Source organism: Clostridia bacterium (genome assembly GCA_026414765.1).
Lineage (GTDB): Bacteria > Bacillota > Clostridia > Acetivibrionales > DSM-27016 > SKW86.
Map to the genome: position 1 here is coordinate 57,672 of JAOAIJ010000015.1, position 115,343 is coordinate 173,014.

Here is a 115,343-nt window from a genome sequence, read left to right on the forward strand (position 1 = left end):
CATTAAGCAGAATCCTTATAGACAAACAACACAGGGTAATAATAGATCATAGGGATATAGAAAAGGATAATAAGGCACTGAAGGGATAATTCATATAGCAAGTTCATAGGGCAATCCCAAGTGATTGCCCTTAAAATAACTGTTGCTTTCAGAATTACCTGTTATAGTGGAGGATTGTATGAAATTTCTTGACTGGTTCAGACCCGGTATAAGGGTAAAACGATGGATAATGCTTGGAATCGTAGGTATTGCAAGTATTAGTTTTGGTCTGTCATTTCTTGTTACTGAAATATATCTGAGTCTTATAAAGATTATTCTTTCCACACTGCTTATTATAGCCGGATGTGTATTTATTTTTCTCTCTATAAAGTATATTGCAAAAACATTTTTTCATGCAATCTCACACAGTGGTTTTAAGATATCTCTTGATTCCGATAAATTAAGCAGTATGCTGTATGAGAAGAGAATATTGATAAAAGGCCCCAAAATAGTAGCTATTGGCGGTGGGACGGGGTTGTCAACCATGTTGAGGGGACTTAAGGCGTACAGTTCAAATATTACAGCCATTGTTACCGTAGCGGACGATGGGGGCGGATCTGGGGCACTGAGGCAGGATCTGGGCATGTTGCCTCCTGGCGATATAAGAAACTGTATACTTGCATTGGCTGACACCGAGCCGATAATGGAAAAACTCTTACAATACAGATTCTCTGACGGTGTGCTGAAAGGACAGAGCTTCGGGAATCTGTTCCTGGCAGCTATGGATGGGATTTCTTCGAGTTTTGAAGAAGCTGTAAAAAAGATGAGTGCTGTACTTGCAGTTACGGGAAACGTCCTTCCTATTACTCTGGATAACGTAAATCTTTGTGCGGAGCTTGAAGACGGTTATGTTATTTGCGGGGAATCTAAAATAGGCAAGCATAATATATTTCATCCTGGAGAAATTAAAAAAATATTTTTAGACCCTGAAACTGTAAAGCCGTTACAGGAGGCACTGGATGCTATTGCGGAAGCGGATATGCTTATACTAGGTCCGGGGAGTCTTTATACAAGCATAATACCAAATTTGTTGGTAAGTGGTGTAACGGATGCAATCAGAAGCTCAAACGCTGTTAAGGTATATGTATGCAATGTCATGACTCAGCCCGGTGAAACGGAAGGATATTCAACCTATGATCATATCAGCGCGATAGAGCGACATACATATAAGGGTATTGTCAATTACTGTGTTGTAAACACGGCTGATATTCCTGAAGACTTAAAGAGGCATTATGCAAATGACGGAGCAGAAACGGTCAGGGTTGATTCCGATATACTGGACAGCAATGGTATAAAGGTTATTTGTTCGGATTTTGTCAGTATAAGGAATAAACTTGTCAGGCATGATCCTGACAAACTGGCAGGCACAATTATGGATCTTGTAGCTGAAACAGTGCTTGCCAAGGATAAGAAGAGAATAATTGATTACTACTATGTAAAAGATAGATTGAGGAAGATAATCACGAGGTAAGGGAAAAAAATATGGAATTTGGTAAAGAAAACTGGAGAACTTTTGACAAAGGCATAGAGAAGGAATGGCTTTTAACCAACGGAATTGGTGGATTTGCTTCATCTACGGTAATCGGAGCCAACACTAGAAGATATCACGGACTTCTTGTTGCATCTCTCAGACCGCCTGTAAACAGACATCTTATTATCTCAAAAATAGATGAAACCATAACTGTTGGCGGGAAAAAATATGATCTTCACTCCTATCGGACCCCAGGGTATACGATGGAAGGTTACAAAAATCTTCAGAGAGTAACGGTTGATCCGCTTCCCAGGTTTGTTTTTTCCATAGAAGATTTGTTTATCGAAAAAAAGCTATGCATGGTTTACGGAGAGAATACTGTGGTAATAGTATACCGTATTATAAATGGCGGCAGCAAATCTCGCTTTAGTCTCACACCACTTATGAATTTCAGGGATTATCACCATAACTCATGCCGTGATCATTTGAGATTCAGCCGCAGCAGATACAAAAGCGGTATAATCGTAAAACCGGACTTTTATGATCTTGATATTAATGTTTTTTGCAGTGAAGGAGAGTTTCACGAGCTGAATGATTGCTATTTCATGGGAATGGAATATGCTGTTGAAGCCGAAAGAGGCCTGCATTCCATAGAGGATCACTATATTCCGGGATATTTCGATATAGATATACTGCCTGGAGAAGAAAAAAATATCACGGTTATTGCATCAGTTGAAAAGGAAATAGTAAATGTTGACGGTCCGGAACTCATGGCAAAAGAAGAAGCAAGATACAGGAAACTAGTGCAGGATGCGGGGTACAGGGATAGACTAGCAAAGGAACTTGTAATAGCGGCAGACAGTTTTATTGTATACAGAAAATCAACTGATGCAAAGACTATAATAGCAGGTTACCCATGGTTTACAGACTGGGGAAGGGACACCATGATAGCCTTTACGGGCTTGACTTTGGTAACTAAACGTTTTCAGGATGCACGGGATATTTTATATACATTTTCAAGATACGTGAAGGATGGCCTGATACCCAATATGTTTTCGGATGTGGGACAGGAGCCTGCGTACAATACTGTTGACGCGGCCTTATGGTACTTTGAGGCAGTAAATAAGTATATAGAATATACTGGAGATTATACTTTTATTAAAAAAGACATCTATGATGCTTTGACGCAAATATTAAATAAATATATTGACGGAACACATTTCAAAATAAAAATGGATAAGGATTACCTTATCGGAGCAGGAGATGAAAAAACTCAACTTACATGGATGGATGCCAAGGTAGGTGACTGGGTGGTGACTCCAAGACACGGTAAAGCGGTCGAAATAAATGCTTTGTGGTATAATGCACTTATGGTTATGAGCAAGCTGTCAGCCCAGTATGGTAAGGATACGGGATACTATGAAGGTCTGGCACGAAATGTGAAGGATTCATTCCTGAAAGTTTTTTGGAATGTACAGGATGGATACTTATACGATGTTGTAACAAACGAGTATAGGGATGGAAAGGTACGTCCGAATCAGATTATGGCAGTAAGTCTTTCATACCCTGTCCTAGAGGGATTTCAGGCTGAAAAGGTCGTGCGTAGGGTATGGAAGGAACTCTACACAGCCTATGGACTTAGAAGCCTTTCACCCCACGACAATGAATACAGAGGTATATATATAGGTGACAGTTATCACAGGGATGGGGCATACCATCAGGGAACGGTCTGGACCTGGCCGCTGGGACAGTTTATAACTGCATACGCAAGAGTATTTGGCAGCAGTGAAAAAAATAAAAGTATTTTAAGAAGATTCTTTGAACCTTTTAGGGATCATCTGGAGGATGCGTGTATCGGATCCATATCTGAAATATTCGACGGTAATGAGCCCCTAACTCCAAGGGGATGCTTTGCGCAGGCGTGGAGTGTCGGTGAAATACTGAGAGCATATATAGAGTCCGGGATATATGACGGCTGATTAATATATAGTGTGTTTAACGGATTGTGATGCATTTCACAATCCGTTTTTATTTTTAGGTTAATAAATTGTTTAAGTTTGCAAATAATATTAGAAGCAATAAAATCTAGTGAAAGCTAACCAAATACAGCATGCGTTAAGAGTCGCTAAGTTGCTGGAAATTATGAATATTTACAACCTTATTAATATTGTGATATATTTATCTAATGAAATACTATTATTGTCTACACTGATTATTCATATACACACTTTGTTTGGGACTTTATTGCAAAAAGTAAAAACTTATGTACTGATAATATAAATGTTTTAGGATGGGGTGTAGAGAATGTCATTCTCATCATCTGTCAAAAATGAGCTATGCAGGCTGGATATTTCCCAGAATTGCTGTATGCTCTCAGAGTTGGCTTCAGTTATTAGAATCAGCGGCACTATAAAGGTAAATGGCAATGGAGAAGTTAATATCAGAATTGTTACGGAAAATGCTGCTTTTGCACGTAAGCTGCTTACATCCATCAAGAAAATACATAATATTCATCCTGAGGTGATAGCAAGAAAAAGCAGGAAGCTGAAAAAGCATACATCTTACATTCTGGTAATTACTGATTCGATGGGAGCAAAAAGCTTACTCAGTAACATAGGAATTTCCTTTAAGGCTGGAAAGCTTGCTGAAAGTTCAGACTTAAAGCTTGAGTATTCAAATTTGTCAGACAAACTGTTTAAAAAAGTGTGCTGTAAGAAAGCATTTCTCAGAGGAGCTTTTCTGGCAGGAGGATCTATAAGTGATCCGGAGAAAACCTATCACCTTGAGATAGCAAATCATAGTGAAGAATTAGCCCATGAGGCCTGTGAGTTAATGAACAGATTTAGCCTGAATTCAAAGGTCATAAAGCGTAAGGGGATATATATTACTTATCTAAAAGAAGGGGAAAATATTGTCGACTTTTTAAATATAATTGGTGCGCACACTTCACTTCTTGAACTTGAAAATGTTCGTATACTTAAAGAAATGCGGAATAATGTGAACAGAATTGTGAATTGTGAGACTGCAAACCTGGAAAAAACCGTTAATGCATCTTTGAGACAAGTAGAAAATATCAGGTTTATAAGGGATAAGATAGGGCTGGATAATCTACCAGAAAACCTGAAGGAAATAGCAGAGTTAAGGCTTATATATAGTGATGCCAACCTTAAGGAACTTGGTGAAATGCTGAATCCTCCTTTAGGGAAATCGGGCGTAAACCATAGATTGCGGAAGCTCGATGAAATTGCTGAAAGTGTTAGGAATTTGAAAGGGGAGCTGTAAATGATAGAAAAGGCCGTAAAAGTAACAAATCCAACCGGACTCCATGCAAGACCGGCAGCTTTGTTTGTACAAACAGCCGGTAAATTTACTTCTCATATCTGGATATCCAAATCGGACAAAAGAGTAAATGCTAAAAGTATAATGGGATTAATGTCTCTGGCTGTTTCATGCGGGACAGAAGTGGTTATCGGAGCAGAGGGTGAAGATGAACATTTAGCTGTAAAGGAATTGGTTGATCTGATTACTTCCGGCTTTAAGGAGTAAAATCAGTAACAGATATAAATAGAGGATGGGGATTTACGATAAAGGATAAAACTGGTGAATACACCGGTTTTTTTGTATTTTATTGACGTAAGAAATATTTATTTCTACAAAAGCTTACATAATTTTATGAAGGGATTGCTTAGTATTGAGGAGAATTACTATCTCAAATGAAATGAACTATGTTTCTTATAGGCATAGTTACTGATTCTTTATATTAATTGTATAATAGGAGGCGAAAACCTTGCAGGTGAAATTTTCTAACAAGGGTTCTACGTTAATAGTAAGCATTATCGGGGAATTGGATCATCATTCTGCAGAATATATACGGGAAAAAGTTGATGCGGAAATGATGAAATCTACTACTAAAAACATGATATTTGATTTTTCAAAAGTAAGCTTTATGGACAGTTCAGGTATAGGAGTAATAATGGGAAGATATAAAAATATTCAGAAACTGAATGGAAAAGCAGTTATAGTCAGTGTCAGTGACCAAATCAAACGTATATTTGATATGTCCGGGCTTTTGAGAATAATGCCGGTATATGATAATATAGATACTGCTATCAATGGAATGTGAGGGGATAAACTATGGAACCAATAAATGAAATGAAGCTTGAGTTCTTAAGTAAATCGAGCAATGAAGCTTTTGCACGGGTTGTTGCAGCTGCTTTTGTATCACAACTTGACCCTACTCTTGAAGAACTGGCGGATATAAAAACTGCCGTATCAGAAGCAGTTACAAATGCTATTATACATGGATATGAAAATAAAGAGGGATATGTAAAAATGTCCTGTGAGTTATATAGTGATTCCGTACAGATTACAATTTCTGACGAAGGAAATGGTATAGATGACATAGAGATGGCAAGACAGCCTTTATACACTTCTAAACCTGAGCTTGAGCGTTCAGGTATGGGATTTACGGTAATGGAGACATTTATGGATAGCATAGAAATTGTTTCACAGCCTGGTATGGGAACTACGGTTAAGATGATTAAAACCTTTGTATCCCTGAAAGAAAAATAGCGGACATATAAAATAGTTTATTTCACAGGAAGAGTGAAAATTTTTTTATTCTCCCATGTAAAAAAGAGTAAAATATGGGCAATTATGTTAAATAGAATACATATACCGGAACCTTAGATGTTTATTGCGTGGAATAATGCCTACGAAAGGTTTAGGAGAAATTATGAATGACTATTATAATAATGAATATACTGAGGAAAACGCTCTGGAGCTTATTAAAAATGCAAAAACAGGAGATAAGGATGCACAATCTCTCCTGGTTGAAAAAAACGTCGGTCTGGTTTGGAGTATAGTAAAGAGATTTCAGAATAGAGGCTATGAAACCGATGATATATTCCAGATTGGCTGCATAGGACTCATAAAAGCTATAAAAAAGTTTGATAGTTCATTTGACGTTAAGTTTTCTACGTATGCTGTACCTATGATAATAGGAGAAATAAAAAGGTTCATACGTGATGATGGTATTATTAAAGTCAGCAGGTCTCTAAAGGAAATGTCTAATAAAGCAAGAGTGACAAAGGAGATTATGAGTAAAGAATTGGGGCGCGAGCCATCTATTAATGAAATGGCAGCCAGGCTGGAGATTTCTCCTGAAGATCTTGTAATGGCCATAGAGTCCGGATGCTCGCCGGAATCACTGTACAGCACTATCGGAGAAGGCGATAATTCTCCAGTGCTTCTGATAGACAGGATTAATGGAGAAACAAATAATAATGAGGTGGATATCATAGATAAGATTGCTCTGAGGCAGGTACTTGAGACTCTGGGGCCAAGGGAAAAACAGATAATCATACTAAGATATTTCAAAGAAAAAACTCAGTTTCAGATAGCAAGTATGCTTGGGATTTCGCAAGTGCAGGTTTCAAGGATTGAAAAGAAAATACTGGAGGAAATCAGGAAAAAAATAATCTACGGTTAGAAAAAAACAATATGCGTTGCGGCTGCATATTGTTTTTTTATTTCTCTAATACTATCAATGTACAAAAAAACTGTAAACTTACCTTATCCTGTTTAGATATTAATTTAAAGGAGGTTTGGCTATGAGCGAGGTTTTACACAGGTATAGATTTCTGATCCTCATATTTTTACTATTGATACTTACAGGTATAATCTGTGTTGTTTTCCTGGGAGCCAGTACGGACAAAACGCCTATGAGAGGTGTATTTGTAGTTGAATATATTTTGAGTCATGGATATGATTTGCAGGTGTGAAAAGTATTGCCTGATGTAAAAAAACAGATTATGCATAAAATACCGACGGAGGTGAAGTCAAAGAATGCAGAAAACATTTACTAAAAAGGAATACGAGCAGTATGTAGAAAAAGTATCTCCTAAGTCCAGAATAGTGAGAAATGTAGTAAGAGCTTTTGTTGTTGGCGGCTCGATTTGCATAGTGGGCCAGTTCATAAATAACCTTCTGGCAATGAGAGGGATTGACAAAGATACGGTGTCAAACCTTACGGCACTTATACTAGTATTTTTGGGCGCATTGCTAACAGGGCTTAACATATATGATGAACTAGGAAGGTATGCTGGAGCGGGATCCATCATACCTATTACCGGTTTTGCCAATTCTATAGTATCTCCTGCCATGGAGTTTAAAAGCGAGGGTTATCTAGTCGGGGTAGGCTCAAAAATGTTTGTAATAGCCGGCCCGGTGCTTGTATATGGGATTTCTACCTCTGTAATAGTGGGGATAATCCATTACCTTTTAAGGTTTTAGGAAAAGGATGATTTATATGTCTAACAAAAGAAATGGAAAACAAACAGTGAAATTGCAGAACCCTCCTTCTATAGCGGCTGCAGCTTCAATTGTTGGTCCAAAGGAGGGGCAGGGACCTTTAAGGAAATTTTTTGACAACATCATTGACGATGAAATGTGGGGCGAAAAAAGCTGGGAAAAAGCTGAAAGTAAACTAATGAGAGAGACCTTTTCAAAACTTGTGACAAAGTCCGGAAAGCTGATGAATGACATTGATTATATAATTGCCGGTGATTTGCTGAATCAATGTATAGCTGCCAATTATGGGTTAAGAGAATCCAACATACCCTTTTTTGGAATATATGGTGCCTGCTCGACCATGGCTGAATCCATAAGTCTTGGTTCTATGCTGATTGATGGGGGCTTCGCAGACAATATCGCCTGTATGACGTCCAGCCACTTTTGTTCGGCAGAAAAACAATTCCGGTTCCCTCTGGAATTAGGCGGACAAAGACCTCCTACGGCTCAATGGACTGTTACAGGCTCAGGAGGTGTATTATTGACCAGTCAAGGCACCGGGCCATTTATAACTTGTGTTACGACAGGAAAGATAGTAGATATGGGGATAAAGGATGCAAATAATATGGGAGCAGCTATGGCACCGGCAGCTGTCGATACGATTCTTGCCCATTTCCAGGATACAGGCCTGGAGCCTCAGTTCTATGATTTGATTATTACGGGCGATCTTGGCATGGTAGGCAGGTGTATATGTGAAGGGCTGCTTAAGGAAAATGGCTTTGATATAAGCGGCAGGTATAATGACTGTGGACTTATGATTTATGACAGGGAAAAGCAGGATGCACATGCCGGTGGGAGTGGGTGCGGATGCTCTGCTACTGTATTTGCAGGATTCATTTATAATGAAATAACAAAAGGGAACCTGAATAATGTATTGTTTGTTGCAACAGGTGCTTTAATGAGTCCAACCAGTACTCAGCAAGGGGAATCAATACCTTCAGTAGCTCACGCAGTCAGTATTCAAAGGTCCGCAGGAAATATGCAATAGGTGTTTTACTAACAGGAAATAGTAACAAGGAGTGTTTACATATATGCAAAACTTACTGACGTATTTGAATGCTTTTATAGTCGGAGGAGTTATCTGCTCGATAGGGCAAATACTCATAGACAGGACAAAACTTACTACTGCAAGGATTTTGGTACTATTTGTGGCCTCTGGTGCGGTATTAACTGCTTTGGGAGTATATCAGAAAATTGTTGATATCGGAGGAGCTGGAGCAACAGTTCCATTGACGGGTTTTGGATATAATCTTGCAAAGGGAGCTTTTAAGGATATTGATCAATATGGACTTCTGGGTGCATTTACGGGAGGGGTGAGATCTGCTGCTGCAGGTATTACAGCAGCTATCTTTTTCGGGTATTTGGCATCTGTAGCATTTTCTCCAAAGGCAAAGAGATAGGAGGTATTTTCTGTTATGAGTAAACGTAAGGTTATTATGGTAACGGACGGTGATACTGTAGCTCAGAAAGCTGTTGAGATAGCTGCCGGCAACATAGGAGGGAGATGTATATCCGCCTCTGCCGGCAATCCGACAGTCTTAAGCGGAGAACAGATAATCGAGTTGATTAAGGAGGCTCCTCACGACCCTGTAGTAGTTATGGTTGATGATAGAGGAGCAAAAGGTGTAGGGGATGGTGAAGCAGCCATGGAAACCATTATTGAAAGCGGAGCGGTAGACGTACTCGGAGTAGTGGCCGTCTCATCAAATGGTAAAGACTGCAGAGGCATAAACGTTTCCTGTTCAATTACAAAAGAAGGAAAAGTTTTTGAGGGTGGTGCAGTAGATAAGTATGGAAATAACGTGGGTGATAAAGGAATATGCGGTGATACACTCAGTATATTACGCAATAGAAAAGATATGATAATTGTGGGTATCGGGGATCCCGGCAAAATGGATTATAACGATGATGCATACAACGGGGCTCCTGTCACAACCATGGCTTTGAAGGAGGTCATGAAAAGGAGCGGATACAGGCAATAGGCTGGCTTGGTATCTTTTGCTGGTTGGTTAACTAATACTAATTGGAAGAGCAAGGTAGATAATTACGCTACCTTGTTTTTTATTGTCCACACCCTCATGCCACGAAAGAGGAGCAGGCTACATTGTTTCTGCCGAAAAAAAGCCACCATACTACTTGAATTTATCCTCTTCACTAATAGGCGGTATGAGTGTATACTTTAAATGTCGGATTTTATACTAAATTGTTATGGGGGAAGAATGATGAAGAGAAAGGTCAAGTTTGCAGCAATATTATATGGATACTTTTATAAAACAGCGGTTGCCGGATTGGCGTTAATACTTTCGCTATCCTTGTCTGGCTGCTTCCTTTTCCCAAAAGAAGAGGAAGTGCTGGCACCACCGTTAAAGGAACCTCCAAAGATAGTCTATAACCATACCGAGTTGAAGAAAGTCACTATAGAAAATAAAAAGAGAGCCGTAGGCTATTTTATTTCCATAGAGCAGAGCGATTTGAGTTTCAAGCACAGGGGTGGCCGCCTGAAGAAAATATATGTGGCTGCCGGAGCCAAGGTGAAAAAAGGTGACCTTTTGGCTGAACTTGACACTGATAACCTGGAAAACCAGGTTAAGCAGCAGGAAATAATTCTCAAAAAATCACAGCTGGCATATGAACAGATTAAGACTAGCGGAAGAAAAGACATTGATATGCAGGAAATTCAGCTTGAAAGCCTGAAGAAGCAGTATGGCAAAATGATTTCCATACCTGATGCCTATTCGATAGAACAAATAGAAAATCTTAAGCAGCAGATTAAAGAAAATGAAATTCTGTATAAAAGTGCAAAGTTTTCATATGAAACAAACCTCAAGACATCCTACAGTGATGTTGAGCTGAACAAATTGCAGCTGGACAATCTTAGACAGGAACTCAGCAACTCCAAGCTCGTTTCACCTATGGACGGTACAGTCGATTATGTTGCTGACTGCAAGCAGGGAGAAAATATTGATGCTTACAGAAATATCATAAGGATAGCGGATTCAAGGAAATTGCAGGTGCAATACTCTGAAGACCAATCAAGCGGCTCGGAGCTTTCAGGCAGTATAGCATCAGTGTTTGAAATTGGACAAAAAGTAGCCCTAAGTGCCAGAAATGTAGATTTTAGCGGTGAGGTTGTCATGACGCCTTCCACGGCTCCGGATAATGCAGATGAGAAGACGCAAAGGGCGGTTAGGATAAAGATAGATAAAGTTCCTGAAGGAGTAAAAATAGGAGACTCTGTCGAGATTGTTGTAACCCTCGGGAAGAAAGATAAAGTTATAGCCATACCGAAGAACCATGTACATAAGCTTTTAGGACGTACCTTTGTACATATATTTGAAAACGGTCTGAGAAAAGAAAAAGATGTGGAATTAGGTATAGAAAACCAGACAGAGGTTGAGGTAGTGAAGGGATTGGATGAAGGAGATAAACTAATAAGGGAATAAGCGGGGTGTCTTTGGTGCTTTTAATCACTGTAAGAAAAATGTTAAGCAACAAGTGGATGCTCATTTGTATGCTTTTAGGTTCAATAATTACTGTCTCTATATTAAGCAGTATATCCATATTTTCTGACGGTATGCTGCAAAGGATGCTTACAAGAGATCTGGAAATATCTCAGCAGACTTTTGGCAAGTATCCTGGAGGGTATCTAATCAGCTATTCCAATGCTTACCCTACGGAAGGCGGGAAAAATTCCAAATTTTACTCTTATGAGAAAAAAGTATCGGAAGTAATAGCGAAAAGTATAGATTTGCCGGTTGTTACACAGTGCAACTTTGTTCATGCCGCATCAAGAGTTATCATAAGGCAGGATGTTAAAAAATCCATATCAACAGATATCGGTTCTCTTTCAGACATGAAGGAACATGTGAAGATTGTCCATGGCCGGATGTTTTCAGATAAAAAGGCGGATGGTGCATATGAAGTTATTGTTTCAGAGGAGGGGGCAAAAGATCTTGAAATTACGCTCGGAAACACTTACAGTCTCCCAAATGCGGCTTTCTATAAGCCAGGCGGTAAAGTCTTCAAAATCAAAGTTGTAGGAATATTTACATATAAAACTGCAAATGATCCATATTGGTTTGAAGGTATAGAAAAGTATAATAAAACTATCTTTATGGATCCAAATCTGCTAAAAGAAACCCTGATAAAGGAAGAAGTCTTTAATATTTATGCTGCAAAATGGTTTTTGGCTTATGACTACCATAAAATCAAGCTAACCAATATGTCATCGATTATGAATGCATTTGATGCTCATACCAGGTGGTTTGACAAGAACAGCACATACCTGAAATATGATGCACCGGTTATGCCTGTAATTAAAAAGTACCTGGAAAGGGAAAAGCAGCTTAAGACAACTCTCCTGGTACTTCAGGTGCCTATTTTAATAATGCTGGCATTCTATCTCTTTATGGTATCGAAGCTTAAGATTGATTTTGAAAGCAATGAGATTGCTGTCATTAAGAGTCGTGGCGGAAAAGGATCACTTATTTTTAGCATTTATCTTATAGAAAGCCTTTTCATAGGGCTGGTATCTTTAATAATAGGACCGTTACTGGGTTTTTATATTTGCAGAATTATAGGAGCCTCAAACGGATTCCTGGAATTTGTGCAAAGATCAGCGTTGCCGCTGGATATAGGTCCTAATGTGTATATTTATTCTTTTGCTGCGGTCATGCTTATAGCTGTTTCTACACTGATACCTGCTTTTGCAGCATCACGTACAAGTATTGTCCTGTATAAGCAAAAAAAGGCGAGAAAGTTTAACACTGCTTTCTGGAGGAAGTTTTTTATCGATATTATCCTGCTGGCCATATCCTTTTATGGGCTTTTTGTATACAAGAAACAGCAGAAGGTTATATTCGTAAGCGGGGTTAAAGGGACAGACCTGGAGATGGATCCGCTGCTGTTCATCATATCGGTGTTGTTTATATTCGGATGTGGACTTTTGGTTTTAAGGGTATTTCCATACATTATCAGGTTTATATTCTGGGTGGGAAGAAAAATCTGGAGCCCTGTATTCTATGCCTCGTTTATCCAGGTTGGAAGAACTTCGGGGCAGGAACAGTTTACAATGATTTTTATAATACTGACTCTCTCTATAGGTATATTCAGCGCAAATTCAGCACGGACTATAAATAAAAATGTTGAGGAAAAAGTACGATATGAGGTTGGGGCAGATATTGTTGTAAAGGGACATTGGACCAGTACGAATCCCACGGCATCCGTTGTATCCAGTCCATTTGGCGGAAGTAGGAGCAGTTCTGCTCAGGGAACAGAGGAACCAATTTATTTTGAGCCTCCATATGAACCTTTTACAAAGATTGAAGGTGCCGAATCGGTAACAAAGGTGTTTAAGGAGGAAAAAGCCAGTGCTTCGTTTGGGAACGAGCAGCTGACAAATGTATCGCTGATGGGGATCATACCCAACGAGTTCGGGAAAACAGCCTGGTTCAGGAATGGCCTTCTTCCGCACCACTGGTATAATTACCTGAATCTTATGTCGGATTCACCTGCTGCTATCCTGGTATCAAAAGCTTTTAAGGACAAGCTGAAGGCAAAGGAAGGGGATACTGTTATAATCAACTGGGGTAAACAGAGCAGCATCAGCGGAGTTATATATGCATTTGTAGACTACTGGCCTACGCTGAATCCCAACAGAAAGGTGGAAGATATAGTATCTCCATATTTTGTTGTGGCAAATCTTAATTATATACATTCAATGCTTCCGGTTGAACCCTATGAGGTATGGATAAAGAAAAAGCCTGATACAACCAGCAATCAGATATATAGCAGTATGGCTTCACAAAAGCTTGAACTGGATTCCAGAAAAGATACTTCAGAACAGCTGATAAAGCGTAAAAACGATCCTATGCTGCAAGGCACAAACGGGTCATTGACACTGGGATTTATTGTAACAATCATTATAAGCATCATAGGCTTTTTAATATATTGGGTTATGTCTATTAAGAAAAGAGTGCTCCAGTTTGGTATATTCAGGGCTATGGGACTAACTTCAAACAAGATCATAGGCATGCTGTCCTGTGAGCAATTCCTTATCACAGGGACTTCAGTATTGGCAGGTGTCTTTATAGGAAGCCTTTCCAGTAAGATATTTGTACCCCTGCTTCAGCTGGTATACGGCTCTGAAGAACAGGTCCCTCCGTTCAGAATTATTTCTTATATGAGTGACTATGTCAGAATGTATATAATCGTAGGGATAATGCTGGTTACATGCTTTATCATTCTTTGGAGAATAATTGCAAAGATAAACATCGGACAGGCATTAAAACTTGGAGAGGACTAGGGGGTAGCTATGCAGCATATTATTAAGGCAGAGGAAGTAAAACGAAAGTTTATAGTAGGGAAAGAAACTATTAATGTCCTCAAAGGCATAACACTAATGGTTGATAAGGGTTCTCTGACTATCCTCAGGGGACGTTCCGGATCAGGAAAAACAACTTTGATGAACTTATTCGGAGCACTGGATATGCCTACTTCCGGGAAAATATATTTTGACAATGAAGATATTACTGTAATGTCGGAAAGAAAACGGGATAATATAAGGCGTGCAAGCATGGGCTTTGTTTTCCAGTCTGTTGCCCTTATTCCAGTAATGTCGGCATTTGAAAATGTAGAATTCAGTCTCAGAGTGGCCGGATATGATTCAAAAAGCAGAGGGAAAAGAGTAGAGGAATGTCTCAATCTGGTCGGATTGGGAAAAAGGATGCATCACAGACCCGGCGAGCTTTCGGGGGGAGAACAGCAAAGAGTAGCTATTGCTAGGGCTATAGCACATAAGCCGAAACTGATTTTTGCTGATGAGCCTACTGCAGAACTTGATACACACATGGGTCTCCAGGTTGTAAAGCTGTTTAGAGAACTGGTACAAAAAGAAGGAGTTACAGTTCTTATGACAACACATGATCCGAGTATGCTGGAGATTGCAGATAAAGTGTTCACACTTGAGGATGGTGAGATAACAGATGCAAGCTGAAGATATACAGAAACAGAAAATGATATTATGCGAAAACCTTGTTAAAATCTACAAGACTAAGGATATAGAGGTAGTAGCACTCCAGGGGCTGGATCTGATAGTGGAGGCCGGAGAAATGATGGCTATCATAGGAAACAGCGGAAGCGGTAAATCAACTCTGCTGAATATGCTCGGGGGTCTGGACAGGCCTTCTGCAGGAAGGCTGCTTATTGATGGAAAGGATCTGCTGAAATTCTCAGACAGACAGATGGTTGATTACAAACTCAAAACTGTCGGATTTGTATGGCAGAATAATGCCAGGAATCTGATACCTTATCTGACGGCTCTGGAAAATGTCGAACTCCCAATGATAATCTCTGGAGCAGGTGAAAGAAGAAAGAAAGCTCTTGAATTACTTGAAATGATGGGCCTGTCACACAGGAAAAACAGTAAACTAAACCAGTTGTCAGGTGGGGAACAGCAGCGTATAGCTATATGTATTGCGGTAGCCAATAATCCAAAGCTTTTACTTGCAGATGAGCCTACAGGGTCAGTCGACACAAAAACCTCAAATATGATACTAGATATATTCAGGGAGCTTAACAGGTCCTTGGGAATTACCATTGTTATAGTTACACATGACATGCAGCTTTCCAAAAAGGTTGACAGAGTAGTTGCGATCCGGGATGGGCGAACCAGCAGTGAGTTCATAAGAAAGAAGATGTATGCTGAAGAGTTGGCTGAGCTGGGGAGTTTGGTAGAAGAGGAGGCTCACGTGGAGTTTGCAGTATTGGATAAAGCAGGACGTTTGCAAGTTCCCAGAGAATATCTGGAAACACTCGGACTGTCAGGCAAGGGCAAGGTGCAGGTAGAGGTGGACGGAGATAGGATAATATTACTTAATCCCGAAAGTGTAAGGAAAGAGAGTGTGAGCTAAAGCATGAATAAGCGTATATTAGTGGCGGCTGTCGCGTTGGTTCTGGTAGCTTCAGTGTCTGTAGCAGTTTATTTTAGTTTTAAGAGTAACGATGTTTTTTCTCAGCTTGATGACGAGGATACATCACAGGAAGCCTTGGAAGAGACTAAATTGACATTTTACTTCCAGGGGAATGAGCCCGGTGATACAAAGGAAGTGCTTGAGCAGGTTGAAGAAAAATCTAAAAACAGGCTTAAGGCCAATCTGGATTTTAAATTCATACAGAACTCGGAAGATTATTTGGGTGAGATAAGAAGTATAATTGCGTCAGGGCAGCCATGCGATGCGTTTTTCTTTTCCGATTACTTTCCGCAGGGCTTAAGGAATCTTGTAAGGGAAGATGTTATTAAGGATATAACCGGTTTATTCCCCAAATATGCACCGAGCTACTACAAGTATTTCAGCAGTGAGGAATTAAGGACTGCAACTGTAGAAGGAAAAATCTATGCAATACCTAATCATATGCCTACCGCCCAGACACTGTCAGCAATAGTAAGAACAGACCTTATGGAAAAGTATGGCATACCGGAAATAAAAAACTATGAAGATTTTGAAGTATATTTAAAAGCTGTAAAGCAGAACCAGCCTGAAGTGATTCCTATGACTTTTTATGAATCGGTAATGGGCCTTTTTTCCTGGATAAATGGTTATGTAATGCTTGACTATTCGCAAGGGCTTGTATACAGGCAGGATGATCCGGGAATGAAGGTTATTGCATGGGAGAGCACTTCGGAGTTCAAAAAGGGAATTGAGACTATTAGGAGATGGTATAAAGAAGGCTATCTCTCAAATGGTTCCATTAGGCCTATAGATGAAGCTTCTATCAGCTCAGGCAGTTTTGCATCCTTCATATCGACTTATGACGCAGAATACCAGTATAATACTATGTTGAAAAACAGGCAGATAGAATGGAGGTACAAGGCATACCCACTAAGTGATAAAATATCCCTGAGAAATTCTCCTTTGAATGGTGCCATGTTAATCAATTCAAAATCAGATAATACAGAGAGGGTACTGATGTTTGTGGAATGGCTCCAGTCCAACCAGGAGAACTATGATTCCCTCATGTACGGAATAAAGGACAAGCATTATACGCTAGCAGACAACTGGCTGAAGCTGCCGGATAATGTCGATGCCGGTGAACTTTCACTTTCATGGGCATGGCGCTGGCCTTTTACCAATATCGACTATGAGCGTCCGGATAGTAAAAGTGCAGAAGATTACAAAAAAGCATATATTGACTTAATAAATACCAAAACTCAATATCCCAGACACCTTGGCTTCGTTGCAGATTTTTCACCTGTCAGGGATTTAGTAGATTTCAGGCGGTCGGCTTTTTTCTCAATGGAGCAGAATATACATGCCGGATACCTAACTCCTGAGGATATAGATACTTATATAAAAGACCAAAAGAGTGAGGGCATAGGCACGATCATAGCAGAAGTCCAAAGCCAGCTGGATAAATGGGCTTCAGAAAATAAAAGCAATGATCAATAAAATATAGTAGAATATGAATCAGCAATTGATAGAAACAGCTTCACTTCCAGGTGAAGCTGTTTCTATCATGTAAAATACTCAATCCGTGCATCAGGAAATCTGGCTGTTATCAGCGAGGAGATGTATTCTTTGATTTCTGCAGCTGTCTCCTTTTTATATACGTATTTATACCTGCCGAATTTACCCCACTTCAAGGCACGTGCAGTTTCATCCATATCAAGTCTGGTATTGGGAAAACGCTCCAGAATGAATTTCTTTGCTATAGGAGTAAATCTATGCTGGATAAGCTCGAAAGTAACCTGTTCAGGAGATCCGTCCATGTCTATGCTCTGCTTCAGCCTGTCAAAAAGCTCCTTATACTCTTCCTTCCAATTCTCATATACCATTATCGGGGCTACAATGAAACCTACAGGATAGCCGGCGGAAGATATTTTTGATGCAGCTTCTATTCTTTCATCAAAATCCGCAGTATTGTGTTCAAAGTTCTTAATTACATACCTTGAATTTATACTCACCCTGAATCTTGTGTGATTGTTGTGGCTAATGCCAAGGAGTGGGTCAACATTACTGAATTTGGTTACCACTCTAAGCCTTGCATTATCCAGTTTGCCAAAAAATTCTATCGTTTTGGTAAGACTGCCGGTAATATGCTCTAAAGCCAAGGGATCACCAGCACTTGCTACCTCGAAAGTTGTAAGATTGTCATTGTTTTTAGCTATATGACGTTTTATGGTGCTGAAAATATCTTCAAGATTGACATAAGTTCTCAAATATGGTTTATATGCTTGTGTTGTCTGGAGATAGCAGTATTCGCAATTTCCCGGACAATTTGTTACAAGTGAAAACTCAAAGTCGGCCGAGGGCTTGCATACATCAAGGGAAAGCCCTTTTTTTGTTGCTATAACAAGAGTTTTCTTTGATCGTGCATATTTTTCTCTTTCTGTTTTTCCGGGTATGGAACGGGCTACATTCTGGGCACCGGCTGTAATTATTTCTGTGCCTTTGCTTTCAAAAAAATCATATAATTCCCTGCCCAGAGGGTATTTCAGCGAAGAGGGTTCAAAAAATACTCTTTCCGGCATAAATAGCTTCATTTGATACTTCACACCTTTCTGCCTGCACTAATTATTATTTCAAAAAAAATTTACTGTATTCTTTACTTTTTATTTGCAATAACTAAAATAGTAAATAAGTATTAGCAATGATTTGAAAGAAGAGGAAATAAGCTTGAGTTGTGTTTCGATAGAGAGATGTAAGAGTTATGATATAAAAAATGTAGAAGCTGCTATTAACAAAACTTTTGTTAACCTGGGTGGTGTGGGGAAGTTTATAAAGCCAGGTATGAAAGTAGCGATAAAACCAAACCTTGTAATGAAAAAAAGACCTGAGGAAGCGGCTACAACGCATCCGAGCCTGATAAAGGCCATATGCAGTCTTGTAAATGCAGCAGGAGGAGAAATATTGATCATTGACAGTCCGGGAGGTTTATATACGGAAAGCGCCCTGAAAGGAGTGTACAACGCTTGTGGCATGACTGAGGCAGCACGGGTAACAGGGGTAAATCTTAATTTTAGTCTGGATGAGGCAGAGGTTGATATTCCGGATGGGAAAATCCTGAAAAGAGTGACACTTCTCAAGCCCTTAGTTGAGGCTGACATAATAATTAACGTTTCTAAGTTGAAAACACACGGGCAGATGGTATACACAGGTGCTGTAAAAAACATGTTCGGTGCAGTGCCTGGTGTCCTTAAAGCTGAATACCATCTGCGGATGGCTGAATACAATGATTTTGCAAATGCACTCATAGATATTTTCCTGAGTGTAAGGCCGTCTATAAATATATTAGATGCAGTAATTGGAATGGAAGGTGATGGTCCCACTGCCGGAAATCCTAAAAAAATAGGCTATATCATGGGTTCTGAAAATGCATTTGAACTGGATCTTGCTGCACTGGACCTGATCAATATAAACCCGGCGGATGTACCGGTAATTAAAAATGCCATTGGCAGGGGCTTGTGTTGTAGGAATATAGCAGAATTGGAAATTATAGGGGAAAACTTGGATAATTCAAGATTAAACGGATTTGATGTACCACAGCTTGATACTCTAAGAGCTATACAGTTTTATGACAAGGGGTTAATGAAATTCCTGATATCATGGTTAAGACCTAAGCCTGCATTTGTACATGCATTATGTACAGGGTGCAAAGAGTGTGTGAGGAGTTGCCCAGCGCATATTATTGAAATGTATGAAAACAGGCCCAGGGTGGATTTGTCCGGATGTATACGTTGCTTCTGCTGTCAGGAATTATGTCCTGCAAAGGCGGTAAATATCAAAAGACCTTTTTTGTCAAAATTTTTATTTAAAAAAGCAAAAAAATGTAATGTAAAGAAGGATTTTTGTCGTTAATATAGAATAGGAATTATATTAGTGTTAATATATAATTAATTGGTATTTGTATGACAACTACATCAAAAGGATAGTTGTTATAATTTGGATATATGCTGTATATCGTTTTTTCTATATCAGCGGACATAATTATTGTATTGATATGTTTATAGTACCGTATTAAGCAAATGATAATTAAAAGGTGGGGATTATTAGTGAACATTGAATACATAAACCCATTCATTGAAGCAAGTCAGACAGTTCTTATGCAAATAGCAGGAATTGATGCAAAACTTGGTAAAGTGTATTTGAAGGATTCACCCTATAAAAGTGATGCCATAGCAATAATTGTAGGATTAACAGGTAAGATAAGAGGTCAGGCTGTTTTTACAATGAATATTCCTGTTGCTCTTGGAATTGCTTCAAAGATGATGTGTGGAATGCCTGTTTCGGAATTGGATGAGATTTCCAAAAGTGCAATATCTGAGCTCACCAATATGATTCTTGGCAATACGGCGACAATTTTGTATAACAAGGGGATTGGCATTGAAATAACACCTCCCTCCTTTGTAATGGGTGAAAATCTGCAAATATCTACAAACAAATTGAAAACAATAAGTGTTCCATTACTGCTGAGTGAAAGTGAAACTATGGAGATAGACATTTCTGTAGTTGAGAATTGATAGAAACTTAATTCATATTTATTTGTTATTTAAGATGATGACTGTACATTTTTTGTCAGTGCATCATCTTTTTGCTATTGAAGCTGGTTTTTGTGGTAAAATATATTAGGCATACTAAAGTAAAACAGCTGAGGTTAGGCTTTTTGTGTTATTAGGAGGTATAGGAATTGTCTTTGAATATAGTTTTGGTAGAACCGGAAATTCCACAGAATACAGGTAATATTGTAAGAACATGTGCTGCTATAGGAGCTTCACTGCATCTGGTGAAACCATTGGGGTTTTCGGTAGATGACAGGTATTTGAAACGTGCAGGCCTGGATTACTGGAATGAGGTTGGAATACAATATTATGACAGCTTTATGGAGCTAAAAAGGAAATATGCGGATAGCAGCTTTTATTATGCTACCACTAAAGCTGTTAACACATATGCAGATGTAAAGTATCCCGAAAACTGCTTCATAGTATTTGGCAAGGAAACCGCAGGGCTCCCGGAAGAACTTCTGAAAGAGAATAAGGAATGGTGCATGCGAATACCTATGAAAGAAGGAATACGGTCACTGAACCTGGCAAATTCAGTAGCGATTGTAGCATATGAAATATTAAGGCAAAGAGATTTTTACGGGCTTATGGAAGAAGGGAAGCTGACGAGGTATGATTGGTGACTTGCGGTTTATTGATCTGAATCCTATGAATAAAATTAATCCGGTTGTAAATATATACTCTTATGAGACTGATAATCTGTATGGTTTGAGCAGACTAATTTAGAGGCAGTACCCGTAAACGGTTTTGATTTCCGGTTTCTGCTATTATGGGGTGGTGTTTTTTATGATTAATAAAGACAGGATGGTTAATGAATTTATTGAACTTGTCAGAATTGACAGTATAAGTTTGCAGGAAAGGAAGATGGCGGATGTTTTGAAACAAAAAATAGCCGCTATGGGGATCGAGACTTTTGAAGATAGTGCAGGTGACAGGGTTGGTGGTAATTCGGGAAATATCCTGTTCACAGTAAAAGGCAGTAAGGATGTTCCTGCAATATTATTAACTGCACATATGGATACTGTAGCTCCGGGCAAGGGCAAAAAACCTGTAATTGAAGGCGATATAATAAAAACTGACGGAACTACCATACTGGGGGGCGACGATGCTGCGGGTATTGAATGTATTCTTGAAGCACTAAGGGTTATCAGGGAAAAACACTATCCCCACGGTGATATACAGGTTGTTTTTACTATTGCCGAAGAGATAGGACTTCTTGGGGCAAAAAACTTGGATTATAGTAAAATATATGCAAAATACGGGTTTGTTCTTGACAGCGACGGAAGTATAGGAACTGTAGCAGTCAGGGCTCCATCACAGCATAAAATAAATGTGACGGTGAAGGGAAAGGCTGCTCATGCCGGAATGGAACCAGAGAAGGGAATAAGTGCAGTACAGATTGCAGCGGATGCAATCTGCAGAATGAAACTTGGGAGAATAGATGAAGAGACAACTGCAAATATAGGAATCATAAGTGGCGGGACAGCGACTAATATTGTGTGTGACAGGATAGAAATCAAAGCTGAAGCAAGAAGCCGGAACCAGAAAAAGCTTGAAGAGCAAACAGAACATATGAAAAAGTGCTTTACTGAGGCAGCAGCAAGGTTTGGAGGTAGTGTGGATTTTAAGTCCGAATTGGAATATCCTGCATATTCGATAAATCAAAACAGCAGTATAGTAAAAATTTTACAGAAAGCCGCTGAAGGAGCAGGTGTTAAGCTGCTGCTTGAGTCTACAGGCGGAGGAAGCGATACCAACATAATCAATGGAAAAGGAATAGAAGCTGTTGATATAAGTGTGGGAATGGATAAAGTCCATAGTGTCGAAGAGCAGATAAGAATCAGTGATATGGTTAAAGCGGCAGAGTTTCTGGTAAATATAATCAAAGCAGTTGAGAGTTGAGAATGTAAATTACAGGAGGATTCTATGATTAAACGTATAGGTGTTTTGACAGGCGGTGGGGATTGCCCCGGGTTGAATGCTGTACTAAGAGCGGTTGTTAAAACTGCTATGGTTAAGTATGGCTATGATGTTATAGGGTTTAAAGACGGGTATAGAGGGTTGGTTGTAAATAACTTTGTTACTTTTAAACCGGGTGATGTTTCCGGTATTCTTGATAAAGGCGGCACCATTCTTGGTACGTCTAACAGGGATAATCCCTTTAATTTCAAGATTGAGAGAGAAGGAAAAGCAGAGTATAAGGACATGTCCGAAAGAGTTGTCAATAACATCAACATGCTCGACATAGACTGTATGGTGCTGATAGGCGGTGACGGTACGCTCACCAGTGCAAGAGATTTTGCAAGAAAGGGTGTTAAGGTTGTAGGCGTCCCTAAAACGATAGACAATGATCTTTCCGCTACCGACACAACCTTTGGTTTTATGACAGCAGTAGAAACCGCTACTGAGGCAATAGACAAGCTTCACTCGACAGCAGAATCCCATCACAGGGTGATGATACTTGAAGTGATGGGAAGGTATGCAGGCTGGATTGCTCTTGAATCAGGAATAGCCGGAGGCGCTGATGTAATTCTTATTCCTGAAATACCATATGATATAAACAAGGTAGCTCAAAAAGTGATGGAAAGAAGGAATGCAGGGAAGAATTTCAGTATAATAGTGGTGGCTGAAGGTGCAAAGTCAATAGATGGCGATGTGGTAGTAAGCAAGATATTAAAAGACAGTCCTGACCCTATAAGGCTTGGGGGTATAGGAAACAGAGTGGCTGAAGAAATAGAGAAACTTACAAATATTGAAACAAGGGTTACGGTGCTTGGACACCTGCAGAGGGGCGGCAGACCTATACCGTATGATAGGATTTTGTCTACGCGCTATGGTGTAGAAGCAGTTGAGCTTGTAAACAGGGAAGAGTTTGGGAAAATGGTAAGCCTTCAGGGTAATGCCATAACCTCGGTATCTCTTGAGGAAGCTGTAGGAAAGCTTAAGACGGTAGATCCTGAAGGAGAACTGGTGAGGATAGCTAAAAGTCTGGGGGTTGGATTTGGGGATTGAGATGATAAATTTTTCTGAAATAACTATTGAGGATAAGGCTTTATTTGATAAGTATTTGAGACCGCATAATCCACAGGTTTCAGAAATGACATTTACTAATTTTTTCATGTGGAGGAATTTCTATAAATTCAGATACGCTGAGATTAACGGCCTTTTATGTGTAATTGCAGTGCCTGAAGGAAAGAATCCCTTTTGCTTTGTGCCCTTCGGAAAGCCTGAAAAGGCTGTGTTTACAGAAGTGTTCCTAAAACTGAAGACATACTTTCAAATTAATGGCTGGAAGCTGAGATTTGAGAGAATGGATGAAATACAATCCGGGTATTTCAGGGAGTACCTGGGTTTTACTGATGAATATATAGTTAAAGACACTGATAATTCCGATTATGTCTATTTTGCGGAAAACCTCATCAATCTGAGAGGAAAGAAGTTTGACGGCAAACGGAACCATATAAACAAGTTTAAAAAGATGTACAACTATGAATATGTAATGTTGAGCAGTGAAAATACAGGAGAATGCAGCAAAATAATGGATAAATGGTGTTTGGAAAGGAGCTGCGAAGAGCATAAGGATTTTTATTGCGAAAAGAAGGCTAATATGGAACTGCTTAATAATTTTACCGCATTAAGTTGCAAAGGTGCGTTAATAAAAGTAAATGGAGAATTTGAGGCTTTTACAGTAGGGGAAATGCTGAATGAGGATACTGCTGTAATCCATATAGAAAAGGCAAACGGGAGTATCAACGGTTTGTATACGTTTATAAACCAGCAGTTCTGCGAGCGTGAATGGCGGGAAGCAGCCTTTATTAACAGGGAACAGGACCTCGGTATTGAAGGCCTCAGGAAAGCCAAGCTTTCCTACCATCCGGCCAAGATGATAAATAAATACAAGCTCATATTATAATTTTGAATACGCCTGTGAAATCTGCAGTCGGTATGCTGAAATTTTTTACACATATATGTTCTGGAGTTTGCCATTGTAAATGTATTGCATTAAAATTTCGAATGCTTTAAAAATATATGTACATAATAATATTGTTGTACTAGTGATACTTTGTTAAAAAATTAATTATTTTTTACCAGTACTATTGAAAAAAAAGATGAAATATAATAAAATATTTTTGGCTTGGAAGAATTTCTAACCAGAATTAGTTTTTCATGCTAATAAGCCTGCAAGTATTATAATACAATATGGATTTATTACTTTAAGGCTTTATCTTATTCGAAGCAATGCTTCAAAATATTAATATATTACATAGGAGGTATTACGACATGGCAGTAAAAATGGGTATCAACGGTTTTGGACGTATCGGTCGTCTTGTTTTCAGGGCTGCAATCAACAACCCTAATGTAGAAGTAAAGGGAATCAACGATCCTTTTATCGATCTCGAGTACATGAAATATATGTTAAGGTATGACACAGTTCATGGACAGTTCGATGGAACAATCGAAGTAAAAGACGGTAAATTGGTAGTAAACGGTAAGGAAATTGCTGTTTTCTCAGCAAAAGATCCTGCAGAAATTCCATGGGCTAGCTGCGGTGCGGATTATGTTGTTGAATCAACAGGTGTGTTCACTACAATCGACAAGGCTTCAGCTCACTTCAAAGGTGGCGCTAAGAAGGTAGTTATCAGTGCTCCTTCAAACGATGCTCCTATGTTCGTAATGGGAGTTAACCATGACAAATATTCTAAGGACATGACAGTTGTATCAAATGCTTCATGTACTACTAACTGCTTGGCTCCTTTGGCTAAAGTAATAAATGACAACTTCGGTATAGTTGAAGGTCTTATGACTACAGTTCATGCTGCAACTAATACTCAGAAGACAGTTGACGCTCCTTCAATGAAAGACTGGAGAGGCGGAAGATCAATACTTGGAAATATCATTCCTTCATCAACTGGAGCTGCAAAAGCTGTTGGTAAGGTTATTCCTGAATTAAACGGTAAATTGACAGGTATGGCATTCAGAGTTCCTACAGCTGACGTATCAGTTGTTGACCTCACAGTTCGCCTTGAAAAAGCTGCTACTTATGAAGATATCAAAGCAGCTGTTAAGAAGGCTTCAGAAAATGAACTTAAAGGTATCCTCGGATACACAGAAGAAGCAGTTGTTTCAACTGACTTTATACATGATGCACGTACTTCAATATTTGACGCAGAAGCTGGAATCGCATTGAACGGAAACTTCGTTAAGCTGGTTTCATGGTATGATAACGAATGGGGTTATTCAAACAAAGTTGTTGACCTCATCAGTCATATGGCAGCAGTAGACGCTAAATAAGCATAGTGCTTTTTAAAATGTCCGGTATTTTTTACCGGACATTTTTTTATCCGGATATTCATGCCATTAAAGTGGCAGACCCAACTTTGTTCCATAGTTCTATAAATTTTTGAGGTGATTCTTATTAGGGTTGTTCTGGTACTCATTCTATCCGTTTTGTTAACCGGTTTTAGCACATACAAACAGGGTATTTCCGTTGATTTCACTACGGTTCGTACTGCACAGGCCGCGGAATCAGTAGATATTTTGATTAGTGCCATAGGTGACTGTGTTTTGGGAAATGATTACAGGGCTTCGTATCAGGGCTCTTTTGATGGTGTGTTTGCTAAAAATAGAGGTGACTACAGCTACTTCTTCAGAAGCGTATACAGTGTTTTATCCAAGGATGATCTGACAATAGCAAATTTGGAAACGCCGCTTACATTGCAAAAAGAAAGAATTGCAAAAAATGATGTAAAAGATAGTTTTTGGTTTAAAGGCAGCCCCCATTATGTAAATATTTTAAAACAAGGCAGTATAGAGGCAGTAAACCTGGCAAACAATCATACTTTTGACTATAAGGAGATAGGGTACAGCGAGACCCGGAAGTACCTGGGCAAAGGGGGAATAGGGTATTTCGGCTATTCACATAGCTATATAAAAACCGTAAAAGGAATAAAAGTCGGAATGGTAGGATTCAACCAGCTTGGCAGTATTGAGCAAGGGGTTGACTATGGTGCTCTGAAAAAAAATATTGAGGAAACTATCAGGAATGTGAAAAAAGAAAGCAATCTTGTAATTGCAAGTTTCCACTGGGGTAAGGAAAATAGTTATGATATTGATGAGACTCAAAGGGAATTAGCCCATTTTACAGTCGATTGCGGTGCTGATATGGTCATAGGGCATCATCCGCATGTCGTACAGGCAATTGAAAAATATAAAAATCGGTACATTGCGTTCAGCCTTGGCAATTTTTGTTTTGGAGGAAATTCTTCTCCCGAAGATTTTGATACATACATACTTCAGCAGAAATTCACTTTTAATAAGGAAAAAGAGATAAAAAATATTTCAGGGCCAATTGTCATTCCGTGTTCTATCTCTTCTGTATCAGGGGTTAATGATTACAGACCTGTATTGCTAAAAGGTCCGGATGCAGAAAGAATACTGGAAAAGATACAAAAAGGCTCAAATATTGATATTTTTCCTACAGAGAGAAAAAAAGAGTTTGTGATCCTGAATTCGTTCATAAAGGATATTGTTATTGATTTGGCGTATGCAAAACAAGATAACTTTACCGGAGAGAAAATATATAAGGATAATACTGCATATCTGAGGAGAGGTACGGCTGAGAAATTAAGAAAAGCGAGTGAGCTGCTCCGTGAAAAGGGTTATTTGATAAAAGTCTGGGATGCATACAGACCGCCGTCTTGCCAGAATTTTTTATGGAGTAAGGCAGTAAACAAAAGTTTTTTTGCTGCACCGGAGAAAGGGTCAAATCATTCCAGGGGGGCATCTGTCGATATTACGATAACTGATATGAAGGGTAATGAGGTTGATATGCCCAGTAAATTTGACGAAATGTCTGGGAAAGCTACCAGGGGTTACAAATATGCAACAGACAAGCAAAGAGAAAACTCCGTGATGCTTGAAAACATCATGGAAAAGTGCGGATTTATCCCCCTTTACCTCGAGTGGTGGCATTTTGATGATTCAGATTGCAGACAGTATGATTTGGTGGATAGTGTCAGGTGAAATTATTTTTGAATAATAAGCCGGAGTGTTTCATAGTTTATACAAACGTTTTTATTTGTATGGTGAGTCTGAATTGCCAAATATCATAAACTGTTTTCTTATAGCTTTTGGGGTCATAGTGGGAGCAAGTGCTTTTGCAGGTATAGCAGCTCTTATAAATGACCAGCCTCCAGTAAAAACTATGACCAACCTGGCAGCATCTATAAAGATCTGGGCTGTAGCAGTGGCTCTGGGCGGGACTTTCTCTTCCTTTGAAATAATTGATAAAAGCCTTTTCAGAGGTGAAATAAAATCCATGATGAAGCAGGCAATATATGTGCTGATGGCTATCCTGGGAGCAAATGCAGGCTGCAGATTTATTAAGCTGATGCAAAGGTGTGGGGAGATATGGGGGAAATAGACCGCAGAGCTTCTAAGGCTTTATTTTGCTTTGTTGCGGGAATACTGACGGGGGTAGTCGCGGGTGCTGCACTTGTAATCACACTGATAGGTTATAGAGTAGACAGCTACCATGAGAGAATCCGGAGTCTGGAAATTGTAATTTATGAAAAAGAGGTTTCTCTGAAAAAACTCAATGAGTCTGTAAATAAAAGAAAATACTTGCTTAAGGAAATAGAAATCATTCTCCTGTCTGAAGAAGGTGACGAAATTGATTTAAGGTTTCTCGAGAAGACAATAAAAGAGAAATATAGTAATTTGTTAGGTAAGGAAGTAAGAAGTATTGATATGGAAATGGTTACTGAAGTCATTGACCGGAGGCTTTTCCGGATAAATGAAAAACTCTTCAAGCTTAAAGTTAACAGGATACTCCTTTCTGAAGAGATGAAAATATGGGCACAGGTAGAAGTGTTGGAGTAACCATATACTTTGTTAAAAAATAGATAAATTTTAGCACTGACTATTGAAATAAGGAAGAAAAAGATGTAAAATGTAAACGGTTAAAGTGGTGTTAATTTTGGCTTTAGTACATAATCTTTCTATTCATTGAAAAAAATAACCGTATCAATATTTAGGTGCTTCCATGCATTTGTTGTGCACCATTAACCAGACATAAATGCTTTGCATGCTTAATCAAAATACTACATTATTAATTAAATACAGGAGAGTGAACAATATGAGTATGATGAACAAAAAGACGATTGAAGATATCGACGTAAAAGGCAAAAAAGTCATAGTAAGGGTAGATTTTAACGTTCCACTGGATGAAAACAGAAATATTACTGATGATAAAAGAATAGTTGGTGCATTGCCGACTATCAAATACCTTGTTGACAACGGAGCTAAAACCATATTGGTTTCCCATCTAGGAAGACCCAAAAACGGTTTTGAAGATAAATATAGTATGAAGCCTACAGCAGTAAGATTAAGCGAATTACTTGGCAAAGAAGTTATCATGGCTAAAGACGTTATTGGAGAGGATGCGAAAGCAAAAGCGGCTGCTCTTGAATCAGGCGAAGTACTTATGCTTGAAAATGTAAGGTTCCATAAGGAAGAAGAAAAGAATGATGCGGCTTTTGCAAAAGAGCTTGCTTCGTTAGCCGAGATTTTCGTAAATGATGCATTTGGTACTGCTCACAGGGCGCATGCTTCAACTGCAGGCCTGGCAGATTATCTACCGGCAGTATGCGGATTTTTGATTCAGAAAGAACTTCAATTTATGGGAAAAGCTCTTGCAAATCCTGCAAGACCTTTTGTTGCAATACTTGGTGGAGCTAAGGTTTCCGACAAAATTGCAGTAATAGAAAATCTTATAGATAAAGTTGATACTCTTATAATCGGTGGTGGTATGGCTTACACTTTCCTTAAGGCAAAGGGGTATAGGATAGGTAACTCAATTTGTGAAAATGATAAATTGGATCTCGCTAAGAGCCTGATGGAAAAGGCTGAGAAGAAGGGTGTCAATTTGATGCTTCCTATCGGAAGTATTGTTGGTAAAGAGTTTAAAAATGATACAGAGCATAAATATGTTCCTTCCGATGATATGCCGGACGAATGGATGGGTATGGATATCGGATCACTGACAATCGAGAAGTTTTCCAAAGAAATAAAGAAGGCTCAGACAATAGTTTGGAACGGACCTATGGGAGTATTTGAATTCCCTAACTTTGCGACAGGAACAAAGGAGGTAGCAAGAGCGGTTGCAGAATCAGGTGCTATATCCATAGTTGGTGGCGGAGATTCAGCTGCTGCTGTTGAACAGTTAGGTTATGCAGATAAGATAACACATATATCGACAGGGGGTGGAGCTTCACTGGAGTTCCTTGAAGGTAAGGAATTGCCAGGTATAGCGGTATTGATGGATAAAAACAACAGAAAGAAAATAGCTGCAGGAAACTGGAAAATGAACAAAACAGTAAAAGAAGCTGTTGAGTTTGTAGAAGCTTTGAAAGCAAGAGTTGCAGATGCTGATGCGGAAGTAGTTGTAGGTGTTCCTGCTGTTTGCATACCTGATGTTAAGAAAGCTGTACAAGAGTCAAACATAAAGGTAGCTGCTCAGAACATGCACTGGGAAGAAAAAGGAGCATTTACCGGAGAAATATCCGGCCCGATGCTTGCTGAACTCGGTGTTGATTATGTAATAATCGGGCACTCTGAAAGAAGGCAGTATTTCGGAGAAACAGATGAAACCGTGAATAAAAGGGCTTTAGCTGTATTCAAATACGGAATGACACCTATAGTTTGTGTTGGGGAATCACTTGCACAGAGAGAACAGGGAGTAACTGCGGACCTTGTAAGATACCAGGTTAAGATTGCTTTGCAAGGAATGAGTGCTGAACAGGTTAAGAATGTTGTTATAGCTTATGAACCAATCTGGGCTATAGGAACAGGTAAAACTGCTACAAATGAGCAGGCAAATGAAGTTTGTGCGATAATCAGGGAAACTGTAAAAGGGTTGTATGGTGCAGAAGTTTCTGATGCAACAAGAATTCAGTATGGTGGAAGTGTAACTGCTGCTAATGCAGGAGAACTCTTTAATATGTCCGATATAGACGGTGGTCTTGTTGGCGGAGCAAGCTTAAAGCTTGATGATTTTGAGAAGATAGCTAAATATAATAAATAATTGATAAATTAGTTGTTTTGCGCCTATAAGAAATTTTCTCTGCAAACCCTCCGGTTTTGAGCTGGGGGGTTTGTCAATTTATAATGGGCACCATGTGTGGGTATAAGAAAGTGGGGAGAAAGAGTGGCAGTTAACACTTCAATTAGTTTAAGGAACAAAATCATATATTGCGTATATACTCGGAACTATAAAGGGAATGGCACTTTTAGGGATGTGGAAAGCGATCTGGATAGAATCAGGGACTTGGGTGTGGACATAGTATGGTTTCTGCCTGTTCATCCTATTGGACAGGTAAATAGGAAAGGAAATCTCGGAAGTCCTTATTCCATAGAGGATCACAGGGAAATAAACCCTGAATACGGAACAATAGAGGATTTTAAGAAATTGTTAGATGGTATACACAGCAAGGGGATGATGGTAATGATGGATATACCATTCTACTATACATCATACAAATCCAAGCTGTATAAGGCTCACCCGGAGTGGTTCTATAGAAAACCGGATGGCAGTTTGGGAAGTAAAATTGATCACTGTGATGATGTTATTGAACCTGATTACTCAAACCGGGAGCTTTGGGACTATCAGATAGAGACATTGAAATACTGGGCAGAGTTTGGAATTGATGGCTTCAGGTGTGATTTGGCACAGCTTGTACCTCTTGAGTTCTGGCAGAAGGCACGGGAAGAAGTTGAAAAGGTAAAAAAAGGTATAATCTGGCTTTCAGACAGCATTAGTCCGGATTTTATGATGTATATGCGTAATAATGGATTTTCTGCCAGTTCAGATTGTGAAATGTTTCAGGTGTTTGACATAACCTATGATTACGATGTAGATTTTGCCTTTCGTCCATTCCTAAGAGGTGAATCAAGCCTGGATTCATATATAGAAAGATTACGCTGCCAGGAAATAATCAATCCATCTAACTATGTAAAACTGAGGTTTTTGGAAAATCATGATCAGGAAAGGGCTAAAATGCTATTCCCTGTAAAAGAGGATCTGATTATGTGGACGGCATTTCTGTATTTCCAGAAGGGTGCTGTGCTGTTGTATGCCGGTCAGGAAGCAATGGATGAAAAGACACCAAACTTGTTTGACAAGGACAGGGTCAACTGGAATGGCATGACAGGAGAATTTAGCTCATATATCAAACTTTTAGGGGCTATCAAAAAAGATCCCTTATTTGCATCAGGCAGATATATGATTAATGACACATCCAAACGCGGAGTCGTAGCAGCATCATATAAGGGCGATACCAAAAAACTCATAGGAGTATTCAATATAGAAAGGAAAGAAGGATTTATTGAAGTAGATTGCAGGGATGGGATTTATAAAAATATGATCGATGGTGAGGATTTGGCTATAAATCAGGGAAAATTGAGACTGAACACAAAGCCTGTAATTTTTGAAGTTAAGATATAGAACCGCCTTATAGGAACATTGAGAAATAATTAACACAATAAGTTTTCAAAACAAATATTGTGGTATATAATAATGGAGATTATATATATGTAAATTATAGCTTATGTATATTTGAATAATTTGCATTTACATATTGAAAAGTAGTAATAGTTATAGATGAAATGGAGAGTGGATTTATGAAAGGTGATAAATTAGTTGCTTTAATAATCCTGGATGGTTTTGGAATAAACCCAAAAGAACAGGGCAATGCCATAAAAGCTGCAAATAAGCCAAATCTTGACAGACTTTTCGCTGAATACCCAAACACTGTCATACATACAAGTGGTATGGATGTAGGCCTTCCAAGAGGACAAATGGGAAATTCTGAAGTAGGGCATACCAATATCGGTGCAGGAAGGATTGTTTATCAGGAGCTTACCAGGATAACAAAGTCAATCGAGGATGGAGATTTTTTTGATAAGAATGAATTTCTGAGTGCTGTTGAAAACTGTAAAAAGAACAATTCTAAATTGCACTTGTTCGGATTACTGTCAGATGGGGGAGTTCACAGCCATAACACACATCTTTACGCTCTGATTGAACTTGCAAAAAAACAGGGTCTGAAGGATGTATATGTTCACTGCTTCTTTGATGGTAGGGATGTACCACCTGACAGTGCAAAAGGTTATGTTGAAGAGTTGGAAGCTAAGTTGAAGGAAATCGGTACAGGTAAAATAGCATCGATCATGGGAAGATATTTCTCCATGGACAGAGATAACCGCTGGGACAGGGTAAAACAAGCATATGATGTTATGGTGCTTGGACAGGGGCTTACATCTGAGAGTGCAGGTAAAGCTGTCGCTGATTCTTACGCAGCTGAAATATATGACGAATTTGTTAAACCTACAGCTATCGTAGAAAACGGTAAGCCTGTAGCTACTATAGATAAAAATGATTCTGTCATTTTCTTTAATTTCAGACCAGACAGAGCCAGGGAAATAACAAGAACCTTTGTAGATCCTGACTTTAGCGGTTTTGAAAGAGCGAAGGGATTTTTCCCGCTTTATTATGTATGTATGACTCAGTATGATAAAACAATGCCTAATGTTGTTGTTGCTTTTAAGCCTGACAGTCTTGCAAATACATTTGGAGAATACATCAGCAAGCAGGGGTACAAGCAGTTGAGGATAGCGGAAACTGAAAAGTACGCACATGTCACTTTCTTCTTCAACGGGGGTGTTGAGACCGTGTATGAGGGAGAAGACAGGGCCTTGATTCCGTCTCCTAAGGTTGCAACTTATGATCTGAAGCCGGAAATGAGTGCTTATGAAGTTGCGGAGGAAGCTCTGGAAAGGATTAATTCCAAAAAGTATGATGTTATTGTACTGAATTTTGCAAACTGTGATATGGTAGGGCATACAGGTGTTTTTGACGCTGCTAAGGTTGCTGTTGAGACTATAGATGTTTGTCTTGGTAAAATAATCGATGCCATAGAGGCTCAAGGCGGGATAGCATTGATCACTGCCGACCATGGAAATGCCGAACAGATGCTGGATTATGAGACAGGAGGTCCTTTTACCGCTCATACTACCTACACAGTTCCATTGATTGGAGTGGGACTCGGAAATATGAAACTAAAAGAAGGAAAACTTGCCGACCTTGCTCCTACAATACTTGATTTGATGGGACTTAAGAAGCCTGAAGAGATGACAGGGACTTCACTTATAGAAAAATAACAAAAAAACAGGGCGGCTATGTCGCCCTGTTTTTATCACTTTCCTTATACTCGAAAGGGGTCATTCCGGTTATTTTCTTAAACAGTTTACTGAAATATTTCGGATCGGAGTAACCGATCTTACTGCTTATTTCATATATGTTCATATCGGTAGACTGTAAGAGCCTTTTTGCATTTTCTATCCTTACATTGGTTTTGTAGTCTACAAAACTCATTCCCAAATCTTTTTTAAACAGTTCACTGAAATATGTCGGATTCAGATGGATATACTTTGCTACCTGTTCAAGACTTATGTCATTATTATAATTCTGGTCTATGATTCTTTTGGCATTTTCTACAGGGTTTAAATTGGTTTCAGGATTCCTAACACTGTAATGATTGCATATGTTTTGCAGCAGTTCTACCATGTAGGCTTCCAAATCAGCCATAAACACAGTATTCCTGATTTTTTCATACGGATGCAGGTTTGAAAAAGAAGAAACGTACTCTATAAAGGACATTTGCATATTTAGCTTGGTTATTATTGTTTGAATAAAGTTCCAGAAAAATTCCTTTATAGTATCAGGCTTAAAATATTGTCTGGATCTAAAGTGGGTTACGGCACTTTCCACACACTGCTGAGCTGCTTCAATGTTTAGAAATTTTATTCCGAAAACTACTCTGTCCATATTCTCCTCTGAAATATAAAAACTGGTATTTTCTATAATGCTGTTTTGGCTATGATATATTGTTTTACCATACCCTTCCCAGAATCTTAATGCAAGGGTATCACATGCCTGGGCGTAAAGCTCGGGCAATTTTGTGATCTGAGCAGGACCACTTACACCTATGGACAATGTGCTTTCAAAGGCCTTATTGAAAAGTGCGCAGCAAAGTTCAAAGGCTTTATTTAAGATAAAACTGTCATAGCTTGCCGGATGGTTGATTATGGCAATTATTTCGTTATCTGCAGATGGTTTTGTGAAGGTAACACCCCTAAGATATTTTCTTACTACGCGCCTTATTATTGCCCTGAATCTAATAGTGCAACTATTATTTCTTATAACTGTGAGATCATCGGGAGAAAAGACTGCAACTGTATAAAACGGAAGATCAAACCTGATTCCACACTTGAGAAGCGTTCCCTGCATGGCATCAGCTGTCAGCAGGCTGGGAACAATCAGCTGGTTTAGTACATTATCATACATTAGGGGAATAGTAGCCCTATACTGATCTTTCAGCATTTTATGTTCTTCCTTATGCCTGCTCTCATCTCTTATGGTGTCTATCACTTTTTGAAGTACCTGGGTAATTTCTGACTGATTCACCGGTTTCAGTACATAATCGGATACTCCGAATTTAATGGCGGCTTTTGTGTATTCAAAGTCACTATGTCCACTTATTATTATTATTTTTATGTACGGATAAACCTGTCTGAGTTCTTGAATTAATTCAAGCCCAGTAAGTCCGGGCATCCTGATATCTGTTATGAGAATATCAGGTTCATATTTTTTGCACATGTCCAGTGCTTCGATACCGTTTGAAGCTTCTCCCACAAGATGAAGCCCAAGCTGTTGGAAGGGTATCACACTTGTTATAGTCATCCTTACCCATTTCTCGTCATCTGCTATGAGAACTTTCATTTTACCGGTTTCCCCTTTCAATCTCCATTTATGCTGATAGAAATGATAACTTTGTTTTAGTGAGGTTTGTTTGTAAGTAAGTATCAAGTTTGTTGTATCAATTATGTTCCAGGGTAAAACTCATTGTTCAATTATGGAGTACTATGTTATATAGTAAAGGAAAACAATTTCCAGAAGCTGTTTTCTGACCTGTAAGACATTGTTTTTCCTATTTATCTCAGCTAATATAAAGGGTTTATCTTTGTTATGTTTTCTGTTATAGAGGGCAGAATTATCTCAACACATGCTCCGGATTGGCATTCCTTATAAGTAATGCCATATTGGCTGCCAAAGTATAGCTTTATTCTGGAATTAACGTTTTGGGCGCCTATCCCTGTTCCTTTGGCTGAAGTAATATGACCGTTTTCTGAGTTTTGTGCACTTAAAATATTCTGCTCGGAATACTGACATTCAGAGAGCGTCCTGTTTAGCTCGCGTACCTTCTCGGGGGTTATACCCATACCATCGTCAGAGATCTCTATCCTGATAGTATTTTCCAGACTGAGTATACTGATTTTTATCCTGCCTTTTCCAAGTTTCAGTTCCAGCCCATGCTTTATTGAGTTTTCTACAATCGGCTGAAGTGTCAGTTTTAATATTTTATGATCATATAACTTTTCAGGTATATTATATGATAAAATAAATTTGTTGTCATGCCGGAAGTTTTGTATGGCAATATACTCTTCAATATTCTGAATTTCACTTCTCACAGATACCAGCAAATCGCTGCTTATACTGTATCTGAAGAGTGAAGACAGGCACCTGGACATCTCAGCTATGCCGGGTATACCGTGGAAAAGTGCTGCACCTCTTATTGACTCTAAGGTGTTATATAAAAAATGGGGATTTATCTGGCTTTGAAGGGATTTTAACTGTGTTTCCTTCTGTTCGAGCCTGCTGCTGTATACCTTATGTATAAGACTCTGAATATCTGACAAGTTATGGGCATCCTGATTTCTTGCAGGCTCATTCTCTTTTGTTGATGAATTTGAAGCGGAGCTGTAACTGTTTCTGCTGTATGAGTATACTGCCGTAGAAAGCTCATTTATGGGATTAAGGAAAATCATTTTTATAATAAATGAAAATGCATAAATTACTATAAAGCACAAGACCAGTAATAAAACCAGATAATTTTTCATAAAAAAGGTATATTTTAATGACTCATCTATAGGAATTACACTGATTACTTTCCAATGGTATATGGGTATAGAGCGGTTACTGATATGTACGTTCTTTCCATCTATCTTGTCTGTAAGGAAACCCTCAGGCCTTTTTGCGACATTTCTTACAAGAAATTCATCAAGCTCTGTAGTTAATAAGGGAAGATTGCTGCTGAACATTATATTGTTTGATTCATCAACCATATAGATTTCACTTCCGGAAAAATTGCTGCTCCTTATAACGTTAACTGCAGAAGCAATGCTTTCATACTCAATATCTACCAGAAATATGCAGGAAGGCAGATTTTCATTAGTTTCATCTTTTATGGATTTGACAAAGGATGTTACGTAAGTATAGCTTCCATCTTCGTAGAAGCGCATGTTTGTTCCAATAAGTTTGTGTTCGTCTGTAGCCTGGCTGGCAGCTTTAATCCAGTTATCCCAAGTGGTAGGGCCCAATACGGTCTTGCTTACGTGTTTACTGTAAAGGGTATACAGTTCATTATTATAAATAATATATATGTTTTCTACAGGTACTTGGGTGTTTTTTGAAATGTTCAATTTCCTGTCAAGCTGTTCTTTAAAAGCTTCCAGATCAGAGTGTGAGAGAGGTCTCGAGGAACGCGAAAGAATATTTTGCCTGAAGAAGTCAGAATTTTCAATATTGTCCAATATTGTTCTGCTATATATGCCCATGTTATCAAGGATAAAGCTTATGGCAGAACTGACCTGAGTTATATTTTCGTTTGCTATGGTAGAGATATTTTCTTGCATGTCTTTTTTATAATTATCATAGGTCAATGCTCCGAATATACCAAAAGGCATAAGTACTACAAGTGTAAAGGTTAACATGAAGTATGCCCGGAGTTTAAGGTAAAGACGGCTGCTGCTGTTCTGCATTAATTTTTTCCGATACCCGAATAAATTTAATAACCTCATAAAGTTACATCCCCTAAGAGTTTATAGATAATATGAAAATTTCTGCGTCATATAGATTATTAGTATTAAGTCATATTTATATAAGGAAAGTAATTTTTTATCACAGTATTATTATTCTATTTAATAATCATCGAAAAAGCAATCTAAGATTTGTCTTTTACCCCCTATACACAGTTTTCCTACCATATTATTTACCTTTTAGACTTTTTGCACAGGGATAAGTATCTTCAAAGGAAGATATCCGTCTGAAGCTGAGGGGGAATTAGCACCAAGAAATTCGATCGAATAGGGTTTGCAAAAAGAGTATGGGGAAAGGGGTATCCATGTCTGAAATATATACTCATATGTAAATTCGATATTTCCGGAAACATGGTTGAATTCAATGCAGCTGAGGGCAGGGATGGTTTTCCCGATGGAATTATCGGGTATGTTTTCCAATGAATGGACTTGAGAGAATGCTATTTTGAGGATATCTTTACCACATGTATGAGGTTCATGTGCTATTATGTGAGAATGCCTGCCTGAAGGGTGCAGGCGAGCTTTCTTTCCACTTAACTCTTTGATTTCTCCAACCAGATTTAGCTGCTTTATTTCAACTAAGGAAGGTGTAAAAAAATTATTCGTGTTGATATGGATCAGGTATTCAATGTTTGAAGGTGATTTTATAGCTGTTTTACAGATATGATGATCAGTCTTATATTTATTCGGAGTAAGGCCAAACATTCTCTTAAACGCTCTGGAAAATGTTTCAAGGTTATTAAACTGGTACTCAAATGCGATATCGGTAATCTTTTCATCATTCTGGCGAATAATTTTTGCTGCTTCGGACAACCTCCTGCGGATAATATAATCATATGGGTTATGACCTGTAAATGCATTGAAAACCCTGGAAAAGTAAAATATGGAGTATCCTATACTTTTTGCCGCATCCATGACAGTGATAGGCTCTTTTAAATTTTTCTCAATAAAACATATAGAGTTGTATATTTCGTTTATAGCAGCCATAAGCTCCATTCCAATTAATCATATATTCTTTTCTCTTACAGGGATATATACATCCATTTCGGAGGATTCGACGGAGTCTATACCCTTGAACCGCTTATCATAACAAAGAACCGAGAAATTATATGATACCTCATATTCTTTTCCAAGCCAGGTGTTGAGTATTTCCCCCCCCCAGTCGGATGTGATTTCCTCGCCCTTCAGTGTAAATACAGCATACCTTGTAGGCGGCAGCTGTCTTGCAACACATTCTATGGGGATGTCCTCCAGTCTGCTCACAATAACACCGGCAAACACATCAAAAAGGCCGGTTTCTATAGTCTGTTGGGTTATGAAGTGTATTTCAAAGGTGCAATCCTGAAAGCGGACATTTTTTATCAGTCCGGAGTTTGTACTATAATACTTGTAAAACCGTTTCCACAATTCACCGATTTGATTTTCTTCGCTCCATGCTGAAGCTTTTTCAAAGGGATCGCCGAAGAAATTCATACCTATAAGAAAGAAAGTTTCTACTTCGGTTATTCTTATAAATTCCATATATATCACCTTTCAGATGCAGCATTCATCAATTTAGCCGGTCGGCTCAGATAAAACCATGTTTTATCAAAGCTTCGTAGGCGTACTCCAGGTCACCATATAAGCAGTTTTTACCAAACTAACATGACGAGATGAATTAATTATATAATATGCGCTACCAATAGGCGAGAGCAAATTTCATCAAATCACTACCTCAAATTGCCTTAATAGGTACTGTAATCAAGCAATAATAGTCAAGAAGTTTTTTTATGCCAATGGTAAAATTTTAACATAAAAAATTATTTGATAAGGATGGGGTTTAAGATGAGTGAAGAAATCAGAATATCACCAATCGGGTTTGTTAAAGTTATAAATAACCGGCAAATGCTGGTTATAAACAAGGAATTCATAGAGGCTATGGACGGTCTGGATGGTTTTAGCCATATAAATGTACTTTGGTGGTGCAACTTGTTTGATAATAGTGAATACCGAAATATTTTGACATCAGAGCAGCCATATAAAAACGCACCTGAAAAACTTGGTATCTTCGCAACAAGGGCACCAATCAGACCAAATCCGGTAGCATTAACAACAGTGTCACTAATCGGGATAGATAAAAAAACAGGTGAAATACATGTAGACTATATTGATGCTGAAGAGGGTACTCCGATAATAGATATTAAACCATACTACCCTTGTTCAGATAGAGTCAAAAACGTAACTACGCCTGAATGGAGCTCCGGTTGGCCGGCATGGAGAGAGGATTCTGCTCACTTTGACTGGAGTTCGGTCTTTATTAATGCCAGATAAAGTGAATTACTTCCCCAAGGAAATAAGGAGTAAATATCCCTGGGGAAGTAGTTTTACAATGTTCCTTCTCCCGGATGCCAGTCAATAGGACACAAACCACCGGATTGCAGGGCTTGAAGAACTCTTAGCGTTTCATCAACACTTCTTCCTACATTTAAGTCATGTACGACAGAATATCTTACATATCCTTTAGGATCTAAAATAAATAATCCCCTAAGTGCAATTCCTTCTTCGTCAATTAATATGCCGTAGCTGCGCGTGACAGATTTGGTCATGTCAGAAGCCAGCGGATAATTAATCTTACCGAGTCCACCATTTTCTATTTCAGTATTGATCCATGCCTTATGTGAGAACTTGCTGTCAACACTTACCCCAAGAACCTCCGCATTAAACTTTTTGAATTCATCAATTCTTTTGCTGATTCCTGAGATTTCTGTAGGACATACAAATGTAAAATCAAGGGGGTAAAAGAAGAGTACAAGCCATTTATCTCTATAGCCGGATGAGGTAACTTCTATAAAGTCCTCTCCGTTACCGCTTACAGCTTCCATCTTGAAATCCGGCGCAATTTTGCCTACAAGTCTTTCCATGCTTATCTCCATTCCTTTCAGATTTTTTTGTTCCATATTTAAATCTGATCCAAAGAGCAGTTATTGGGGCAGACACTCTGCTCAGCTAAACTTATTATTCCCCAAAGCTGCGGTAATAATCTCAATAGAAAGTTTTAAATCTGAAAATCTGGTTAAAATAATGCTAAGCTTATATATTGATAAAAAAATATCAAAAAATATTTACAATTTATAAGACATGCGATATTCTATTAATGTTAAATTTTACGCATTGGAGGGAAATATTACTATGAAACAATACCTGGAAATTGAAAGCGTATTCGCTAGAGAAATATTGGATTCAAGAGGAAATCCTACTGTTGAGGTAGAAGTTATAGTTGAAGGCGGTTTTGTTGGAAGGGCAGCAGTTCCGTCAGGAGCTTCAACAGGAGCTTTTGAAGCTGTTGAATTAAGAGATGGAGATAAAGGCAGATACCTTGGAAAAGGTGTTGAGAAAGCTGTAGATAACGTTAACAATATCATAGCTCCTGAAGTAGAAGGAATGAATGTATTTGATCAGGTTGCTATAGATAGATTGATGATAGCTCTTGACGGTACACCTAACAAATCAAAATTAGGAGCAAATGCTATCCTTGGCGTATCACTTGCAGTTGCTAAAGCTGCAGCTGAAGCTATCGGATTAAGCCTTTACCAGTACATAGGCGGTGTAAATGCCAAGAACTTACCTGTCCCTATGATGAACATTATAAATGGTGGCAAACACGCAGACAATAGCGTTAATATACAGGAATTCATGATCATGCCAGTGGGAGCAACGAGCTTCAAACAAGCTCTTCAGTGGTGTGCGGAAGTATTCCACAACCTCAAAAAGGTATTAAGCGCAAAAGGTTACAGTACGGCAGTTGGTGATGAAGGTGGTTTCGCTCCAAACCTGAAAGCTGACGAAGAAGCTATACAGGTAATAATCGAAGCTGTAGAAAAAGCCGGCTATAAACCTGGTTCTGATTTCAGAATTGCTATAGATGCTGCAGCTACAGAAATGTACGAAGCTGCAAAAGAAAAGGGTCAGGAAGGAAAGTATTACTTCTGGAAATCTGATATAATGAAGACTAAGGAAGAAATGGTTAACTTCTGGGCAGAGCTGGCAGAAAAATATCCAATAATTTCACTTGAAGACGGTGTATCAGAAGAGGACTGGGAAGCATGGAAAATGCTCACTGATAAACTTGGCGACAAGATACAGCTTGTTGGAGATGATCTTTTTGTTACAAACACTGAAAGGCTTAAAAGAGGTATTGACATGGGAGTTGCAAATTCAATTCTCATCAAAGTTAATCAGATCGGTAGCTTGACAGAAACTCTCGAAGCTATTGAAATGGCTAACAGAGCTGGCTATACTGCTGTTACTTCTCACAGGTCAGGTGAAACTGAAGATGCTACAATAGCTGACATAGCTGTAGCTACAAACTCAGGACAGATTAAGACTGGAGCACCTTCAAGAACAGACCGTGTTGCTAAATACAACCAATTGTTAAGAATTGAAGAAGAACTTGGTGAAGTTGCAGAATATCCAGGTTTGGCTGCTTGGTTCAACCTCAAGAACAAATAATTAATGTAGCTCTGTAAATAATCAAACAAGCCATATTTATAAATGTGGCTTGTTTTTTATATAGCAATATGTTAGAATGATACTTGTCAATTTTTTAGGAGGTGTTCTCTTTGAGCGTAGTTGGTTACATTTTTACTGCAATACACATAATCTTCTGTTTATCAATAATAGTAATAGTACTTTTGCAGTCAGGAAAAACAGCTGGTATATCCGGCGCAATTTCCGGCGGTGCAGAAACATTTTTCGGTAAGAACAAGGGTAGGACAATAGATGCATTGCTCAGTAAATATACAGCGGTTGCAGCTATAGCCTTTCTTATTACTTCAATACTGGTATACGCCTTAGCAAGCAAATTGATATAATAGTATATAAATCAAAGGTTGTGCATAAATGCACAACCTTTTTTGTTTCCTTTTTTATCACCACCCAAAAAAAAGACACCAAACACCAGAAGTTTGTACACTTTACCTGATTCCAAAGGAGATATATGATTAGAATGAAAAAAATCATCTGCTGGTAAATGTATTAAGGAGTATGAATATGGTGTTAGAAACTATAGGGAAACAGATATATATCGGGCTGAAAATTCCTTTGTGGCAAAACCTTGAGGAAAAATTCCTGCATAAACGTGTGATTGACAGGTTTAGGCTGGTTCTTATAGAAAAGGGGTCAGGAATACTTAAGGTTGGGGGAAACAGGGTTTTATTCAATGCACCGATGGTTTTCTGCATAAGTGAAAATGAAGAGGTTATACTGGAAAAAAGCATACAGCTTAAGGCAAGCTCTGTCTATTTTAGCCCAGAGGCCGTAAATAGTGCACTGACTTTCGAAAACATAAGGAGTGACAGCGCTGGAATATCAGAAATAGAGCGTAATGACTGTATACTTTTTGAACCGTTTCATATCAGACATAACGGTTATCATGGGCAGTTGCAATTAACACCTTCTACATTTAGCAGAATAATACAGTTGCTCGGTTTTATAGGGAAAGAGCTTGGAGAGCAGAAGAATTATTATTGGCCGTGCCGCAGCAGATCTTTTTTCATTGAACTTTTGTTTATAGCTAAAAGCATATTTTTAATTTCACAGACAGATAATAGTGTGGTATTAGATGAAAAATCCGAAGTTTGCTTGAACCAGATAGCATTATATCTGAATTCGAATTATGAAAAAAAGATTACTGTGCCGGATTTATCCAAAGCATTCAATATTAATAAGATTATACTGAATGAAAATTTCAAAGAGCGATTCGGGATGCCGGTTATTCCTTACCTAGTAAAATTGCGTATCTGTCTTGCAACTATGCTGCTGAGAAATACAATGATTCCTATATCGGAGATAATGGAAAGGACAGGGTTTAATGACCTGGCCAATTTTACGAGAATATTCCATAAAGAAGAGGGGTTATCTCCTGGTGAATACAGAGAGAAGAACTGCTGGCTGCTAAAATGATACTGGGGTTAATGCAGAGCTATCTCCTATTTGTAGGAAAAAGCGTAATCCAGGCAGATAACTTAAGCCGAATACTTGAAAGTGTATCCGGCCATATAGGTATAATGCTTGGTGGTACATAATAACTTAGTTATTCGAGCTTATTAGTTAAATCCACGTACCAGGTAGTCTTGATAATGTCGGTAGTTTTTTGTGTTGAGCCATTCAGATCCAGGTTTTTTAGATGTATGCCGTATAACCTGCTATTAAAGGCACTATAGAAATAAATACTGCGGTTGGTATGATCCCTGATAACTCCCCACTGCGTCCAATCGAACTTGGATTTAGAAGTGCTCATATTGAGTGTACCGCAAGGTACTGCGAGGGTTTGCAGTATTTGTAGGGCTAATCCAACACTTTCCTGGGTATTCTTTGGTTGAAAAGTACTGTGCCGCAGAAGTTCTGCCCGAATGAAACGGGAGGCAGATGTTGGATCGCCGGGACTTCCGAGCTGGCCGCTGCCGAAAAGCTCTACATCCGGACAAGGCTTAGGGTTATTTCTGAGGCTTAAGTTTTCGTAATTATATAGATTGGTAAGATGCCAATCAAATGGTGGATCATTAGTTAACACACCTATATTATTAGTATAAGTCTTCATCTCTCCGTCAATAAATTCCACAATCAAGTGGTTTCCTGAGGCATCGCTGATAATAAAGTGCAGCGGGGCTTCGGAAGAGGTTTGAGTTTGAGTTGGGTCGATTATCGTTAGTTTAGTAAGCGCTGCTTTTACTTCATCAACACTCCTGAAATTTCCTAATACAAAGCTTACAAACCTTGCATTGCAAAGTATAGGAGTGCCTGGCGTGGGATTTGGGTACTTACTGCACTGCAACCATAAGGAAGCAGCAGAAAGTCCTGCTTCGTTCAAACCATCGGAAGAACATAATATGGGAACCCCAGGCCGACCATGCACCATACTGACAAATGCGTATTTGTTCTTCCATTGGATTTCTCCAGGCAGTGCGGCTGCAGGAAACGACTGGCCACGAGGTGTAAAGTAGATTTTTGTTAGAAGTTCTTCAACAAAATCCATCGTTCGTGCTGAAATCATAGGAGCATCCTTTGAATTTCTCTGAAATGATATATTAGTACACATGTTTTTTCTCCTCACAGCTTATTCTATAAAGTATTCCCTGTTTACAGAATATGCACTTAAGTTTTTCTTTGTGTCTTCCGGAGTAAACAAAATCGTTATCAATAAAGGGGCTAAAAAACCATATGCCGTTGTGTCTGTGTCATGCATAGTGTTTTTGATGTTATGCAGGATTTTTTTAAAATTACATAGAATGTAATTCATATAAAGGAAATAATAAATGAATTAATATATACAGGAGATGAGTTTTATGGAGAGGATAGAGGCTCTTAAAGAATTGAAAAGCAGGCTTACCAACAATAATCTTATCAAGCATTCACTTGCCGTTGAGGCAATCATGAGGGAGTTGGCTTCATATTTTAGGGAGGATGGGGAGAAGTGGGGACTGGCAGGATTGATGCATGATATAGATTATGACAATACTGCTGCAGAGCCTTCCAAACATAGTATCTTGGGAGCTGAAATCCTTGAAGAGCTTGGTGTGGATGAGGCCATAGTCTATGCTGTCAGAGCGCACAACAATTATCATGGAATCGAAAGAAAGAGGAAGATGGATAAGGCACTATATGCAGCTGATCCCGTTTCAGGTCTGATAACTGCTGCGGCACTGATACTTCCTTCGAAAAAACTTGATGATGTGGATGTGAATTTCATAATGAAGAGGTTTAGTGAAAAAGGTTTTGCGAAAGGTGCAAACAGAGAACAGATCACATCCTGTAAGGAACTTGGACTAGATTTGGAACAGTTTATAGGCATTTCACTGGAGGCTATGAAAAAAATATCATCAGAGCTTGGATTATAGCCGGATAGCTCTGGCTCAGCTAACAGAAAATATTCCACCTTATTACCGAAGAATACCTACTGTGAAATTATAATGCAATGTAATAGTATGTAGTTGTAAATACTTATTAAGTCAGTTTCCTATGAGCACAGATGTTTGTAGGCATTATTTTACAGGAGGAATTCAGTTTATGAAGGTACGGAGAATAATTGTATTATCACTGATTATTTCAGTGCTGTGCGTATTTACAGCAGGTTGTACGGATAAAAAGGCAGAGGAGAAAAATGGCAGTGTGAAACAAACAGTTACACTGGAGAGCAATGAAACTACGGATAAGGATAATACTGGTGGAGCTGAAGAAAAAAGTACTGCAAAAATGCCCATAACAAAAAACGATTCGGGAAAAACCTTGATACAGCGAGTGTCAACAGATAAAACCTATAGCAATACATTTATGATTACTTCAAAAAGTGGAACAGTAGTTATAGCGGATCCATATACAATGCCTGACGGTATAATTAAAAGTGTCGATACCATATGCAGCACACATACCCATTACGATCATGTGGATGCGATCTTTTCGGACCAGTTTAATTGCAAAAAATCCCTCGGTAAAGCAGAGAATTTCAAAGTAAAAGATATAAGTATAACCTCTATTGCATCATCACATGATGATCTTGAGATTTCACCTGAAAATCCTACCAATGTAATTTATATCTTCGAAGTGGATGGATTAAGGATTGCACACATGGGTGATATAGGGCAGGAATCTCTGACTGATGAACAAATAAAGCAGCTGGGGAAAATAGATATAGCATTTATGCAGTTTGAAAACAGTTATTCAAACATGTCGCTGGAAAATGAAAAAGGATTGAAACTGATAGAACAGCTAAAGCCTCAGATAATTATTCCTACTCATAGTTCAGCCGATGCAACAAAAAAGATAGGTGAAATCGCAGGAAAACTTGAGACTGTAGAGAATATTTTTGAAGTTAGTAAGGATGATTTGAAAGATTCGGGAAGAAAGGTAATTGATCTGATAAATACACTGTATTAATCATTTGATTATGTGAAGCAAATATACAAAATGTTAGAAAAAACCTCTTTAAAATGCTCGAAATTTAGTTAATGGCATTTTTAGAGGTTTTTGTTTTTGAGTATATGCTAATTATGATATAATCTTTAGGATATCTATATTTGTTTTTATTTTATGTAAATTATTAAACTAAATATATGGTTAAGATTTCATAAATTGAGAATAATAATTCTTATAGCATTCTGGGAGGAGAAAACCGTATAAATACGGTTGGTGAAATTTATGAAGGAAGAAAGAAAAGAACGTATACTGGCTTTTATGCGAGAGGATGCTTACAAGCCTCTGCTTTTTAAAGAACTCGCCATGGTACTGGATGTTCCGAAAACTGACATGGACGAATTTGGGAGTATAGTTGAAGAGCTTGAGAATGAAGGAAAAATATTCAAGACACATCGGGATAGGTATGGAATACCTGAAAGGATGAGTCTTGTTGTAGGGCGTATACAGGGAAATGAGCGTGGTTATGGATTTGTCCTACCCGAAGATGAAAAACTGGGCGATGTATTTATTGCTGCCGATGCTTTAAATGGTGCTATGCACAATGATAGGGTAATAGCCAGAATAAATAAGAAGCTGGCAACTGATAAAAGGGCTGAAGGTGAAGTTATCAGAATACTGAAAAGAGCTAATGATACTATCGTCGGAACATTTGAAAGCAGTAAATATTTCGGCTTTGTAGTACCGGATAACAAAAGGATTTCAAGTGATATTTTCATTCCCAAAGATGAATTTAACAAAGCCAAACCCGGGCAAAAAGTTATTGCCGAAATCGTTAAGTGGCCAGAAAAACGGAGAAATGCCGAAGGCAGAATAGTTGAGATTATCGGTGATAAAAATGAGCCTGGCACGGATATATTATCTATAATTAAGACATATAGTCTGAAGGAAGATTTTCCGGAGGATGTAATTAAACAGGCTGAAGCAGTACCGGATACGGTTACTGAAAGCATGACTGCGGGGCGGAGAGATTTAAGACAGCTAAAGATGATAACTATAGACAGTGAAGATGCAAAAGACCTGGATGATGCGGTTTCAGTTGAAATACTTCCTGACGGTAATTACAGATTGGGAGTACACATAGCTGATGTAAGTCACTATGTGACTGAAGGCTCACCCCTTGATAAGGAAGCGTTAAAACGTGGAACAAGTGTTTATCTGGTGGACAGGGTGATACCCATGCTTCCAAGAAAGCTTTCAAATGGGATTTGCAGCCTAAACCCCAAGGTGGACAGGTTGGCATTTACTGTAATGATGGATATTGACTCAAACGGCAAGGTTTTAGGCCATGATATATTTGAGAGCGTAATAAATATCAATGAGAGAATGACTTATAAAAATGTATATAAAATTCTTGTTGAAAATGATAATAAACTAATAAAACAGTACGATTATCTTATAGAGGATTTTAAAAACATGGAGAAGCTAGCCATGATATTACGCAAGAGGAGGTTTTCCAGAGGGGCAATAGATTTTGATTTTGAAGAAGCGAAAATCATATTGGATGAAAAAGGCAAGCCTGTAGATATCAAGCGATATGAAATTACTGTAGCAAATAAGATTATTGAAGAATTCATGCTTGCATGTAATGAAACTGTGGCTGAACACTTTTTCTGGGCCAATGTACCTTTTGTCTACAGAATACATGAAGACCCCGACACTGAGAGAATCGAATCCTTCAGTGAATTCGTTCACAACCTGGGATATACATTGAAGGGTATAAATAAGATTCATCCGAAAGCGCTGCAAGAGCTGCTTTCGAAAGTAAAAGGCACGAAAGAGGAAAGAATAATCAGCACTGTAATGCTAAGATCTTTATCAAAAGCAAGATACAGCAACCAGAACACAGGGCATTTTGGACTGGCAGCGAAGTATTATTCCCATTTTACCTCACCCATAAGAAGATATCCTGACCTCATAATACACAGGATTATGAAGGAATTCCTGAAAGGGAAAATGAGTACCGGCAGAGAACAGTCGCTGAACGAAAGTCTGCCCGAAGTGGCAAGGATATGCTCTGAAAGGGAACGGGCGGCAGAGGAAGCTGAGAGGGAGACTGAAGATCTTAAAAAAGTGGAATACATGAAGGAGCATGAAGGAGAAATCTTTGAGGGAATTATATCAAATGTCACATCCTTTGGTATGTTCATAGAGATGGATAATACTATTGAAGGTCTGGTAAGAATGAGTAGTATGGAAGATGATTACTATATATATAATGAAAAGCAGTATTGCCTGGTAGGTGAAAGAACAAGGAAAACATACAGAATTGGTGATGTAGTGCGTGTGAAACTTGCAAAAGCTGACATTGCCACTAGAAAGATAGACTTTATACTGGCTGAAGATGAGGATGGCAATGAATCAAAGATTAAAGAAGTAAATGAGAAAGAAGAAAAGCCTAAAAAGAGCAGACGTAGAAAAAATCCGGTAGATAAGGAAGTATTGCTTAATATAATGGGCAAAAAGAAGAGGAAAAAGAAAAAAGGTAAAGAATAAGACGGGGTATATAGTAATGATAATTGTGAGTGCATGTCTGGCAGGTATAAGCTGTAGATATAATGGAGAGGGCAGTCTTGACGGAGAAATTAGGAAACTGCTTCAGGAAGGCAGGGCAATCCCGTTGTGTCCCGAGCAGCTTGGAGGATGTCCTACTCCAAGGAGAAAAGCTGAAATATATAAGGGGACTGGTGGGGATGTTTTAGACGGTAAATGTATTATTGTAGATGAAAAGGGTGAGGATGTAACCACCAGGTTTGTAAGAGGGGCGGAGGAAGTATTGAAAATAGCAAAAATAGTTGGTGCTGATAAAGCATTCTTGAAGGCAAACAGCCCTTCTTGCGGATGCGGACAAATCTATGACGGCACTTTTTCGGGTAATTTGACCATAGGGAATGGAGTTACAGCTGAGCTGCTTATAAGGAACGGTATAATAGTGAAATCCGAGAGCGAAATAGGCAATAAATAAAAAAGCCGGGCTTATCCCGGCTTTTGCTTAACGGTTATATAACAAAGTTTTTGATTTCTTCAAAGAATTTATCACAATCATCTGAATGTACATCTACTTTAATTGGTTTGCTCAAATCAAGGCTGAATATACCCATAATTGATTTTGCATCAACTACATAACGACCTGATGTCAAATCAACATCGAAATCGTATTTATTAACGTTATTTACAAAATCCTTTACATCATTGATTGACTTTAAAGTAATGTTAAAAGTTTTCATATAGTATACCTCCCAAAATAATGTTTATGTCGAGTCAATGCCAAACAGCAAAATTTTCTATGCTTTTATATTATCCTGTTTGTAGTTACAAGTCAATGACGATATTGTTAAAACTTACTATATGCATTATAATAAAGTAGTTGAATCTGGCTTGCTAGTGCGTTTTTACCACTTATTGTGCATATTAAACAAACTTTTTAATAAAAATATGTGAAAATGCCAGTAGTGGTAGATTTGATGGGTTTTTCCACAAAAGCAGACAGGTTTTTGATGCTGATACAGGCTAAAACGAAGTTGTTAGTTAATAAATATTCCGGCAGGAAAAGATAAGAATAATTGTATGAAGAAATATACGTGGGAGCAGAAATGAAGAGAGTAGCATTTTACACCCTTGGATGCAAGGTAAATCAATATGAAACGGAAGCCATAACAGGGCTCTTTCAAAAGGAAGGCTATGAAGTTGTGGATTTTGACGATAAGGCTGATGTATATGTAATAAATACCTGTACAGTCACAAATCTGAGTGACAGGAAGTCGAGACAGATGATCAGGCGTGCAAAGCATAACAATGAAAATTCCATTGTTGCAGTCATAGGTTGCTATGCACAGACTGCTCCGGACGAAGTACTTGGTATACCGGGAGTGAATCTTATTATAGGCACGAAAGACCGGGGTAATATTATAGAATATATCAAGGAAATTGAAACAAGTGAGGACAAACTGGATAAAGTAAACAATATCATGGGTACAGTGGGTTTTGAGGAATTGAGGGTAGATTCCTATAAAGAGAGAACAAGAGCATTTCTGAAAATCCAGGAAGGCTGTAATCAGTTTTGTGCGTATTGTATCATTCCTTATGCCCGTGGTCCTATCAGAAGCCGGGTACCAGAGGAAATTCTGAGTGAAGTCAAAAAACTTGCGGCTGCAGGCTTTAAGGAAGTAGTGCTGACAGGAATACATATAAGTTCCTATGGTAAAGATATAGGAAAAACTTCACTTCTGGAAATTATTAAAGAAGTACATGAGGTTAATGGTATAGAGAGAATACGTTTAGGTTCACTAGAGCCTACTATAGTTGATAATGAATTCATTAATACTGTGAAGAACCTTGAAAAGCTGTGCCCTCATTACCATTTATCATTGCAGAGTGGTTGTGATGGTACATTGAGAAGAATGAACAGAAAATACACGGTTGAAGAGTATAGAGATGTAGTAAAACTACTCAGGGATAACTTTAGTGACGTAGCTGTCACTACTGATGTCATGGTAGGTTTTCCAGGGGAAACAGATGAGGAATTTGACATGACATATTCATTCCTTAAGGATATATCTTTCGCTCAGATGCATGTTTTCAAATACTCTCCAAGAAAAGGTACTCCTGCAGCAAGCTTCCCGGACCAGGTTTCTCCAGATAAAAAAGAAGAACGCAGTAAAAAGCTGATATTGCTGTCAAAAGAAAAAACACTGGAATTCAATACTAGATTTCTGGGAAATACTATGAAGGTACTTCTGGAACAAGCAGTTCCCGGGAAAAGGGGAGTATTGGAAGGGTTGACATCCAACTATATAAAGGTGCTGTGCAGGGGTGAGGAAGCATTGAAGGGAAAGATACTGGATATAAGGCTCGAGGAAGCCATAGATGATTATGTTAATGGCAGCAGAGTATGATATAAAAATTTAATAAATTGTTCAAATTGCGATGCTACTGGGTGTCAAACCCATAACCGGATTTATATGACTTGCATAAATTATCCTGTTGTATTACTATATATATACAATGTGTAATAGCACATAGGAATTATATATAGTAATATTGAATACACTAAAATAGGACAAAGTTTAGTGAACGGATCAGAAGTATCCGGGCTACTTGCACAATGAATCTGAATACATTAGAGGGAAGATTTCGGGTGTCATAATCCTGAATACAGTTTTCCGTCGGCAGGGGAGTGGTTAGTTATGATAAACAGTGAAACCATGATGTTTAAAGTTGAGAAAGATAAACTGAATGAAGCCAGAGAAGTCATTACAACTGTTTATGAAGCTTTGAAGGAAAAGGGTTATAACCCGATCAACCAGATTGTAGGTTATATCCTGTCGGGCGATCCTACATACATAACTAGTCATAAGAATGCGAGGAGCATAATAAGAAGGCTTGAAAGAGATGAGCTGCTTGAGGAAATCCTGAAATGTTATTTAGAGGATAAAAAATAATCTTAACCCCGTATTTCAATGAATACGGGGTTTTTAGTGTTCTGGTGGTTGTTATGGAATATGTTGCTTTGGGAAATACGGGAATCAGAGTATCTAAAATGTGCTTCGGGGGTTTGGTAATCGGTCCGCTGCAGGCTAATCTGTCCATAAATGAAGGCGCAGAGGTCATACTTAAGGCTTTTGAAATGGGAGTAAATTTTATTGATACTGCTGAGCTCTACGGTACATACTCTCACATAAGGGAAGCTACTAAAAGATTTGGGAATAAGCCTGTGGTAGCCACAAAATCATACGCTTATACAGCAGAAGGAGCAGCAGAAAGTCTTGAAAAGGCAAGGAAAGAGCTCGACTCTGATATAATTGATATCTTTCTGCTCCATGAGCAGGAAAGTAAACTGACACTTAGGGGACACAGGGATGCTCTGGACTATTTCCTTGCAGCAAAGGCTAAAGGGATTATTAAGGCTGTAGGTGTATCTACCCATAATATAGAAGTTGTGAAAGCATGTGCGGATATGCCGGAAATTGATGTGCTTCATCCTATTGTAAATAAGACTGGAATAGGAATAGGGGACGGTTCGGTGGATGAAATGCTTGAAGCTGTGAAAAATGCTTTTGATAAGGGAAAAGGGATTTACAGCATGAAGCCCCTTGGAGGAGGAAACTTACTTAGATCGTACGATGAAGCAATGAAGTTCGTTCTGGATATTCCATATATTCATTCTATAGCTTTAGGTATGCAGACTGTAGAAGAGGTAATAATGAATATCAGTGTGTTTGAGAAAAAGAAAGTACCTGGGGATATAAAAAAGGCACTGGATAGCAAAAAAAGAAAACTGCATGTAGACTATTGGTGTGAAGGCTGCGGAAGGTGTATAGAAAGATGCAGCCATAAAGCGCTTAGGTTGGTTGACGGGAAGGTTACAGTCGATCAGGATAGCTGTGTATTGTGCGGTTATTGCGGCAGTGTGTGTCCTCAGTTTTCGATAAAAATATGTTAAAAGGCAGGTGTAATGGAAGTAACATGCGGATAATGGGAATTGATTATGGAGACAGCAGAATCGGAATATCTATTAGCGACCCGTTTGGGTGGACAGCTCAGGGAGTGGAAACTATCCATTTGAAAGGGGGCTTGCAAAAGGCTCTTGAGAGAATACACCACTTAATTAAGGAATATAATATTAATAAAGTAGTTGTGGGATTTCCCAGAAATATGAACGGTACTATAGGTCCCAGAGGGGAAAAGACACTGGAATTCATTGATATGATTGGTAAATACACTACAGAAAACAACCTGAGTGATTTTGAAATAATTAAATGGGATGAACGGCTTACAACGGTAGCAGCAAACAGGACCATGCATGAACTGGGTGTTAAGACATCAAAGAAAAAAGGTGTGGTTGACCAAATAGCGGCTGTGTACATTTTACAAGGTTATCTGGATAGTATAAAAAAATAATTACTACGGATAATGGGAAATAGATGGATTATGTGATATAATCTCAATGACTGCAAAAACTATATTGAAAATACAGATATGTCTGAGATTTTTTATAGTTTCAATAAATGTCTCACGCGATAAGAGGAGGAGTTTTTTATGTCAGAAGAAAGAGACGATCTAGTGGTACTGGTTGACGAAAATGGTGATGAGGTTGAATTCGAGCATATTGACACCATTGAAATGAATGGGAACGAGTATGTAATTTTAATTCCTTTCACTACTGAAGAAGAACAGGATTCAGATGAAGTTGTTATTCTTAAAATAGAGCACGGGGAAGAAGGCGAAGATTCTTTCGTAAGTGTTGAGGACGAAGAAGAACTCAATCAGGTGTTTGAAGAATTCAAGCAAAGAATGGAAGACGAATATGAATTTGATGGAGAAGAATAAGAATCAGCCGGTATGAAATACCGGCTTACTTATTTACTCTCCCTTTTCAGCTGGAGTCTTTGCTGATCAAAAATGTACTTAACTACGCTATCCTGGTCCTTTGCAGAAATTTTCTTAAAATATAGGCCTAGTTCATATTTCTTTTCCTTTGAAGTGTGAATTTCAGAATTACGCATTATAATACAAACTGCCTTAATCGGATTATTGTCACTCAGGAAAACCTGAACTTCTACAAAAGAACCTTTAGGGATATTTTCACTTACGACTATACAGGTTCCGTTACCGCTTAAGTTTCGGGTGATTGCCTTTTTGAATTCTGCAGATTCGGGTACAGGGCTATTCTCCTGAGCGGGATCCGTTTCGTTATGTATACGGTATAGAGCATTTAGGTTACAGTCAAATCTATAGTATTTTCTTCTCTGAATTTTTTCTATTTCGCTGGTAAGCTTTATATGAAGGAGCAATATGTTACCTTTTTTTTCCTTGTTTGTAACTACTGCGGTAAAAGACATGAGACCGTACTTGTCATGCATGAATAAAGATCTCATATTACTTCCTTGAGCAATAAATACAAACTTTGATTCATATATGGGACATAGAATCAATGCATCCTCATTATTAACTATATCAATAAGCTGGCTGACATATGTTTGCCCTGTTTTTTCACCCAAGCTGTTTATTAATTCAACCTCAAGTCTTGTTCCTATCACTATTTCCCGAATGTTCATTAGCAATTCTCCATTTATCCAGTATGTTAAATATATAGCAATTATATTTAGTCTGGTTTTTTATCTATAAACATTATATTATGTTTTACTATTAAGGTCATAAAAATATTACCATAACCGACCTGAATGTATTTATTAACATATTATTTTTGTAATAAAGAAGGGTTTTAAAATTCCGGTATAGAATTTTATACTATAAAAGGCCTTACCTATATCCAGGTCTGATATGCCTTAATTTTTATGGAGGGGTCCCATGAATAGAAAAAACTTAACAATTCTGATCGTTTTATTGGTTATTATAACATATCTTTCTGCTTGTGACAATGACAAAAGCTCGGTCAGCAAGAATACATCGACAAAACCGGAAACCTCTAAAGTGAGCACCGCAGAGGAACAGACAAATAGTGTACAGCCTGAAAAGAAGGAAGATGCTAAGAAGAATGATTTTGTTTTTCCTATAGACGGAATCAGACCAATGGCAGTAATGATCGATAATGAAGGAAACAGACCTTTGCCTCAAGGTGGACTATATAAAGCTCAAGTCATATATGAAATCATAGTAGAGGGCGGTGTAACGAGACTGATGCCGGTCTTTTGGAATACCGAACCTGAAATGATAGGACCTGTGAGGAGTTCCAGACATTACTTTATTGATTATGCAATGGAACATGATGCAATTTATGTACATTTCGGATATAGCCCACAGGCTCTGAGCGACCTGAAAAAATTCAAGATAAACAATGTTAATGGTGTTGCCAACGGTGGCGAAGTTTTCTGGGATTTGACAAAGGACAGATATAACTGGCAAGATTCCTATACCTCACCCCAGAAGGTCAGTGCATATACTAAGAGGGTCAAATACAGGACAACTACAGACAAAAAAAGTGTATTTTCCTTTAATACAGAGGATACAGCGCTTGTTGACGGACAGAAGGCAGAAAAGATACTTGTTAAGTACTCAAACGATTACAAGTGCAGTTATGTGTACGATACCGCAACAAGTATGTACATGAGGTTTAGAAAGGACAAGCCTCATACTGATAGAATAACCAAAGACCAGCTTTCCGCAAAGAATATAATTATTCAATATGTGGGCAATAACCGTATAAAGGGAGACACTAAAGACAGGCAGGAGTTAGGTAATGTAGGCAAGGGGAAAGGTCTTTTCATAACAAACGGAAAGGTTATAGAGATTACCTGGTCCAAGGCATCCAGAACAGCACCAACCAAGTATAATGACACAAATGGGAACGCAATCAGGTTGAATCCGGGGCAGACATGGATTCAAATCGTTCCTAAAAGTAACCCGGCAAGTATAAGTTAATAGAAAAATTAAGTAACCGGTGGCTGTTGCTGCCGGTTTGTTTCTTTCGTATTTTGTGTGATTTATGATTTATTGCCGCGGCATGCGTCTGACAAGTTCCAATAATTTTTCCTTTTCATTCAGTTCAGGATCATCTATGACAGCATCCAATAGTCTTTTCAGTATATTTCCTATTTCCTTCCCTTCCTTAAAGCCTTCCTGCTTGAGTATATTTCCGTTAACAGCCAGATTGTTGAGGCTGAAGCATTGATTTTCTTGTTTTATATTATTGTACATACTCCTTATTATGCTGATTTTCTCCAACCTCTTGATCAGAAAGTCGGGGTTTTGTGCTTTATAGTCAGCTTCCTTCACTTCCAAAAGCTCCGGGAAAATATCATCTCCTACCGAGTAAACAGCTTTCCTTACAGCATTGCATGTAAGTTCAATTGGTCTGTCATGGAGCTTAACCAGCCTGCAAACCTTATCAATTGTTTTTTTATCAAACCTAAGCCTGTATAAAATCTTTTGAGCTATATGAAAACTTTTATCAGGGTGGCCGTAAAAGTGGTCAATCCCTTTTTCATCAGTTGTTTTGGTAAGCGGTTTCCCTAAATCATGAAGAAGCATGGTCCACCTGAGTACAGGGGTCTGTCTTATGCTGGCTACAGCTTTTATAGTGTGTTCTGCCACAGAATATATATGATACGGGTTATTCTGCTTTGTTAAAAAACAGGGTTCAAATTCAGGCAATATGTGCTTCAATAGGTATGTCCGGTATAGTAATAGAAATCTTTCCGGGTATTCGGAAAGTAAAAGTTTAGTTAGCTCCTCCCTTATTCTTTCCTGACTGATATTCCGTATCAGACCGTTGTGGTCCTCTATTGCTTTATGTGTAAGCGCATCAATTGAAAAATTCAGTTGGGCTGAAAAGCGTATTGCCCGAAGCATCCTCAATGCGTCTTCACGGAATCTTTCACCTGCATCACCAACGCAGCGAATCACACATTCCTTTATATCTTCCATACCATTGAAAGGGTCTGCAAAACCTTTTTCCGGGTGATAGGCTATAGCGTTTACGGTAAAATCCCTGCGGCTTAAATCATCTTTAAGGGAAGATGTGAAACTGACGGATTTAGGCCTTCTGCTGTCGGCATATTCGCCATCTACCCGGTAAGTGGTTACTTCGAAATTCTCTCCTTTTATTACTACAGTAACTGTCCCGTGTTGTATTCCGGTATCTATGGTTTTATTGAATACCTTTTTTATCTCATCAGGTTTGGCGCTGGTTGCTATATCCCAATCCTTCGGTTTTACACCTAAAATGCTGTCCCTTACGCATCCACCTACTACGTAGGCCTCGTAGCCGTTTTGATTAAGCGTATCAATTATAGAGAGAGGTGCTGCGGGTATGCTGATACTTCTGGAAGCTCCAAGTTTGCGTATCAAAAAAAAACCTCCTGCCTAGTCGGAATTCAATATATTTATTTTACCCTATTTATGAAATCGCTTAAAGCAAATCATAATAATTCTCTTGACAAAACTTGCTAAAACATAGTATTATTGTATTAATCTTATAGGAATACTGGGAATTGGAGTGACAAATATGAAAATCTCCACTAAGGGAAGGTATGGCTTGAGAGCGATGGTAGACATCGCAGCAAACTCTAAGGGTGAACATGTACCTTTAAATACAATTGCAGAGCGGCAGGACATCTCGATGAATTATCTGGAGCAGGTCTTCTCTGTACTCAGAAAAGCAGGGCTTGTAAAAAGTGTGAAGGGTGCTCAAGGGGGATATACTCTGTCGGACACTCCGGCTACTATAACAGTAGGTTCAATATTGAGGGCCCTTGAGGGTGACCTGTCAGTAGTTATGGATGAGGAAGAAAACGGGTCTGAGAATAGTATCCAACATTGCTTAAATATAAAAGTATGGAAGAGATTGAACGAAAGCATTAATGACATTGTTGATTCAATTACACTGGAAGATATGGCTGAAGAGTATAAACGAATGAATGGTTCGGACAATTTCATGTTTTATATTTGATTTTTATGCAAAATCATACTAAACATATAGGAAAAATAAATAATAAAGGAGCGGTTAAAATGAGTGAAAGACAACTAAAATTTGACACCCTACAGGTGCATGCAGGACAGAAACCTGACCCAACAACAGGATCAAGAGCAGTACCTATCTATCAGACAACATCTTATGTATTTAACAATACTGATCATGCAGCAAACCTTTTTGCATTAAAAGAGTTTGGCAATATCTACACCAGAATTATGAATCCTACCAATGATGTATTTGAACAGAGGATAGCGGCACTGGAAGGTGGAAAAGCTGCACTTGCGGTTGCTTCAGGATCAGCGGCAATTACTTATGCCATACTGAACATAGCAGAGTCGGGAGATGAAATCGTAGCGGCCAGTACTTTGTACGGAGGGACATACAATCTCTTCGCTGTAACTTTACCCAAGCTTGGAATTAAGACTATTTTTGTGAATCCGGATGAACCGGAGAATTTCAGGAAAGCAATAAATGATAGAACAAAGGCAGTATATATAGAGTCCATCGGGAATCCGGGCATAAACATAATTGATATAGAAGCAGTTGCAAAGATTGCGCATGATAACAAAATACCTTTAATTATTGATAACACCTTTGGAACTCCTTACTTAATCAAGCCTATTGAGTTTGGAGCAGATATAGTAGTTCACTCAGCAACAAAGTTTATAGGCGGACACGGGACATCAATAGGGGGAGTCATTGTTGACGCGGGTAATTTTGACTGGGCAGGAAGTGGAAAGTTTCCCGGTTTGACTGAGCCGGACCCTAGCTATCATGGAGTAAAGTATGTCGAAGCGGTGGGGGCCATAGCATATATAATTAAAGCGAGAGTTCAGCTTCTCAGGGATACGGGAGCGGCAATAAGCCCGTTTAATTCATTCCTTCTTCTGCAGGGATTGGAAACACTGTCACTCAGAGTTGAAAGACATGTATCAAATGCAAAGAAGGTAGCAGAATTCCTTCAAAAGCATCCAAGTGTGTCATGGGTTAACTATCCGGGTCTTAAGGGGAATAAATATTATGAACTGGCAGAAAAATACCTCCCAAAGGGAGCAGGCTCTATATTCACTTTCGGCATAAAGGGCGGGATTGAGGCAGCAAAGAAATTTATCAATAATCTGGAAATTTTCTCACTGCTTGCAAATGTTGCCGATGCTAAATCATTAGTAATACACCCGGCAAGCACCACTCACTCACAATTAAGCGAAGAAGAACAAAGAACAGCAGGTGTGTCTCCTGACCAGATAAGACTTTCCATAGGTATTGAAGATGCAGATGATTTGATTTATGATCTGGATCAGGCATTGAATAAAGCTACAAAGGGATAATCATAGATAAGAGTGGAGAATGTTTTCTCCACTCTTATCTAACATATTGTCCTGGTTAGTTTTAGTAAGCGTTTAGTAAATAAATATTAATGCAAAAATATGCTCAAATTGCATTGACAAAATTTAGATGACCGAATAAAATAATATTAAGTTCACAATGCACATCGGAATACTAGGAATAAACATATGAGTATTGCTAATAAATCTTGATTAAAGCAAATTACTAATTTATAAGTTGAGAGTAAAAAGCATTTGACCTGCAACCCTCACAGAACATTATAGAGTGAGGGTAAAAAAATACACTAATACCCAGTAAGTTGATAGGAATAATTATATTAGGAGGGATAGAATGAAAAAAACCGGATTAGTGCGGAGGATTTCGATTTTACTACTGTTGATTTATATATCAGGTGTTTTCACTGCATGTTCTTCCAAAAAGGAGAGTAAAAACTCAGCAGTAAGGGTTGCGCATTTTCCAAACATAACTCATTCACAAGCTCTGATAGGCAGAGCTGAAGGACAGTTTCAAAAAGCAATCGGTGAGGATAACAAAATTGAATGGAAGGTATTTAACGCAGGACCAGCAGAGATTGAAGCATTTTTTGCTGGTGAAGTAGATATTGGGTACATAGGACCCGGACCGGCAATAAACGGATATTCGAGGTCAAAAGGAGAGCTTCAGATAGTGGCAGGGGCTACCAATGCAGGAGCTATACTGGTTTCCAGAAGGGATTTGACGATAAGGAATGTCAAGGAATTAAGCGGTAAAAAGGTTGCGGTTCCACAGTTTGGAAACACACAAGACCTATCACTGAGAAATCTTCTGAAAGAAAACGGGTTGAGAGATGCAGCAAAAGGTGGAGATGTCGAAATCCGACAAGCTGATAACCCGGATATAAAAATCCTGCTGGATAAAGGTGATATCGATGCTGCATTGGTGCCAGAACCATGGGGTTCCAGATTGATTAAGGAAGTAGGCGCAAAAGTGGTCCTGGATTTCAACCGGATATGGAGGGGAGGGGAATATTCTACAGCTGTTGTAGTAGTCAGAACAGCATTTCTTGAAGAATATCCGGATTTGGTAGAAAAATTCATCAAGGCACATGTAGAACTTACAGAATATATAAATAAAAACATTGATACGGCAAAACAAACGGTAAACGCTCAGATTGAATTGCTCACTAAAAAACCCCTTTCAAAGGATATTCTTGATGAATCCTTTAAAAGACTGACAGTTACATATAGCCCTGAGAAGGACTCTGTAATAGGATTTGTCGACCTTTCTGTGGAAAATGGCTTTTTAAGACAAAGACCGGAGATCAAGAATATTTTCAATCTCGAAATCCTTAATAAAGTACTAAAAGAAAAGGGTCTTTCTGAGGTCGGTTGATTGAATAAGCATTGAAAAATATCAAAAGAGGTGTATTGTTTGAGCCTGATAATTGATAGAGTAAGCAAACAATTTGTTTCAAAGCATAAGAAGACTCATACCCTGGATAATGTGAGTCTGGAGTTTAAGAAAGGTGAGTTTATTTGCCTTTTGGGTCCCTCAGGGTGTGGCAAATCCACACTTCTGAACATAATTGCGGGATTGGAGATGGCTTCACACGGAAAAGTCCTGCTGAATGGAAATGAAGTGAAAGGTGCAGGACCAGATAGAGCAGTTATGTTTCAGGAATCTGCTTTGTTTCCATGGCTAAGAGTTGTTGATAATGTGGAATTCGGTATGAAAATGGCAGGTATACCTAAGGGGGAGCGCAGGGAGAGAGCATTGAGATATCTGAAGATGGTGCACCTGACAAAGTTTCAGAATTCATATATACATGAATTGTCGGGGGGGATGAAGCAGAGGGTTGCATTGGCCAGAGCCCTTACACTGGATTCGGATGTACTCTTGATGGATGAACCCTTCGCGGCTTTGGACAGTCAGACTAAAAGCATATTGCAGCAGGAAGTGCAGCAGATATGGTGGGAAACCAAGAAAACCATAGTTTTTGTGACTCATAATGTAGAAGAAGCCGTATTGCTGGCTGACAGAGTAATAGTGATGTCGGCAAACCCCGGAAGAGTAAAAAAGGTATTTGATATACAGATTGCCAGACCCAGACAGGTAGAAAGCATTGACTTGACATATATGGCAGCAGCCATAATGAAGGAGTTGAAAGAGGAGGTGGAAAAGGTTGCAAAAGCTGAATACGACAATGATTGGAATATCGAAAAGGATATTATTCTACATAATACTGATAGTGATATGGGAGTTGGTCTATAAAGCAGGAGTAGATATTATCGGATTTTGGAAACCCTATACTTTTCCTTCTCCGGTTGATGTAGCTAAAACATTGGCAAGTCTGGTTTCTGATAATACACTTGGAATTGCAGTGCTGGCAAGTATGAAGAGAATAATCATAGGGTATGCGATTTCATTGATTATCGGTATTGCTATAGGGCTTACCGTAGTGCGCTATAAATACCTGGATGAAAACTTCAGCGCCTTGATTCTGGGTCTCCAGACACTTCCGAGCATATGCTGGCTGCCTTTTTCAATACTGTGGTTTGGTTTGAGTGAAAGTGCAATTATTTTTGTTATAGCCATTGGTTCCACTTTCGCTATTTCAATAGCAATAGAGTCCGGTATTAAGAACGTGAATCCGCTATTTGTCAGAGCTTCAAAAACCATGGGGGCAAGTGGGATGAAAATATATTGGAATGTTATTATTCCTGCAAGTCTGCCAAGCGTGGTTTCAGGTATGAAACAGGGGTGGTCTTTTGCCTGGAGAGCATTGATGGCAGGCGAGATGCTGTCTGCTACAAAAGGTCTGGGACAGGTGCTGATGGTTGGAAGAGATCTTGCTGACATCAGCCAGGTAATGGCGGTTATGGTTGTTATCATAGTGTTGGGACTTGTTGTTGACAAGCTGGTGTTCGGGAAAGCGGAACTAAGCATAAGACACAGGTGGGGATTGGATAAAGCTTGACAGGAAGCCGGAATCTATAACAGTACTTTACGTAATAGAAGTGATTGTAGTTTGAATATTATAAAATATTTTATGGAGTGAGAACGATGAAAATTAAAGTGAACGGAAATGTTGTAGAGCTTGAAAAGGAAATTACGGTAAATGAACTGTTAATTGTGCAAAAAGTGGAAATGCAGGACTATGTTACAGTTCAGATCAATGATGAATTTGTTTCCAGGGATGATTTCGGGACAATTACGGTCAAGCAAAATGATGTAGTTGAGTTTCTGTACTTTATGGGTGGAGGTGCTGTATGAGTTTTTCCAATGAGCAGTTGGAGAGGTACTCCAGACATATAATACTCAAGGAAGTTGGAGTAAAGGGGCAGAAAAAGCTGCTGAACTCAAAAGTGCTTATAATAGGTACGGGAGGACTCGGAGCACCCGCGGCAATGTTTCTTGCAGCAGCCGGGACCGGAACGATAGGTCTTGTGGATTTTGATGCTGTAGAACTGTCAAATCTCCAAAGGCAGATAATACATTTGACTAAAGATGTAGGAAAGCCTAAGGTTGTGTCAGGTAGGGAAACTATAAATGAGATGAATCCTGATGTAGCTGTTGTTACATATCAGGAATGGGTAAGCGCCTCAAATATCAAGGATATCATTAAGGATAAGGATTATGATTTCATCATAGACGGTACTGATAATTTTCCTGCAAAGTTTCTTATAAATGATGCCTGCGTTCTTACAGGCAAGCCATTCTCACATGCAGGCATAATAAGGTTTCAGGGGCAGACCATGACTTTTGTCCCAGGGCGGGGGCCTTGCTACAGATGTGTGTTTCAAAATCCCCCGCCTCCAGATGCAGTGCCTACATGCAAGCAGGCAGGCGTACTTGGTGTCATGGGGGGGATTATAGGAACAATACAGGCTACGGAAGCCATAAAGTATGTGCTGGGTATCGGTGATTTGCTGACAGGGAATTTACTCACATATGATTCTCTGAAGATGGAGTTCAGAAAAGTAAAATTGCCTGTGAGGAAAAGTTGCCAGGTTTGTGGAGATAACCCAACCATTACATCGCTGATCGACTATGAACAGGCAGCATGTGATTTGAAGAATCATTGACCCTGATCCCTCTGCTAAAATCAGGCGGGGGATATGGAAAATACAAGGTGAGGGTCAGACAGAGAGGTACTTGTATGATTATTATAAAAAGAGCTCAATTCAAAGAAATATTGGATCATTCATTGAAAGCGTTACCTAATGAGGCTTGTGGACTGATTGGTGGAAGGATAGAAGATGGTAGCAAGGTTGTAGAAAAAGTATATTTGCTTACAAATGCCGATAATAGCCCTGAGCATTTTTCCATGGATCCAAAGGAGCAGTTTGCTGCGGTAAAGGATATGCGGAATAATGGCTGGAAAATGCTTGGGAATTTCCACAGCCACCCAGCTTCACCATCACGGCCTTCCGAAGAAGACAAGAGATTAGCTTTTGACCCTGAGGCAAGTTACCTGATAATTTCATTGGCTGATATAGGGAATCCGGTACTCAAAAGCTTCCGGATAAGAGCAGCAGTGGTGCAGGAAGAGGATATAAAGATTATATAGACATACAAGAAAACAGCAGGGAATTGTCAGGTGATATATATGGCGGTTCCTGATTAGGGGAGGAATGTAGTTTGGCACAGGCAGATTATAAGGAATTGAAAAAAGGCGGATTTATGAAGCAGGTTCAGAAAGACCGCTTTTCTCTCAGATTGCGTATAGTAGGTGGACAGATACAGACTGAACAGCTAAAAAAGGTGTATGAGATTGCAGAAAAATACGGACAGGGATATGTTCACATGACTTCAAGACAGAGCATGGAAATACCTTTTATTAAGCTTGAGGATGTTGAAGCTGTCAGAGTTGAACTATCTTCAGCTGGTTTACAGCCGGGAGCTTGTGGTCCGAGAGTAAGGACAATAACAGCGTGCCAGGGAAATGGAATTTGTCCCAGCGGTCTGATAGACACAACCGGGCTGGCAGAAGAGTTTGACAAATTGTATTATGCAAGGGAGCTGCCTCACAAATTTAAGCTTGGGATTACAGGCTGCCGTAACAACTGTCTGAAAGCGGAAGAGAACGATCTGGGTGTCAAGGGCGGAATGATGCCCTCGTGGATAGAAAGTAAATGCAGTTACTGCGGGCTATGTGAAGCTGTGTGTCCAACTAATGCAATCAAAGTACAAAGAAGTGAAAAGAAGCTTCAGTTTGAGGAAAGCAGCTGTATATACTGTGGTAAATGTGTTAAAGCTTGTCCGGTAGAGGCATGGAAAGGCAAAAGCGGATTCATTGTATATTTTGGCGGTTTGTTTGGAAATAGGATTGCAATAGGGAAGCAGCTTTTACCAATAATTTTTGGAAAGGAAAAACTTCATGTGATTATTGAAGCTACGCTGGGATTTTTCAAAAAGCATGCAAAGCCCAGTGAAAGATTCAGAAACACTCTTGATCGTGTAGGCTGGGATCTGCTTTCCAAAGAATTGGAGGAAGCCTTAAAATGAGCGATATCAAAGCTGATGCATATGTAGATATTACCGATGTAGTTTGTCCCATTACCTTTGTTAAAACAAAGGTTGCAATAGAAGAGTTGGCAGACGGACAGGTGCTGGAGATTAAGATGAATGAGGGAGAACCTATACAAAATGTACCAAGGAGCCTGAAGGAAGAAGGGCATAAGGTCGTCAGGGTAAATAACAACGAGGATGGGACATACACTATTTTTGTTGAAAAGGGTGTGCTGTGATGCGGTTTAATACATCTCTTTTACACGGAAATTTTACATCTGAAGAGAAGACGGGAGCAACTACCACACCTATATACCAGTCTTCGTCATTCAGACATGGTACCGCAGAAGAATTGGAAAGTATTTTTGCCGGAAATGCCCCGGGTTTCATATATACGAGAATAAACAATCCTACAATTGAAGCTTTTGAAAGACGGATAGCCTTTCTTGAAGGAGGGGTTACTTCAGTTGCCTGTTCTTCCGGGATGGCTGCCGTTGCTCTTGCAATGCTGAATATTCTTAGAAGTGGCGATGAGATTGTGTCAGGCAGCGGAATATTCGGCGGAACTTATTCATTATTCAAGGGGCTTGAGGATTTTGGCATCATCGCCAGATATGTTAAGGATAACAGTATAGAGAGTTTTGAACAATGTATCAATGAAAGGACACGCCTGATTTTTATTGAGACCATCGGAAATCCAAAGCTGGATGTACCTGATATAGCCCAGGTTTCAGAACTTGCACAAAAGAGCGGAATACCACTTGTTGTTGATAATACAGTTACTACACCTTATCTGGTGAAGCCTATAAAGCTGGGGGCTGACATTGTAATCCACTCGACATCTAAATATATAAACGGCAGTGGTAATTCCATAGGTGGAATTATAGTAGACGGTGGCAGATTCAAATGGGATTTCAAAAAATATACTTCACTGGAACCATATAAAAAATTCGGACATTTTGTATATGCAGCTAGGCTTAGAAAAAGCCTGTTCAAGGACTTTGGTGCATGTATTTCCCCTTTTAACGCGTATCTGACCGGTATAGGACTGGAAACCTTGGGACTACGTATGGATAAGATATGTGAAAACGCGCTGAGGCTGGCAGAGAATCTGAATCAAAACAGCAAAGTTGAGGCAGTGAATTATCCGGGTCTGGAAAGCAGTGAATATAGTGGGATTGCAAAAAAACAATTTGGAGGCAGATTTGGGGGTATACTCACTATAAGATTGGGTTCAAAGGAAAAGGCTTTTAAAGTTATTAACAGCCTCAAGTATGTCTCTAATCTGGCAAATATCGGTGACGTGAGAACTCTTGTCATACACCCTGCATCAACAATATATGCATCAAACAGTGTGGAAGAGAAGGAAAACATGGGTGTTTATGAAGATATGATAAGAATCAGCACCGGGTTGGAGGATATTGAAGACATCATTGAGGATTTTGGCCAGGCGTTAAGCAGGATTTAGCAGGCAGATAACCAAAAGGAAAGTTGTGTGATCAGTATGAAACTTGAAGCTAAAGTATTGGAGACAGATGTTCTTATAATAGGCGGCGGTACGGCGGGCTGTTATGCAGCAATAACTATAGCAGAGAAATCCGATGCTAAAGTGATAATAGCGGAAAAGGCCAACATAAAAAGAAGCGGCTGTCTTGCAGCAGGAGTGAATGCACTGAACGCCTATATTGTCAACGGCGAAACACCGGAGTCCTATCTGGAATATGTAAAAAATGATTCGGAGGGCTTGATAAGAGAAGACCTGGTCTACTCCATGTCTAAAGGTCTGAATAGAGTTACTGAAAAGATGGAAAGCTTGGGCCTTGTGATTTTGAAGAATTCCAATGGCGAGTATGCTGCCAGAGGCAGAAGGAACATAAAAATAAACGGTGAAAATATTAAGCCTATTCTGGCGGATGCAGTAGGAAAGTTTCCGAATGTCCGGGTGCTGAACCGTGTAAACATCATTGATTATCTTGTAAATAACAATAAAGTGATAGGGGCATACGGGTTTTCACTTGATGAGGGTGTCTTGTATGTAATCAACTCAAAGGCTGTAATATGTGCAACTGGTGGAGCGGCCGGATTATACAAACCTAACAATCCCGGGTTTTCCAGACATAAGATGTGGTATCCTCCTTTTAATACCGGTTCAGGATATGCAATGGGAATAAGGGCAGGAGCAGAAATGACAACCTTTGAAATGAGGTTTATTGCATTGAGATGCAAAGATACCATTGCACCTACAGGTACAATTGCGCAGGGAGTAGGAGCACCTCAGGTAAACAGTGAAGGAAATGAATATGAAAAACAGTATGGCAGGCCCGGCACGCCTATTCGCTTATATTCAACCGTTATGGAAAACAGGGAGGGAAGAGGTCCCTGCTATCTGAAAACAGCCGGGACACCGAAGGAACAGGAAGCTGAACTGCTGAAGGCGTATTTGAATATGGCGCCGGCACAAACCCTAAGATGGCTGGAAAGCGGTAAGGGACCGTCAGAAGAAAATGTAGAGATAGAAGGTTCTGAGCCATATATAGTAGGTGGGCATACTTCAAGCGGCTATTGGGTAGACATAAACAGAACCACAACCCTTGAAGGATTATTTGCTGCAGGGGATGTTGCCGGGGGAAGTCCACAAAAATACGTAACAGGCTGTTTTGTAGAAGGAGAAATAGCAGCTGTGGCTGCACTGGATTATATAGTTCATAAAGAGAAGGAAATACCGGATTTAAGTAATATAGATGCAAAACTCCAGGAAATAAACAGCTTTGTGGATGGTGCGGAAAGTCCGTTCAGCCCGGAAGAAATTGAAGATGCGATGCAAAAGACAATGGATACCTATGCAGGCGGTATTTCTACAGGCTACGCTTATAATTCTGCAAAGCTTAGATTAGCAAAAGGCAGAATTGATGAACTTTTGGAGTTGAGTAAGGGATTGAGGGCAAGTGACTTGCACCAATTAATGCACATTTACGAAGTTATTGACCGTCTTTATGTATGCAAGGTGCTTATAAGGCATTTGGAGGAAAGGAAGGAAACCAGATGGCGCAGCTTCCAGGAAAACACCGATTATCCGGAGAAGGACGATGTTAACTGGATGAAATATGTCAACTCACGTTATGAAAACGGAGAAATAAAGGTCATTTTCAGAGACCTGGTAAAGAAGGATGAGGTTTATGAGCATAAGGATTGAGAAGGATAAGTGCGTAGGGTGCGGCAGATGCAGTGGTGTTTGTCCCGGAAGCCTCATCAGTAAAGACGGTGAGGACAAAGCCTATATCAGATTTCCAAAGGACTGCTGGGGCTGTACTGCTTGTTTGAAAGAGTGCAGGACAGGGGCAATCAGGTATTTTTTAGGAGCGGATATAGGTGGTAAGGGGTCTACTCTGCATATAAAGCGGGAGAAGGATTTGCTCCACTGGCATATTATAAGGCCGGGCGGGGAGGTAGAGGTAATTACTATAAATCAAAAAGAATCAAACAAGTATTGACAGAGAGTGGCGATAAGCGTTTAACATTGCAGTTCAGTATATTTTAAATTTTTCCTAAGGGGGATTAAAAATGGATCATTTGGACAGGTTGGAAGCACAAAGTATTTTTATATTAAGAGAAGCTTATAAGAAATTCGGAAAGCTTGGAATGCTGTGGTCAATAGGAAAGGATTCTACGGTATTGCTATGGTTGGCGAAAAAAGCATTTTTCGGACACTGCCCGTTTCCATTCATCCATGTTGACACTACTTACAAAATACCTGAGATGATACAGTACAGGGACAAAATCGCAAAAGAGTACAACCTGGATTTGATAGTACATATAAATGAAGAAGCTATCAAAGGAGGTATGGGGCCTGAGCATGGCAGGTTGGTTTGCTGTAAGGCGTTAAAAACCGATGGACTTCAGCAGGTGGTGACAAAGTATGAGTTTGAAGGTCTAATCCTTGGAATCAGAAGAGATGAAGAGGGTTCCCGTTCAAAGGAACGTGTTTTCAGTGAGAGAAACAAGGATTCGGAATGGGATTATACAAATCAGCCTCCTGAGTTGTGGGACCAGTTTAAAACCGACTTCCCTAAAGGGAACCATATACGTGTACATCCGATACTTCACTGGAATGAGATAGACATATGGGCATATATAGGGCGTGAAAACATTCCCCTGGTTGACCTTTACTATGCAAAAGACGGAAAAAGATACAGGAGTCTTGGATGTGCCCCCTGCACAGGAAAAATTGATTCAAATGCAATAACAATAGATCAAATTATTGAGGAATTGAAAAATACAAAAGTAAGCGAACGTGCAGGGAGAGCTCAGGATCAGGAAGATGCGTATGCTATGCAGAAGCTTCGTAAAGACGGGTATATGTAATTTGAAGCGGATAAGGGCCGTATAGTTGTGTTGTACTCCGTATTACTGAAGTATTTCTAAGTTTTGCAAATTGTGTTTATCAAAATGTTTAGGGAGGTTAACAAAATGGAAAACAACCGTGAGGTTTTAAAAATTGTTGTGGTAGGCCACGTAGACCATGGTAAATCCACTGTTATAGGTAGATTGCTCTATGATACAAAGTCTGTCCCTGAAGGAAAGATTGAGAGAGTAAAAAAAACTTGTAAGGAAAAAGGAAAACCTTTTGAATATGCATACCTTCTTGATGCTTTTGAAGAAGAGCAGAAACAGGGTATAACCATAGATACAACCCAGCTCCAATTTTTTACCGAGAAAAGGGATTATGTGATAATTGATGCTCCCGGGCATAAGGAATTTTTAAAGAACATGATATCAGGTGCAGCAAATGCCGAAGCTGCTTTATTGATTATAGATGCCTTTGAGGGAGTACAGGAACAATCCAAAAGACATGGATACATCCTTTCGCTTCTGGGAATACAGAAAGTATATGTTGTTGTGAATAAGATGGATCTGATTGATTATTCCGAGGAGAAATTCAACAGCATTAAGCTTGAAATGAATAAATTTTTGAACAACCTGAATGTCTATCCTTTGAAGTATATTCCACTGTCTGCCTTTTTGGGAGAAAACATGACCACCAGGTCAGACAAGATGCCCTGGTACAAGGGAGAAGCAATTTTAGAAGCAATAGACCTTTTTGAGAAGGATAAGGGCATTGAGGATAAGCCTTTAAGGTTTCCCATACAGGATGTTTACAAGTTTGATAACAGAAGGATAATTGCAGGCAGAATTGAATCAGGAAAGCTAAGGGTAGGAGATGAAATACTAATTTCACCCAGTAATAAGGTAACAAAAGTAAAATCCATAGAATACTGGGCGGAAAAAGATAAGCTGGACGAGGTTGGGGCAGGAATGTCTGTAGGAATAACTGTTGAAGACGAGTTTTTCAATAAAAGAGGAGAGATAATCACCCACAAGGATTCAGCTCCTCTTTCTTCGGACCTGGTTAAGGTGAACCTGTTCTGGATGGGAAAAAGTCCTTTGACTAAATCCAAAAAGTACAAATTGAAGCTTGTTACACAGGAAGTTGAGTGTGAGGTTGTTTCCATAAGTAAGGTTATAGATGCCACAACCCTTGAAACTCTTGAAAACGCAAGTGAAGTCAAGACAAATGATGTTGCTGAGGTAACAATAAGAGCCAAGGAAAGAGTAAGCTTTGATGAGTTTAAAAATAACCAGAATACGGGACGGTTTGTATTAGTTGATGGTTATGATGTGAGCGGTGGCGGGATAATATCCGGCCTGGGCGCTTCGATGCTGGCATCAAGTAAATTTGTAAAGGATGGCGCAGAAATTGCGATTAGCTGCTTTGATGAGTACTACTTTACAGTATCTGAAGGTACTATAAAAAAAGTTTCAGCTCATCCAAAGGCATTTGAAATAGGAGATGCAGTTCCGGTAGAGGGTGAAACCTATACTTACCCTGAAAGCTTTGACATTATTGATTTGCATTCGGGTAAAATTGCGCTTGTCAGGAATTCAAGACTAAGTGATATTATAAATTTGGGAGATTACACGTATAATGGTCTGACACTTATTAATATTAACGGTTTTCAGAGTAATGTCGATTCTGGTGAAAGATTTGAGGCATTTAAAGCGGAATTTAAATCTCTCGACATGATGAAAAAAGAGAAAATAGCAGCTTTTGCGAATAAGTGGTATGATATACAGAAAAACCGGAGGATCAAATTTATTGACAGCACTGAAACTAACAATATCGAATATCAGATATAGTATTTGTAAATCAAGCTATGTACTTAGCTTTGACAGTATTGAATAATAGAGAAGATGGAGAAAAATAAAAGCTGAAAGAGTAAATAACTGTAAAGGGTACGTATTTAGAAATATATGATAAAATTGCCGCTTGCCTATATAGCATGTTTGCTGGTAAAATATTATATGTTTCAAATACCGGGGTGTAGCGCAGATGGTAGCGCGCTTGGTTCGGGACCAAGAAGCCGCAGGTTCAAATCCTGTCACTCCGACCAAAAAACAAAAGTTTCGATTCAATATCGAAGCTTTTATTTTTTTATACAGTGGATTTGAACCTGCGAAGGCACGAGGCGTGTAGAAAACGTGCTAAATGCACGTTCTTAGCTGAGTGTGCCGAGTCCGTGAGGACAAGGCGGTAGTATGCGAGTGAAGCGAAGCAGACGGTCAAATCCTGTCACTCCGACCATATGAAAAAGCAAGGGTTTGCAGATTTTGTACCCTTGCTTTTTTGTTGGAGAAATGGGGGAAATGTACCAAAAATGTACCAATGAAAGTTATAAGCCTTTAATGTTCTATTAATATCTTTGAACTGATTTCTTTTTTATGATTTGTATTAGCTGATTAATAGCATCATCTTGTTTAAAATCAATATATCTATATTCTTGAATAAGTGGAGGTAATTCGTCATGGTTTAAATCTATATTAACACAAACAAATTCTTTTTTATGAGCTTGCATTCTCTTTTGTATAAAGTAATTCATCTCGCTTTTAGTCCAACCAGTAGTTGGATTGAAGAAATTTTTTGACAAAAGAATTATTCCAACATCACTTTTAGCTAAACCATCATTAATTTTATCTACTATGCTATCTCCTGGGTCAATTTCATACTTATCGTACCAAGCTCGTATTTCTGATTTTTGTAGTTCATAAAAAATTCTATCGACAGTATGCTTATCTTTGCTTGAGTGTGATAAAAATACTATAAAATCGTTTTCTATTAGACCGCCCCTAAAGGTTGAATCCATTGTTTTTTTATCTGGAAATAGAAAAATACCGTTTGGTTCACTTGTTATAATAAAATCGACCATATCACTTCCTATTAATCCACACCCATTATATCCTTTTGTTGCAATCGAACTGAATATATCCCCAAGGAAATAATTGTGCTTTATTTTTTTCTCTCGATAATTCTGATATAACCATTCATCAAATTCATTCGAGACTCCTTTAAAGGTTAAATGAAGATAAAATTCGAAAGAATATGGATTGTTGTTAACAAAAATGTTTGCGCCTGTTAGTTTTGATGAACTATATCTATTAAGTATGTCCTTGATAAATTGTTTTTCATCAAGTCTTTTACCGTAATTTAATTCAAAAATGTAAGTGGATTCCATAATTATTCCCCCATTATATGTCTATAATTTTAGTTATTAATAGTATTAAACATAATATTAACTATAGCATAAAATGGGATTATATGCAAAATTTTGCCAAGTTCTCGAGCTTAATTGTTAGTTACCTCCTTTAATAACATACTTCTCTTATTTGCTGCATCTTTTTTCATAGTTTCATTTACATGCCCATACTTATCAAGTGTAGTTTCTATACTTTCATGCCCTAAGTCCGATTGTAAAGTTTTGATATCAACACCTTGTTGTAGGCTTAATAGGGCAAAAGTATGTCTCATATCGTGAAATCTTACATGTTCTTTTAAAGCTTTTATTACTTCATCTGGTGTAGCTATAATGCTATTTTGTGAGGATTCAGTTTTTAATTTTCTTAATACATGCTTACTGCCGACTTTTACTAATTGCTGTACTACCTTGATTTTTCCGCTTTTCATATCTACATCTTTCCAACGTAGACCGACAAGTTTACCACGTCTCAAACATGTATATAGTTCTAGGAGATATGAACCATAATAACGGTTGTAATATTTATCAATTTTCACCGTTTCGAGAAACTTTTTGTTTGAACTTTTGATTTATTAAAGCTAAGCAATGTGGTATAATAATATTAAGATTTTAGTTAGTTATGGAGGTATTCTGATGAGGCGAAAGCATGTCAATATAGATAAAATTATTAGTAACGTTACAGCGACACTTGCAATTGAGGGTCTTAAGCCAAGTAAAACTGCAGTTAATATAAACCGCCAATTTCTTGAAGGTAAGATTACTAGTAAAGAAGCAGTAAGAAGAATAAAGGCTAAGTATGTAAGAGTATAGGTGTATTAATATGGAGTATAATCCGTTTTCTAGATACAACAGACAAGACACAATACAGTCTGTATATCATTATCAGGATACCGAAGTTTATATTAATAAATTAAACATAAGGAATCCTGATATTTTATTAGCAATGGAAAACGATTTAACATATCACAGATTATCAGAACTGCATTTAAACCCTTTAAAAGGACGTTTTGGATTAACTCACTTACTTAATATTCACAAACATATTTTTCAGGACTTATATCCATTTGCCGGTAAGATAAGGGAAGAGGACATAACCAAAGGTTATACATGCTTTTGTAGTTGTAAGTTTATAGTTGAAAACCTTAACACCCTATTGCAGAATCTGAAACAAGAAAAATATCTGGTAGGACTAAATATTAAAGATTTTACTGAAAGGTCTGCTTATTATCTTTCTGAATTGAATATGATTCACCCATTTAGAGAAGGTAATGGAAGGGCGATTCGTGAATATTACAGATGTATGGCTTTGAAAAGTGGTTATGTCATTGAGTGGTCTTTAGTTGATAAGAACGAGCTTCTAAACGCATTTATCCGTTCTGTGGACAAAAAACTGTGTGAATTGACCCAATGCATATATAAGGTTATAGAGAATAAACCCAAGGTAATGATTTAGCTATAGGTTTTAGAAATTATTGGAGATGGGGAGAGGGCAATTATTTTTACACCTATTCTACACCCATGAAAATAAATTAAATGAATCTTAATAACTTCACATAAACATGAAAATCTCAAAAGCTGCTTAAATGGAAGCTTTTAAAGTTTTACGCCCAATTATAAAACTCATCGCTCTTATTTCGGGACCAAGAAGCCGCAGGTTCAAATCCTGTCACTCCGACCAAAAAACAAAAGTTTCGATTCAATATCGAAGCTTTTATTTTTTATACAGTGGATTTGAACCTGCGAAGGCACGAGGCGTGTAGAAAACGTGCTAAATGCACGTTTTTAGATGAGTGTGCCGAGTCCGTGAGGACAAGGCGGTAGTATGCGAGTGAAGCGAAGCAGACGGTCAAATCCTGTCACTCCGACCAGAGGTAGAGCAAGGGTTTGCGAGTTTATAGCTCTTGCTTTTTGTTGGGGAAATGGGGGGAATGAGCCGGATTACTAAATAAATTACCTTTGATAGTTTTCGTCATTACTTGGAATTATTACATGTATAAAGTAGACACATAAAAATATAGAAATATCATCAGAACTGCATATGTTTTCATAAACTATCAATATAATTTTGTAAACATGAAAAATACTTACCAATATGTATGCCGTCAACTAATGAATGATTTACTTGTACAGAAAACGGTAATAAGACTTTGTTAGTTTCCGAAAAGTATTTTCCCCAAGAAATTCTTGGTACAGAATCATGCTTGTTCAACGAAATGGTATGTGACAAATGCGTAAAAGAAATCCAAGGTATACAGGTTATGTATATTAAGTCATCTCTTCCGGCAAGTCCCTCCAAATTAAAGTAATCCTTCTGCTTTTTAGATTTTTCCTCAGTGTATTTTACAAATTCGTATAAGTCACCTTTTATATCAACTGTAATCAGTTTAAATAAATCATCTCCATTACCGATATCTGTAAATGAAGGATGGAGCTTATCATGTAAAATGACTTTACCCTCCCTTATTCTGTACCGGAAATTCATTATTTCATTTGCAGCATGAGTAGAAGCATAAATCATTGCGTAATAGAATGAAATCTTCTTGGTTCTCACAAAGCTGTGAAAATTAGTCACATCAATATTAGCGCAAATATTATATTGAGGGTAATCCATTCTCTGAAAGAAATTAAAATGTTCTTTTCTTTCCCATTTTTCCAAGTCTATATACTCCATTTTTCCCTCCGGGTTTGCTTTTGTATTACTGCGGTATTCCTTAAACTGCGAGTTTAGTATTATCATAATAATTATAATCTTTATTTTTAATACCTGCTACATTTTATCTTAACAATATCATAATTATTAAAATGTAAAAAACTTAATGGGGTATATTTACTAAATTATTAGAATTTGTAATAATTATATGGATTGGATTACTATCAATCAGTAGCAATAAGCATAGGATTTATCAGATACTGGTTGATATAGGCAAGTATATTATACTTTTTATAGAGGGTTTTTTATGAAGTTCAAATCTAACTATGTGATTGCTTCTTGTATAATTATTGCTGCATTAGGGATAACAACCTATGCATACCAGAATAACATATTTTTTAACGTCGGTCAAAAAGTAAAGGATATTACTAAGAATAATGATACCGGTATTGTAGCAGTAGTTGGCGATAAAAAAATAACGAAAAAGGAATTTGATACATTTAAAACACTATATAGTGCGAGCGATAATATTCCTTCAGACACGGAACTTATTGAAAAGATGATAAAAAATGAGGTTATATATGAACAAGCAATAAAAGATAATATAAATGTGAGTGAGGAAGAGCTTGATAAAGCTCTACAGGAACAGAAAGACATCATAGCAAAAGATAGAGATGCTAATATGAGCTATAAAAATTATGTTTCGGGTCTTAATATTACTGAGGAGGAGTATTGGGAAAAAGCAAAAGAGGGCATTAAGAAGGCTTTGATACGAGGCAAGTATAAGAATAAGCTAAAAGAATCATTTAAAGAGGAAAACCCTGATATAAAAGATAATGAATTTCAAGCTAAGTTTAATAAATATTATAATGATATAGTTACTACACTGAAAAATGGTATGAAGATTGAAAACTATATTAAGTAAAAACTAAGGCATGAAAAAAATCATTTTTTGGGAATTAAGAAAATACTTTTTTCTGGTAGATGATGTAAAGGTTAACCGGACAAAACTTTGTTAACATAACTGAAATTAGACTGGTGGCATGATAATACTTATTACAGTGAAGTTTATAAGATAATGAGTAGATCAAAAAGTCCCAACAAAAAGGTACGAAGATATGTTGCAATGGGGAGCTACTGCTGTGAACAAATTCAAATACTGTTTCCAACAGTTTAAATCAAGAGCTAGAAAACTAAAAAATGAAGTAAAAGCTTTATATCTGGCATATAAGCACCCTGAAGTGCCCTGGTATGCCAGATTTTTAATACTTTTGGTAGTAGGGTATGCATTGAGTCCTGTTGACTTGATACCTGATTTTATTCCTGTGCTGGGTTATCTTGATGATTTGATACTAATACCTTTAGGAGTATCTCTAGCAATAAAGCTTATACCAAGCGGTGTTATGGAAGAGTGCAGACGCCAGTCGGAAGGTGTATTCAGGGGCAAGAAACCGAAAAATTGGATTGCCGGGGCTGTAATAATTTTTATATGGTTGTTTTTCATAAGCTTTATTGTATACAAGATTCTTAGGGTGGTAGTGTAAAATACGGCGTAAATACAAACTAGGACATGGACTTGAGTGTCTTCAATGCTGATGCTATGGCCTCTTCCTTAAAGGGCTTGACTATAAAACCCTTTGCCCCTGCCTGTATAGCATCAATAACCATGAGTTTTTGCCCCATAGCCGAAACCATTATGATTTTTGCTTTGGGATCAAAGGCCATAATCTCCTTTACGGCACCTATACCGTCCAATTCTGGCATGGTTATATCCATAGTTACTATATCAGGGTGAAGTTCCCTGTATTTTTTGATAGCGGATATTCCGTTATCCGCTTCGCCTACAACAGTACATTCAAGCTTTTCCAGGATAGCTTTTAAAGTAAGCCTTGCAACTGCAGCATCATCAACAATCATTACTCTATTCATGAACATTAGCCTCCTTAAGATGATTATTTTCCTAGAAGTCATTAAAACAAATAATAGTATATCGGGAATTCCAAATCTAGCCCTCTATACGGAAAAAGTCTATCAGGGTAACCGGTATTCAGTTCTGAAAATAAGATTTACAGGTACATGACGCGTTAATTTTTACAGAATATATTCGGATTTTCTGATGACAGTTTTATTTAGTAGCATTCTAAAGTATAACTATTCGACAAATATTTAGATTTTCCTGCCGGAAAAATGGAAGCTTTAATAAATAAAATTCTATTCAATGTGGTTTGATACCTATTCTGAATCTGTTGACATTTCTGCAAAGAGGGCAGTTGATGTCAATTTCCAATTTGTTTTTATCAATAAAAGTAGGTATACCTATTTCCTCATCTATTGTTTTTGCTACTGTCTCAATATTTTCGTCCTTTATTGTAACAGCCCAGCCAAATTCCCTGTCACAAAAGTAACATTTATGCTTTCCTCTTATTGTCACAGCGATCACATCCCTTCATTTAATAATATGCAGGTATGAGCAATAATTTTCTGAAATCTTATGCTTTATCTGCTTAAAATACAGACTAAAATATTATTCATAGGTTTCACTCCTTGGATTGTTTTGATATAATATTAAGATAAAATTTCAGATTTATAAATCGCAGAAAGGAATAATATGTCAGGATCAATTTTTGGAAAGAATTTTCAGATATCCACCTGGGGTGAATCCCATGGTAAAGCATTGGGGGTAGTTATTGACGGCTGCCCGGCAGGAATAACATTATGTGAGGAAGATATCCAGGTGGATCTGGATAAAAGAAAACCCGGTAAATCACCGTTTGCGACACCAAGAAAAGAAGAAGACAAAGTTGAAATATTATCAGGAGTTTTTGAAGGAAAGACTACGGGAACCCCTGTTTCATTGATTATACATAATACAAACCAGAGGTCCTATGATTATTCTGAGATATCTCAGTGTTATAGACCTGGGCATGCTGATTATTCATATGATCAGAAATACGGTTTCAGGGATTACAGAGGGGGAGGCCGCTCCTCGGGAAGGGAGACTACAGCAAGAGTAGCTGCCGGTGCTGTTGCTAAAAAGATTTTGTCGGAGCTGGATGTCAGCATTCTGACATATACTCTTTCCATTGGGGATATAGTAATTGATAAATCTAAATTTGATGCTAAGCAGATTTATGAAAATTTTGTAGGTATGCCCGACAGTGATGCTGCGGAAAAAGCTGCAGTCCTTCTGCAAAAGCGGAAAGAGGAGGAAGATTCTGCCGGAGGTGTTGTAGAATGTATTATAACCGGGCTGCCAAGCGGGGTAGGGGAGCCTGTTTTTGAGAAGCTTGATGCTATGCTTGGGAAGGCAATTTTTTCTATTGGAGCTGTTAAGGGTGTTGAGTTTGGAAACGGATTTGATGCAGCTAAATTGGCAGGTTCAGAGAATAATGACTTTTTGAGATATGGTGAAGATGAAAATCTTACCAAGCTTTCAAATAATTCGGGAGGAATAACAGGAGGAATAAGTGACGGATTTCCTATCGTATTGCGGGCTGCATTCAAACCAACTCCCTCAATACACAAAACACAACAGACTGTCAATAAAAGGTGTGAGAACGTAGAAATTAATATTGAGGGCAGACACGATCCTATTATCGTTCCCAGGGCTATCATAGTGGTGGAAGCTATGGTAGCATTGACTTTGGTTGATTACCTCCTGCAAAGGATATTTTCGCGTATTGATCTCATAAAAAAGGCATTAAAGTAGCAAGAAAAAGCGGGAGGGTAAAACCCTCCCGCTGCTTTTGCATTAATATTTTCCGTAGCTTGTGCCTTCCAGAGAAATATGCGGCTTACTTGTGCCCGTATTAGTATCCTTCTTGTTTGTTTTCTTCTCTACATTATAACCCAACATATTCAGAATGTCGGAATCTATGGTTTTCAAACTGCCTGCACCCAGACTTTTTTTCTGTAATTTAAACTTACTTACCAATTCTTTCAGAACCTCTGACTGGCTCGACAATTCTTCACTTGCTGCTGCACCCTGTTGTGAAGTCGCTGAGTTTGTCTGGATGACCTGAGACACTTCGTTTATTGCTTGATTGATTTGACTGATCCCCGAAGCCTGTTCATTTGATGCAATAGCAATTTCACCTACCAGATTGGCTGCTTTTGATATATCATCAACTATCTTGTCAAGTGCGTTTGCGGTATCAGTTGCAAGCTTTGTTCCGGATTCTACTTTCTTAATTGATCCTTCAATAAGAGAAGTAGTTTCTTTAGCTGCACTTGCGCTGCGTGCCGCCAGGTTTCTGACTTCTTCGGCAACCACTGCGAAGCCTTTCCCGTGCTGTCCTGCCCGTGCTGCTTCTACAGCTGCGTTAAGCGCCAGTATATTGGTTTGGAATGCTATTTCATCAATAACCTTGATAATTTTTGAGATATTGCTTGATGCTTCATTAATTTCAGACATTGATTTCAGCATATCCTTCATCTGTCTGTTTCCCTGCTCTGCATTTTCCTTTGCCACCACAGCCAGTTCGTTGGCCTGGCCGGCACTTAGCGCATTTTGTTTGGTTTGTGCGGCTACCTGAGTCATTGATGCGGTAATTTCCTCAACAGAACCAGCCTGCTCTGTTGCTCCCTGTGATAAGGACTGGCTTGAGTCTGACACCTGTCTTGCACCGGATGCAACTTGCCGTGCGGACATATTCAAATCACTTAATACTTCATTTAAGGATTCTATTATAAGGTTCAGCGAATTCCTGATACCGGAAAAATCGCCCTTATACTCATTGGTTATACTCACGTTGAGATTTCCGCCTGCCATTTCATTCAAAACCTCGGATATTTCATTTACATATGAGCTTAATATTTTTGCTGTCTCATTAAGTGCTGTTTTTATTTCTGCATGATCACCTCTGTAATTTCCCTGAACCCTTACCTGTAAGTTGCCTTTTGCTATTTCCTGCAAAACCCTTGATGATTCTTTGATTGGTTCGATTACTGCATCAAGTGTGTTGTTTATTCCTAGTAGGATTTCCTTATAGCCGCCATTAAAGCTTTCTGCATTACCCCTGGTATCCAGACGGCCTTCTATAGCAGCTCTGGTAAGAATACTCGTTTCTTCAGACAGCATCTTTAATGAAACTATCATTGATTTCATGCTTTTTGCAAGAATATCATCATCAGACTTGGATTTTATTTCAACATTAAGATTACCTTGTGCGATATTCTCCGCTGCATCAGCTTTTTCAACAATACTGTCAATCATTTTTCCGAATGCATCGGAAAGTTTTCCTATTTCATCATTTGACTTTATATTCATATTTACATTTGTTTTTCCAAGTGCAATTTCTTCTGCTGCTTCACGCAGGTTTTTCAGAGAGCGTGAAATCATCCGAAGGAAAATTAGTGAAAGCCCTATTGCTAGCAAAAGAGCCACAATATCTATAATAACAATCTTTCTGGACATGGAGTCTTTTTCATTTTCGATAAGTGACATTTGAGTTTCCGCACTTTTATCAATTGCTTCTCCAATGGAGTTGATTAATTCTCTTGACTCATCAAATTTATCTGTCCAGCCTGTTGAAACACTCTGTGTTTTTATCATGTTTTTGCAAATATCGGTCCATTCTTTGAAGCTTGCATCAAAAGAGGCAAAAATCTCGAATATGGTTTTCTGTGTTTTATCGTCCTTTACATTACTCCACATATCTTTATTAAGTTCCATAATCGTTTTTATTTTGGATGATCTGTCTATAACCTGGCCTACATTTTCTTCAAATGACTTAACTTGTTTGTCAAAATTCTCACCTGTATTGTCTATGTAGATTATTTGCTGCATTGCTGTCAAGGCCTGATACATATCTCTGTCGGCATTCAATATCAAGGTGGTGGACTGGAGGTGCTCGTCAAAAATCGAACCTTTCATTTTGCTAAAAACATCGTTGACTGTAAAAATGGAATAGGCAGTTACAATTATAACAGCAATAATCGGGATAGCTATTACAGTTACAAGTTTGAGCTTAAGGGAGAGCTTATCCAACATATTGATTCTCCTTTCAAGAGATGATTTGAAGCTGACAGGATATGGCGTTTCAAACAAGGTGCAGTGATGCAACATCCTTGGTACATGGAAGCTTCTCACAATCCAACAAAAGAATTACTTTGTTTTCCTCCTTTCCGATGCCCTTTATGTAGTTGTTACTGGAGCTGATTTTTATGTCAGGTAGTGCTTGTTGTGAGTGATTATAGTTGAGCCGATAAATGTAATTTAAATACATACAAGTCAAACAATATTACATGGTGGAAAATCCTGAATTGTAGAAACAATAAACTATATACTTAACAAGCTTTTGCTATGCGTAGTACTTAAGAAATCTTGTCCGTGAGGAATATATTAAGAAAATTAATGAATTGATAAAGATATTTAAATTATAAGTTCATAACAGAAGTGTGTCAACTATGAGTTTTATACCTATTGTCTTTTTTGATTTGTATACATACAGCCGTTATGATAAAATTATGTTTATGGCAAATCCGGGGGCATGAACATGAAGCATATCGATAAAAACAGAAATACATTATTTTTAGTATCTGAAGGTATTGCAGCTGCTGTCATACTAAACCTTTTCAGCCCTTTTACCCAGATGTTTGCCAAGAGAATGGGGGCTGGAGATTTACACATAGCCCTGATAAATTCACTTCCTCCACTTGTTGCGATTCTTGTACTGATACCTTGCAGTATTCTGATTGAAAGAGTAGCAGACAAGAAATTTGTTACAGGTATTATGATAGTATTTAACAGCATTTTCTATGCAATTATTGCATTTACACCCAATTTACCACATGAACTGAGAGTTATAGTATATGTTGTTCTTATAGGGCTTATGAATTGGCCAGGGGCGCTTTATACCACATCATGGCAGTCTTTCTTTTCATACACTTTTACGGATAAGGAAGCAAACCGTATCTATTCGCTGAGGAGCAAATATGGCGCTTTTTTCGGATTGATAACGGTATTGCTGACAGGACTGCTGCTTTCCACGGTTCCTAAAAGCGACTCTGACAGAATACTGCTATACCAGTTTTTTTATGGCACCTGTTTTTTGATTTCAATGGTTCAAGTGTTTTTTTTATCCGGAATAAGACAAAACTCTGTTGATAGTGCAAACAAGCAAGATTCTGAAAAGTCTGACATATCTCTGAAGGATATTAAGGGCGTGTTTGCCAACAAGCCTTTTATGATTTTCTGTGCTTGTGTATTTACATTTCATATAGCCTGGCAAATGGGGTGGCCGTTGTTTTTCTTATATAATGCAGATTATATCAGGGTAAACGAATTTCAACTGGGTATTTTAAATGTAGCATCAGGGCTTGCGTCATTCCTGTCCTATCCTTTGTGGCACAAGCTTGCAGTAAAGAAGGGGAACAGTTTTGTAATTATTATTGGTGCTTTAGGGCTTACTACAAACCCATTTTTTTATACTGGAATAATGCCTTTTTATGTAATTGTTGCTGTAAACATAATAGTAGGCGCTGCTTGTGCGGCCTTTACCATGATGCTGTTTTGCAATCTCATGGAGATTTTGCCCACAAGCAAGAAAACCATGTATATATCGATGTATAATACATTTATTAACATATCGGGCTTTATTGCCCCGCTTTTAGGCATATGGATGAACAGGCATACTGGTATATTCCGTGCCATGTTGATAATTGGTGTTTTGAGAACTATCGGGGTAGGGATGTTTGCATTTAGATGGTTTTTATCTTTAAAAGAAAAGGAAAATAAAAGCAGTGCAGGACAGGTTTATGGGAGGAATCAGTGATATGGACAGACCGGTAATTGGTATACCTTTGGGAGATCCGGCAGGCATAGGGCCTGAAATTGTTGTGAAAGCACTTATTAACTCAGGAGTATACAAAAACTGCAAGCCCTTAGTGATCGGCAACATCGGAGTGATGAAAAGGATTTGTACAGATATTGGGTTGGATATAAAATTCAATGTAATAGAAGACCCGGTTAAGGGCAGATACTGTCCGGGGCTCATAGATTTGGTATCTCTTGAAAATATTGAGTACAATGGCATTAAGTATGGTGAAGTACAGGCTGAGGCAGGAAGGGCTGCTTATGATTATATAGTGAAGACAACGGAATTCGCTTTGGACGGAAAAATTAATGCAATTGCTACTACACCTATAAACAAAGAAGCAATAAAAGCTGCAAATATTGATTTTATAGGACATACAGAGATGCTTGCCGACTTGACAAAAACTGATGATCCGCTTACCATGTTCCAGGTCTACAGCTTAAGGGTATTTTTCCTTTCAAGGCATGTTTCACTCAGGAAAGCCTGTGATTTGGTTAAAAAGCAAAGATTATTCGACTATGTAGTCAGATGCGATAATGCTTTGAAACGTCTTGGGCTTGATAGAAGACTTATTGCAATAGCCGGTCTTAATCCACACAGCGGAGAGCACGGCCTTTTTGGTGATGAGGAAACAAGGGAGGTAATACCTGCTGTAACAGCCTTAAAGGAAAAAGGTTTTGATGTCGTTGGCCCGGTTCCTGCAGATTCGGTTTTCTATCAGGCATTAAAGGGCAGATATGATGCCGTACTTTCCCTCTATCATGATCAAGGTCACATAGCAACGAAAACTGTAGATTTTGAGAAGACAATCTCCCTTACTATAGGGATGCCTTTTTTAAGGACATCTGTTGATCACGGTACAGCCTTTGATATTGCCGGAAAGGGTATAGCAAGTCCGGTAAGTATGGAGGAGGCGATAAGATTGGCGGCTTTGTATTGCGGTTCATATATGGGGTGAAGCAAATACGGGTATCCTGGAAGATCCAACCGGGATACCCTTTTTAGTTAATAGATGCAGCTTTGATTCATTGGGTTTTCAATGATTACAGCGATTCGCGTGCTGATTTGGGCAAACTCTTTAAAACCAGATCATAGGAGTGGTTTATCATCCAGAACAATTCTTCTTCAGGGATTGAATCATCTACAACAATGGTATTCCAGTTTTTCTTACTCATATGGTAACCCGGAGTGATGGATGAATAACGCTGTCTGAATTCCTGGGCAAGGAACGGGTCGCATTTTAGTGATAGATTCAGCTTGTTATCGCGCTGTGAGATGAGTGCAAACATTTTGCCTCCAGCCTTAATTACAATGACATCAGGGCCGAAGGGGAAATCCTCGACTGCTCCACTCTTTGATAAGCAATAATCCTTCAATTCCTTTGGATTCATACAGTGCCTCCGTTATCGCGCACAGGTATGCGCTGACTAAAATAAGCTTTGTTATGCATTATAAGTATAACATGAATTGGTAATTATGCAATAGAAAAAAGAACGTATGTTTATTCTGCTGATCTGAATTGCTAATATCGATGTAAAACAGAGAAAAAAATGTTTGTTCATTGTTGCTAAAAAGGACTTAATTGGGTAATATATGTATTAGTGTGCAACATTCGTTAAGCAGCAGGAGGCAGTTAAAGTACCACACATGCCATCATTCAGTTTAGATAGTATTACGGAGGATATAATGCCTTATATAGTAAACGATGAAATACTTCAGAGTGTAGAAAAACCTTCCAGATATACCGGGAGCGAGTGGAACAGTGTTCATAAAAATCCTGGAGATGTAAATATCAGATTTGCATTTTGTTTTCCTGATGTTTATGAAATCGGAATGTCACATCTGGGAATGAAAATATTATATCATCTGTTGAATGAAAGAGAAGATGTATACTGTGAAAGAGTATTTGCCCCATGGGTAGATATGGAGCAAAAACTTCGTGAGAATAAAATTCCACTTTTTGCCTTGGAATCGCAGGAACCTATCAGGGATTTTGATTTTATAGGCTTTACCCTCCAATATGAAATGAGCTATACAAATATAGTAAACATGCTTGATCTTGCAGGTGTGCCTATATTCAGCAGTGACCGAACAGAAGAACATCCTTTAATCTGTGCAGGAGGACCTTGTGCATACAATCCCGAACCCCTTGCGGAAATAGTTGATTTTTTTATGCTGGGTGAGGGTGAAGAAATTATTAGTGAAGTTATGGATGTGTATAGTGCATGGAAAGCGGATAATGCAACCAGAGAAGATTTTTTGAATAGAATAGTAAATATAGAAGGAATCTATGTACCTCGGTTTTATGAGGTTAAGTATAATTCAGACGGCACAATCAGCTCGATAATGCCCAAAGATGCAAAATATCCCCAAAAGATAAGGAAAAGAATCATTGATAACCTTAATGAGACTTTCTTTCCTGAAAGGATTATCGTTCCTTTTACGGATATCGTACATGACCGGATAATGCTTGAACTGTTCAGAGGGTGTACCAGGGGATGCAGGTTTTGCCAGGCAGGGTTTATATATAGACCGGTAAGGGAAAGATCGCCAGAAAAGCTTCTGGATATGGCGCGGAAGCTGGAAGAAAACACCGGATACGAAGAAATATCTCTGACATCGCTAAGTACCAGTGATTATTCTGGATTAGGCAGTCTTACAGAAGGTCTGATTAAAGAAATGGAAGAAAAAAGAGTAAACCTGTCCTTGCCTTCTCTGAGGATCGATTCTTTTTCCCTGGATTTGATGGAAAAAGCACAAAAAGTAAGGAAGAGCGGTTTGACATTTGCTCCTGAAGCGGGAACACAAAGGCTTAGAGATGTAATCAACAAGGGAGTAACGGAAAATGATCTCATAAATTCCGTAACGACAGCTTTCAGTGGTGGCTGGAACAGCGTGAAACTGTATTTTATGCTGGGATTACCGTCAGAAACATTTGAAGATATTGAGGGAATAGCAGAGTTGGGTTATAAGGTGGTAAGTGCATATTCGGCTATACCAAGGGAAAAAAGGGGCAAAGGTTTGAATGTTACTATCAGTACCTCATCTTTTGTACCTAAACCTTTCACACCATTCCAATGGGAATCCCAAGATGAAATGGATGTGCTGAGAGAAAAACAGAGGTTCTTAAAAGGGAAAATAAAAAGTAAAAATATAAGTTACAACTGGCATGATTCTGAATTAAGTCTACTTGAAGCAGTTTTTGCAAGGGGTGATCGGAGAACGGGAAGAGTACTTGTGAAAGCATGGGAGAAAGGGTGCAGGTTTGATAGTTGGGGTGAACACTTTAAATTCCAGGAATGGATGGAAGCTTTTGAAGAATGTGGCCTCAGTCCTTCCTTTTATGCAAACAGAAGAAGAAGGTATGATGAAGTATTTCCTTGGGATCATATTGATGTAGGAGTATCAAAAAAATTCCTGCTAAAAGAAAATGAAAGGGCTTATAAAGGGGAAGTGACCCCAAACTGCAGGATTGATTGTACGGGATGTGGAGCATCAGCTTTAGGTGGGGGTGGTTTCTGTTGAAAAGTATCAGAATGAAGTTTATCCGTGGGGAAGAAGTGAAATTCATATCACACCTTGATCTGATGAAAACTTTTGAAAGAGCTTTGAGACGTTCGGGACTTCCTATCGCGTACTCACAGGGTTTCAATCCCCATCCGCAAATGGTTTTTGGATTGCCGTTGTCAGTAGGAGTGACAAGTGAAGCGGAGTATGCTGATTTTGATCTTTCTACTCCGGTTGATACCGGAGAATTCATTGAGAGATTAAATGGGAGTTTGCCAAATGGGCTAAAAATCCTGAATGTGAAAGAAAAAAATGTGAAGGATAATATTATGGCATCCATATCTATGGCACGTTATGTGATACTGGTTTCTCCAGAGCTGGGATGGGATGCGGAAACCTTACAAGGAAGAATAAAAAATCTACTTGAAAGTAAAGAGATAATCGTTAAGAAGGAAGGAAAAAAAGGTGCAAGGGATATCGACATCAGACCTATGATACACAGTATAGAGGTTGGTAAGTTGAATACTGAAGCTATGACTGGTTCGGAAAATCAGGTGAATATCCAGGATTCTACAAAGAGTTGGCTGAATGACTATATTGAAAAAATATATAAAGGCTTTACAAAACCAAGCTATAATCAGGATAACATTTTCTGCCTGAACGTACTTTTAAGTGCCGGAAGCGCTGCCAATCTAAAGCCGGAACTCCTTGTTTCCGCCCTTGAAAGCTATCTTGATGAAAGGCTTAAAATAGTAAAAATACACCGTACTGAATTGTTTGTCGACAGAAAAGGGAACATTGCAGAACCCTTGGATGATAAGGTAATAAACAGTCAATGAGTGGGTATCAACAGTTTTTATATGTCCGACACCGCACTAGTGGAAAGACCAGGCCAGATACTTTTTAGGATTATGTAAGCCTGCTTTGTGGGTTGTAAGGAGGAAGAAATGGTAAATGAAATAATTGTCGATGTAGGGTTTGAAGAGACACGCGTGGCTTTACTTGAAGATAAGGAACTCGTTGAGATATATATAGAAAGACCTAATTCCGAGAGACTTGTAGGAAATATATACAGAGGTAAGGTAAGCAGTGTGCTTCCGGGTATGCAGGCTGCATTCATTGATATAGGGTATGAAAAAAATGCATTTTTATATGTTGGTGATGCGATAGCACCTAAGGAGTTTTCTGAGGAGGAGGATGAGGTATACCAAGACGTTAAAGGATATAATATCGATGAAATATTAAGGCCCGGACAAGAAATAACAGTACAGGTTATAAAGGAGCCTATAGGAACCAAGGGGCCGAGAGTTACCACACATATTACTCTTCCGGGGAGACATCTCGTACTTTTGCCAAATGCAGATTACATAGGTATCTCCAGAAGGATAGAAAATGAGTTGGAAAGGTCCAAACTGAAAAAGATTGCAGAATCCATAAAACCAAAGAATATGGGTCTTATTGTAAGAACGGCATCAGAGGGCAAGGAAGCTGAAGATTTCAGTCATGATTTAAATTTCCTGCTAAAGCTGTGGGATACAATAAAACAGAAGGAGCACAGCGGTCATGTGCCGAGATGCCTTCATAAGGACCTGAATCTGATTTACAGGACAGTCAGGGATCTGTTTACCTGGAATGTCGATAAATTCATCATTAACGACAGACAGCAGTATAGCAAGGTTCTTGAACTTGTAGACATGATATCTCCAGCGTTAAAGCTGAGGGTGGAATATTTCAGTAAAAACTATGATTTGTTTGAATACTATCAGATAGAAAGCAAGATCTCCAGAGCGCTCTCCAGAAAGGTATGGCTGAAGTGCGGGGGATATATAGTAATAGATCAGACTGAGGCTCTGACGGTAATCGATGTAAATACAGGGAAATATATAGGCGGAAACAACCTCGAGGACACTGTACTAAGGACAAATATAGAAGCAGCAAGAGAAATATCAAAACAACTCAGACTGAGGGATATTGGCGGTATAATAATAATTGATTTCATAGATATGCATGAGTACGAGCACCAGCAAATGGTTCTGGATGCACTGAGGCAGGCATTGAAAAAGGACAGGACAAAAACTACTGTTGTAGGTATGACTGGCTTAGGACTTATAGAGATGACAAGGAAAAAGGTACGTCAAGTATTATCTTCAATAATGAATGTTAGTTGTCCTTGTTGTGAGGGCACAGGAAAAATCCTTGCTCCAGAATCTGTAGCAAGAAATGTGGAAAAAGAAATCGGCAGGTACTTTAATGAAACTATAGCTCATGCGATTCAGGTAGAAGTACATCCCTCCGTTGCCGCTATATTGACAGGTCCTGATGGTGATAAACTGACTGCTCTGGAGAGCAACTACAATAAAAAAATTGTTGTAAAAGCTTCAGAAATGATGAAGAATGAAGAAATAAAAATACGGGAGATTGACATTAATTCTCTTGTATGCTAGAATATATCGGTAGCCGCACGGCAAAGGCCAAAGCAGCCGGCAGTTTTATAATGCATAGTATACAGTTGAAATCATTGACTGAGGCTATCGTTGGTAAACTGCTGCAGCTGGAATAAATGAGATTTTCAGTTTGCTGGACTTTGGAGGTTTGGCAGTATCACTGTCAACTTTCAATTTTACACTGAAAACCCTGCCTTTTGGATATCTTCTTTGGTATCAATCCGGCGAGACTGGAATGAGGAGGTGCTTTAGATGTACGCTATAATTGAGACAGGCGGAAAACAATACAGAGTGCAGGAAGGCGATGTAATATTCGTTGAAAAGATTGCTGTAGAAGAAGGTTCAGCTGTAACTTTCGATAAGGTTCTTGCAGTTTCAAAAGAAGGCAGTGTAAGCTTCGGGAGTCCTATAGTTGCAGATGCAACTGTAAGTGGAAAAGTTTTAGGCCACGGAAAGGACAAGAAGGTAATTGTTTTCAAGTATAAGCCTAAAAAGGGTTATAGAAGAAAACAGGGACACAGACAGCCTTATACAAAAGTATCAATTGAAAAAATCAATGCTTAATAACCGTAACAAAACCTTAAACTTAGACTGTGTAAGGTATTTCGAATGATTAATATAAGCATAGTGAGAGATAAAAGCAAGTTTATATGGCAGTTTGTTGTTAAAGGACATGCCGAGTATGATGAGCCTGGACGTGATATCATATGCGCAGCTGTTTCAGTTACCGCATATACAGCAGTAGGTGCTCTTGAGGAACTGGCAGGTTTAAAAGGCTGTTATACCGAAAGAGAAGGCTATATGATGTGCAGTATACCTCAGGGTATACCAGAGAGTAAAAAGCAGATTGTAAAAATCATACTGGAGACAACAACAATAGGGTTCAAACAAATTGAACTCGCTTATGAAGATTATGTATCGGTTTTGGATGAGGAGGTGTAACCCGATGATTAAAATAAATCTTCAGTTATTCGCTCATAAAAAGGGTGTTGGTAGCTCAAAGAACGGCCGTGATAGTGAATCCAAAAGGCTGGGTGTTAAGAGGGCTGACGGTCAGTTCGTACTGGCTGGAAACATTCTTGTTAGACAGAGAGGAACTAAAATATTTCCGGGAACTAACGTAGGCATAGGCAGTGATGATACTCTTTTCGCACTGGCTGACGGAAAGGTTAAGTTCGAAAGAAAAGGAAAAGACAAGAAGCAGGTTAGTATAGTAACGGCATAAATAGCAAAAAATAAATCCCAGTGAAAGCTGGGATTATTTTTTACTATTTTTGAAGAATATTGGCCATACTTATGGGCAATAGAAAATAGCAGTATAAAAAGGGAGGAAGCAGGTTAGTCTACTGGTCGGCGAACGGGTATTTGTTTTATACTAATTACCTGTTGCACATTGCCAGTGGCCTGCAACGAAGTTGAATGTTTATAGACAGTGCTAAGATATTTGTAAAAGCAGGTAACGGTGGAAACGGTAAAGTATCCTTCCATAGAGAAAAATATATTACTAGTGGAGGTCCTGACGGTGGAGATGGCGGAAGAGGCGGAGATGTAGTTTTCATAGCCGATGAGGGTGTAAGGACCCTGATTGATTTCCGCTATAAGAGGAAGTATACAGCGGAGCCAGGACAAAATGGAGGTTCCGCAAACTGTACGGGACGAAGTGCAGAAGACCTTGTGGTAAAAGTTCCTGCCGGAACACTTATAAAGGAAGAAGAGACAGGCAGGATAATTGCAGACCTGACAAAGCCTGGACAAAGCGTGGTTGTCGCCAAAGGTGGAAAAGGTGGTGCTGGAAACCAGCATTTTGCTACATCTACAAGGCAAATACCAAACTTTGCAAAAAGCGGTGATCTGGGTGAGGAAAGATGGGTTTTGCTGGAATTGAAGCTGCTGGCGGATGTAGGACTACTGGGTTATCCTAATGTAGGGAAGTCTACTATTTTATCCATGGTCTCTGCTGCAAAACCTAAAATTGCAAATTACCATTTTACAACAATAGAACCCAATTTGGGAGTAGTAAGGCTTGAAAACGGAAACAGCTTTGTCCTGGCGGATATTCCGGGATTGATAGAAGGGGCGCATGAGGGAACCGGTCTGGGACATAAGTTTTTAAAGCATGTTGAGCGGACCAAGATGTTTATCCATGTTGTAGATGTTTCCGGTACTGAAGGCAGAGATCCTATTGTAGATTTTGAAGTTATCAATACTGAGCTTAGGAAGTATAATTCGTTACTCGGTGAAAGGTCACAGGTTGTGGCAGCAAATAAGACAGATATTCCCGGAGCAGAAGAGAATTTTGAGATATTTAAAAAGGAAATTGAACAAAAGGGCTATAAGGTATTTCCGATTTCTGCAGTATCGAATAAGGGGTTGAGGGAATTGATGCTGTATGTAGGAAGCAAGCTTAATGAACTTCCTGATACTATCCTTGTTGATGAGTCGGAAGATATGGTTGTATATACGGCAGAAGATGAGAAGCCGTTTGATATACATAAGGATAATAATGTTTTTGTAGTTGAAGGTAAATGGGTAAGGAAAATTGTAAGTTCTACTAATTTTAACAATTATGAATCGTTACAATATTTCCAGAGATCTATAAAGAGCAAGGGCATAATAGATGAGCTTGAAAGTATGGGGATCAATGAAGGTGATACAGTAAAGATGTATGACATAGAATTTGATTATGTCAGATAAACTCTAAATCCTTTATCCTTCTCAACACTTATCTGTCTCCTTATTAAGGAATGTTAATCAGCTTGCCGGTTATGTGAGTTAAATTATGTATGGACAAACATATTGTACCTATTGTACAATATAAAGTACAATATTACATGTTTATTTCCTGAACGGAGGGGCAGTATTTGATCTATGGAGTGCTTTAATTGTGGTAATTGCAAGAGTGGAAGCGTTGCTTATTTTTGTTTGATGAAGAACGATTTTCTGGTAAGCGAGGAAGCACAAACACAGATTATTGAAAAAAGCAGGTCTGGTTGGAAAAAAGGAGACCCAAGCTACGAAATACACAGGAGAAAAACCCGGAAAGAGGTAGAAGTGTAAAGTGTGAGGGATAGATATTGTCTATCCCTTTATTTATTTATTATTGGAGGAACAGATGCTGACAAGTAAACAAAGAAGTTATCTAAGAGGTTTGGCTAACGGGATACCGCCTATATTTCAGGTAGGAAAAGGCGGTGTGAATGAGAATATGATAAAACAATTCGGTGATGCCCTTGAGGCCAGAGAGCTTATTAAAGCAACAGTATTAAAGAATTCATTGGCGGATGTCAGATCTATTTGTGAAGAGCTTTCGCAAGCTACAGATTCTGATGTAGTACAGGTTATTGGGAATAAGTTTGTACTGTACAAGGAATCTAAAGAAAACAAAGTAATAGAGCTGCCATAAGCATATACTAACGATAAGGGGCTGCTGTCTTCATCCGGACCGCAGCCCCTTATCGTTAGTATATGCAGACTTTAGCTGCATATAAATGTATAGCATGTTAGTATCAGAGTCTGCAATATAAAATTTACTTTCAAAACAAATAACTATATAATATTTTTGTATATAAGTGGGAACAAGAAAATGTAGGCTGAAAAGCAGTTATTGCATAATGGTGTTTCTGTGGGAAATAACTGTTAGAATTTACTGCTGGCAAAATGGTAATAGGGGTTCATAGCATATGATTAAGTATGAAGATATTTTAAAAGCAAGGGAAAACCTAAAAGGAATTCTGTTAGATACTCCGACTAAATATAATCAGGAATTCAGTGATATTTCCCAAAACGAAATATATCTCAAGCTGGAGAATTTTCAAAAGACTGGCTCTTTCAAAATAAGAGGCGCCTGCAATAAGGTAGCAAGTTTAAGTGAAAGTGCAAAAAAGAAAGGTATTATCACCGCATCAGCGGGAAATCACGCGCAGGGGGTTGCGTTGGCAGCAGCTTTAAGGAATATAAAGGCAGTTGTAGTAATGCCTGAAACCACACCTATTGCCAAAATAACTGCTACCAAGGAGTATGGGGCTGAAGTACTGCTTTATGGAGACGGATATGATGAAGCATATAAAAAGGCAGTAGAAATCAGGGATAGGGCTGAAATGACACTCATACATGCCTTTGATGATCCGTTTGTAATTGCAGGACAGGGTACTATAGGACTAGAAATGCTGGAAGATATGTATGACCTCGATATAATTGTTGCTCCTATAGGGGGAGGGGGGCTCATTTCCGGTATAGGGACTGCAGCAAAGAGAATTAAGCCAGGTATTAAGCTTATAGGTGTGGAGACTGTAGGGTTTGATGCCATGAGGCAATCAGTAGCGGCTAAAAAAATCATGTCTATCAATATGGCAAATACAATTGCAGAGGGAATTGCTGTCAGGAAACCCGGCAGTATTACTTTTCAGATGGTAAATACATATGTAGACGATATAGTAACTGTAACTGAGGATGAAATTGCTTCGACAATATTATTGATGATGGAGAAAGCAAAGTTTATTGTTGAAGGTGCGGGTGCCGCGGCTTTAGCTTCTGCAATTCATAAAAAACTGGGAGTAAGGGATAAGAAAATAGGGGTAGTGATTTCAGGCGGAAATATTGATATAAACCTCTTATCACTTATCATACATAAGGGCTTAGTGAAATCAGGAAGAAAGGTTCAAATAAAAACGATTCTCAAAGATAGGCCGGGGCAATTGGATGCATTATTGGATCTATTGGCTGAAGCGAAGGTAAATATTATCTCTATAAATCATGAAAGGGATAGGCTTGGTGTGGAAATTGGTTTTGCCGAGGTAGACCTCACTGTTGAGACTGAAGGCGTGGAGCATGCTGAGAGACTTTGCAGGCTGATGAAAAGCAGAGGGTATGCTGCAGAAATCTAAAAAGATTGGTAAACTGCAAAAAATCATGTTAAGTAATAACAATATCTATTATTGCGCATATAATGTTTATGTAAATTAACGCGTTGAATTGTACAGTTGAATAAAAATGAAATTGTTGAAATAGTTAGGGTCTATGTTTTAGTGGAGGACGAAATGAAAGAAGAAAATATTAATATCCAGGCTGGGGCAAACTATGATTCGGAGCTTCTTGGAAGGATAGAGTGTGCTTACAGGATCTATAAGCTGAGTGAAATGTTTCTAAGAGATGTGGAAAATGACTATACAAAAGATTACGGCAAACTCAAAATTGCACGGTTGAGGTATGAATTTGCACAGCATGAGATGCTTTCCTTACTCAAGGAGGCCAGAGCTAAAGGAATAAGGTGGAGGGATAATGAATTTATCAGGAAGTGTTTTTACCCGGATACCTGCGCCGGAGGAATAAATAACCTGCCTTAAGAGGATTATATGGGGTATGGTTCACTTCGGAAATAAAGCAAGCAGCTAAATGAAAAACACCAAAGAATCCTTTGGTGTTTATACATAGAAAATATCTGCTATTCACGTTTCTTTATCAGACTGTCAATTATTTCTGCGTATATCGCCTGAGAGTTTTTTTTCCAGTTATCACAGATAGTTCTTGCATCATTTCTTGTACCTACAGTGATCTTTAAATCGATAAGTGAGAAATTATCCTCATTTACTTTACAGGAGACTACAAACTCTTTTTCACTTTCGGGAGTAAAGTCTGCCGTAATAAGTGTTTCATTTTTTATATTTTTCCGGATAGAAGTAATTGTATCATCTATCCTCCCCTTTATGCCAAAAGGGATAAGGCTCGTAAAATATTCCAGGGTTTGCCTGCCGCTTGAGGTTATTGCATAAAAGGTTTTGTCTTCTACTAATTCCGTTGAAAGAAAGCCGTTTTCACTTAACTCATTTAAAAACTGCTGGAGGAGGAAATAATTCATAAACTTGTTTTCCAGAATCAGTTTTGTAATTTGGAGATTACTCACAGGCATATTTATTTTCTCTAATATATATAGAAGTATAAGCTTGTTTTCTGCAAGTTCCCTATTACTGCCTAAGCTCATTTTTCCCTCCGGTAATCCTAACTTTTACGAGTATTATAGCATAGTCCGGCATGAGCCGCAACAGGATTACCCGCGGCGAAATGCGGCACCTAACATAACCTATGTCGTTATTACCGCAAAAAAAGCAAGTCTTTAGCTTTTTGAGGATAATAACAAAGTCCGGCATGAGCCGCAACAGGATTACCCGCGGCGAAATTTCTTAAAAATGTATATGGAAATATGCAGTTTTGATATAATAAGACGGAAAGAATCAGCTAAGAGGTGCTATTATGGAATTTATAAATGATTTGCAAGTAAGGATAAAGGAATGGGGAGCCAGTTTTATTGGATATTCGGATCTTTCAGAAAAACTGCCGGAAAGATACAGCAGACTAAGGTATGGAATAACTGTTGGAGTGAGGCTCTCAGACTTTATCATTGATGAAATAGAGAATTGCCCAACATATACATATTTCCACCATTACCGCACAGTAAATACTCTGATTGACCAGATTACACTGAAGTCACTTCTTCTTATCCAGGACAAAGGCTTTATGGCATTAGCCGTTCCTGCATCGCAAACAGTAAACGATATAGAAGATAAGTATAGTGGAATATTTCCACATAAGACAGCAGCTGTTATGGCTGGACTTGGATGGATAGGTAAGAACGGGCTTTTCATAAGTAAAGACTACGGTCCTAGAGTAAGGCTTGGTACAATTCTCACAAATTTGGAGCTTCCAACCGTCCTCTCGGATAATGAGAACAAATGCGGTAATTGCAGGCTGTGTGTGGATAGTTGTCCTGCAGCAGCACTTTCAGGCAACTGCTGGGAGCAAGGCTGCAATAGAGAACATGTAGTTGATGCAAAAGCTTGCAGTGAGTATATGAACGCAAAATTCAAACATATTGGAAGAGGGTCGGTTTGCGGCATATGCATTAAAGTATGTCCCCATGGAGGAAAGAAATAGGTTTGAATATTGTTTAATTGCACCTTTTGGTATATAATCTTTATATAGCAGGTAAATATAAACAATAGTATTACAAGTCTGTATTGATTATGTCATATCCATCAAAAATTTTCTTAGAATAGTTTCTTTTTTATGAAAGGAATTCAGACATGAAAAAGGTTCTACTAGTAAACGATAGCAAGTTTGAAAGTATTATCATGAAAGATATCTTAAATTCAATGGGATATGATGTCAAAGTATCGGATGAGTTCAATGCCACTGGCGTTATTGAAAATTTTCATCCAGATTTTCTTGTAGTTAATTATATTATGAAGGAAATCAGGGGTGACCAGCTTATTGCTATGGTAAAACTCCACAACCCAGGAATTAAGTGTTTTTTGTGCTCAAGTAGCAGCTTGGATACAATGCAAAATAAAAAGATAGATGGCTTCATTAAGACTCCTGTTGAGAAAGATGAGATAGCAAAGATATTCAATTACTTTCAAAGCAGCAATAATGATGATTATGAAATAGTCAAAAAGAAGGATATAGAAGCCAGAGTAGGTGAAATAATGCATTGTAGAGGCTGTGGCCGTGAAATAGGCAAAGGGGGCACCAGTGGTTTTGCTTTTTGTCCCTACTGTGGGGGTAAGAATTAACATAGAGCCTTTCTTGATTTAGTAAGGTTAGGACATAAAATAATATATTTTTATTTATTTTCAAAATTTATTCTATTTAGTTTCATAATTTTCCGGGAAAAAAAATATACTTTATCTGTTAAGGAAGTATAATGTGATATCAATTTGCAGTTTAAAGCAGACAGATGTCTTTCTGCCTTGCTGGTAAACCCGATGCTTCATTATGTAAACTCTTTGTTAAACCCTTTACTGCCAGAATTAATGGTGATAAGCTTATTAATGAAATAGCATAACCAAATGTGGAACGCAGAAGAAAATAATTATGTAATCAGAATACGGGAGGTAAATAAATGGTAAGAAAAGAAATTGTTGCGTTACTTCTTGCCGGTGGGCAGGGAAGCAGGCTTGGAGTTTTGACAAAAACCATAGCCAAGCCGGCAGTTTTGTATGGAGGGAAGTACAGGATAATTGATTTTTCACTAAGTAACTGTATAAATTCCGGCATTGATACAGTTGGAGTTCTGACACAGTATCAGCCGTTAAAGCTAAATTCCCATATAGGTATAGGTAAACCTTGGGATATGGACAGAATAAATGGGGGAGTAACAATTTTATCACCTTACCTTAAGGAAGAAGTGGGTGAATGGTACAAGGGTACTGCAAATGCGGTATTTCAAAATATTCACTATATAGACAAATTAGCGCCGGAATACGTGATTATACTTTCCGGAGATCATATATACAAGATGGATTATTCACTAATGCTGGATTTTCATAAGAGAAATGATGCCGAAGCAACTATCTCTGTTATTGATGTCCCTTATGCGGAAGCGAGCAGATACGGAATAATGAATACATATGAAAATGGCAGGATATATGAATTTGAAGAAAAACCTCAAAACCCTAAAAGTACGTTGGCATCAATGGGGGTATATATTTTCACCTGGAAGGTGCTTAGAGAATACCTGATACGTGATAGTGAAAATCCCGTATCGGATTATGACTTCGGGAAAAATATCATTCCCTTGATGCTTGGTGAAGGAAGAAGCATGTGGGCCTATAAGTTCCAGGGGTATTGGAGGGATGTAGGCACGATTCAGGCTTTTTGGGAATCTAATATGGATTTGATCAGAAGAGTTCCTGATTTTAATCTATTTGATCCTGGTTGGAAGATTTATACCCCAAACCCGGTTGCTCCTGCCCACTATATCGGGCCAAACGGCAGCGTCAAGAAATCAATTGTTGCTGAAGGGTGCATGATTTACGGACAGGTAAAAAACTCTGTTGTTTTTCCTGGAGTAATTATTGAGGAAGGTACTGTTATAGAAGACTCCATAGTTATGTCAAATTGCAGGATTGGGGCAGGCAGCTATGCAAACCAGTGCATTATCGGTGAAAGTGTGCAGATAGGGCAAGGGGTGAAAATTGGCATCGGAGAAATTGTTTCAAACGAACATAAGCCCAATATATATACTTCCGGCATAACTGTTATTGGTGAAGGTGCTATGATACCCGATGGTGTAGAAATAGGGAAGAATGTAATGGTGGATATAGATGCCTCAACTGAAGATTTCTACCAAATGAGAATTCTTTCAGGAAAAAGTGTATTTAAGGGTGGTGTAAGCGAATGAAAAATACAATGGGAATAATACTGACCGGAGGAAAAAACAACAGATTAAAGGAATTATCTGCTAAGAGGTCAATTTCGGCTGTACCGGTAGGAGGCAAATATAGGACTATTGATTTTACTTTATCAAATTTTGTTAATTCGGGTGTAACGAATATAGGTGTATTAACCCAGTATAGTTTCCGTTCTCTTATGGATCATCTGGGATCAGGCAAGGAGTGGGACCTGGATAGGAAAAACGACGGGCTGTTTATTTTTCCTCCTTATTTGTCAGGTGATGATAACGGGTGGTATAGGGGCAGTGCGGATGCAATGTATAACAATCTGACCTTCTTGAGGAGAAGTAATGAGAAATACGTTATCATTGCACAAGGTAACTGCATATATAAAATGAATTTTGATGATATGCTTGATTTCCATATAAATAAAAATTCCGATATAACTGTTGCTTACAGGGAGATGAACAATTATTCCGACGAAGAAATGTCTCTCCTGGGCTTATTGAAGGTAGACGAAAACAAAAGGATTGTGGACTTACAGGAAAAACCTCGTCATCCATGGACGAAAACGGGTTCCATGGGTATATATATAATAAACAGGGAGTTGCTGATTGCACTGCTGGAAGAGAGTGCAGCCCACGGAAATTATGATTTTGTGAAAGATATTTTGATTAAAAAACTTAACGAGCTGAATTTATTCGGTTATGAATTCAAGGGATATTGGAGAAGTCTGAGTACAATACAAATGTATTACAAGTGCAATATGGAATTGCTGAATCCTGAAACCAGACGAGAGCTATTCATTGACAGTGGCAGGATATATACTAAGGTAAAAGATGAGCCGCCTGCAAAATACAATGATGAAGCAGAGGTAAAGAACTCTATTATAGCTGACGGGTGCATTATTGAGGGGACAGTGGAAAATTCCGTGCTATTCAGGGGAGTTACAGTAAAGAGGGGGGCTTTTATAAAGGATAGTATAATTATGCAGGGGGCGAGCATTGAAGAGGGTGCTGTTTTAAATTATGCAATTCTTGATAAGGGTGTTGTTATGACAGAGGGTAAATGTCTGAAAGGTGAGCCAAACTGGCCGATTATAGTGGGTAAGAATGTAAGAGTTTAGTATTGAGTCAATGGCTTAATCCCTAAAAATGACTCATATTTATACTTTGAGTAAAGTTATTGAGTTAAGGCAGTAAACGAAGGTAGAGAAAATGCTTTTAAGTATTGAGCAGAATCTTTACCTTTTTATTTTGAGCATCTAATTACGGAGGATACACAGATGATACATGGGATACCAAAGTACAAAGAGCCGGATTTCAGCAAGGAGCAGTTTACTTCGGCACCGGATGTCAGGGTGGCTGTAGTATTGGCAGATGGAGTAGCTCCAGAGGATTATCATGCGACTAGTATTTTTCCGGAATATTTTAAGTTACATGGTAAGTGGACACTTATAAGTGAAAGCAGAATGGATTCGGTAGTCGTGGTAAAAAAGAATAATACTCTCGAAGTAAAAGAATTGAGAAAGTTAGCCAAGGGTGAACGTGTGGTGTTGGGAAGGTCTGAAGATGCAAGTGAAGGCATATTTGTATATACTCAGGGCTTCAGGAAACTTATGGAGAAGGATGAAGCTTTTGCATTCAGATCTGGAAGGTCCAGGGAAACTCCATATTCACGTGATTATGACAGATTATATGAATTGCTGATGCATGAAAAGAGGAACGGATACATAGTATGGGTATTAGGACCGGCAGTTACCTTTGACTCGGATTCCAGGAGAGCGATGGAATCGCTTATAGAGAACGGATTTGTACATGCTGTTTTTGCAGGTAATGCCTTAGCTACTCACGATATGGAAGGAAGTATGTTCAAGACTGCTTTAGGACAGGATATTTATACACAGGATTCTATTTTGAATGGGCATTATCATCACCTTGATGTTATAAACAGAGCAAGAACGGCGGGTTCAATAAAGGAATTCCTTGAACATTATAATATAAACAGTGGCATAGTACATGCATGTGTAAAAAACAATGTTCCATTGGTGCTGGCTGGATCAATAAGGGATGACGGGCCTTTGCCGGGGGTCATATCTGATGTTTATGAAGCTCAGGATGCAATGAGACAGCATACAAGAAAAGCGACCACAGTGTTGGGCTTGGCTACACAGCTTCATTCCATAGCGACAGGCAATATGACACCTGCATATCAGGTGATTAGTGGCGTTGTACGGCCTGTATTTATTTATAGCATAGATATTTCGGAATTTGCTGTCAACAAATTGAGGGATAGAGGGAGTCTTGAAGTAACTTCTATAGTAACAAATATTCAGGATTTTTTAGTTAATCTCGAAAGAAATTTGACTAGGTAAAGGAGCAGTAATGAAGAGTTTTTATTTCGGAGCTATACTTGTATCGGTTTCTGCGCTGGGTTACGGCATTATGCCTGTATTTGCAAAATTCGCATATAAAGGTGGAATAAATACTACGACACTTTTACTAATCCGATTTGGGCTGGCGGCGTTGTTATTTTTTTCTTATTTATTAATCAGATACAGAAAAATAAGTATCAGCCTGAAACAAGTCGGAGTTCTGTTTATTCTAGGCGGTATATGCTACACAGGTCAATCCTTTCTGTATTTTTCTGCAGTCAAACACATTCCGGGCTCTCTCGCTACACTGCTTGTGTATGTAGCACCGGTGCTTGTAGCTGTTTTTTCTTTTTTTATTGACAAAGAAAGAATCACACTGAAAGTAATACTCCCGATAGCAGTAGCCTTTACAGGCCTTGTGATTGTTTGCAAAGACAGCATTGGAAAGGTTGACTTTAGAGGGATTATTATGGCTCTGGGTGCTGCGTTAGTATATGCATTCTATGTGATTTTAAGTAACCGTGTTGTCAAACAGCTTCCAGCTGTTATGTCCAGTGCGTTTATTACATTTTTTACAGCCGTAGCTCTTTTATCCGGTGGCACGGCATCAGGTTCTGTGTCACTTGATTTCAAACCTGTTACCTGGGTATATATAGCCGCATTGGTAATGATCTCGACTGTACTTGCATTAGCTGCTTTTTTAGCCGGACTTGACAGGCTGGGGTCCACAAAAGCATCCATACTTAGTATGCTGGAACCAGTCTTTGCGGTCATTTTTTCAGTGGCTTTTCTTGCGGAAAAACTTACTGTGTATCAACTTTTTGGCGGTATGATAGTAATAACGGGGGCCTTTATGGTAATAAGACCGCAAAAGACCGATAAAAAGAGTACAAATGGTAAAGAATTAAATTAACATAATATAATATTTACTGTTTATGTTATCCGTTCTATAATGTTTATAGATAAACTATCTTAAAGCTGTTTACATCTGAGCTTTTATTTCCACTAAAGCTACGATTCTGAATGAAAGGTATTTTTGCGTAGAGTTGCTGGTTCGCAAGCAATAAAATATTTCCCGGGAGGAAAAAATATGTTAAATGAATCAAGTTTCACGGTAAGAGAATCAGGCAGGAGGGAGGACAGTTTCTATATTGACTATTCCGGAGTGTACAGAATAGCTGATATAGCTAATCAGGCAGGCATTAAGAATGCAGAAATTAAGAAGATATATATAGATAACGGGGGAATCTATGATGAATCACTTGACATATATTACTTTAACAATATAGATAGCGCAAAAACAGTTATTTATGAAATTTTGAAAGGTATGAAGCCTGATGCCAGAGGAAGGCTTTTACTGCTGACAGAAGCGGAGATTGAATACATCCGGCAGGCATTGATAAACGAAGGTTCAAATAATTTGCATCTCAGTAATAAAGTAAAGGATGCGATCTTTAAGAAATTGAACAGATAAACCTATATAGCATGTAGGTATGAATGCTATATAGGTAGACAAAAAGTAAAAGTACAAAGATGTATGCATTTTTGTACAAATCTTTACAGGTTTATTATAGTACGTTAGCAGGCAGTACTAAATTTTCAGAGATACAAAATAAATAATTATTATGTAAATTAAATATTGTAATATTTGTGCTTTTAATATAATATATTAATGATAAATATACGGACTGACCGGGATTGTTTACAGTTGAGTGGATATACTTTTTGTAAACAATCTTTTTATTTACAAGGAAAATTCGTAATTTGTTATTAAGGATAGGGGGAACAATTATGGCAGGAATAAAAAACAGAATTTTTGTATGTGTATTGGCTTTGGTATTGATTTTGTCTCTGGCACTTAGCGCATGTGGAAAAGCAGACGATAGTATACTTCGTGTAGGGGTAGATGACAGCTATCCTCCAATGGAGTATAAGGACAAGGATGGTAAAACAACAATAGGGTTTGACGTTGATGTAGCAAAGGAATTGGCAAAAAAGCTTGGGAAAAAGGATGTTGAGTTTATATCAAATGACTGGACAGGTATTTTTGATGCCCTTGAAACAGATAAATTCGATGTAATTATTTCTTCTGTAAGTATTAATGATGAGAGAAATGAAAAACATTCTCTTACAAAACCTTATATAGCAAATAAGCAGGTTATAGTCACAAAGGCGGGAACAACAGCGATAAAGTCGCCTGAAGACTTGAAGGATAAGAAGGTAGGATTTCAGGCTGGTACTACATCTGAAGAATTCTGCAAGGATACTTTAAAACTTGATGAAAAGAATCTCAGTTCATATCCCTTAGTTACACAGCCTTTTATGGACCTTGAAGCTGGTAGGATTGAAGCAATAATGGTTGACGTAGTTGTTGCGAAATACTATATTGCAAACAATAAAGGCAAATTTGTACTTGCCTGGGAAAGCTCAGAAGCTGAACCTATGGCGCTCTGCTTCCCTAAAAAAGACACAGAATTGAGAGATAAGGCAAATCAGATATTGGATGAAATGCAGAAAGACGGAACTATGAAGGCTATTTCAGAAAAATGGTTTGGTGAAGACGTTACAAAGAACCTTGAGTGATATTTCGTATTTATGCGTTGGGCTGCGTAGGTTTATTGCAGTTCAACGCAGTTTTATGATTTGTGTAATGTATAACAATTAGGGAGTTGTTCAATTTGGATTTTGATAGGCTTATAGGATATATGCCAGCTCTTTTGGAAGGTGCACTGAACACGGTTTTGTTAACGGTTATTTCCGTTTTATTCGGGTCTGTACTCGGTCTTTTTCTGGCGCTTGGCAGACTTTCTAAAAACAAAATAGTCGATAGGATATGCTGGATTTATATTTGGCTGTTCAGGGGAACGCCACTTTTAATGCAATTGTTTTTCATTTATTATGCATTGCCAAAGATACATCCTGCACTTACACTGCCGGGACAGTGGATACCTGCACTACTGGCGCTTGCATTGAATTCCGGAGCATATCTGGCCGAAATTATCAGGGCAGCAATACAGTCAATTGATAAAGGCCAGATGGAAGCAGCCAAAGCACTTGGGATGAGTTATAGTCAGGCAATGAGGAGAATTATCGTGCCTCAATCCTATAGAAGGTTGATACCGCCTGTTGGAAATGAGTTGATAGCATTATTGAAGGATTCTTCACTTGTTGCAATGATTGCAATGACCGAGCTTATGAAAGTGACAAATCAGATATCCACCAGGGAATCTGATGCAGCAATTTACTTGCCTGCAGCAATACTGTATCTGTCGATGACCACGTTGTTTACCTATGTTTTTGAAAAGCTGGAAAAGAAATATTCTGTATATGAATAGGGGGTGGAGCGAATGATGGTTAAAATGGAAAATGTGGCAAAGTCATTCGGAACCCTTGAGGTGCTTAGAAATATCAATTTTGAGGTAACACAAGGAGAGGTTGTCTGTATTATAGGCCCAAGTGGTTCCGGAAAGAGTACCATACTGAGGTGCTTGAACCATCTTGAAAGGATTACTTCCGGCAGGGTATTTATCCAGGGAAGGCTGGTGGATGAAAGAATTAACGGAAAGGATCAGCTGAAGATATCTCACAAGCAGGTTTCTGAGATTTGTACGGAACTTGGCATGGTATTTCAGAGATTTAACCTGTTTCCACATATGACTGTATTAGAAAACATAATAGAGGCGCCTGTCACTGTCAAAAAAGTGCCTAAAGAAGAAGCTTCAAGATATGCTGCTGAACTGTTGAAAAAGGTAGGACTCGAAGATAAGCGGGATGAATATCCCTCCAGGTTGTCCGGAGGTCAGCAGCAGAGGGTTGCCATAGCAAGAGCCCTTGCTATGAAACCAAAGATAATGCTGTTTGATGAACCAACTTCAGCACTTGACCCTGAACTGGTAGGTGAGGTGCTTGAAGTAATGAAAGAACTGGCACGGGAAGGTATGACCATGATAGTGGTAACACATGAGATGGGCTTTGCCAAGGAAGTAGCTAACAGAGTATTGTTTATGGATAGAGGAGAGATTCTTGAGGAAGGTGTACCGGCTGATATATTTTCTAACCCTAAGCATGAAAGAACCAGATCATTTCTACAAAAAGTGCTATAATATATGGGAAAATGCCGTTTGCAGAAGCAAATGGCATTTTTATTTATGCTACTACATCTATATGTTGGATTGTACCGGCAGTGCCGTTTTCTTATAAAATATTCCTGTATTTCATTTATAGGGTTGCTTGTAGTATCTTAATAAGTTAGAATAAAATATTGTGGAATAAATACGATTTGATTTATTTGTGAGGTAAATATGTCGGATAAAATGGAATTAAAGTTATTGGAACGGGTAAGAAGCTATATGGAAAAGCTCATATCTTCTGCTTTTGAGGTATTATTGTTTACTTTTATTATGCTGGTTAAGAGCATATTCTTTAATAGAGAAATCTCACTTACCTTTACAAATATAGTGTTTATGTTATCATCTATCGGTATGGTTCTTGTTTTTACGAGTTTTTCATTGTGGTTTAAAAGGAAAATAAGAATCATGATTCTTATATTTTGGGATTTGGTGTTAACTGTATTTATGATTGCAGACATGGTTTATTTCAGGTATTTCAATGATGTGATATCCGTACCGGTCTTAAGGCAGGCTGTGTTGATGGATACTCTTCAAAGTAGTATATCAAGTCTCTTCAGAATCAGTGACATCTTTTTTGTTTTTGATATCCTGTTATTTATTGCAGTATTGATTATTACTGCAGGAAAAACCAACTTTTCCGGCCCCACACTGAAACAGCGTGTGATAAGCGCCTCTTCAGTTTTGCTCATAGGTATATGCTTTGTGTCTTACGGCTTTTTTGACATAAACCGGACTATGGGCAGTAAAATATTTGATAATGTTTTAGACCGTACTTTTTTTGTCCAGAATATCGGCATCATTAATTACCACGGCTTTGACATATATGCAACTGTATTAAAGAGCACTTTGGGGGACAAGGGTATTTCTGAAGAAAGGAAAAAGGAAGTACTGCAGGCTTTCAAAAGCATGGAGAAAAAGCAGGGTACAAATCTGACAGGAGCTGCAAAAGGCTATAACCTTATTGTAGTACAGGCAGAAGCATTTCAGAACATGCTTATTGATATGAAGGTTAATGGAAGGGAAGTTACGCCAAATCTTAATAGATTTATAAAAAAGAGTGCATATTTCAAAAACTACTTTTCTCAGACAGCACAGGGAAGTACATCAGATGCGGAGTTTCTGTCCAATGCATCCTACTACCCTCTGACTGAGGGCTCGGTGTATTTCCGGTATCCCAATAATACATTTGATACTCTTCCTAAAGCAATGAAAGGTCTTGGCTACAAGACTTATGCAATGCATGCTTATAAGGGAAGCTATTGGAACAGATCTTTTGTTTATCCTGTTATCGGATTTGACCATTTCTATAATATGCCGGACTATAAATTTAATGAGAGTGTAGGCTGGGGACTTGGTGACAAGTCATTTTTCAAGCAGTCGGTAGATAAGCTGAAAAAAATCGATAGCCCTTTTCATGCATTTCTGATATCACTTTCGGCCCATCATCCGTATGATGCTTTCAACGATATTTCTAATTTTGATGTTGCACCCTATGAACATACATTTCTGGGTAATTATCTGAAAGCTCAGCATTATGCAGATGAGGCCCTGGGAGAGCTTTTTATGGAACTGGAAAACAGTGGTTTGATGGGAAATAGTGTAATTGTAATATATGGTGACCATGCAGGAATTCAGAAGGAAAAGACTGAAGAGTACAAAGAATTTTTAAATTTGAATGATAATGCAGAACTTAGACTGATTCAAATGTCAAAAGTACCGCTTATAATACATTTTCCCGGTGATAAGGCAGCGGGGGTAAGGGAGACTGCGGGAGGGCAGATCGATTTATACCCTACTCTGGCCAATCTTTATGGAATCAAGCCTGCATATGCACTTGGCAAGGATTTGTTTAACTCAGACATAGGTTATGCTGTGTTTAGAAATGGGAATATTACTGACGGTACAACTGCATATATAAAATCTGCAAACTTGTGCTTCGATATTGTTTCAGGACAGGAAAGGGATCTGAATACATTAAGTGAAAAAATTGAATTTGCTGAAAAACAACTAGAAGTATCGGATGATATTATAAGCGGCAACCTGATAAGTTATTTTCTAAAAGATAAAAGTAAATAATTGTGCGGTTTAGCATCCATCACCTTCTTGAGACTGCTGTCATATTTTATTAGGAGAACAGTTTTGTTTTGGAAAAAATATATTAAGCATAGCAGCAATTGAGGTGTGAAAATGTGAACAATGATGTATATGCCGATAACTGTAATTCTTACTTTCAGCCTGAATACTCCATGATAGGAGACATAGAGGAGTACATACAAAATGAATTAAAAGACAGTATGTATTATTTTGAGCTCTCTAAAAAAGCGCCCTCACAGATGGCCAAAGATTTGCTTGAGGAGTTTTCTAAAGATGAAAAGACCCATGCTGAAGGATTTGTCAAAGCCTATGGAATTCTCACAGGTTTGATGTTTCATAGTATGGATGTGGGTGTACAACAGATACCCGAATACAGCGAAGCACTGAAGTCAAGATTCTTATCAGAAACAAGTGAGAGTAAGAAGTATAGTGATCAATACCTGAAGACCAGAAACCAATTCTTGAAGGACTTGTTTTTTTCCATAAGCTCCTCAGAAGCACAGCATGCAATGAAAATACTGTTGTTGATGTGTGAAGCATAAATAATGAAGGAACTGTATTTTTGTAATATGCTCCCCCGTGGTAATGAGTTACTATTACTAAAACTGTCTATCACAAAAGGAGCATAACATTGTAGTACAGTTCCTTATTGTCTATGGTACAAAGAATGTAAAAATTTTTATTATCCATTCACTGATATTTGGATACGCAGATTTTATCAGGTTTGATACCTGTTCCGGTGCCAGGTGACCGACAGTTTCCAAGGAGTAGCTGCTTCCTGCTGCATTTCCGCTTATTATGTATTCTCCTATTGCTTTTCCTCCTATTGCTACTACACCTTTTGCATAACCACCAAGTGCGATTTTACCGAAAGCAGCTCCGCCGATAGCTCCAAGTCCGACTGCACAACCGCCGACCGCCAAAAGACCTATAGCAAGACCGCCCAGCGAAACACCACCAACAGCAGCTCCGCCCAGAGCCAGCAGACCCAGTGAAATTGCACCCAGACTCAGGCCTCCAAGAGAAACCGCCCCCATTGAAATTACTCCTATGGAAATATCACCTAAAGCAATAATTCCTTTAGCTACCGCCGGTTTTCCCATCCCCCAGCCCCTTCTAAGCTTGATATGAACTAGAGGTAAGCCGAAGAGGATTTTTTTCGATTTGTACTCATAAAAATAGTTGTTAAGGAAATATTGTGTTTGTACCTGCTGATGTATAAGCTTTTCCATCTCGGGATTCTTTTCTTCATACATTGTACTCATGAATTCCTTTGCTACCTCTTCAGGTCTGCCCATTCTAGCTATTACAACGTCAATATTTTCATTTTTGACGGCTATGCTGATATGAGAGCGGAGATCTTTCGCTATCCTGTCCTTCAAGGCTTTATGAGCTGTAATATGACAGATAACTTCTTTTACATAACTTTCTATTTTAGCATCCATTTTTATACCTCCCACTGCATTATGGATTTTACTACATCCAACAAAGCTTTTAGTTCCTTTTCCATGTTAACCAGTTCAGAACGGCCTTCCTTTGTAATTCTATAATATTTCCTAGGTACGCTTCGCCTATCAGAGGAATCCTGTTCCCAACAGCTCTCAATCAAGCTGTTGTCCTCAAGCCTGTAAAGAATGGGGTATAGGGTACCTTCTTTCATTTTAAAAACACCTCGGCTTTTTGTGTCAAGTTCCTGCATGAGTTGATATCCGTACATGCTTTGGCTGCTGAGGAGTTTCAGGATAAGTATCTCTATTATGCCTTTCTTAAGCTGTTTGTTTATTTCAGCCACTGCATTTCCATAGTCCACATAAACACCTTCTTAAACCATATATTTAGTATTACTAAATATATGATAATGGAAAATATTTAATCTGTCAACAATAAAAAGGAAGCCTACTCATGCAGGCTTCCTGAACAACTTTATATCTGGTTATCCGAGCATATTCTGTAAGTCGGTATTTGCATTGCCTGTAAGTTTCAACCCAAAGGTCTTCTGCAATACATCGACAACACCTGGTGCAAGGAATTCGGGTGCTTTTGGTCCTATCCGTATATCCTGTACACCGAGACTGAATAGGCCGAGAAGTATAGCAACAGCTTTTTGTTCAAACCATGATAATACAATAGAAAGAGGAAGTTCATTTACTGTACAGTTAAATGCGCCAGCCAGTGCTACTGCGATCTTAACGGCCGATCCCGAGTTGTTGCACTGCCCGAGGTCAATATATCTTGGAATAATAGTTCCAGGAACTACACCAAAATCATGGTCGTTGAATCTGAACTTACCACATGATGTTGTAATAATTACGCAATTTTGTGGAATTGAAAGTGCAAGCTCTCTGTAATATTCCCCGCCTTTACCGGGAGCATCGCATCCTGCTATTACGAAAAATCTTTTTATCTTACCTGATTTTACGGCATCAATGATTTCCGGAGCGATTCCAAGCACTGTTTCATGATGATATCCGGTCACAAGTGTCTTATCAGATTGTATATTTGCTTCAGGAAGGGAGAGTGCCTTATCTATTATTGGTGAAAAATCATCATTTTCTATCTTCTTTACTCCTTCCAGACCGGCAACGTCATAAGAGAAAAATCTGTCTCCGTATGTGCCTTTGATTGGCATCAGACAGTTTGTCGTTCCCAGTATTGCACCTGGGAATTCTTCAAAAACCTTTCTTTGATCATACCAGGCTTTACCTACATTGCCTTTCAGGTGGGGATATCTCTTTAGCTGAGGGTATCCGTGAGCCGGAAGCATTTCTGAGTGTGTATATATGTTAATACCTTTTCCTTCAGTTTGTTTTAGCAGTTCTTCCAGAGCAAACAGGTTGTGGCCTGTTACAAGTATGCATTTTCCTTCAACCTTGTCTTCTGAAACAGTAACAGGCTGAGGTACTCCTAGCTTTGCTGTATGTGCCTTGTCGAGAAGATCCATTACTCTTACTGTTGCAGTACCTACCTTCATTGCCATATCTATATGTTCGGACAAGTTAAAGTTTGAGTTTGTCAATGTCATATATAAAGCTTCATGAGTGACCCTATCAACTTCGGTATCACTACAGCCAAGCTGGCGGGCATGTGTAGCATAAGCAGCTATACCCTTTAAACCGAATATGATAGTATCTTGAAGACTTGAAATATTTTCGTCCTTTCCGCATACACCAATCTTAGTGCATCCTCCACTGGGACATTGCTCACACTGGTAACAAAACATTTTGAATTCCTCCTTAAGTAATTTGGATTGTTTGATTCGATAATCTTATTCTATAAGATTTCTATGAATTGGTATGTTAACTATGACACAATATCCTGTGATTTATATCACAAGCTCAAATAAATAAGTGCACAGGATAATCCTGTGCACTTATTTATTTGAGCTTGTGGCCCATCTTCACTTTCTTATCCTTTCTCTCTACCATACCCGGAGAACCAAAACTTTCAAGTTGTGCCTTCTGCGACTTAACTTCTCTTGGAACTGGCTGGCCTCTGTGTTCTGGAATTTCTGTAGCGAACTCCTGTTTGGCAAAATCTTTTTTATTTCTGTATATATCCTTTGACATATGAAATCTCCTTTTTGAATAAAATACTGACATTATACGTATTTTTTGCACCAATAAATCATGTTATTCAAATATTATTTAGCATAAAAGCAAATAAAAGTATGCTTACCCTGAAGTGTTATTCCAGCTAAATTTTTCTGGTAACAAGCTTTCTTTATACTAAAATACTTTTGCAAAATAAAATAGAAGGAGGTAAAATGTAGAAGCTCGTTTTATAAAGTCTAAAAATGTGTCAAAATGAGTTTTTATGTAAAAAATGCTCGAAAAAGTTTAGTTTACTATTATGCATCATTATGGTAAAATATCCAATATAAAACAAATGTCAATTTCAAGGAATTTTTACAAAGTTTTATTGCTAGATTATGTCAGTTTTTATTCTTCTGTTTTCCAAAATAAAGATATAATGATTTATCGGTAAGTTCTATACTCCTTTATTATATATAAAAAAGTGCGGTATTTACTGTAAAATAAAGGCACGAATACATATACATGGAGATTATGTAATTAATTTTATGATTTATTAAAATTAATATGAATTGGAAACGGTTTGTACAATGCTGGATTGCAATTCTTATTTATTTTGCATATTATTAATAATTTTGGAAGGAGAGTATAGTGATGACTTGCAAAAATCTCGATGAACTGTTTGCAAAGATAAGAACAATAACCGGTGTGGGGGATATCGGGTATCACGAAATACGTGACGGGAGGCTTAATCCTGTACATAAAACAAATACAGATGCTCTGGGAGTAGAAAAGTGGAAAAGTACTCATGCCGAGAGACCGGTGTATATTGAAAAAACTCCCATACTGAAAGAGTTATTAAACACCGGTAAGGCGTCGTCAATAGCAAATACAAAGAGTGACTCCCGTTCGGACGATGCATTCTTTCTTTTTGGAATTGACAGTATTTTAATAATACCTGTTGTTCAGGAGGAATGCATTAAAGGCATAATATGCATAGCTTCCATAGGAAAACTCCATGAATTCTCTAAAGAAGAAATAAACGAATGTACAAAAGCAGTTAATAAACATTTCAATTCATAATACTTTTATCGTATTGGAGGTTACAAAATGAAAATATCTGAAGCAATTTTGAAGTATCTTAAGGAGAATGGAGTTGAGTGCATATTCGGAATACCGGCAGGAACAGTAAGCCCGATTTTTGATTCTATGAACAATATTGACATAGAACTGATTATTACAAAGAATGAAGCAGGAGCAGCATACTCGGCAGCAAGGTATGCAAGTATGTCGAAGCAGCTTGGTGTTTGTATAGGGGCAGGCGGCGTGGGTGTAAATAATATGGTGAACGGTATTGCGGATGCAATGAGGGCAAAAGCACCGGTACTTGTGATAACCGGATATGTAAACAGATGGCAGATAGGAAAAGGTGCGATACAAGAGCTGGATACAAAAGATATTTTGAAGCCTATTACAAAATACAGTAATACTATTCTATATGAAGAAATGGTGCCTGGGGAACTGAAAAAAGCAATAGAGCTCGCACTTACGCCCCCGATGGGACCTGTACACATTTGTATACCCGTAGATATACAAGGTGCACAGCTACCGGTTGAAATGCCGGAAAAAGTCGATATTGCCAGGGTAAGACAAATACAATTTAACAGACATTCACTGCAAAAAGCCTTGGATATAATCAATAATGAGAAATACGGCATTATAATGGTAGGGAAAGGCTGCAGAGGAATGTCTGAGAAAGTTATGAAACTTAGCGAGCATTTGCAATGGCCTATCATAACTACTCCTGAGGGGAAAGGGGTTGTGCATTCGGATTTTTATCTGAACCTAGGGAATTATGGTTTTGCAGGAACTGATGCAGCCGACGAATATGTTGAAAAAGGCCCTGCAACTTGTATATTAATACTTGGGACAAGCCTGGGTGAGCCATCTACATATAACTTCAATCAAATGCTTGTAAAGGGGAAAAAGGTTATACATGTAGATTGGGATATCCGGGAGTTGGGTAAGGTCTTTGAGACGGATGCAAAGATTCATGGCGACCTGGAATATGTGCTTACAGAAATAATCAGAAACTGCAGGAAATCCAATATGATTTTTAATCGCCCGGAACTTAATAAGCAATATGAATGTAACCATACAGGGTTATCATTAAGGCTTTTTCTGGAACAAATTACAAGAATATTACCCATGGATACCCGCTATGTTTGTGATATTGGTGAATATACCAACTTTGTTTTCAAATACCTCTCAATTCCCGAGGGCGGAGATTTTGAAGTTAATATAAATTATGGTGCGATGGGTTCCGCAATAGCCGGCTCTTTAGGCGCATATATGGCCGATGCCAAAAAGCCTCTTTCCATATTTGCCGGTGACGGGTCCTTCTTCATGAACGGAGCAGAGGTTTTGACGGCTAAAGAGTACAAGCTGCCGATCATATATATAATTAGCAATAATGCAATGTTGGGTTATGTTGACCGGGGACACAGCTTTTTGTATGGAAGAACGCTACGAGGTTTCAGACAGGAAAGAATATCGATTGCCGATATGATGCGCTCGGTTGGTGTGAAGTCCATGCAAATCAGATGTTTGGATGATATGAAATATATTAGTACATTTATAGAAAAAGCTGATGGACCGTGCGTGATTGAATTAATTACTGACGGGAGTGAGCCCGCGCCCATTCTAGACAGGCTAAAAGCCCTGAGAAAAAGTACTGCGTAAGTATTTTGACAATACGTATGTAAATAATGAAAAGCTGAGGATTTTACTCGGCTTTTTTTATTTTCTTAAAATCTAATTAAGTTTATTGAAAAATTGCAATTTTTTAAGGAATTTTAAGTTTTTATTAGAAAAAGCTTCCTATTTTGGCTAAATAGGAGTATACAAAATTCGACAACATTTGTAATAATGTGTAATATTAGTTTAAAATAGCTCAAATAAGCAAGTAATTACTAACCCAGGCAGTAATACACATATCATAACAGTGTAAAGAACATTGCTGCTTACAGCTGAAATCTTTAAGTAGATTAAGCTGATTCTAAAAGATATATTTACCGTGTGGTAGATATCCTTCAACATCATTCAACTATTCTTTCTTATAACAAATGAATACTGGATTACTGAAAACGCAGGTATTATTAATAACTTTCCAGTATAAGTATTATTTTTTATGGAGGTGCAATTTTGAGTTCTACAAAGATTGTTAATGTCAAAATTAAGGTTTTGGTAGTTTTTTCCGCCTTAAGTATTTTGTTGATTCTCTCTTCGTTGTTTTTTGTTCACCTCAAGTTATCATCAGTAAGTTTTATCCTTTATCCTTTAGCAGGAATTCAGCTGATAGTTTTATTTCTGGCTCTGTATTACTACAGTCTGACTAAGAAAGTGATGGATAAGGCAAAGGAAGCTGCTTTGGGCAGAATGGACATTAGAGTCGATGTTGAAGGGAAAAACGAGATAGCAGTAATTGCCGGGTATATAAATACGATTTTAAAAACTACTGAAGATGTAATTTCAGAAATGGCTGAAATAGGAGCAAGCATTACTGCTTCATCACAAGAGATACTGGCATCGTCCCAGCAGGTAAATATGACTTCAAGGCAGATTACGGCAACAGTGGATGAACTTGCTAAGGGGGCTATGGAACAGGCAACTTCTACAGAGAAGGGCAGCTTGATGATAAACGAAATTGTAAACGGGCTTAAAGAAATTTCTGGCGAAATGCAATATGCAGAGACTTTGGTTGATGAGTCAAAAGAAAATGTAGTAACAATAAAACAAGCAATTGAGCAGCAAGTATTCAAAATGGGGGAAAATAAAGCGATTTCTGAAAAAGTTCATTTGACTGTTAATGAACTGCGGAGGAAATCTGATGAAATAATACATATTCTTGAGGTAATACGCGGAATAGCCGAACAGACTAATCTACTATCGCTAAACGCCGCAATAGAGGCTGCAAGAGCTGGCGAACATGGAAAGGGGTTCGCAGTTGTTTCTGACGAGATAAAAAAGCTTGCAGAGCAATCAAGTCAGTCTGTTAAAAAGATTGCCCTAATTATTGACGATGTGAACAATGCTGTTGAAAGTACTGTATTGGAAATAAACAGGTCAAATTCTGCAGTATATGAACAGGAAATGGCTTTAGATCAGACTGTAAAGGCATTTGATGGTATTTGTTCCACAATTGACTCTATAGCTACAAATGTCAAGACAGTGGCGGAGGCTGCAGAAGAACTGAATAACAGTGCGGTACACGCGGGGGAATTGATTATGGACATAGCAAGTGTATCGCAGGAGGCAGCAGCAAGTACGGAGGAGATATCTGCTTCAATTGAAGAAGAGGGAAATTCCATACAACTGATATTTGAATGTGCTGAAGAGCTGGGGGGGATAGCTTCCAGGTTTGAAAAAACCAGTAGCTTTTTATAAGGAAAGACAAAAACAAGATGAATAATTTTTATTAACCTCACAAAACAGGCATTTATGCAAATTCCTATAATTTTTTAAGGAGGATTTATATGTTAATTTCTGATGTAAAAGGAATGTACAAATTGGAGTTTAATCCGGGTAGGAATATTTGTTATGAGACAAATACCGGATTATGGACAAAAGAGGATTATATGAGGTATCACAATGATTATGCTACGAAAATCAGTACTATGTTAAAGGGAAAACCATGGGCCAAGTACATAGACCTAAGAAACTATAAGGTATCTAATATAACCAGTGAAATACAAATGCATGCAGAGTGGATGGAAAAAAATAATGTTACTACAATTGCGGTTATCGTGGATAGCGCAATAGCTAAGATGCAAATGAACAGGGCTGGTGGGGGAAAATTCGATCAACAGGCGTTTACAGATGAGAAGGAAGCTGATGCATGGCTTAAATCAAAAGGGTTTTAGTTCTGAAAATTGCATTAATATCACTAAAGAGGACAACTGTAAAAAAAGTTAAACCAGAATTATAATTCTGGTTTAACTTTTTTTACAGTGAATAACATAATGCCTTTGGGTGAGTGAGAGCCGGGGGAGTGTGGAAAGAAGCTCATATCCTGAAATTTGCTGATTCCGGTAGGAGAATCTTCATGCCAGGTAATTGCTTTGTTTATTCTCTGATTTTCCTGCGCTTTATGATAGCAAGGTCATGGTATTTGTTCATTCTGCCCCACCTTCGTACACCAAAATCCCTCTCAAAATCAATATGTTCAATAATCCAGTTTTGATTTTTAAAAGCATGCAGACTTTTCGGATTATAGTAAACAACGGTAAGCTGCCTGTCTGTAGATAGCTCCGATAACCGGTTTTCAAAGCTTTTGACCTTTTCCTCACAGAAAGGATTATAAAAATAAAATATCGTACCGTAAGGTGGAAGATTGGATATAGCATCGCCGGA

119 protein-coding genes and 1 tRNA gene (2 of these 120 cut by a window edge) are annotated in these 115,343 nt (G+C 38.4%); 97 read left to right on the plus strand and 23 right to left on the minus strand.

Annotation, left to right across the window (positions count from 1 at the left end):
- The 18 genes from rapZ to N3I35_04135 form a co-directional block, all read left to right on the plus strand.
- Positions 1–89, plus strand: partial view of an RNase adapter RapZ gene (gene rapZ, locus N3I35_04050; GenBank protein ID MCX8129256.1) — the 3' end only. Its footprint begins 787 nt before the window's first position; the window shows 89 of its 876 coding nt (coding positions 788–876); its start codon lies beyond the left edge, outside the window; it ends in the stop codon at positions 87–89.
- A gap of 89 nt (positions 90–178) precedes the next feature.
- Positions 179–1,510 (plus strand): YvcK family protein, encoded by a 1,332-nt coding sequence (locus N3I35_04055; GenBank protein ID MCX8129257.1) that lies wholly within the window; start codon positions 179–181, stop codon positions 1,508–1,510.
- Between the two features lie 11 nt (positions 1,511–1,521).
- The gene (locus N3I35_04060; GenBank protein ID MCX8129258.1) at positions 1,522–3,489 is read left to right on the plus strand and encodes an amylo-alpha-1,6-glucosidase; all 1,968 of its coding nucleotides are present in this window, start codon (positions 1,522–1,524) and stop codon (positions 3,487–3,489) included.
- A gap of 325 nt (positions 3,490–3,814) precedes the next feature.
- The gene (gene whiA / locus N3I35_04065; protein ID MCX8129259.1) at positions 3,815–4,792 is read left to right on the plus strand and encodes a DNA-binding protein WhiA; all 978 of its coding nucleotides are present in this window, start codon (positions 3,815–3,817) and stop codon (positions 4,790–4,792) included.
- On the plus strand, positions 4,793–5,056 hold the full coding sequence (locus tag N3I35_04070; protein ID MCX8129260.1) for an HPr family phosphocarrier protein: 264 nt from the start codon (positions 4,793–4,795) through the stop codon (positions 5,054–5,056). It abuts the gene before it with no gap.
- A 241-nt stretch (positions 5,057–5,297) separates the two neighbouring features.
- Entirely contained in the window at positions 5,298–5,633 is a 336-nt protein-coding gene (gene spoIIAA / locus N3I35_04075; protein MCX8129261.1) for an anti-sigma F factor antagonist, read from the plus strand.
- Between the two features lie 11 nt (positions 5,634–5,644).
- Positions 5,645–6,082 carry an anti-sigma F factor gene (gene spoIIAB / locus N3I35_04080; GenBank protein MCX8129262.1) on the plus strand — a complete coding sequence of 146 codons (438 nt, stop codon included), beginning with the start codon at positions 5,645–5,647 and terminating at the stop codon, positions 6,080–6,082.
- Between the two features lie 163 nt (positions 6,083–6,245).
- Complete coding sequence (gene sigF / locus N3I35_04085; GenBank protein ID MCX8129263.1) at positions 6,246–7,001, plus strand: RNA polymerase sporulation sigma factor SigF; 756 nt, start codon at positions 6,246–6,248, stop codon at positions 6,999–7,001.
- 121 nt (positions 7,002–7,122) lie between these two features.
- On the plus strand, positions 7,123–7,293 hold the full coding sequence (locus N3I35_04090) for a hypothetical protein (GenBank protein ID MCX8129264.1): 171 nt from the start codon (positions 7,123–7,125) through the stop codon (positions 7,291–7,293).
- A 64-nt stretch (positions 7,294–7,357) separates the two neighbouring features.
- Entirely contained in the window at positions 7,358–7,804 is a 447-nt protein-coding gene (gene spoVAC / locus N3I35_04095; protein ID MCX8129265.1) for a stage V sporulation protein AC, read from the plus strand.
- Positions 7,805–7,820: 16 nt separating this feature from the next.
- Positions 7,821–8,849 (plus strand): stage V sporulation protein AD, encoded by a 1,029-nt coding sequence (gene spoVAD, locus N3I35_04100; GenBank protein ID MCX8129266.1) that lies wholly within the window; start codon positions 7,821–7,823, stop codon positions 8,847–8,849.
- A 43-nt stretch (positions 8,850–8,892) separates the two neighbouring features.
- A complete protein-coding gene (gene spoVAE, locus N3I35_04105) occupies positions 8,893–9,261 on the plus strand; it encodes a stage V sporulation protein AE (protein MCX8129267.1) in 369 nt (122 codons plus the stop codon).
- A 15-nt stretch (positions 9,262–9,276) separates the two neighbouring features.
- On the plus strand, positions 9,277–9,843 hold the full coding sequence (locus tag N3I35_04110; protein ID MCX8129268.1) for a stage V sporulation protein AE: 567 nt from the start codon (positions 9,277–9,279) through the stop codon (positions 9,841–9,843).
- Between the two features lie 237 nt (positions 9,844–10,080).
- Positions 10,081–11,304: a biotin/lipoyl-binding protein gene (locus N3I35_04115; protein ID MCX8129269.1), complete on the plus strand. Its 1,224-nt coding sequence runs from the start codon at positions 10,081–10,083 to the stop codon at positions 11,302–11,304.
- Positions 11,305–11,372: 68 nt separating this feature from the next.
- On the plus strand, positions 11,373–14,165 hold the full coding sequence (locus N3I35_04120) for an ABC transporter permease (protein MCX8129270.1): 2,793 nt from the start codon (positions 11,373–11,375) through the stop codon (positions 14,163–14,165).
- Positions 14,166–14,174: 9 nt separating this feature from the next.
- Complete coding sequence (locus N3I35_04125; protein MCX8129271.1) at positions 14,175–14,855, plus strand: ABC transporter ATP-binding protein; 681 nt, start codon at positions 14,175–14,177, stop codon at positions 14,853–14,855.
- Between the two features lie 19 nt (positions 14,856–14,874).
- Positions 14,875–15,771: an ABC transporter ATP-binding protein gene (locus N3I35_04130; GenBank protein MCX8129272.1), complete on the plus strand. Its 897-nt coding sequence runs from the start codon at positions 14,875–14,877 to the stop codon at positions 15,769–15,771.
- 3 nt (positions 15,772–15,774) lie between these two features.
- The gene (locus tag N3I35_04135) at positions 15,775–17,307 is read left to right on the plus strand and encodes an extracellular solute-binding protein (GenBank protein MCX8129273.1); all 1,533 of its coding nucleotides are present in this window, start codon (positions 15,775–15,777) and stop codon (positions 17,305–17,307) included.
- 65 nt (positions 17,308–17,372) lie between these two features.
- Here N3I35_04135 and splB read toward each other — a convergent pair whose 3' ends face one another.
- Positions 17,373–18,401, minus strand: coding sequence for a spore photoproduct lyase (gene splB / locus N3I35_04140; protein ID MCX8129274.1), 1,029 nt, complete (start codon positions 18,399–18,401; stop codon positions 17,373–17,375).
- A 133-nt stretch (positions 18,402–18,534) separates the two neighbouring features.
- Between splB and N3I35_04145 the strand changes: the two genes are divergently transcribed.
- The 13 genes from N3I35_04145 (at position 18,535) to gpmI (ending at position 33,635) form a co-directional block, all read left to right on the plus strand.
- Entirely contained in the window at positions 18,535–19,716 is a 1,182-nt protein-coding gene (locus tag N3I35_04145; protein MCX8129275.1) for a DUF362 domain-containing protein, read from the plus strand.
- Positions 19,717–19,910: 194 nt separating this feature from the next.
- A complete protein-coding gene (locus N3I35_04150) occupies positions 19,911–20,378 on the plus strand; it encodes a chemotaxis protein CheX (GenBank protein MCX8129276.1) in 468 nt (155 codons plus the stop codon).
- A gap of 167 nt (positions 20,379–20,545) precedes the next feature.
- Positions 20,546–21,040: a tRNA (cytidine(34)-2'-O)-methyltransferase gene (locus tag N3I35_04155; GenBank protein ID MCX8129277.1), complete on the plus strand. Its 495-nt coding sequence runs from the start codon at positions 20,546–20,548 to the stop codon at positions 21,038–21,040.
- Between the two features lie 163 nt (positions 21,041–21,203).
- Positions 21,204–22,319: a M20/M25/M40 family metallo-hydrolase gene (locus N3I35_04160; protein MCX8129278.1), complete on the plus strand. Its 1,116-nt coding sequence runs from the start codon at positions 21,204–21,206 to the stop codon at positions 22,317–22,319.
- A gap of 24 nt (positions 22,320–22,343) precedes the next feature.
- On the plus strand, positions 22,344–23,429 hold the full coding sequence (locus N3I35_04165; protein ID MCX8129279.1) for a 6-phosphofructokinase: 1,086 nt from the start codon (positions 22,344–22,346) through the stop codon (positions 23,427–23,429).
- Positions 23,419–24,330, plus strand: coding sequence for a phosphatidylglycerol lysyltransferase domain-containing protein (locus tag N3I35_04170; GenBank protein ID MCX8129280.1), 912 nt, complete (start codon positions 23,419–23,421; stop codon positions 24,328–24,330). The genes N3I35_04165 and N3I35_04170 overlap by 11 nt, the downstream gene beginning before the upstream one ends.
- Before the next feature lie 368 nt (positions 24,331–24,698).
- Positions 24,699–25,709, plus strand: coding sequence for a type I glyceraldehyde-3-phosphate dehydrogenase (gene gap, locus N3I35_04175; protein MCX8129281.1), 1,011 nt, complete (start codon positions 24,699–24,701; stop codon positions 25,707–25,709).
- Between the two features lie 114 nt (positions 25,710–25,823).
- Positions 25,824–27,440 carry a CapA family protein gene (locus tag N3I35_04180; GenBank protein ID MCX8129282.1) on the plus strand — a complete coding sequence of 539 codons (1,617 nt, stop codon included), beginning with the start codon at positions 25,824–25,826 and terminating at the stop codon, positions 27,438–27,440.
- 73 nt (positions 27,441–27,513) lie between these two features.
- Positions 27,514–27,840 carry a YtrH family sporulation protein gene (locus N3I35_04185; GenBank protein MCX8129283.1) on the plus strand — a complete coding sequence of 109 codons (327 nt, stop codon included), beginning with the start codon at positions 27,514–27,516 and terminating at the stop codon, positions 27,838–27,840.
- Positions 27,828–28,298 carry a hypothetical protein gene (locus N3I35_04190; protein ID MCX8129284.1) on the plus strand — a complete coding sequence of 157 codons (471 nt, stop codon included), beginning with the start codon at positions 27,828–27,830 and terminating at the stop codon, positions 28,296–28,298. The genes N3I35_04185 and N3I35_04190 overlap by 13 nt, the downstream gene beginning before the upstream one ends.
- A gap of 265 nt (positions 28,299–28,563) precedes the next feature.
- Positions 28,564–30,501 (plus strand): triose-phosphate isomerase, encoded by a 1,938-nt coding sequence (gene tpiA / locus N3I35_04195; GenBank protein MCX8129285.1) that lies wholly within the window; start codon positions 28,564–28,566, stop codon positions 30,499–30,501.
- Between the two features lie 123 nt (positions 30,502–30,624).
- Positions 30,625–31,920: an alpha-amylase family glycosyl hydrolase gene (locus N3I35_04200; protein MCX8129286.1), complete on the plus strand. Its 1,296-nt coding sequence runs from the start codon at positions 30,625–30,627 to the stop codon at positions 31,918–31,920.
- A 176-nt stretch (positions 31,921–32,096) separates the two neighbouring features.
- Positions 32,097–33,635, plus strand: coding sequence for a 2,3-bisphosphoglycerate-independent phosphoglycerate mutase (gene gpmI, locus N3I35_04205; protein MCX8129287.1), 1,539 nt, complete (start codon positions 32,097–32,099; stop codon positions 33,633–33,635).
- 16 nt (positions 33,636–33,651) lie between these two features.
- On the opposite strand, the gene N3I35_04210 is transcribed toward gpmI, so the two are convergent.
- From N3I35_04210 to N3I35_04225, 4 genes are all read right to left on the minus strand, one after another.
- Positions 33,652–35,256 (minus strand): response regulator, encoded by a 1,605-nt coding sequence (locus tag N3I35_04210; GenBank protein MCX8129288.1) that lies wholly within the window; start codon positions 35,254–35,256, stop codon positions 33,652–33,654.
- 221 nt (positions 35,257–35,477) lie between these two features.
- Positions 35,478–37,394 carry a histidine kinase gene (locus tag N3I35_04215; protein ID MCX8129289.1) on the minus strand — a complete coding sequence of 639 codons (1,917 nt, stop codon included), beginning with the start codon at positions 37,392–37,394 and terminating at the stop codon, positions 35,478–35,480.
- A gap of 198 nt (positions 37,395–37,592) precedes the next feature.
- Complete coding sequence (locus N3I35_04220; GenBank protein ID MCX8129290.1) at positions 37,593–38,399, minus strand: helix-turn-helix domain-containing protein; 807 nt, start codon at positions 38,397–38,399, stop codon at positions 37,593–37,595.
- An 18-nt stretch (positions 38,400–38,417) separates the two neighbouring features.
- Entirely contained in the window at positions 38,418–38,933 is a 516-nt protein-coding gene (locus tag N3I35_04225) for a GyrI-like domain-containing protein (protein MCX8129291.1), read from the minus strand.
- A 303-nt stretch (positions 38,934–39,236) separates the two neighbouring features.
- Here N3I35_04225 and N3I35_04230 point away from each other — a divergent pair, with 303 nt between their 5' ends.
- Positions 39,237–39,722: an SAM-dependent methyltransferase gene (locus N3I35_04230; protein MCX8129292.1), complete on the plus strand. Its 486-nt coding sequence runs from the start codon at positions 39,237–39,239 to the stop codon at positions 39,720–39,722.
- A gap of 53 nt (positions 39,723–39,775) precedes the next feature.
- On the opposite strand, the gene N3I35_04235 is transcribed toward N3I35_04230, so the two are convergent.
- Positions 39,776–40,312 (minus strand): peroxiredoxin, encoded by a 537-nt coding sequence (locus N3I35_04235; GenBank protein MCX8129293.1) that lies wholly within the window; start codon positions 40,310–40,312, stop codon positions 39,776–39,778.
- Between the two features lie 268 nt (positions 40,313–40,580).
- Here N3I35_04235 and eno point away from each other — a divergent pair, with 268 nt between their 5' ends.
- From eno to N3I35_04255, 4 genes are all read left to right on the plus strand, one after another.
- Positions 40,581–41,900 (plus strand): phosphopyruvate hydratase, encoded by a 1,320-nt coding sequence (gene eno / locus N3I35_04240; protein ID MCX8129294.1) that lies wholly within the window; start codon positions 40,581–40,583, stop codon positions 41,898–41,900.
- A gap of 110 nt (positions 41,901–42,010) precedes the next feature.
- A complete protein-coding gene (secG, locus tag N3I35_04245; protein MCX8129295.1) occupies positions 42,011–42,262 on the plus strand; it encodes a preprotein translocase subunit SecG in 252 nt (83 codons plus the stop codon).
- A 178-nt stretch (positions 42,263–42,440) separates the two neighbouring features.
- Positions 42,441–43,352: an AraC family transcriptional regulator gene (locus tag N3I35_04250; GenBank protein MCX8129296.1), complete on the plus strand. Its 912-nt coding sequence runs from the start codon at positions 42,441–42,443 to the stop codon at positions 43,350–43,352.
- Positions 43,349–43,474: a hypothetical protein gene (locus tag N3I35_04255; GenBank protein ID MCX8129297.1), complete on the plus strand. Its 126-nt coding sequence runs from the start codon at positions 43,349–43,351 to the stop codon at positions 43,472–43,474. The genes N3I35_04250 and N3I35_04255 overlap by 4 nt, the downstream gene beginning before the upstream one ends.
- 8 nt (positions 43,475–43,482) lie before the next feature.
- On the opposite strand, the gene N3I35_04260 is transcribed toward N3I35_04255, so the two are convergent.
- Positions 43,483–44,487: a linear amide C-N hydrolase gene (locus N3I35_04260; protein ID MCX8129298.1), complete on the minus strand. Its 1,005-nt coding sequence runs from the start codon at positions 44,485–44,487 to the stop codon at positions 43,483–43,485.
- Positions 44,488–44,734: 247 nt separating this feature from the next.
- On the opposite strand from N3I35_04260, the gene N3I35_04265 reads away from it, so the two are divergent.
- The 4 genes from N3I35_04265 (at position 44,735) to N3I35_04280 (ending at position 49,323) form a co-directional block, all read left to right on the plus strand.
- Positions 44,735–45,286, plus strand: a complete 552-nt coding sequence (locus tag N3I35_04265) for an HDIG domain-containing protein (GenBank protein MCX8129299.1) — start codon at positions 44,735–44,737, stop codon at positions 45,284–45,286.
- Between the two features lie 169 nt (positions 45,287–45,455).
- Positions 45,456–46,322 (plus strand): MBL fold metallo-hydrolase, encoded by an 867-nt coding sequence (locus N3I35_04270; protein ID MCX8129300.1) that lies wholly within the window; start codon positions 45,456–45,458, stop codon positions 46,320–46,322.
- Between the two features lie 261 nt (positions 46,323–46,583).
- A complete protein-coding gene (gene rnr / locus N3I35_04275) occupies positions 46,584–48,854 on the plus strand; it encodes a ribonuclease R (GenBank protein ID MCX8129301.1) in 2,271 nt (756 codons plus the stop codon).
- A 16-nt stretch (positions 48,855–48,870) separates the two neighbouring features.
- Positions 48,871–49,323, plus strand: coding sequence for a DUF523 domain-containing protein (locus N3I35_04280; GenBank protein MCX8129302.1), 453 nt, complete (start codon positions 48,871–48,873; stop codon positions 49,321–49,323).
- A 34-nt stretch (positions 49,324–49,357) separates the two neighbouring features.
- Here N3I35_04280 and N3I35_04285 read toward each other — a convergent pair whose 3' ends face one another.
- Positions 49,358–49,585, minus strand: coding sequence for an HPr family phosphocarrier protein (locus N3I35_04285; GenBank protein ID MCX8129303.1), 228 nt, complete (start codon positions 49,583–49,585; stop codon positions 49,358–49,360).
- 366 nt (positions 49,586–49,951) lie between these two features.
- Here N3I35_04285 and mtaB point away from each other — a divergent pair, with 366 nt between their 5' ends.
- From mtaB to N3I35_04310, 5 genes are all read left to right on the plus strand, one after another.
- A complete protein-coding gene (gene mtaB, locus N3I35_04290) occupies positions 49,952–51,253 on the plus strand; it encodes a tRNA (N(6)-L-threonylcarbamoyladenosine(37)-C(2))-methylthiotransferase MtaB (protein ID MCX8129304.1) in 1,302 nt (433 codons plus the stop codon).
- A 291-nt stretch (positions 51,254–51,544) separates the two neighbouring features.
- Positions 51,545–51,799, plus strand: a complete 255-nt coding sequence (locus N3I35_04295) for an IreB family regulatory phosphoprotein (protein MCX8129305.1) — start codon at positions 51,545–51,547, stop codon at positions 51,797–51,799.
- Positions 51,800–51,852: 53 nt separating this feature from the next.
- Positions 51,853–52,800, plus strand: a complete 948-nt coding sequence (locus N3I35_04300; protein ID MCX8129306.1) for an aldo/keto reductase — start codon at positions 51,853–51,855, stop codon at positions 52,798–52,800.
- A gap of 23 nt (positions 52,801–52,823) precedes the next feature.
- A complete protein-coding gene (gene ruvX / locus N3I35_04305; protein ID MCX8129307.1) occupies positions 52,824–53,258 on the plus strand; it encodes a Holliday junction resolvase RuvX in 435 nt (144 codons plus the stop codon).
- Between the two features lie 138 nt (positions 53,259–53,396).
- A complete protein-coding gene (locus tag N3I35_04310; protein ID MCX8129308.1) occupies positions 53,397–53,687 on the plus strand; it encodes a DUF1292 domain-containing protein in 291 nt (96 codons plus the stop codon).
- Positions 53,688–53,716: 29 nt separating this feature from the next.
- Here the strand turns inward: N3I35_04310 and N3I35_04315 are convergent, their stop codons facing one another.
- Positions 53,717–54,415 carry a flagellar brake domain-containing protein gene (locus tag N3I35_04315; GenBank protein MCX8129309.1) on the minus strand — a complete coding sequence of 233 codons (699 nt, stop codon included), beginning with the start codon at positions 54,413–54,415 and terminating at the stop codon, positions 53,717–53,719.
- Between the two features lie 253 nt (positions 54,416–54,668).
- On the opposite strand from N3I35_04315, the gene N3I35_04320 reads away from it, so the two are divergent.
- Positions 54,669–55,739, plus strand: a complete 1,071-nt coding sequence (locus tag N3I35_04320) for a DUF3048 domain-containing protein (protein ID MCX8129310.1) — start codon at positions 54,669–54,671, stop codon at positions 55,737–55,739.
- A 69-nt stretch (positions 55,740–55,808) separates the two neighbouring features.
- Here the strand turns inward: N3I35_04320 and N3I35_04325 are convergent, their stop codons facing one another.
- Entirely contained in the window at positions 55,809–57,167 is a 1,359-nt protein-coding gene (locus tag N3I35_04325; protein MCX8129311.1) for a CCA tRNA nucleotidyltransferase, read from the minus strand.
- A gap of 157 nt (positions 57,168–57,324) precedes the next feature.
- Between N3I35_04325 and N3I35_04330 the strand changes: the two genes are divergently transcribed.
- From N3I35_04330 to N3I35_04405, 16 genes are all read left to right on the plus strand, one after another.
- Positions 57,325–57,768, plus strand: a complete 444-nt coding sequence (locus tag N3I35_04330; GenBank protein ID MCX8129312.1) for an RrF2 family transcriptional regulator — start codon at positions 57,325–57,327, stop codon at positions 57,766–57,768.
- A 59-nt stretch (positions 57,769–57,827) separates the two neighbouring features.
- Complete coding sequence (locus N3I35_04335; GenBank protein ID MCX8129313.1) at positions 57,828–59,120, plus strand: homocysteine synthase; 1,293 nt, start codon at positions 57,828–57,830, stop codon at positions 59,118–59,120.
- A gap of 349 nt (positions 59,121–59,469) precedes the next feature.
- Entirely contained in the window at positions 59,470–60,510 is a 1,041-nt protein-coding gene (locus N3I35_04340; protein ID MCX8129314.1) for an aliphatic sulfonate ABC transporter substrate-binding protein, read from the plus strand.
- Between the two features lie 39 nt (positions 60,511–60,549).
- The gene (locus tag N3I35_04345; GenBank protein ID MCX8129315.1) at positions 60,550–61,389 is read left to right on the plus strand and encodes an ABC transporter ATP-binding protein; all 840 of its coding nucleotides are present in this window, start codon (positions 60,550–60,552) and stop codon (positions 61,387–61,389) included.
- Positions 61,301–62,095 carry an ABC transporter permease gene (locus N3I35_04350; GenBank protein ID MCX8129316.1) on the plus strand — a complete coding sequence of 265 codons (795 nt, stop codon included), beginning with the start codon at positions 61,301–61,303 and terminating at the stop codon, positions 62,093–62,095. Before N3I35_04345 ends, N3I35_04350 begins: the two co-directional genes overlap by 89 nt.
- Before the next feature lie 86 nt (positions 62,096–62,181).
- The gene (thiS, locus tag N3I35_04355) at positions 62,182–62,391 is read left to right on the plus strand and encodes a sulfur carrier protein ThiS (protein ID MCX8129317.1); all 210 of its coding nucleotides are present in this window, start codon (positions 62,182–62,184) and stop codon (positions 62,389–62,391) included.
- Positions 62,388–63,203, plus strand: coding sequence for a molybdopterin-synthase adenylyltransferase MoeB (gene moeB, locus N3I35_04360; protein MCX8129318.1), 816 nt, complete (start codon positions 62,388–62,390; stop codon positions 63,201–63,203). Before thiS ends, moeB begins: the two co-directional genes overlap by 4 nt.
- Before the next feature lie 74 nt (positions 63,204–63,277).
- Positions 63,278–63,688: a M67 family metallopeptidase gene (locus N3I35_04365; GenBank protein ID MCX8129319.1), complete on the plus strand. Its 411-nt coding sequence runs from the start codon at positions 63,278–63,280 to the stop codon at positions 63,686–63,688.
- 71 nt (positions 63,689–63,759) lie between these two features.
- Positions 63,760–64,626, plus strand: a complete 867-nt coding sequence (locus N3I35_04370; GenBank protein ID MCX8129320.1) for a 4Fe-4S binding protein — start codon at positions 63,760–63,762, stop codon at positions 64,624–64,626.
- Positions 64,623–64,868, plus strand: coding sequence for a sulfurtransferase TusA family protein (locus N3I35_04375; GenBank protein MCX8129321.1), 246 nt, complete (start codon positions 64,623–64,625; stop codon positions 64,866–64,868). The genes N3I35_04370 and N3I35_04375 overlap by 4 nt, the downstream gene beginning before the upstream one ends.
- Entirely contained in the window at positions 64,868–66,097 is a 1,230-nt protein-coding gene (locus tag N3I35_04380) for an O-acetylhomoserine aminocarboxypropyltransferase/cysteine synthase (GenBank protein ID MCX8129322.1), read from the plus strand. Before N3I35_04375 ends, N3I35_04380 begins: the two co-directional genes overlap by 1 nt.
- 36 nt (positions 66,098–66,133) lie before the next feature.
- Positions 66,134–67,822 carry an adenylyl-sulfate reductase subunit alpha gene (locus tag N3I35_04385; GenBank protein ID MCX8129323.1) on the plus strand — a complete coding sequence of 563 codons (1,689 nt, stop codon included), beginning with the start codon at positions 66,134–66,136 and terminating at the stop codon, positions 67,820–67,822.
- Positions 67,806–68,120 carry a ferredoxin family protein gene (locus N3I35_04390; protein MCX8129324.1) on the plus strand — a complete coding sequence of 105 codons (315 nt, stop codon included), beginning with the start codon at positions 67,806–67,808 and terminating at the stop codon, positions 68,118–68,120. Before N3I35_04385 ends, N3I35_04390 begins: the two co-directional genes overlap by 17 nt.
- A 70-nt stretch (positions 68,121–68,190) precedes the next feature.
- Positions 68,191–68,991, plus strand: a complete 801-nt coding sequence (locus tag N3I35_04395) for a sulfate adenylyltransferase subunit 2 (GenBank protein MCX8129325.1) — start codon at positions 68,191–68,193, stop codon at positions 68,989–68,991.
- 105 nt (positions 68,992–69,096) lie between these two features.
- Positions 69,097–70,824 (plus strand): GTP-binding protein, encoded by a 1,728-nt coding sequence (locus N3I35_04400; protein ID MCX8129326.1) that lies wholly within the window; start codon positions 69,097–69,099, stop codon positions 70,822–70,824.
- A 178-nt stretch (positions 70,825–71,002) separates the two neighbouring features.
- Positions 71,003–71,078 (plus strand) — tRNA-Pro (locus N3I35_04405).
- Between the two features lie 300 nt (positions 71,079–71,378).
- On the opposite strand, the gene N3I35_04410 is transcribed toward N3I35_04405, so the two are convergent.
- The gene (locus N3I35_04410; protein ID MCX8129327.1) at positions 71,379–72,197 is read right to left on the minus strand and encodes a toll/interleukin-1 receptor domain-containing protein; all 819 of its coding nucleotides are present in this window, start codon (positions 72,195–72,197) and stop codon (positions 71,379–71,381) included.
- A 110-nt stretch (positions 72,198–72,307) separates the two neighbouring features.
- Complete coding sequence (locus N3I35_04415; protein MCX8129328.1) at positions 72,308–72,646, minus strand: tyrosine-type recombinase/integrase; 339 nt, start codon at positions 72,644–72,646, stop codon at positions 72,308–72,310.
- Positions 72,647–72,851: 205 nt separating this feature from the next.
- Here N3I35_04415 and N3I35_04420 point away from each other — a divergent pair, with 205 nt between their 5' ends.
- The 3 genes from N3I35_04420 (at position 72,852) to N3I35_04430 (ending at position 74,163) form a co-directional block, all read left to right on the plus strand.
- On the plus strand, positions 72,852–73,028 hold the full coding sequence (locus N3I35_04420) for an antitoxin VbhA family protein (protein MCX8129329.1): 177 nt from the start codon (positions 72,852–72,854) through the stop codon (positions 73,026–73,028).
- Between the two features lie 10 nt (positions 73,029–73,038).
- Positions 73,039–73,671: a Fic family protein gene (locus tag N3I35_04425; protein ID MCX8129330.1), complete on the plus strand. Its 633-nt coding sequence runs from the start codon at positions 73,039–73,041 to the stop codon at positions 73,669–73,671.
- 369 nt (positions 73,672–74,040) lie between these two features.
- On the plus strand, positions 74,041–74,163 hold the full coding sequence (locus N3I35_04430) for a hypothetical protein (protein ID MCX8129331.1): 123 nt from the start codon (positions 74,041–74,043) through the stop codon (positions 74,161–74,163).
- Positions 74,164–74,262: 99 nt separating this feature from the next.
- Here the strand turns inward: N3I35_04430 and N3I35_04435 are convergent, their stop codons facing one another.
- Positions 74,263–74,889, minus strand: a complete 627-nt coding sequence (locus N3I35_04435; GenBank protein ID MCX8129332.1) for a chloramphenicol acetyltransferase — start codon at positions 74,887–74,889, stop codon at positions 74,263–74,265.
- 286 nt (positions 74,890–75,175) lie between these two features.
- On the opposite strand from N3I35_04435, the gene N3I35_04440 reads away from it, so the two are divergent.
- A complete protein-coding gene (locus N3I35_04440) occupies positions 75,176–75,793 on the plus strand; it encodes a SurA N-terminal domain-containing protein (protein ID MCX8129333.1) in 618 nt (205 codons plus the stop codon).
- Positions 75,794–76,010: 217 nt separating this feature from the next.
- The gene (locus tag N3I35_04445; GenBank protein ID MCX8129334.1) at positions 76,011–76,412 is read left to right on the plus strand and encodes a YkvA family protein; all 402 of its coding nucleotides are present in this window, start codon (positions 76,011–76,013) and stop codon (positions 76,410–76,412) included.
- 19 nt (positions 76,413–76,431) lie between these two features.
- Here the strand turns inward: N3I35_04445 and N3I35_04450 are convergent, their stop codons facing one another.
- Positions 76,432–76,797 (minus strand): response regulator, encoded by a 366-nt coding sequence (locus N3I35_04450; GenBank protein ID MCX8129335.1) that lies wholly within the window; start codon positions 76,795–76,797, stop codon positions 76,432–76,434.
- Positions 76,798–77,083: 286 nt separating this feature from the next.
- Entirely contained in the window at positions 77,084–77,299 is a 216-nt protein-coding gene (locus tag N3I35_04455; GenBank protein ID MCX8129336.1) for a hypothetical protein, read from the minus strand.
- 177 nt (positions 77,300–77,476) lie between these two features.
- Here N3I35_04455 and aroC point away from each other — a divergent pair, with 177 nt between their 5' ends.
- Positions 77,477–78,577: a chorismate synthase gene (gene aroC / locus N3I35_04460; protein ID MCX8129337.1), complete on the plus strand. Its 1,101-nt coding sequence runs from the start codon at positions 77,477–77,479 to the stop codon at positions 78,575–78,577.
- Between the two features lie 42 nt (positions 78,578–78,619).
- Here aroC and N3I35_04465 read toward each other — a convergent pair whose 3' ends face one another.
- Positions 78,620–80,860 (minus strand): methyl-accepting chemotaxis protein, encoded by a 2,241-nt coding sequence (locus tag N3I35_04465; GenBank protein ID MCX8129338.1) that lies wholly within the window; start codon positions 80,858–80,860, stop codon positions 78,620–78,622.
- A 505-nt stretch (positions 80,861–81,365) separates the two neighbouring features.
- On the opposite strand from N3I35_04465, the gene N3I35_04470 reads away from it, so the two are divergent.
- Positions 81,366–82,643, plus strand: coding sequence for an MFS transporter (locus N3I35_04470; protein MCX8129339.1), 1,278 nt, complete (start codon positions 81,366–81,368; stop codon positions 82,641–82,643).
- Between the two features lies 1 nt (position 82,644).
- Positions 82,645–83,643, plus strand: coding sequence for a 4-hydroxythreonine-4-phosphate dehydrogenase PdxA (gene pdxA / locus N3I35_04475; GenBank protein MCX8129340.1), 999 nt, complete (start codon positions 82,645–82,647; stop codon positions 83,641–83,643).
- An 85-nt stretch (positions 83,644–83,728) separates the two neighbouring features.
- On the opposite strand, the gene N3I35_04480 is transcribed toward pdxA, so the two are convergent.
- Positions 83,729–84,076, minus strand: a complete 348-nt coding sequence (locus tag N3I35_04480) for an MmcQ/YjbR family DNA-binding protein (protein MCX8129341.1) — start codon at positions 84,074–84,076, stop codon at positions 83,729–83,731.
- A gap of 295 nt (positions 84,077–84,371) precedes the next feature.
- Between N3I35_04480 and N3I35_04485 the strand changes: the two genes are divergently transcribed.
- From N3I35_04485 to N3I35_04535, 11 genes are all read left to right on the plus strand, one after another.
- Positions 84,372–86,210, plus strand: coding sequence for a TIGR03960 family B12-binding radical SAM protein (locus N3I35_04485; GenBank protein MCX8129342.1), 1,839 nt, complete (start codon positions 84,372–84,374; stop codon positions 86,208–86,210).
- Positions 86,207–87,031, plus strand: coding sequence for a TIGR03936 family radical SAM-associated protein (locus tag N3I35_04490; protein ID MCX8129343.1), 825 nt, complete (start codon positions 86,207–86,209; stop codon positions 87,029–87,031). The genes N3I35_04485 and N3I35_04490 overlap by 4 nt, the downstream gene beginning before the upstream one ends.
- 108 nt (positions 87,032–87,139) lie before the next feature.
- Positions 87,140–88,636 carry an Rne/Rng family ribonuclease gene (locus N3I35_04495; protein MCX8129344.1) on the plus strand — a complete coding sequence of 499 codons (1,497 nt, stop codon included), beginning with the start codon at positions 87,140–87,142 and terminating at the stop codon, positions 88,634–88,636.
- A 252-nt stretch (positions 88,637–88,888) separates the two neighbouring features.
- Positions 88,889–89,200, plus strand: coding sequence for a 50S ribosomal protein L21 (gene rplU / locus N3I35_04500; protein MCX8129345.1), 312 nt, complete (start codon positions 88,889–88,891; stop codon positions 89,198–89,200).
- Between the two features lie 45 nt (positions 89,201–89,245).
- Complete coding sequence (locus N3I35_04505) at positions 89,246–89,578, plus strand: ribosomal-processing cysteine protease Prp (protein MCX8129346.1); 333 nt, start codon at positions 89,246–89,248, stop codon at positions 89,576–89,578.
- A gap of 4 nt (positions 89,579–89,582) precedes the next feature.
- A complete protein-coding gene (gene rpmA, locus N3I35_04510; GenBank protein MCX8129347.1) occupies positions 89,583–89,861 on the plus strand; it encodes a 50S ribosomal protein L27 in 279 nt (92 codons plus the stop codon).
- 194 nt (positions 89,862–90,055) lie between these two features.
- Positions 90,056–91,330: a GTPase ObgE gene (obgE, locus tag N3I35_04515; GenBank protein ID MCX8129348.1), complete on the plus strand. Its 1,275-nt coding sequence runs from the start codon at positions 90,056–90,058 to the stop codon at positions 91,328–91,330.
- Positions 91,331–91,504: 174 nt separating this feature from the next.
- Positions 91,505–91,693, plus strand: a complete 189-nt coding sequence (locus N3I35_04520; protein MCX8129349.1) for a hypothetical protein — start codon at positions 91,505–91,507, stop codon at positions 91,691–91,693.
- A gap of 55 nt (positions 91,694–91,748) precedes the next feature.
- On the plus strand, positions 91,749–92,039 hold the full coding sequence (gene yhbY, locus N3I35_04525; protein ID MCX8129350.1) for a ribosome assembly RNA-binding protein YhbY: 291 nt from the start codon (positions 91,749–91,751) through the stop codon (positions 92,037–92,039).
- A gap of 277 nt (positions 92,040–92,316) precedes the next feature.
- The gene (gene ilvA / locus N3I35_04530; GenBank protein MCX8129351.1) at positions 92,317–93,519 is read left to right on the plus strand and encodes a threonine ammonia-lyase; all 1,203 of its coding nucleotides are present in this window, start codon (positions 92,317–92,319) and stop codon (positions 93,517–93,519) included.
- Between the two features lie 153 nt (positions 93,520–93,672).
- Positions 93,673–93,978 carry a hypothetical protein gene (locus tag N3I35_04535; GenBank protein MCX8129352.1) on the plus strand — a complete coding sequence of 102 codons (306 nt, stop codon included), beginning with the start codon at positions 93,673–93,675 and terminating at the stop codon, positions 93,976–93,978.
- A gap of 98 nt (positions 93,979–94,076) precedes the next feature.
- On the opposite strand, the gene N3I35_04540 is transcribed toward N3I35_04535, so the two are convergent.
- Entirely contained in the window at positions 94,077–94,613 is a 537-nt protein-coding gene (locus tag N3I35_04540) for a DUF4364 family protein (GenBank protein ID MCX8129353.1), read from the minus strand.
- 269 nt (positions 94,614–94,882) lie between these two features.
- On the opposite strand from N3I35_04540, the gene N3I35_04545 reads away from it, so the two are divergent.
- The 12 genes from N3I35_04545 (at position 94,883) to N3I35_04600 (ending at position 106,943) form a co-directional block, all read left to right on the plus strand.
- Positions 94,883–95,563, plus strand: coding sequence for a 4Fe-4S binding protein (locus tag N3I35_04545; GenBank protein ID MCX8129354.1), 681 nt, complete (start codon positions 94,883–94,885; stop codon positions 95,561–95,563).
- Between the two features lie 149 nt (positions 95,564–95,712).
- On the plus strand, positions 95,713–96,201 hold the full coding sequence (locus N3I35_04550; GenBank protein ID MCX8129355.1) for a response regulator: 489 nt from the start codon (positions 95,713–95,715) through the stop codon (positions 96,199–96,201).
- A gap of 329 nt (positions 96,202–96,530) precedes the next feature.
- Positions 96,531–97,811 (plus strand): glucose-1-phosphate adenylyltransferase, encoded by a 1,281-nt coding sequence (locus N3I35_04555; GenBank protein MCX8129356.1) that lies wholly within the window; start codon positions 96,531–96,533, stop codon positions 97,809–97,811.
- Complete coding sequence (gene glgD / locus N3I35_04560; protein ID MCX8129357.1) at positions 97,808–98,929, plus strand: glucose-1-phosphate adenylyltransferase subunit GlgD; 1,122 nt, start codon at positions 97,808–97,810, stop codon at positions 98,927–98,929. Before N3I35_04555 ends, glgD begins: the two co-directional genes overlap by 4 nt.
- A gap of 159 nt (positions 98,930–99,088) precedes the next feature.
- Positions 99,089–100,177 carry a hypothetical protein gene (locus N3I35_04565; GenBank protein ID MCX8129358.1) on the plus strand — a complete coding sequence of 363 codons (1,089 nt, stop codon included), beginning with the start codon at positions 99,089–99,091 and terminating at the stop codon, positions 100,175–100,177.
- Positions 100,178–100,187: 10 nt separating this feature from the next.
- Positions 100,188–101,090 (plus strand): DMT family transporter, encoded by a 903-nt coding sequence (locus N3I35_04570; protein MCX8129359.1) that lies wholly within the window; start codon positions 100,188–100,190, stop codon positions 101,088–101,090.
- A 177-nt stretch (positions 101,091–101,267) separates the two neighbouring features.
- Positions 101,268–101,651: a hypothetical protein gene (locus N3I35_04575; protein MCX8129360.1), complete on the plus strand. Its 384-nt coding sequence runs from the start codon at positions 101,268–101,270 to the stop codon at positions 101,649–101,651.
- A gap of 317 nt (positions 101,652–101,968) precedes the next feature.
- Positions 101,969–102,760, plus strand: coding sequence for an ABC transporter substrate-binding protein (locus tag N3I35_04580; GenBank protein MCX8129361.1), 792 nt, complete (start codon positions 101,969–101,971; stop codon positions 102,758–102,760).
- A 95-nt stretch (positions 102,761–102,855) separates the two neighbouring features.
- On the plus strand, positions 102,856–103,512 hold the full coding sequence (locus N3I35_04585; protein MCX8129362.1) for an amino acid ABC transporter permease: 657 nt from the start codon (positions 102,856–102,858) through the stop codon (positions 103,510–103,512).
- 15 nt (positions 103,513–103,527) lie between these two features.
- Positions 103,528–104,280: an amino acid ABC transporter ATP-binding protein gene (locus N3I35_04590; GenBank protein MCX8129363.1), complete on the plus strand. Its 753-nt coding sequence runs from the start codon at positions 103,528–103,530 to the stop codon at positions 104,278–104,280.
- Positions 104,281–104,478: 198 nt separating this feature from the next.
- Positions 104,479–106,383: an LTA synthase family protein gene (locus N3I35_04595; GenBank protein MCX8129364.1), complete on the plus strand. Its 1,905-nt coding sequence runs from the start codon at positions 104,479–104,481 to the stop codon at positions 106,381–106,383.
- 113 nt (positions 106,384–106,496) lie between these two features.
- Entirely contained in the window at positions 106,497–106,943 is a 447-nt protein-coding gene (locus N3I35_04600; protein MCX8129365.1) for a ferritin-like domain-containing protein, read from the plus strand.
- 111 nt (positions 106,944–107,054) lie between these two features.
- Here the strand turns inward: N3I35_04600 and N3I35_04605 are convergent, their stop codons facing one another.
- The 4 genes from N3I35_04605 to N3I35_04620 all read right to left on the minus strand — a co-directional run bounded on the left by N3I35_04605 (position 107,055) and on the right by N3I35_04620 (position 109,967).
- Positions 107,055–107,846 (minus strand): XRE family transcriptional regulator, encoded by a 792-nt coding sequence (locus N3I35_04605; GenBank protein ID MCX8129366.1) that lies wholly within the window; start codon positions 107,844–107,846, stop codon positions 107,055–107,057.
- A 2-nt stretch (positions 107,847–107,848) separates the two neighbouring features.
- Positions 107,849–108,211 carry a PadR family transcriptional regulator gene (locus tag N3I35_04610; protein MCX8129367.1) on the minus strand — a complete coding sequence of 121 codons (363 nt, stop codon included), beginning with the start codon at positions 108,209–108,211 and terminating at the stop codon, positions 107,849–107,851.
- 123 nt (positions 108,212–108,334) lie between these two features.
- Positions 108,335–109,621, minus strand: a complete 1,287-nt coding sequence (gene hcp / locus N3I35_04615) for a hydroxylamine reductase (protein ID MCX8129368.1) — start codon at positions 109,619–109,621, stop codon at positions 108,335–108,337.
- Positions 109,622–109,775: 154 nt separating this feature from the next.
- A complete protein-coding gene (locus N3I35_04620; GenBank protein MCX8129369.1) occupies positions 109,776–109,967 on the minus strand; it encodes a hypothetical protein in 192 nt (63 codons plus the stop codon).
- A gap of 618 nt (positions 109,968–110,585) precedes the next feature.
- On the opposite strand from N3I35_04620, the gene N3I35_04625 reads away from it, so the two are divergent.
- From N3I35_04625 to N3I35_04640, 4 genes are all read left to right on the plus strand, one after another.
- On the plus strand, positions 110,586–111,014 hold the full coding sequence (locus tag N3I35_04625; GenBank protein MCX8129370.1) for a GAF domain-containing protein: 429 nt from the start codon (positions 110,586–110,588) through the stop codon (positions 111,012–111,014).
- Positions 111,015–111,041: 27 nt separating this feature from the next.
- On the plus strand, positions 111,042–112,673 hold the full coding sequence (locus N3I35_04630; GenBank protein ID MCX8129371.1) for a thiamine pyrophosphate-binding protein: 1,632 nt from the start codon (positions 111,042–111,044) through the stop codon (positions 112,671–112,673).
- A 462-nt stretch (positions 112,674–113,135) separates the two neighbouring features.
- A complete protein-coding gene (locus tag N3I35_04635) occupies positions 113,136–114,377 on the plus strand; it encodes a methyl-accepting chemotaxis protein (protein ID MCX8129372.1) in 1,242 nt (413 codons plus the stop codon).
- An 89-nt stretch (positions 114,378–114,466) separates the two neighbouring features.
- Positions 114,467–114,853, plus strand: coding sequence for a hypothetical protein (locus N3I35_04640; GenBank protein ID MCX8129373.1), 387 nt, complete (start codon positions 114,467–114,469; stop codon positions 114,851–114,853).
- 202 nt (positions 114,854–115,055) lie between these two features.
- Here N3I35_04640 and N3I35_04645 read toward each other — a convergent pair whose 3' ends face one another.
- A protein-coding gene (locus N3I35_04645; GenBank protein MCX8129374.1) for a methyltransferase domain-containing protein crosses the window boundary here: on the minus strand, positions 115,056–115,343 show its end. The gene runs 411 nt beyond the window's last position; 288 of the gene's 699 nt are visible here — the last part of the coding sequence; its start codon lies beyond the right edge, outside the window; the stop codon is at positions 115,056–115,058.

Coding starts and splice junctions, on each gene's coding strand:
- N3I35_04055 (MCX8129257.1), top strand. CDS start 179: ATGAAATTTCTTGACTGGTTCAGACCCGGTATAAGGGTAAAACGATGG.
- N3I35_04060 (MCX8129258.1), top strand. CDS start 1,522: ATGGAATTTGGTAAAGAAAACTGGAGAACTTTTGACAAAGGCATAGAG.
- whiA (MCX8129259.1), top strand. CDS start 3,815: ATGTCATTCTCATCATCTGTCAAAAATGAGCTATGCAGGCTGGATATT.
- N3I35_04070 (MCX8129260.1), top strand. CDS start 4,793: ATGATAGAAAAGGCCGTAAAAGTAACAAATCCAACCGGACTCCATGCA.
- spoIIAB (MCX8129262.1), top strand. CDS start 5,645: ATGGAACCAATAAATGAAATGAAGCTTGAGTTCTTAAGTAAATCGAGC.
- sigF (MCX8129263.1), top strand. CDS start 6,246: ATGAATGACTATTATAATAATGAATATACTGAGGAAAACGCTCTGGAG.
- N3I35_04090 (MCX8129264.1), top strand. CDS start 7,123: ATGAGCGAGGTTTTACACAGGTATAGATTTCTGATCCTCATATTTTTA.
- spoVAC (MCX8129265.1), top strand. CDS start 7,358: ATGCAGAAAACATTTACTAAAAAGGAATACGAGCAGTATGTAGAAAAA.
- spoVAD (MCX8129266.1), top strand. CDS start 7,821: ATGTCTAACAAAAGAAATGGAAAACAAACAGTGAAATTGCAGAACCCT.
- spoVAE (MCX8129267.1), top strand. CDS start 8,893: ATGCAAAACTTACTGACGTATTTGAATGCTTTTATAGTCGGAGGAGTT.
- N3I35_04110 (MCX8129268.1), top strand. CDS start 9,277: ATGAGTAAACGTAAGGTTATTATGGTAACGGACGGTGATACTGTAGCT.
- N3I35_04115 (MCX8129269.1), top strand. CDS start 10,081: ATGATGAAGAGAAAGGTCAAGTTTGCAGCAATATTATATGGATACTTT.
- N3I35_04120 (MCX8129270.1), top strand. CDS start 11,373: ATGCTTTTAGGTTCAATAATTACTGTCTCTATATTAAGCAGTATATCC.
- N3I35_04125 (MCX8129271.1), top strand. CDS start 14,175: ATGCAGCATATTATTAAGGCAGAGGAAGTAAAACGAAAGTTTATAGTA.
- N3I35_04130 (MCX8129272.1), top strand. CDS start 14,875: ATGATATTATGCGAAAACCTTGTTAAAATCTACAAGACTAAGGATATA.
- N3I35_04135 (MCX8129273.1), top strand. CDS start 15,775: ATGAATAAGCGTATATTAGTGGCGGCTGTCGCGTTGGTTCTGGTAGCT.
- splB (MCX8129274.1), bottom strand. CDS start 18,401: ATGAAGCTATTTATGCCGGAAAGAGTATTTTTTGAACCCTCTTCGCTG.
- N3I35_04160 (MCX8129278.1), top strand. CDS start 21,204: ATGATTAATAAAGACAGGATGGTTAATGAATTTATTGAACTTGTCAGA.
- N3I35_04165 (MCX8129279.1), top strand. CDS start 22,344: ATGATTAAACGTATAGGTGTTTTGACAGGCGGTGGGGATTGCCCCGGG.
- gap (MCX8129281.1), top strand. CDS start 24,699: ATGGCAGTAAAAATGGGTATCAACGGTTTTGGACGTATCGGTCGTCTT.
- N3I35_04190 (MCX8129284.1), top strand. CDS start 27,828: ATGGGGGAAATAGACCGCAGAGCTTCTAAGGCTTTATTTTGCTTTGTT.
- tpiA (MCX8129285.1), top strand. CDS start 28,564: ATGAACAAAAAGACGATTGAAGATATCGACGTAAAAGGCAAAAAAGTC.
- gpmI (MCX8129287.1), top strand. CDS start 32,097: ATGAAAGGTGATAAATTAGTTGCTTTAATAATCCTGGATGGTTTTGGA.
- N3I35_04210 (MCX8129288.1), bottom strand. CDS start 35,256: ATGAAAGTTCTCATAGCAGATGACGAGAAATGGGTAAGGATGACTATA.
- N3I35_04215 (MCX8129289.1), bottom strand. CDS start 37,394: ATGAGGTTATTAAATTTATTCGGGTATCGGAAAAAATTAATGCAGAAC.
- N3I35_04220 (MCX8129290.1), bottom strand. CDS start 38,399: ATGGCTGCTATAAACGAAATATACAACTCTATATGTTTTATTGAGAAA.
- N3I35_04225 (MCX8129291.1), bottom strand. CDS start 38,933: ATGGAATTTATAAGAATAACCGAAGTAGAAACTTTCTTTCTTATAGGT.
- N3I35_04230 (MCX8129292.1), top strand. CDS start 39,237: ATGAGTGAAGAAATCAGAATATCACCAATCGGGTTTGTTAAAGTTATA.
- N3I35_04235 (MCX8129293.1), bottom strand. CDS start 40,312: ATGGAAAGACTTGTAGGCAAAATTGCGCCGGATTTCAAGATGGAAGCT.
- eno (MCX8129294.1), top strand. CDS start 40,581: ATGAAACAATACCTGGAAATTGAAAGCGTATTCGCTAGAGAAATATTG.
- N3I35_04250 (MCX8129296.1), top strand. CDS start 42,441: ATGGTGTTAGAAACTATAGGGAAACAGATATATATCGGGCTGAAAATT.
- N3I35_04255 (MCX8129297.1), top strand. CDS start 43,349: ATGATACTGGGGTTAATGCAGAGCTATCTCCTATTTGTAGGAAAAAGC.
- N3I35_04260 (MCX8129298.1), bottom strand. CDS start 44,487: ATGTGTACTAATATATCATTTCAGAGAAATTCAAAGGATGCTCCTATG.
- N3I35_04265 (MCX8129299.1), top strand. CDS start 44,735: ATGGAGAGGATAGAGGCTCTTAAAGAATTGAAAAGCAGGCTTACCAAC.
- N3I35_04270 (MCX8129300.1), top strand. CDS start 45,456: ATGAAGGTACGGAGAATAATTGTATTATCACTGATTATTTCAGTGCTG.
- rnr (MCX8129301.1), top strand. CDS start 46,584: ATGAAGGAAGAAAGAAAAGAACGTATACTGGCTTTTATGCGAGAGGAT.
- N3I35_04280 (MCX8129302.1), top strand. CDS start 48,871: ATGATAATTGTGAGTGCATGTCTGGCAGGTATAAGCTGTAGATATAAT.
- N3I35_04285 (MCX8129303.1), bottom strand. CDS start 49,585: ATGAAAACTTTTAACATTACTTTAAAGTCAATCAATGATGTAAAGGAT.
- mtaB (MCX8129304.1), top strand. CDS start 49,952: ATGAAGAGAGTAGCATTTTACACCCTTGGATGCAAGGTAAATCAATAT.
- N3I35_04295 (MCX8129305.1), top strand. CDS start 51,545: ATGATAAACAGTGAAACCATGATGTTTAAAGTTGAGAAAGATAAACTG.
- N3I35_04300 (MCX8129306.1), top strand. CDS start 51,853: ATGGAATATGTTGCTTTGGGAAATACGGGAATCAGAGTATCTAAAATG.
- ruvX (MCX8129307.1), top strand. CDS start 52,824: ATGCGGATAATGGGAATTGATTATGGAGACAGCAGAATCGGAATATCT.
- N3I35_04310 (MCX8129308.1), top strand. CDS start 53,397: ATGTCAGAAGAAAGAGACGATCTAGTGGTACTGGTTGACGAAAATGGT.
- N3I35_04315 (MCX8129309.1), bottom strand. CDS start 54,415: ATGAACATTCGGGAAATAGTGATAGGAACAAGACTTGAGGTTGAATTA.
- N3I35_04320 (MCX8129310.1), top strand. CDS start 54,669: ATGAATAGAAAAAACTTAACAATTCTGATCGTTTTATTGGTTATTATA.
- N3I35_04330 (MCX8129312.1), top strand. CDS start 57,325: ATGAAAATCTCCACTAAGGGAAGGTATGGCTTGAGAGCGATGGTAGAC.
- N3I35_04335 (MCX8129313.1), top strand. CDS start 57,828: ATGAGTGAAAGACAACTAAAATTTGACACCCTACAGGTGCATGCAGGA.
- N3I35_04340 (MCX8129314.1), top strand. CDS start 59,470: ATGAAAAAAACCGGATTAGTGCGGAGGATTTCGATTTTACTACTGTTG.
- thiS (MCX8129317.1), top strand. CDS start 62,182: ATGAAAATTAAAGTGAACGGAAATGTTGTAGAGCTTGAAAAGGAAATT.
- moeB (MCX8129318.1), top strand. CDS start 62,388: ATGAGTTTTTCCAATGAGCAGTTGGAGAGGTACTCCAGACATATAATA.
- N3I35_04365 (MCX8129319.1), top strand. CDS start 63,278: ATGATTATTATAAAAAGAGCTCAATTCAAAGAAATATTGGATCATTCA.
- N3I35_04375 (MCX8129321.1), top strand. CDS start 64,623: ATGAGCGATATCAAAGCTGATGCATATGTAGATATTACCGATGTAGTT.
- N3I35_04380 (MCX8129322.1), top strand. CDS start 64,868: ATGCGGTTTAATACATCTCTTTTACACGGAAATTTTACATCTGAAGAG.
- N3I35_04385 (MCX8129323.1), top strand. CDS start 66,134: ATGAAACTTGAAGCTAAAGTATTGGAGACAGATGTTCTTATAATAGGC.
- N3I35_04390 (MCX8129324.1), top strand. CDS start 67,806: ATGAGCATAAGGATTGAGAAGGATAAGTGCGTAGGGTGCGGCAGATGC.
- N3I35_04395 (MCX8129325.1), top strand. CDS start 68,191: ATGGATCATTTGGACAGGTTGGAAGCACAAAGTATTTTTATATTAAGA.
- N3I35_04400 (MCX8129326.1), top strand. CDS start 69,097: ATGGAAAACAACCGTGAGGTTTTAAAAATTGTTGTGGTAGGCCACGTA.
- N3I35_04410 (MCX8129327.1), bottom strand. CDS start 72,197: ATGGAATCCACTTACATTTTTGAATTAAATTACGGTAAAAGACTTGAT.
- N3I35_04415 (MCX8129328.1), bottom strand. CDS start 72,646: ATGAAAAGCGGAAAAATCAAGGTAGTACAGCAATTAGTAAAAGTCGGC.
- N3I35_04420 (MCX8129329.1), top strand. CDS start 72,852: ATGAGGCGAAAGCATGTCAATATAGATAAAATTATTAGTAACGTTACA.
- N3I35_04425 (MCX8129330.1), top strand. CDS start 73,039: ATGGAGTATAATCCGTTTTCTAGATACAACAGACAAGACACAATACAG.
- N3I35_04430 (MCX8129331.1), top strand. CDS start 74,041: ATGCGAGTGAAGCGAAGCAGACGGTCAAATCCTGTCACTCCGACCAGA.
- N3I35_04435 (MCX8129332.1), bottom strand. CDS start 74,889: ATGGAGTATATAGACTTGGAAAAATGGGAAAGAAAAGAACATTTTAAT.
- N3I35_04440 (MCX8129333.1), top strand. CDS start 75,176: ATGAAGTTCAAATCTAACTATGTGATTGCTTCTTGTATAATTATTGCT.
- N3I35_04450 (MCX8129335.1), bottom strand. CDS start 76,797: ATGAATAGAGTAATGATTGTTGATGATGCTGCAGTTGCAAGGCTTACT.
- aroC (MCX8129337.1), top strand. CDS start 77,477: ATGTCAGGATCAATTTTTGGAAAGAATTTTCAGATATCCACCTGGGGT.
- N3I35_04465 (MCX8129338.1), bottom strand. CDS start 80,860: ATGTTGGATAAGCTCTCCCTTAAGCTCAAACTTGTAACTGTAATAGCT.
- N3I35_04470 (MCX8129339.1), top strand. CDS start 81,366: ATGAAGCATATCGATAAAAACAGAAATACATTATTTTTAGTATCTGAA.
- pdxA (MCX8129340.1), top strand. CDS start 82,645: ATGGACAGACCGGTAATTGGTATACCTTTGGGAGATCCGGCAGGCATA.
- N3I35_04480 (MCX8129341.1), bottom strand. CDS start 84,076: ATGAATCCAAAGGAATTGAAGGATTATTGCTTATCAAAGAGTGGAGCA.
- N3I35_04485 (MCX8129342.1), top strand. CDS start 84,372: ATGCCTTATATAGTAAACGATGAAATACTTCAGAGTGTAGAAAAACCT.
- N3I35_04495 (MCX8129344.1), top strand. CDS start 87,140: ATGGTAAATGAAATAATTGTCGATGTAGGGTTTGAAGAGACACGCGTG.
- rplU (MCX8129345.1), top strand. CDS start 88,889: ATGTACGCTATAATTGAGACAGGCGGAAAACAATACAGAGTGCAGGAA.
- N3I35_04505 (MCX8129346.1), top strand. CDS start 89,246: ATGATTAATATAAGCATAGTGAGAGATAAAAGCAAGTTTATATGGCAG.
- rpmA (MCX8129347.1), top strand. CDS start 89,583: ATGATTAAAATAAATCTTCAGTTATTCGCTCATAAAAAGGGTGTTGGT.
- obgE (MCX8129348.1), top strand. CDS start 90,056: ATGTTTATAGACAGTGCTAAGATATTTGTAAAAGCAGGTAACGGTGGA.
- N3I35_04520 (MCX8129349.1), top strand. CDS start 91,505: ATGGAGTGCTTTAATTGTGGTAATTGCAAGAGTGGAAGCGTTGCTTAT.
- yhbY (MCX8129350.1), top strand. CDS start 91,749: ATGCTGACAAGTAAACAAAGAAGTTATCTAAGAGGTTTGGCTAACGGG.
- ilvA (MCX8129351.1), top strand. CDS start 92,317: ATGATTAAGTATGAAGATATTTTAAAAGCAAGGGAAAACCTAAAAGGA.
- N3I35_04535 (MCX8129352.1), top strand. CDS start 93,673: ATGAAAGAAGAAAATATTAATATCCAGGCTGGGGCAAACTATGATTCG.
- N3I35_04540 (MCX8129353.1), bottom strand. CDS start 94,613: ATGAGCTTAGGCAGTAATAGGGAACTTGCAGAAAACAAGCTTATACTT.
- N3I35_04545 (MCX8129354.1), top strand. CDS start 94,883: ATGGAATTTATAAATGATTTGCAAGTAAGGATAAAGGAATGGGGAGCC.
- N3I35_04550 (MCX8129355.1), top strand. CDS start 95,713: ATGAAAAAGGTTCTACTAGTAAACGATAGCAAGTTTGAAAGTATTATC.
- N3I35_04555 (MCX8129356.1), top strand. CDS start 96,531: ATGGTAAGAAAAGAAATTGTTGCGTTACTTCTTGCCGGTGGGCAGGGA.
- glgD (MCX8129357.1), top strand. CDS start 97,808: ATGAAAAATACAATGGGAATAATACTGACCGGAGGAAAAAACAACAGA.
- N3I35_04565 (MCX8129358.1), top strand. CDS start 99,089: ATGATACATGGGATACCAAAGTACAAAGAGCCGGATTTCAGCAAGGAG.
- N3I35_04570 (MCX8129359.1), top strand. CDS start 100,188: ATGAAGAGTTTTTATTTCGGAGCTATACTTGTATCGGTTTCTGCGCTG.
- N3I35_04575 (MCX8129360.1), top strand. CDS start 101,268: ATGTTAAATGAATCAAGTTTCACGGTAAGAGAATCAGGCAGGAGGGAG.
- N3I35_04580 (MCX8129361.1), top strand. CDS start 101,969: ATGGCAGGAATAAAAAACAGAATTTTTGTATGTGTATTGGCTTTGGTA.
- N3I35_04590 (MCX8129363.1), top strand. CDS start 103,528: ATGGTTAAAATGGAAAATGTGGCAAAGTCATTCGGAACCCTTGAGGTG.
- N3I35_04595 (MCX8129364.1), top strand. CDS start 104,479: ATGTCGGATAAAATGGAATTAAAGTTATTGGAACGGGTAAGAAGCTAT.
- N3I35_04605 (MCX8129366.1), bottom strand. CDS start 107,846: ATGGATGCTAAAATAGAAAGTTATGTAAAAGAAGTTATCTGTCATATT.
- hcp (MCX8129368.1), bottom strand. CDS start 109,621: ATGTTTTGTTACCAGTGTGAGCAATGTCCCAGTGGAGGATGCACTAAG.
- N3I35_04620 (MCX8129369.1), bottom strand. CDS start 109,967: ATGTCAAAGGATATATACAGAAATAAAAAAGATTTTGCCAAACAGGAG.
- N3I35_04625 (MCX8129370.1), top strand. CDS start 110,586: ATGACTTGCAAAAATCTCGATGAACTGTTTGCAAAGATAAGAACAATA.
- N3I35_04630 (MCX8129371.1), top strand. CDS start 111,042: ATGAAAATATCTGAAGCAATTTTGAAGTATCTTAAGGAGAATGGAGTT.
- N3I35_04640 (MCX8129373.1), top strand. CDS start 114,467: ATGTTAATTTCTGATGTAAAAGGAATGTACAAATTGGAGTTTAATCCG.